The sequence below is a fragment of the Pseudoalteromonas sp. T1lg22 genome, from assembly GCF_002964645.1.
Lineage (GTDB): Bacteria > Pseudomonadota > Gammaproteobacteria > Enterobacterales > Alteromonadaceae > Pseudoalteromonas.
Genome location: NZ_PQBY01000016.1, coordinates 488,180 through 589,088, shown reverse-complemented (window position 1 = coordinate 589,088; position 100,909 = coordinate 488,180). Strand labels below are relative to the sequence as shown.

The window sequence follows — 100,909 nt, the reverse complement described above, 5'->3', positions numbered from 1 at the left end:
TCATCTAGCGAACTAGAATCTGCTGTTAGAACTCAATCTGTACGAGTGCCCACACAGATGATTGCTTCATATTTTTAAAGAACGTTGCGACTCGTTGTCGCTGCGGCTTTCACCGCGTTAGGGCTGCGCATTCTACGCTTTCCTGATTTGTTGTCAACACTTAATTTTGAGAAAGTTTTCATTTTTCAAAACTGAAGTTTTATTTGACTCCCTGAGCCGCTAGCGCCTCGCTATGCGTTGCTGCCTGCCGTCTCAGTGGGGTCGCATTATAGGGAGATTCGATTTCGACGCAAGCCCTTTTTTAAAGAAAATTGCTAAAAATAGATCGTTCGCCTAAAAAGCGCCCGATAGACATACTTTTTATACGTTTTTAAGCAAATAATCACCTCGAATAGCTTGGTAAACTAAAGAGGTGGCTCTTTTTCGTACGACTAATGTTTATTACGAACCTTTATTGCGAACCTGGACCCGCCTAGTTAGAGTTAGGGTATTAGTCATACATCAGTGATAGGAACCTGATATGAGCTTACAAAGTTATAAAGATAAATCTCCCCAGGTACACAAATCGGCATACATTCACGAGTCCGCCGTGATCGTGGGCGATGTTGAAATTGCAGAAGACGCCAGCATCTGGCCCTTGGTGGCCGCACGCGGAGACGTTAACTATATGCGTATTGGCAAACGTTCCAATATTCAGGATGGGACCGTGCTTCATCTGACTCGTGCCAGTGCCTCAAACCCGGTAGGTTATCCGCTCATTATTGGTGAGGATGTAACCGTGGGTCACAAAGCCATGTTACACGGATGCCGTCTTGGTAATCGTATCCTGGTCGGCATGGGCGCCATCATTATGGACAACGTGATAGTGGAAGATGATGTGATCATTGGTGGCGGTGCGCTTGTGCCTCCCAACAAAACCTTAGAGTCAGGTTATTTATATGTGGGTAGCCCAGTAAAGCAGGCGCGTCCGTTAAGCGATGAGGAGCGCGCCTTCTTAAAGGTGTCGGCGGATAACTATGTTCGCCTAAAGGATGAATACCTAAACGAGGTTAAGCCAGTGCTTTAATCTGTACTTCGCCTTCTTCACCGAAGGCTTCCTCTTCTATTTGTTGCTCAGCCAACTCTTCATAATCAAAGCGGTGTTCGGCAAAATGCGCCAGAGCATCGCTGCGCTCCTTCACCTTAAGCTCGATAATACAAGGTAAAAGTAGCCCATTAACCATGGCATAAAAGGTAATAACACCATTTTCATATTCGACTCTGTCAACAAATTGAATTGCTTGATTCATTATAATCGCCCCTCTTTTAGCGCTGCTATTATAGGCGCACAATCGGGCATTTGCCCACGCCAAAGTTGATATGCATGGGCAGCCTGCGCCACCAGCATACCCAAACCATCCGCCGTAACTATATTCGGATTGATCTTGGATGCCCAACACATAAAAGATGTGGCCTGCTCTGCATAAAACATATCGTAGGCAAACTGAGCCCCTTCGAGATAGCTGGCCTGTAAGCCAGGTAGCTCACCGGTGACGCTGGAAGATGTTGAATTTATGACAATATCCCAGCTTTGCGTGTTTTGACCTGTTAAGCCCCCATAACTGACGTTTTGGTATTGGCTAATACGTTCTACCAACTGCTTTGCTTTTTCCTCGGTGCGATTGACCACATGCAGTTGCTCAATCCCGGCTTCAAGCAAAGGCAAGGCGGCGCCCTTTGCCGCACCACCTGCGCCAATTAACAACACATGCTTGCCTGCCAGTGAGCCACTCAAGCGCTGCAGATCACTAACTAAACCAATGCCATCCGTGTTATCGCCTTTTAAGCCCCCGCCTTCTTCAAGAATTAAGGTATTTACGGCGCCAGCCAGGCGGGCTCGTTCACTCAGAGTATCAACTAGGGCAAAGGCCTGCTCTTTAAATGGCAGAGTAACATTGGCACCGCAGCCCCCCTGGCTAAAAAACTCGCTGACGCAGTCAACAAAGCCGTCGAGCGGTGCTAAAATGCGCTGATATTCTATTTGTTCACCTAATTGCGCCGCAAAGGCATGGTGAATGAGGGGTGATTTTGAGTGCGCTATGGGGTTACCAAACACCGCGTATTTATCCATTATCCTTTCCTTATATCGAGCGCATCATGAAGCAGTTACTAAAACGCATCTTTAGCAAAGATGCAAAAAATTCTCAGCAAAGTACAGGCGACGTCCACCCTGATGTTGAGCGTACCCCAATACGAACTAATGGGCGGCGAAAAAGGTGCTCGTGCCCTCGCCAATCGATTCTACGACATAATGGCCAGCGATGCGTACGCCAAGCCCTTATATGATATGCATCCGCAGCCATTGGATCGTATTCGCCAGGTATTCTTTGAATTTTTATCTGGTTGGTTAGGTGGCCCGGATCTGTTTGTAGAAAAATATGGTCACCCACGCTTACGTCAGCGTCATATGCCCTTCCCGGTCACTGCCGAGCTTAGAGATCAGTGGATGTACTGTATGAATAAGGCGCTGGATATGGAAGTCGATAATCCGGTGCTACGTGAGGGTTTGCGACAGTCGCTCACCCAGCTGGCGACTCATATGATCAATAGCGACAACTAAAAAACGCGGCCGATGCCGCGTTTTTCTACTTTTATACCCAGTCTTTTGGTTTCAGGTAATGCTCATAGAGTTCTGACTCTGGCGAACCCGGCTCAGGGTTAAAGTCATACTCCCAGCGCGCCAATGGCGGCATCGACATCAATATCGACTCGGTACGCCCACCGGTTTGCAAACCAAACAAGGTGCCTCTATCCCACACCAGGTTAAATTCAACGTAGCGACCACGGCGATACAATTGGAATTGACGCTCTGCCTCGCCATAAGGCGTGTCCTTGCGCTTTGCAATCAAAGGCAGGTATGCATCTAGGTATCCGTTACCCACAGCCTGCATAAAGGCAAAGCTCTTCTCAAAGCCCCATTCGTTAAGATCATCGAAGAAGAGTCCACCCACGCCGCGCGTCTCATCCCGGTGTTTCAGATAGAAGTATTCGTCACACCAGGTTTTATACTTGGGATACACCTCATCACCAAAGGGGGCGCACAGGTCATGGGCAACCTGGTGCCAATGTTTTACATCTTCAAGCTGCGGATAAAAAGGAGTTAAATCAAAACCACCGCCAAACCACCAAATCGGTTCCTCACCCTCTTTCTCGGCAATAAAGAAACGCACATTGGCATGACTGGTGGGAATATGCGGGTTTTTTGGGTGAATCACCAGGGACACACCACAGGCATGGAAGCTTCGGCCGGCTAATTCCGGGCGATGTGCGGTCGCAGATGCGGGCATGGAAGCACCAAATACATGAGAGTAGTTTACGCCACCTTGCTCGATAACATTGCCATCACGGATCACTCGGGTACGACCGCCGCCGCCCTCTTCGCGTTGCCATGCATCTTCAACGAACTGGGCGCCGCCATCGGCTTCTTCCAATCCGGCACAAATCTTATCCTGCAACGCCATTAAGTAGGTTTTAACCTGGGTCAGTAACTCTGAATGCATGCTTATCCTCGAATAATTTGTCCGTTCATGGCGTCTTTGATCACGCTAGGCTGGTCAGCGCCACCCAAGGGCTCATCGACATAAAAGCCAACTTGTTCGCCAAAGGTAGCCTGTCCTTGCGCGATTGACGCAACCGGTTCATGACCGCTTAAGTTAGCGCTGGTAGACACGATTGGGCCACCAAATTCTTGGCATAAGCGCTTAACTGTGGGGTGAGCACTGACGCGCACGGCGATAGAGTCAAACGCGCCGGTAAGCCACTTGGGCGTCGTTGCTGCTGCCGGCATCACCCAGGTCACGGCACCGGGCCACTGCGAAAAAATATCCGCGCGCTTATTCATGGGAATTCGATGATCGGCCACATAAGGAAGTAATTGACCATAGTTGTCGGCGATTAAAATCAGGCCTTTTTCAACCGGGCGTTGTTTGATTGCCAGCAAGGCTTCAACGGCCGCTTGATTCATAGGGTCACAGCCCAAGCCGTATACCGCCTCGGTGGGGTAAAGAATTACTTCGCCCTGTTGCAAACTGCTCAGCGCCGTTTTCGGCTGTTCTGCATCACTCACTGTCCGCTCTCCGCATCATCGGGCTGTTTGTGCCCACAGTTCTTTTGCGGGCATTGTAGCATAGCTCCCTCGGCAAAGTGGCGTTTCATCATGACCGGCCACTGACACTGTTCACAGGTCACCGCAACAGGCGGGTAATTCAGGCTGTATTTGCACTTGGGGTAGACATCACAGGAATAAAAAGCCTTACCATATTTGCTGCTGCGCTGGGTTAAATGACCTTTATTACACTTAGGGCAAGGCGGCAAAGCGCTGTCTCGTTCACTTTGCTCACGTTGATCGGCGATATAGTGACACTCGGGAAAGTTGGTGCAGCCGATAAACATGCCAAAACGGCCATTTTTAACTGCCAAGGGCGCGCTACATTGCGGACAGGGATTATCCTCAAGCACTTTTAGGGTACTGGTATCATGTTGATGCAAGGGGCGAATAAAGTGGCATGTTGGATAACTGGCACAACCTAAAAAGGCACCGGATTTGGAATGACGCATTACCAGCTCGCTGCCACATTCTGGGCATACCTCGTACTCTTTTTCCAACGCGTGTTTATCGGCATTAAATAAAGAATGATCTATTTTCGTCATGCGCACCCAGCCCCTTGGTTAATGTGCGCCCAATATACTCAGACTCCGATGAAGATCAAGCTTAATGCAGGGTCGGATTGGGGTCGTCAAAGATTAAGTCTTCCATCTGCGCATAGGCATGCTCCTGACCAGGCACACTGAGAAGCACCATTAACACCACCCACTTAAGGTCATCCAGGGCTATTTGTGCATGATCTAAGGCCATGGCTCTGTCTATCACCATTTCACGCGTGGTGCCGTTGATCACACCGACCTGCTCTAAAAACAGTAAGAAGCCTTGGCATTGAATATCAAGCTTAATGCTTTCCTCACCTGTGTAGATACGACAGGCTGCGGCTGGGGTTCTATCCAGATACGGACTCTCATCGCTGTGCTGCAACTGTGCCAGTTGCTCAAGCCAATCCAAGGCCTTGTATATTTCCGGGCTGTTAAAACCGGCCTTGAGTAATTCATCGGTAAGCACGCTTTCTTCGACAAAGATTTCGCTTTCGTTATGAATATAGTTTTCAAACAAATACATTAGGATATCAAACATGTCACTCGCCCCCTACTCTGGTATAGCCGCCCGAAGTGCTAATAATGCTGCCTTCGAGTTCTAAGTCTATTAATAGCGTTAATAATTGCGCGATTGGAATTTGCGAGCTCAAAGCTATAGCGTCTATGCTGGTTGGCTCAAAACCAATATGGCGAAGTAAAGTGTTCTCATCCTCTTTTTCTACTCCCTCATTATTTATATATAGACCCTTTTGTTGATAACAACCTAATTCGGCTAACACATCTTCGGCATTTTCCACTAGCGCCGCCCCATGCTTGATCAAAGCATGGCAGCCACGGGAATATGGGTTATTCACCGCCCCGGGCATAGCCATCACCTCACGGTTATAATCCATCGCCAGTTCGGCGGTGATCAGGGAGCCGCTTTTTTGCTCCGCTTCAACGACTAAGGTACCTAGACTTAACCCGGCGATAACCCGGTTGCGACGGGGGAAGTGCTGCGCCCGCGGTTGTGTTCCGGGCAAAAACTCACTAACCAATAGGCCATGTTGGGCAATTTGCTCCCGCAACGCCTTGTTACGACGCGGGTAACATAAATCAACTCCCGTACCCAGCACAGCCAAGGTCGCTCCACCATTATGCAATGCCCCCAGATGGGCGCTGGCATCTATCCCCATGGCCATGCCAGAGGTTACGGCCAGTCCTGCATCACTGAGCTGAGCGGCAAACTCAAAGGCATGGTGCTTCCCACCTATACTCGCCCCTCGGCTGCCGACAATCGCCACCTGAGGCTGGGCCAATAAGCGACTATTGCCTATACAGAATAAAAGTAAGGGTGGGTCGGGCAATTCCTTTAACAACGGCGGATACAAGGTGTTAGCCAGACTGATCACAGCTATGCCCTGATGGCGATACTCGCTCAGCTCTTGTTGCAAGGGTTCAAGTTTAGCTGTGGCCAAATAAGCAGCAATATCGCGGCGCAAGCCAGCTTCAATAAGCACCTCTGCATCGGCGACTAAATCAAGTATGGGAATATGTTGTAGCAAGGTATAAGCGCTACGCAAACCAAGACCCGGCGTGCGCATCAACGCCAGTAGGTTGGCATCGGCTAGAAATAAATCGGCCTCTGAAGAGGCCGATAGATTAGATTCACTCTGTGTCATGCTCCCTCCTTGAGCACGACCCAAAAGCTTGTTACGGAAAGCGTTAGTTAGTCAACGCTTATAAGATCTCCGACACGTATGGGTCGTAATGTTTTGGTAATGATGGCATAGCTTACACGGTCTTGAACTTTAAGAACCATAAGCTCACCCACCTTTTCCTTGGGCATATGCCAGGTCTTGTTATCCGCATCCTCTTCCAAGCCCATGCCTTCTTCCATATTCGACATAAACTTATCGTAGGTACTGGAGTCTTCTTTATATTGAGGACCATCGCGACCATCGATTACTGTGGGTGACTGACGGCGGATATCAAACATGTGACCCGCTTTAACTTCGTCTACTAAACCACGGTTTAGCACCACAATATCCATCTGGCTAAATTCACGAAGCTGATTAGATGAAGCGATGATTTCACCATCAATGTCAGTCTCGGGACGGCGCATCTGGAAAGATGCAGGCAAACTTTGACCCTGGTTAACCGGCATTAAGAAATCACCGGCATTAATTTCGCGCTTAACACCATCAACGAAGATGGACGCAGGCACACCAGAGTTTACATCGCCGCTGCGGAACGCCTTGGCGGTGGCCACAAGTTTCACCTCATAACCCAACAGCTCATCGGTCTGAGGGTCAATATAAGGGCGGTTCTTGTGATAGATGGCATAACTACTGTTACGCTCCAGGTCACCTTTCACGTAAAGAATATGACCCTGAGTAGAGCGTTTCACATTCTCGTTGGCACCCAGCACATAAGGTTGAGCATTAATCTGCTCTTCACTTAGCGCTTGTTCGTAAGTCAAAAACGGGCGCAGCAGCTCCAACGACAAAGTTGGTAGTGCGTCTCGCTTCAATGTCTTGCGACCATGTGGCGATAGTTTCTGATAGTTGTCCGGGCGTTTAACCACTAAGCGCGGTCGCCCTTGGGCGTCGTACACTAGATACAGTGTATCGCCAGGGTAAATAAGGTGAGGGTTATCAATTTGTGGGTTCATTTGCCAAAGCTCTGGCCACAGCCAAGGCTTATCCAAATAAATAGCAGAGATATCCCATAGTGTATCTCCCTTCTTCACCACATATTGTTCCGGTGCGTCGTTTTTGACTGCTAAAACATCTGCTAATGATGGAAAAGCAACCGCAAGAGCAAATACGGCAGCTGATAGCTGTTTAATCATTGTAATGAGCTTCCTAAAGCTTGTTTTATTATATTTATTACCCAATAACCTGTTAAAGGTGCACACGAATGGCTAAAATAAAAACATAACACAATACCTGATATTTAGCACAATTTTTAATAAGGCAATTATGGCACTTTTAGAAGTACTTAGGTTCCCAGATGAACGTTTACGCACGATTGCAGCACCTGTCGAACAAGTGGATGACAGCATTCGTAGCATTACAGAAGACATGTTAGCCACCATGTATGACGAAAATGGTATCGGTTTAGCTGCAACGCAAGTCGATATTCACCAACGCATTGTGGTTATTGATGTTTCTGAGGAACGTGATGAGCCTCTGATCCTTATCAACCCTGAGATCACGCACAAAAACGGCTCTACCGTTAGCGAAGAAGGATGCCTGTCAGTTCCCCATTCGTATGCCAAGGTTGATCGCGCCGAAACCGTAACCGTAAAAGCCCTGAATGCCCAAGGCGAAGAGTTTACTTTGGACGCCGATGGCTTATTGGCCATCTGTATTCAACACGAATTAGATCACCTAATTGGTAAGTTATTTATTGATTACTTGTCGCCGCTAAAACGTCAGCGTATTCGTAAAAAGCTTGAAAAAGAAGCCCGTCTGGCCGCTAAAGCTTAATTACAAGGAATCACAGTGACACAAGCCCTTCGCATCGTATTTGCCGGTACACCGGACTTTGCTGCACGCCATTTGCAGGCATTAATCGACTCAGACCATGAGGTGGTTGGCGTATACAGCCAGCCGGATCGCCCCGCCGGACGTGGTAAAAAACTCAAAGCCAGTGAGGTAAAGACCCTGGCTCTAGAGCACGACCTCCCGGTGTTTCAGCCAGCCAGCCTGAAAAGTGAAGAAGCGCAGCAGCAACTCGCCGCATTAAATGCCGATATCATGGTGGTAGTCGCCTACGGCTTGCTGCTGCCTAAAAGCATTTTAGAGACGCCAAAACTTGGTTGTATCAATGTCCATGGCTCGATTCTGCCGCGTTGGCGCGGTGCCGCACCGATACAAAGAGCGATTTGGGCCGGCGACGCAGAAACCGGTGTAACCATAATGCAGATGGACGAAGGCCTGGATACCGGTGACATGCTCAGCATTAGCCGCTGTGCCATAGATGCCAAGGAAACCTCGGCCTCGCTCTACGCTAAATTGGCGGAGCTTGGCCCCTCGGCACTGATAGAAACATTGGCCAACATAGAAAGCATCACTCCGCAGCAGCAAGATGAGCAACGCGCCAACTATGCGCACAAGCTCTCCAAACAAGAAGCCCTGCTGGATTGGCAACAGGAAGCGGTGCAGTTAGAGCGCAATATTCGCGCCTTTAACCCCTGGCCGGTCAGTTATACGGAAATGGCCGGTAATACGGTGAAGGTATGGCAAGCCGAGGTGGTTGCCGAACAAGGCACGCCAGGCACCATTTTACGCGCCGACAAAAGTGGCATAGTGATCGCCTGTGCGACCGACGCTCTAAAAATAACTCAGCTACAGCCTCAAGGTAAGAAACCTATGTCGAGCCAGGATTTCCTTAACGGCCGTGCCGATTGGGTCACAGTTAGCAGTTCATTAGCCACTGCGGATAATCAAGGTGAGTAATGTTCGCGCCCAGGCGGCGCACACCCTTTACCAGGTAGTCGACAAAGGTATTTCTCTGTCTGTGGCCCTGCCCAGATACAGCCGCGATCTAAGCCCGCAAGACAAGGCGCTGATGCAACAAATGTGCTTCGGCGTTTTACGTTATTTGCCAAGCCTGGAGTTTTATTGTCAGCAATTGCTTGAAAAGCCATTGAAAGGCAAAAGCCGGGTTTATCAATTTCTGCTCTACGTTGGCTTATATCAATTGCAATATATGCGCGTGCCCGAGCATGCCGCCGTGGCCGAAACGGTCAACGCCCTAAAGTCCATGCGTGCGGTGGGCCTCAAAGGCCTGGTTAACGCCGTGCTACGCACCTTTCAACGCCAACAACAAGGTCTGGAAGAGCAAGCGGAACAAATTGATGCCTGCAAATACAATCACCCGGGCTGGTTGATTAAAAAGCTACAGCGTGATTACCCAGAGCAATGGCAAGATATTATCGAAGAAAATCAGCAACAGGCGCCCATGTGGCTAAGAGCGAATAATCGCCTGAATAACCGCGACGCCTATGCCGACAAGCTGTTTGATAAAAGCATAGGCTTTAGCATAGATGAAGCCTTCCAAGATGCTATCCGCCTCGATAAGGCCATGGATGTATTTGCCCTGCCCGAGTTCGAGCGCGGCGCCTGTTCGGTACAGGATGCAGCAGCCCAGCAGGCAGCAAGGCTTCTGGACCCACAGGACGGTGAACTTATTCTCGATGCCTGTGCAGCGCCCGGTGGCAAAACCTGTCATATTCTCGAGCTTGCCGATGCCCGTGTCGTCGCTCTTGATGCCGATGCCCAGCGTCTTGAACGCGTTAATGAAAACCTAGAGCGAATCGGTTTAAACGCCGAATTAATCTGCGCTCAGGCGGAGCAAACCGAGCAATGGTATCAGGGCGAGCAGTTCGACCGTATTCTCCTCGATGTGCCCTGTTCGGCCACCGGGGTGATCCGCCGTCATCCGGATATCAAGTGGCTGCGTCGCGGCAGCGATATCGATGAATTGGCACAATTGCAAGCAAGCATACTTGAAGCCATCTGGCCGCTATTGAAATCCGGCGGTACTCTGGTTTACGCCACCTGTTCGGTATTAAGCGAGGAAAACCAATCGCAAATACGGGCATTTTTGGCCAAACATGGTGACGCCAGGCATATAGCGTTGCATGATAAGGATACCGAGCAGCAGCCGGGTTGGCAGTTGTTGCCGGGTGAAACCGATGGTTTTTACTACGCAAAAATAATAAAGCAGTGACATAGTCATGAAAATTATCATCTTAGGTGCAGGCCAGGTTGGCGGCACATTGGCGGAAAACTTAGTGGGTGAGCAAAACGAGATCACCGTGGTCGATATCGACGGTGACCGCTTGCGAGAGCTGCAAGACAAATATGACTTGCAAGGCGTAAATGGCCACAGCGCTCACCCCGATGTGCTGCGCAAGGCCGGCGCCGAAGATGCGGATATGATCATCGCCGTGACTAGCTCCGACGAAGTGAACATGGTGGCCTGTCAGGTTGCCTACAGTATCTTTAACACCCCGACTAAAATTGCGCGGATCCGCTCGGAGCAATACTTACGTTATCGCCAGCAGTTATTCCACAATGATGACCTGCCCGTTGATCACTACATAGCTCCCGAGGCTCTGGTCACCAAGTATATTCGCCGCTTAATCGACTACCCTGGCGCCCTGCAGGTGTTGCAGTTTGCCGACGGTAAACTGTCCTTGGTGGCGGTTAAGGCCTACTACGGCGGTATGCTGGTTGGTTATGCGCTCTCAGCGTTAAAGGAACATATTCCCAACGTGGAAACCCGGGTTGCCGCCATTTACCGTCAGGGTAAGGCCATCAAGCCGCTGGGAACTACGGTTATCGAAGCCGATGATGAAGTCTTCTTTATCGCCGCAACCAAGCATATTCGCGCGGTAATGAGCGAGCTGCAAAAGCTGGAACGCTCATATAAAAAGATCATGATTGCCGGCGGCGGTAATATAGGCGCAGGCCTGGCTCGCTCACTGGAGAAAAACCACAGCGTCAAACTGCTGGAGCGCAACCCTATGCGGGCCGAGCAGCTCTCGGAAATGCTTGATGATACTGTGGTTTTCTGTGGTGACGCCTCGGATCAGGAGCTGTTGTCAGAAGAGCATATCGAGCAGGTAGATGTCTTTATCGCCGTGACCAACGATGATGAAGCGAATATCATGTCGGCCATGCTGGCCAAGCGCATGGGTGCGCAAAAAACCATGGTGCTAATTCAGCGCGGTGCCTATGTGGATCTGGTTCAAGGTGGTGAGATAGATATTGCCATTTCGCCGCAACAGGCGACCATTTCGGCCCTGTTAACCCATGTTCGCCGTGGTGATATAGTGAACGTTTACTCACTGCGTAAGGGCGCTGCTGAAGCCATTGAGGCTGTGGCCCATGGCGATGAAAACACCTCAAAGGTGGTGGGTCGTGCCATTAGTGAAATCAAACTCCCTTCGGGCACTACCATTGGCGCCATAGTGCGTAATGATGATGTACTTATCGCCCATGACGATACCGTGATTCAAAGCGGCGACCATGTGATCATGTTCTTGATCGACAAAAAGCATATTCATGTAGTCGAGAAGCTCTTCCAGGTCAGCGCCATGTTCTTATAAGCAAAAAAAAGCAGCTTTAGTTGGAAACTAAATGCTGCTTTTTGCTTCTCTAATGGATTTAGGTGTTTACTCAATATTGGCAAACTCTTCTGGCGATAGCTCGCCGTTACCATCAATATCAAGCTCATCGAACTTAGCCATTACTTCGGCATCGGCACTCGCTTCTTCCTTACTGATGCTGCCGTTACCGTCCACATCAAGAGATTCAAACGTCGCGCCCGAACCTGCAAATGCAGTCGAAGAAGATGCCAAAATAGCCATTGCTAGTAGTGTATTGGTCGTTTTCATAACTTGCTCCAAATATTCAAAAAGTAAACTTACTGAGCTGTTGCGAATTCTTGCTCGCTCAGCTGGCCGTCTTTGTTGCTGTCCAAGTCCTTAAACCTCTTGCATTAGTTCAGGATATTGAGCCGCTTCTTCCATGCTGATAGCGCCATCGCTATCTACGTCCACAGTGTTAAATTCCAAGTCCATCGCGAATGCAGACGATGCACTGACTAAGCCGATTAAGGCGATTGCTTTAGAGGTCTTATTCATTGTTAACTCCCTGTGTTATTTCGCTTTAGCGAACTCTTCTTGAGACAGCTCGCCATCTACGTTTGTGTCTAAGTCTTTGAACTGGCTGATTAGCTCTGGGTGCTTTGATGCTTCTTCCATGCTAATGGCGCCATTGCCGTCACTGTCTACCGTGGCAAAGTCAGCTGCTAAGGCAAAGGCCGCAGAAGAACCGACAAGGGCGCATAAGGCTAAAATGTGCTTTGATTTTTTCATCATTATCTCCTACTGATCACTGTAATAACTGCTGAAAATTACTCTGCTTTGTCAAACTCGGCTTGCGAAAGCTCACCGTTACCGTCGCTATCTAATTGTGCAAATTGCTCGGCTAGCGCAGCATCAGCGGCAGCTTCTTGCACAGAGATAGCACCGTTGCCATCAACATCAAGAGTTGAGAAATCGGCAGCAAATGCTGCGCTTGATGCGGCTAAAGTGATAAGAGCGATAGTTGCTGTCATTGTTTTCATATTACTGTCCTTCCTACTTGTTTTGGTGTGAACCTAACGAACCTAATATTCGCCATCACATTTTCGACTCGCTAGGACTAATACAAGTCCGATGCCAGTTTTAAAAACACATATAATTCAACATGTTGAGTTCTTGATTGCTAAAAAATCAGGAATTCCCCCATTTTTTCTGTTGCCATTTCGCGACAAGATCAAAGCGTTAAAAATAAAATATATATTTTTCAGTTAGTTAGTAGTTTTTGATGGAGATTTCATTCAGAAATCACACAAATGGTCGACACGCTTTTCTGATTTTTATCTGAATAGAGGAGCCAAGAGGCAGATTTGGGCATGAGTGAAAAATTAATTTAATAGTTATAAATCAAAATGTTATATTTTTACTTCCGCTTTTTGAAAATTAATTTCATAGCCAGAACACGGCCATAGATAAATTGTTGCCTTTTAGCAACATGCAGGGCTTTGTTCAGGTTGAAGCGGGTGAATTAATAAGAGTGACCTGCCCATTGCTCGAAGCTGAGCTCTGGTGGTAATAAGTCGTCCTGAAGCTGGGTCCCGGCTCGGGCATCCACGCCCTCGCGTTCGGCACTCCAAGAGTGACGTTAAGTCACTCTTGGTCGCAGTAGCGACCGCGCCTCACCCACGCCAGAAGGTGGGGGTGAATAGTACTAGCAAGGTGAAGATCTCTAGACGACCAAAGACCATGGCCAGGGTTAGAATCCACTTGGCATTATCGCTGATATCACCGTAATGAGCCGCCACCTCACCCAGGCCCGGACCCAGGTTATTTAAGCAGGCTGCGGTCGCCGAGAAAGCGGTGATATTGTCTAAGCCCGTGCCCATAAGGCTGATCATGATGATCACAAAAACCAGGGCATAAGCGGAGAAGAAACCCCATACCGCCTCAACCACCTTATCGGGAAGCGCCTTACGGCCAAGCTTAATGGAATAGATTGCCCTTGGGTGGACCAAGCGGTTAAGTTCACGAATGCCCTGCAAGTACAACAAGAACACCCGCACCACCTTCATACCGCCACCGGTAGAGCCGGCGCAGCCGCCGATAAAACTTGAGAAGATAAGCAAGATGGGCAGAAACAGGGGCCAGGCGGAGAAGTTGTCGGTGGCAAAACCTGCCGTGGTACCGATAGAAACCGCGTGGAACATAGCCTGATCTAAGGTTTCATCACCATTGGCATAGATATTATTCGACGACAATACGGCAAAGCAGATGATGATCAGCGCCACCTGAATTAAGAAAAACACCTTTAATTCCGGGTCGCGCAAATACACCTTGGCACTGCGATTGGCCACCACAGCGTAATGCAGGGAAAAGTTCACCGCCGCGATTAATAAGAACACCACGCAGATAAGGTTGATCACAGGGCTGTCAAAGTAGCCCATGGACGCATCATAGGTAGAGAAGCCACCTATGGCTATGGTCGAGAAGGCATGACAGATGGCATCGAACCAGCCCATCCCTGCGACCCAATAGGCCAAGGTACAGGCCAGGGTCAGGGATACATAGATATACCAAAGGTGCTTGGCGGTATCGGCAATACGCGGTGTCATTTTCGAGTCTTTCACCGGCCCCGGCGTTTCGGCGCGATACAGCTGCATGCCACCAACGCCAAGCATGGGCAGCACGGCCACCGCGAGTACGATTATCCCCATACCACCGAGCCATTGCAGTTGCTGGCGATAGAAGAGCACAGACTTGGGCAGATATTCAATGCCGGTCAATACGGTGGCCCCCGTGGTGGTGAGCCCGGAGAAGGCCTCAAACACCGCATCGGCCAGCGAGAGTTTTGGTGCATCAAGAAAGATCAGGGGTAAGGATGCGAACGACCCCAGTACCAGCCAAAACAATACCACGATCAAAAAGCCTTCACGGGCTTTGAGGTCGCCATGTTCATGGCGGTTAGGATAATAGGCGAACAAGCCGGCAATAACGCTAAAAATAAACGCAAGAATAAACGGCAGACCACCACCATCTTTATAGATAAGTGATACCAGCGCGGGGGGAACCATGGTGATACTAAACAAGGCTACTAGCTGGCCGAGTATTTTTATTATCGTGCGGTATTGCATTTAGCGCGTCGCCGTGACTTTTCTTTGCATGTTATTGTCTTACTGTTTTATTTTTAACTCAACAGTACCATGGCTTAAATCAAAAATATCTTTTATGGCATCCTCAGCCTGGCGCGCATCGATACGGATCTGCCAGGAGATATGGCCGCCATACTCCTTGTCCATCGCCAATACCTGGTATTGTGAGTTAAGGCATTGTTCTATCTGCCCTTGTAGAGCATAGTCACTGTCGCCGGTTAACACCACACTGGGCACCTTTATCTGTGTCTGTAGTTGCGCCAAAGCATTATTCAGGGTACCGCCATAGGCGCGTACTAACCCCCCCGTGCCCAACTTTATACCACCAAAATAACGGGTGGTTACGGCGCATATCTCGCCCAAGCCACTGCCCTGAAGCACATTCAACATGGGCTTGCCGGCGGTGCCATTGGGTTCACCATCATCACTAAAACCATAGACATGACTGCCACCAGGCGCTCCCGCTACATAGGCCCAGCAGTTATGGCGGGCATCCGGATACTGCTCATTGATCAAAGCAATAAAGGCCTTGGCGCTGGCCACATCCGGAGTATGGGCAAGGTGAACGATAAAGGTGCTTTTTTTGATTTCTTCTTCGTAACTCAGCGATTGTGCTGGATAAGCATATTCTGACATAGAAAATTAGCTGCCTAAGGCGATGGGATTGTCTCCATCGCCTTCACAGGGGGATGGTTAGTCGAGGTTGAGCTCGCGGGTCATATTTTCCAGACCCTGCTCATGGACAATGATATTGTCCTCGATACGAATACCGCCAAAGGGTTTAAACTCAGCGACCTTGTCCCAGTTTACGTACTGTCGATTGTCCGTTGCCGCTAAATCCTCAAGCAGGGAATCAATAAAGTACAGGCCAGGCTCAATGGTGAACACCTGGTTCGCTTCAATCATACGAGTACAACGCAGGAAAGGATGCCCCTCAGGTGGTGCCTGATGAGTACCCGTTTCATCGGCCATAAAACCGCCTACATCATGTACCTGTAAGCCAATATGATGGCCCAGACCATGAGGGAAGAAGGTTGAACTAATGCCCTTCTCGACAATCTGCTGTGCCGGTAGGTTAACGATATTAAAATCACTTAGCACCTGGGCTACACGCTGATGGCAATCAAGGTGTAGCTCACCGTAGAGCTTGCCAGGCGATAACGAGTTACAAAGCTCTATCTGATGTTGATTCATCACAGCCAACAACTCGGCAAACTGACCCTGACGCGCAAAATCGTAAGTACGGGTAATATCAGCGGCATAACCATTGAAATTGGCACCGGCATCGATCAAAAACGAACGGTGTTGCGCAGGAGTATTTCGTTCAAAATGGGTGTAGTGCAAAATGGCACAGTTTTCATTTAGGGCAACGATATTGCCGTAAGGCGTATCGTTTTCGCTGTGCTTGGTCGCCAACAGGTAAGCATGTTGGATCTCAAACTCCGACTTACCCTGATAGAAGGCATCGCGCGCCGCCTGATGACCAGCTACGGCTAGTTTGTTCGCTTCACGCAAACAGGCTTGCTCATACTGAGTTTTATAAGCACGGTGGTAATGCAGATAATTCATCACCGGCTCTGGGTTCATCAACTCAAAACCAAGGGCTTGTGCTACTTCTGCACACTCACCTATATAGGCATAGCGCGCCTTATCATGGGGTAGTAGTTTTTCTACCTGCTCAGGCTTAACCAGTAGTTCGATATCGAAATAGTTGGCCCAATACTCGCTCGGTTCGTCCGGCACTTTATGCCAAAAATCAACGGGGCGATAAAAGATAAGTTTAGGCTTATCGCTGCCGTTCACTACCAGCCAGCAATGCGGGTTGTCGATCACCGGCAACCAGGCTTTAAATTGTGGGTTCACCTTAAACGGATAATACATATCATCCAAAAATTGGCGCTTTGCCTGGCCAGAATGAATTACCACACCATCTAGGTTTTCACGCTCAACAATTTCGCGCGTGCGTCTTTGCAGGGTTGCAATATGTTCAGCGTATAACACCGCCAATGTATTCATGTATCACCCACTTTGCTAATTATGTTTATGCCAGTCTATCATAGCCGCCGCTGTTGCGGCTAACCGCCTATATTCATATCTAAAATTGTCGCCAGGACATTTTCATCCTTGCCTTGCTTGGCCAGATAAACCTGGCGATAGGCAAACACGTTTTTGACGTAATCCCGGGTTTCACGATAGGGGATCAGTTCAATCCATAACTCTGCCGGCATGGCTTCATCGGGGATCCACTTATTGACGCGATGGTAACCGGCGTTATACGAGGCCGTGGCTAAAATTTGATTGCCGCGGGTCTTCCCTTCCAAATACTTTAAGTACTTGGTGCCTAAATTAATATTTGTGCTGGGTTCATACAAACGCTTGCTCGAAACCGAACTGCGATTAATGTATTTGGCGGTGCTGGGCAATAGCTGCATCAGACCCCGAGCATCGGCGCGCGAGCGGGCATCGGCGGCAAAGGAGCTTTCCCTGCGGGCAATAGCGATACTCCAATCCAGGTCCACCTTATGGCGGTGACTGTAACGCTTAAAGAGATCCGTGTAAGCATCGGGAAAGCGTAAATCGACATAATCCCAGGCCTTTAGTCGCGCCAGGGTGACTATGGCCCTGTCATGCCAGCCCTGCTCCGACGCCAATACCGCAGCGGCCAGTTTCTCGGCATTACTGGAGGTGTCGAGCAGATAATTCCACTCCCTTCTGGCACTGGTGACTCTTTCCAGCTCATATAAAATCTGTGCCCGTTTAAACCCTGGCGCCTGCTCTACCTTGGCCTTTAAACCCGGCGCCAGCGTCAATTGCTGGTTATTAAGGTTAACGGGGAGGTCTAATCGCGCCGCCGCTAAAAAGCCGTAATAGTCGCGCTCATTTGCCAATTGCTGCCACAGCTCCTTGGCTTGCTCGTTTTTACCCTGGCGTGAATAACTGTAAGCCAGCCAGTATTTATGTCCGGCGTTAAGCGCTTTTTTCGGCGTAAAAAAGGCAATAATGGCCGGCCAGTCCTGCTCTCTAAGCATATTCGCCAAATGCCACTGCACCAGTTTGCTGTCCTGCTGGGCATCGGGTACCTTGTTCAGCCAAAACTTAGCATCATCATGCTGCTTAACCGCCAGCGCATAGGCCAAGGCATAATGGATCTTATCTTGTTGCTCGTCGCTAAAGGTAAACATGCCAGATAATTTTTGCCAGGCGCGAACGGCCAGATCAGGGTCTTGCCAAACCAGGCGTTTAACCCCGTAAACGGCAATGTCCGCTTCTTTGGGAGATTTGTTTTTATAGCGATATAAACCGGCTGCGGCACTGGGATCTTTTTTAACCTGGGAATATAAATCTGCCAGATAACGCTCCTTGGCCGGCAGTTGTGTTTTTAAATAGCTAACCAACTTATGCTGCCCCGCCTCGGCGGCTAAGCCCAAACGTTGCCATACTGCTTCCGACGTTTGCCCGCCAGCCTTGCGCCAATAAGAAAACACCCTATCGCATTCCTTGGGTTGTGACTTACCTACCAACCACAGTTTTTCTATCTGCTCCAACAGGGCATCTTTTGGCGCTCCAAGTTGCCACTGAAACTCAAGGTACTGGCAGGTAAGCTCGACATCCTTGGTAACGCTGTAATTCTCTACAAACTTGGCCTTATGGCCATGCTTGGCCAAATAGTTCAACCAGGCACTGCGCACCGGCCACTCCAACGGCGTATGCTGGTACACCTGCAAGAAATGCTCTATTTCGGTTTGATATTTAATATGCGGATGGTGCTTATAGAAAGCCATTTCCACATAGGGCTTAAGCGGATGTTTAAGGCGCTCATTGGCCTTCTTAAATTCTGTGTAATTGCCGCCCCTGGCAATTTTTTCCGCTTTGAGGAAATCATCGTGCTCGCCGGCAAATGAAGCACTGCAAACTTGCAGCAAGGAGGCGGCCAGCAGGGTGTGAAGAAGTCGTTTCATGATAATCCTAACTGTATTTCGTGAAACAAAAGCAGCGAAGAAGCCAACATTAGGCAAAAAAGCGCGCTGCCCTCATAGAGTCAAAGACTCTCAATAACTGTACTACATAAATGCCAGACTTTTTACCTATGCCAACCGCATTCTGGCGTGTTTTGGTCGCATCTCTTTTTTGAGCTAACTTTAACTGTATGTAAATTTTAACCTTAAATTTTCATTGCATTTTGCGATTAAAGGCGAGACACTGATTTAAATTTAACTCATCGTACCAGTTTCATGTGAAACAAAGGGAGATACCCATGATATTTCAGAGCGATTCCTTTGTAGTTTCTTTTATAAAGGACCAAATTGCCGAGTTTAAGTTCACTGTGCCCGGCTCAGTAAACAAGCTTTCGCAGCAAACCCTGAGTGATTGCCATCAGGCAATTAAAGAATTAGCCCAACGTGACGACATCAAAGGTATGGTGTTCACCAGTGACAAAGATCACTTTATCGTTGGCGCCGACATTTTCGAATTCCTACCCACTTTCCAACGTCCAGAAGAAGAACTGGTTGGCTGGATTAAAACCGCCACCGACGTATTCGACGCCCTGGAAGATTTACCTTTCCCAACGTTAAGCGCCATTAACGGTATGGCCTTAGGCGGCGGTTGCGAGTGGGTTTTAGCTACCGATTTCCGCGTTGCCAGTGAAACCGCCAAAATTGGTTTACCAGAAACCAAGCTGGGTATCATGCCGGGCTTTGGTGGTACTGTACGCTTACCTCGCTTAATCGGCGCTGATAACGCCATGACCTGGATCACCACGGGGCAGGAAAACCGTGCTAATGACGCCCTAAAAGTGGGTGCCGTCGACGCCGTAGTGGCCGCTGACAAATTACTGGGTGCCTGTATCAGCATGCTAGAGCAAGCCATTGCCGGCAAACTGGATTGGCAGCAACGCCGAGCGCAAAAACAAGCACCTTTGAAAATGAACAAGGTAGAGCAAGGCATGAGCTTTGCTATGGCCGAAGGCCTGGTGATGGGCAAAACCAAGGGTCATTACCCTGCCCCTGTGATGGCGGTGAAAACCATCAAGGCGGCAGCTAATATGAGCCGCGATGAAGCCATGGCATTGGAAAACGCCAACTTCGCAAAATTGGCCAAGACCAAGGAAGCGGCGGCGCTAACCGGTATCTTCCTGGCCGACCAATATATTAAAGGCAAGGCCAAGAAACTGGCCAAGGGCAGCGACACTCAAATCAATCAAGCCGCGGTACTAGGTGCTGGCATTATGGGTGGCGGTATCGCTTATCAATCGGCCTATAAAGGCACCCCCATTATCATGAAAGACATCAACCAAGGCGCTTTAGATCTTGGTATGGGTGAAGCCGCTAAGCTACTTGGAAAGAAAGTACAACGCGGCCATATGAGCATGGACAAGATGGTTGGCGTGCTAGGTAAAATAAAACCGACCTTGAATGATGCCGATGTGCAGGCCGCCGATATAGTCGTTGAAGCGGTTGTTGAAAACCCTAATGTGAAAAAAGCGGTATTAAGCGACTTAGAGAAATCCATGCCTGAAGGCACGGTACTCACCTCAAACACCTCAACCATTCGCATCGATGAGCTGGCCACGGCCCTGGAAAAACCGGAAAAATTCTGTGGTATGCATTTCTTCAACCCGGTACCCCGTATGCCGCTGGTTGAGATCATCCGTGGTGAGAAAACCTCACAGGAAACCGTCAATGCTGTGGTTGATTACGCTCTTAAGCTGGGCAAGTCGCCTATTGTTGTTAATGACTGCCCGGGCTTCTTTGTAAACCGCGTGCTATTCCCCTACTTTGCCGGTTTCAGCAAGATGGTTAGCGAAGGCGTCAGCTTCGCTAAAATAGACAAGGTAATGGAAAACGTATTCGGCTGGCCGATGGGCCCAGCTTATCTGCTTGATGTTGTTGGTATCGATACCGCCTTCCACTGTACAGGTGTAATGGCCGATGGCTTCCCCGAGCGCATGGCGCGTCAGGAAAAAGATCCGGTCACCATTATGGCTAACGCAGAGCGCTTTGGTCAGAAAAATGGTAAGGGTTTCTACAGCTACGCCCCGGACCGCCGTGGTCGCTTGAAGAAGAGCTCGGATGCCCAAACCCTTGAACTAATTGCGCCGCTATTCGATGGCGAGCAAGAGCTGGATAAACAAGAGATCATCGACCGCTGTATGATCCCTATGATCAACGAAGTACTGCTTTGCCTGCAGGAAAACATAGTTGCTTCACCACAAGAAGCCGATATGGCGCTGGTGTACGGCATAGGTTTCCCTCCGTTTAGAGGCGGCGCATTCCGCTATCTAGACCAAATTGGCCTGGCCAACTTTGTGGCGGCTGCCGACAAGTACGCGCACCTGGGTGCTATTTACCAGGTATCAGACGAAACCCGTCAATGGGCTGAACAAGGCCGTGTGTTTTATCAAGTGGAGGGACAATAATCATGAATAAGGTTGTTATTGTAGATTGTATTCGTACGCCTATGGGCCGTTCTAAAAACGGTGTATTCCGTCATAAACGTGCCGAAGACCTGAGTGCACACTTGATGAAGGGCTTGTTGGAACGTAACCCGGCGGTAGACCCGGCATCGATTGACGATATTTACTGGGGCTGTGTGCAGCAAACGCTAGAGCAAGGCTTTAACGTGGGCCGTAACGCCGCCCTGCTTGCTGGTATTCCTCATACCGTACCTGCCGTGACCGTTAACCGCTTATGTGGTTCTTCTATGCAGGCGCTGCATGATGCCGCTCGCGCCATAATGACCGGCGCCGGTGACACCTACCTTATCGGCGGTGTGGAACACATGGGTCACGTGCCTATGACGCACGGCAACGACTTCCACCCAGGGCTGGCAACATCCGTTGCGCAAGCCGCCGGTGTCATGGGCCTAACCGCCGAATACCTGGCCACCTTGCATGGCATTAACCGTCAGCAGCAGGACGAATTCGGTGCTCGCTCGCATCAACGCGCCCATGCGGCAACGGTTGAAGGTCGCTTCAAAAAAGAAATCCTGCCCATGGAAGGTCATGACGAAGATGGCGCCCTAACCTTGGTTGAAGACGATGAGGTTATTCGTCCGGAAACCACGGTTGAAGGCCTATCTCAACTTCGCCCTGTATTTAACCCGGCATCAGGTAGCGTGACCGCAGGGACCTCTTCGGCCCTGTCTGACGGTGCTTCAGCCATGTTGGTCATGAGTGAAGACAAGGCCAAAGAGCTAGGCCTGCCGATCCGCGCCTATGTGAAGTCTATGGCGGTGGCGGGCTGCGATCCGTCTATCATGGGTTATGGTCCTGTTCCTGCCAGTAAGAAAGCGTTGCAAATGGCCGGTTTGACTATCGATGATATCGATGTGGCCGAGCTGAACGAAGCCTTTGCCGCTCAGTCTTTGCCTGTACTGAAAGATCTTGGCTTGCTGGATAAGGTAGACGAAAAAGTTAACCTCAACGGCGGTGCTATTGCCTTGGGTCACCCCTTGGGTTGCTCTGGCTCGCGTATCAGCACCACGCTAATCAATATCATGGAAGACAAGGATGCTAAATATGGTTTAGCGACCATGTGTATCGGTCTTGGTCAGGGTATTGCGACGGTCTTTGAACGCCCGTAAATAACCTGAACTTGGGTTAAGAAGTTCGCTAATATGCTTTAAAAATAACTAACTTGAGGTCAAATTTTTCTAGCTAGATGTTTTGATTAATACAAGGCAAATTTGTGCGGCAATAGAAGCTCTATTGCAAACAAATTTAACGCGGTAGTAAGAAGAAACAGCAGCTAGAAAGCAAGTTGTTATCACAAGTCCAGGTTACTTAAGTCTTGGTGACAAAAAGGCGGGTTCAGCTTAGTGCTCCCGCCTTTTTTCTTGCCGCGACTTTGGGTAAAATGGGCGTTTTCTACGCGAGCACTCATTTATGACCTTCGATACCGCCGATCACGTTCTTGATGCCTTAGGCTTACGCTGCCCAGAACCCGTTATGATGGTGCGCGGTACGGTGCGCAAAATGAATAACGGCGAAACCTTGCTGATCACCGCGGACGACCCTTCAACCACCCGCGATATTCCCAGCTTTTGCCGCTTTATGGACCACACTCTGGTGGCCCAGCAAACGGAGCAGTTACCTTATCAGTACTTAATCAAAAAAGGGCTTTAACAGCCCTTTTTATTATTCAAACACCTGATTAATGGTTACCAAGGGCTTGCTAAAGCGCGAGAAGTTAATAGATACCTTGTACCAACCCTCTTCCGCCGGAGTAAAGCTAAAGTAGTTATACACGCTGTTACAGTCCGCCTGAACCGGCAAACCAATCTCCAGCTGCTTATCCAGACCTTCGTCTAAATAACCACAGTTATAGTTTTCACTCCAATCGGCATCGGCAATTTTAAATTCATAGGCCTTGCCCGGGGTCGATAGCTTGATCTTGGTTTCATAAATGGCCGGCGCCACCTTGACCATTTGATACTCTGGCTGCGCATCCCATAATGAGAAGTCGCCACGCAGATACAAAGGCTTTTGTACTTCTTCAACCGGCACTATATCGTCCAGGGTAACTGTGCTTGAGCACGCACCTAAAAATAATGTGGCTAAAACGAGGGAGAGTTTTGTCTTCATTGTTATTTTCCAAATTTGACGCACTTTTCATCAGTCTAAGAAATTCGTGCACTGGCTTCAATAAAAAAGCCAGCACAAAGCTGGCTTTCGTCATGAATGTAAGAAATATTCACTATTTTTGCAGTACAGAGATATCGGCAACCTGTAAAAACAGGTCCTGCAACTGAGACAATAGTGCCAGACGGTTACGCTTAATTGCTTCGTCGTCCGCCATAACCATGACGTTATCGAAGAAGGCATCAACACTTTGGCGAATATTGGCCAGCTCACTTAGTGCCTGCTGGTATTCGCCCTGCTCATATAAAGGCGCAAGTTTGGCCTGATAGGCTGCCACTTCTTGTGCCAACGCCTGCTCAGGTGCTTCTTGCAATAAGCTTGGCTCAATGGCACCGCTTTCTTGAACATCATTTTTGCTCAGGATGTTACCAACACGCTTGTTGGCCGCAGCCAAGGCTTCTGCCGGCTCAAGAGTACGGAAATGGCTTACCGCCTTAACGCGTAGATCAAAGTCCAATGGCTTCGAAGGACGACGCGCCAATACAGCCTGGATCACATCAACCTCAATGCCTTGCTCCTGATACCAGGCGCGGAAGCGACCCAGTAGGAACTCAAACACATCTTCGGCAACCTGATTATTGCTTAGCTTATCGCCGAACAGGGTTTGCGCTTTCGCAACGATATCAAGCACATCCAGAGAAAGTTGCTTTTCAACCATGATGCGTAAGGCACCGATAGCGGCGCGACGCAGTGCAAACGGGTCTTTGTCGCCCTTAGGCGCCTGACCAATGCCGAAAATACCTACCAGAGTATCGAACTTATCCGCCAAAGCCACAGCACAGCTGATATCACTGTGTGGCAAGGCATCACCGGCAAAGCGCGGCATATACTGTTCGTTCATGGCCAGGGCTACGGCTTCGTTTTCACCATCAAAGCGTGCATAGTGCATACCCATCACGCCCTGAACATCGGTGAATTCCATCACCATTTCGGTCATCAGATCGGTTTTACTCAATAGACCTGCGCGCTCGGCCAGGGCCTTATCGGCACCCAGTTGCTCGGCGATATAACCAGAAAGCGCGCTAATACGCTCGGACTTATCTTTAAGGGTACCCAATTGCTTTTGGAACAATACGGTACCGAGTGACTCCAAACGGCTTTCCAGCGTTTTCTTTTTATCCGTTTCAAAGAAGAACTGCGCATCGGCAAGACGTGGGCGTACCACCTTCTCGTTACCGGCGATAACCACGCTTGGATCTTTACTTTCAATGTTCGAAACAAACAAAAACTTGTTAATCAGATTGCCGTCTTGATCTAGCAGCGGGAAGTATTTCTGGTCGTCCTTCATGGTGTAGATCAGGGCTTCGTCCGGTACCGCCAGGAAGCTTTCTTCAAATGAAGCGGTAAGCGTTACCGGCCACTCAACCAAAGAGGTTACTTCTTCAAGCAGGTCTTCATCCATGGCCACTACCGCACCAAGTTGTGCCGCTGCCGCTTCGATTTGGTTTCGGATCATTGCCTTACGGGTTTCGTAATCGGCAATAACATAGGCTTTCTTCAGCTGCTCAAGGGCTTCATTGGCATTATTGATGGTAACCTTTTCCGGGTGATGGAAACGATGTCCCTGAAGCTGGTTAGCAACCTGCTTACCAAGGATCTCACCGGCAATCAGGCTGTCACCGTAAAATACCGTGGCTGTGTGTACAGGACGGATAAACTGGGTCTTATTGGCACCCCAGCGCATCGGCTTAGGGATAGGCAGTTTCGCCAGTGCCGCATTTACCGCATCGACGATCAACTCTTGAACCGGCTGACCGGCAACTTCGGCCTTGTGCAGTAACCACTCGCCTTTATCGGTAACATGGCGACCCGCTTCGCTCACTTCGATACCACAGCCGCGGGCCCAGCCCATTGCCGCTTTGGTTGGGTTACCATCGGCATCAAATGCCGCCTGAATTGCAGGACCACGCTTTTCTACTACCTTATCTGCCTGCTTGCCATCAAGTTGCAGCACCATCAGACCTAAGCGACGTGGAGAGGCGTACCATTGCACCCCTTCATGTGCCAGAGCAAGTTCTTCTAATTGCGCTTTTAGGCCATCGGCGAACGCCTCGGCAAGGGTACGCAATGATTTCGGTGGTAGCTCTTCTGTACCGATTTCTACTAATAAATTTTGCTTTAACATGGTAATTCTTAATCCTTACACAGCGGGAAACCAAGCGCTTCACGCGCCGCGTAGTAACTTTCAGCACAGGCTTTAGACAGGGCGCGCACACGCAGGATGTAACGCTGACGCTCTGTTACAGAAATAGCGTGGCGAGCATCAAGCAGGTTAAAGGCATGCGACGCCTTCATTACTTGCTCGTAAGCCGGTAGCGGTAAATTCGCTTCAATCAGCTTTTGGCTTTCTTTTTCACACTGATCGAATTGCTTAAACAAAGCATCAACGTCGGCGTACTCAAAGTTGTATTTTGATTGCTCAACTTCGTTTTGGTGGAATACGTCGCCGTAAGTAACCTTACCCATAGGGCCATCTGTCCAAACCAGGTCATAGATGCTGTCCACGCCTTGGATATACATGGCCAAACGCTCAAGACCATAAGTGATCTCACCGGTAACCGGCGCACACTCAAGGCCGCCCACCTGCTGGAAGTAAGTGAACTGAGTCACTTCCATGCCATTTAGCCACACTTCCCAACCAAGACCCCAGGCACCCAGAGTCGGTGATTCCCAGTTGTCTTCCACAAAGCGAACTTCGTGTTTCAATGTATCTATGCCCATAGCCGCAAGCGAGCCAAGGTAAAGCTCCTGAATATTATCGGGAGAAGGCTTTAACACCACCTGGAATTGATAGTAGTGCTGCAAACGGTTGGGGTTTTCACCGTAGCGGCCATCGGTAGGACGACGACATGGCTGTACGTAAGCACTCGACATCGGCTCTGGGCCAACGGCCTTTAAAAACGTAAGCGGGTGAAAGGTGCCCGCGCCCACTTCAAGATCAAGAGGCTGAGCAATAACACAGCCTTGCTGTGCCCAATAAATCCTGAAGCGCTAGGATCAGGCCCTGAAAAGTTTGTAAGTCGTATTTTTGCATAATGACGTTAAATTCTGCTGCTTAGAGTGCGGTTTTATTGCTCACAGTATACCCCTTGCACCGCCTTGTTTTAAGCAGTTTCTGCTTTTTGCCCTGTGCACGATAACGATCAACTCCCTGAATTTACTTTTTTTAGTATTCCAGATTCACGCATTTTCTATTCATTATCTACGACTCTTTTCGTATTTCTATTTGAAACAGTTGATTTTTTTGCAATTTGGCCTAGATTGTAAACCCAGTGTTAACTAACACTATCTCAATAATAACGATTATAAAGGTTAAACTAATGAACAAAACTCTCATCGCAACAGCTGTATTAGCTGCATCAACAGGCTTCGCCTATGCCCAGCCGGCTCCCGATCACGCAGGTATGGCTGCCGAACTTGAAATTGCAAATACCTGTATTGTTCGCTTCAATGACAGCGTTTCTAAATACGATGTCGAAGGTAAAGCCCGCGGCATGTTAATGAAATCTCAGTCTCAAGCTAAGCACATTTATAGCAATGCCATTAAAGGTATGGCTATAAACATGAGCTGTGATAAAGCGAAAAGCGTGTTTGCAGACGAAGCTGACATCATGCACTTTACTCCCGATGGCATCGCCTATGCTTCACCATCAGCGCAGCAAGGTAAGCCTGGTGGCGGTGGTGGCAGCCAAGGTCAGCAAACGCCTTGGAGTGTCACCCGTGTAGGTGGTCCGGTAGATGGTTCTGGCTATACTGCTTGGGTTATTGATACAGGTATCGATCTAGACCACGGTGACTTAAACGTTGATGCCAGCCGCGGCTTTAGCGCCTTCACCAGCGGCCGCAACGCCGGCATGGACGACGGTAACGGTCACGGTACCCATGTTGCCGGTACTATCGCTGCCCTAAATAACCAACAAGATGTTGTTGGCGTTGCAGCCGGTGCAACCGTGATTCCGGTAAAAGTATTGGACTCTCGCGGCTCTGGCAGCTGGTCTGGCGTATTAGCCGGTGTTGATCACGTTGCCGCCAATGCATCTGCAGGTGACTGTGCGAATATGAGTTTGGGTGGTGGTTTTAACCAAGACTTAAACGATGCCGTTGAAAATGCAGCTCAGCAATCGGGTGCATTCTTCGTGGTTGCCGCGGGTAACGAAAGTCAACATGCAGGTAACGTGTCTCCTGCCAGTGCCTCACACCCTCGCGTATTTACCATCTCTGCGACAGACAGCAACGATAACTTCGCCAGCTTCAGCAACTATGGTAACCCACCGGTAGACTATGCAGCGCCTGGCGTAAGCATTCTATCTACTCGTTCTGGTGGTGGTACAACAACCATGTCAGGTACCTCTATGGCATCTCCTGCTGCCTGTGCTGTGATCATGATGCGCAATGGTAACCCGGGTACAGATGGCCAGGCCATCAACGACCCTGACGGCAATGCGGATTCTATCCTGCATCTTTAAACCTATTGTGAACTAAGTAAAAAGCCCCCGCTAATGCGAGGGCTTTTTTATGCTTGGTGATTTATATCAACCTGGACTACACGTCCAGGTTAACTACACGTAGTGCATTTTGCTCGATAAACTCACGACGCGGCTCAACCTGATCCCCCATAAGGGTGGCAAATAGTTGGTCAGCGGCGATAGCATCTTCAATGGTAACGCGTAGCATACGACGTGCTGCAGGGTCCATGGTAGTTTCCCACAGCTGGTCCGGGTTCATCTCACCCAATCCTTTATAACGCTGTGTATACAAGCCCTTCTTAGAGTCGCTGATCAGCCATTCTAGTGCCTCAACAAAACTGTCGACCGGCTGAGTTTTCTCACCACGTTGTACGTAAGCACCGGCACCTATAAGGTTACCCACCTTCTCGCCAGTTACACAGATACGCTGATAGTCTTTTGAAGTCAGGAAATCATGATTAAGCACATATTGCTTATCAACACCGTGCTGACGAATATTCACCATAGGGTAATGCAGCTTACGCTCCTCATCGAAATGAGTATGAGCACTGTAGATAGCCGCGTCTTCGTCACGGACGATCAAGTCTTCAACTAATGCCTCAGTCCACTGCTGCACCTTGGCTTCTTCGCCTAAGTCATCTTCGCCGATACAGTCGCGATAGATAAGGCTGTGCATCATGGCTGATGGGTATTTACGGGCTAAACGCTCAATTACCTTTTCCGTCGCTTGGTAATCACGCACCAGATTTTCCAGTGCATTACCTTCGATAACCGACGCACCTTCGCTGCTGTATAAGGCAGAGCCATTTAGCGCCAGCGAGGTTAGGTATTCAACTAAAGCGTTATCGTCTTTGATATAACGCTCTTGCTTGCCTTTCTTGATCTTGTACAGCGGCGGCTGAGCGATATAAACATAGCCACGCTCGATGATTTCCGGCATTTGACGGTAGAAGAAGGTCAATAGCAAGGTACGAATATGCGAGCCATCGACGTCGGCATCGGTCATGATAATGATGCGATGATAACGAAGCTTCTCTGGGTCATACTCGTCACGACCGATACCACAGCCCAGGGCGGTGATCAGGGTTGCTACTTCTTGCGAAGATAACATCTTATCGAAACGCGCTTTTTCTACGTTAAGAATTTTACCCTTAAGCGGCAGGATGGCCTGATTCTTACGGTTACGGCCCTGCTTGGCAGAACCACCCGCAGAGTCACCCTCCACTATATATAGTTCAGATTCTGCCGGGTCTTTTTCCTGACAGTCTGCCAGCTTACCTGGTAAGCCAGCCAGGTCCATGGCGCCTTTACGACGGGTCATTTCACGGGCTTTACGCGCGGCTTCACGGGCACGGGCAGCATCGATAATCTTGCCAACAACTGTTTTAGCATCTACAGGATTCTCAAGTAAGAATTCACTGAGCTTTTCACCCATGGCTTGTTCAACGGCGGCTTTTACTTCACTCGATACCAGCTTGTCTTTAGTTTGCGATGAGAACTTAGGATCAGGAACCTTAACGCTAACAACCGCAGTCAAACCTTCACGGGCATCATCACCAGTCGCATTACTGGTGGTTTTGGCTTTCTTATTAAAGCCTTCTTTTTCCATATAGGTGTTAAGCGTACGCGTCAGTGCAGCACGGAAACCCGCTAAGTGAGTTCCACCGTCACGCTGTGGAATATTATTGGTAAAACAGAAAATGTTTTCCTGGAAGCCATCGTTCCACTGCATAGATACTTCAACGCTGATACCGTCTTCACGCTCATGAGTGAAGTGGAATACGTTTTGATGTACAGGTGTTTTCTTACGGTTTAGGTAAGCAACAAAGGCCTCGATACCACCTTCATATTTAAAGTGGTCGCGTTTATCTTCTTCACGCTCGTCGCACAAAATAATCGACACGCCCGAGTTCAAGAAAGACAGCTCGCGTAGACGCTTGGCCAGGATGTCATAGTGGAAGTTGGTATCACTAAAGGTTTGCGCACTCGGCCAGAAACGAATTTCCGTACCCGTTGAGTCCGACTCACCAATAACACCTAGCGGTGCATCCGGCTCACCCATAGAGTAAGTCTGTTTATGCAATTTGCCATCACGACGAATTTCCAGTGCCAGCTTTTCAGATAGTGCGTTTACAACCGAAACACCTACACCGTGCAGACCACCAGATACTTTATATGAGTTGTCGTCGAACTTACCACCGGCGTGAAGCACGGTCATAATAACTTCTGCGGCCGACACCCCTTCTTCCGGGTGCAGCTCGGTTGGAATACCACGGCCGTTATCGCGTACCGACACGGAACCATCGGTATGGATTGTTACGTAAATATCGTCACAATATCCCGCCAACGCCTCATCGATCGAGTTGTCGACTACCTCGAATACCATATGGTGTAAACCGGTGCCATCATCGGTATCACCAATGTACATTCCTGGTCGTTTCCGTACGGCGTCTAGTCCTTTAAGTACTTTAATACTTGATGAATCGTAATTTTCAGACATGGTGTTTCCATTTATCTTGTTATTAGTTCGCCATGTTTCACGTGGAACAAAGCTTGTGGCCTTGCTAACGCCTCTAACACGGCGGAGACACTTTGGGATTCAATCGTTGTTATAAATATCTGTGCATCACAGCGTGAAAGCAGTTGCCCTACCTTCATCTTGGTATCTTCGCTTAATTCCGAGGGTAAATCGTCAATAAGCAGAATCGATTGTTTTCCGGTCTCTTTTTCTATTAAGCTATTTTGCGCTACTTTGAGCGCATATAAAAGCAATTTTAACTGCCCTCGCGAGAAGGTTGTTTCTACCGGGCCGAGCGATGTTTTTATCGTTAGATCGGCCTTATGTGGCCCTTTGCTGGTATAGCCACGCATCAGGTCACCATCCCTATTCTGCGCCAATACATCGGCAAGGGACTCAGTGCGTTTCCAACCCCAATTGAAGTCAATTTCAAGGTCGTTTAGCAATTCTAATTCTGTACACAGTCTATCAAAAAAAAGCGCCTTAAACCTCTCTATATACATCTCTCTTAACTGAGTAATTTTCTCGGCTAAGCGCACGAATTCCTTGTCCCAAACGGGCAGCATGGTGCGTAGTTCGGGGGGCTTGTTTTTTAACAGGGCATTACGTTGTTTCAGTACCTTATTGAAGTTTTGCCAGTAGACAAAAAACTCTTGTTCCACGTGGAACACACCTAAATCGATAAAGGCACGTCGCTCTTTGGGGCCGCCAAAAAAGAAGGAGTAGCTTTCTGGGGTAATAACCTGAACCGGCAAAACCTGCGCAAGATCAGAAATTCGACGACTCGCCTTCCCTTGAATTTTTATCTGGGTTTCTCCCTGAACATCTTTTTGTATGCCAAGAGGAATGGTCAGATTGTTGCTCCGCTTTTTGGCGTGCAAGGTAAAACGCGATTGGCCATCACGGATCAGAGTGCGGTGCTTATTGGTACGGAAAGAACGTCCGTGAGAAAGAAAATAAATGGCTTCTAAAAAGCTGGTCTTGCCGCTGCCATTTTCACCATAGATGATATTGATAGCTTCAGGAGCTAGGGTAGCAGCCTCAATATTACGGAAATTATTGAGGCTAATAGAGGTCAGGCTCATGGCCGTTACAAGCGCATCGGCATAACGACATACAGAGCTTCGCCATCTCCCGCCGCTTCCATCAGGGCACTGCTGTTTGAATCGGCAAGGGTGATAGAAACGTCTTCGGTTTTGATGGTGTTAAGCACATCAAGAAGGTAAGAAACGTTAAAGCCAATCTCTAAATCCTCCCCTTGATACATAACTTCAATCACCTCTTCCGCCTGTTCTTGCTCTGGGTTATTGGCGCTGACTTTGAGCATGCCCGAGCTTAAATTAAGGCGCACACCGCGGAACTTCTCATTCGATAAAATAGATACGCGATGCAAAGCATTACGCAGCCATTCGCGATTAGCGATAATAATTTTATCACCACCACGAGGCAAAACACGGCGATAGTCAGGGAAACGGCCATCAACCAATTTACTGGTAAAGGTAAATTCTGCGTCAGTAATGCGGATATGGTTGGCACCGAACTGAATGGTAACAGGCTGGTCGTCCGCCGGCATCAGGCGCATAATTTCCTGCACCCCTTTGCGTGGCACAATTAACTGGCGCTGGCTGTTTAACGACTGAGGTATTTCTTTTGCGCTATGGCCAAACGGTGACCATCTGTAGCTACGGTTTTAATTTCGTCATTTTCAACTTCAAACGACATGCCGTTAAGGTAATAACGCACGTCCTGATTAGCCATTGAAAAATGCGTGCTTTCCAATAACTTACGCAGTTCTAGTCGACTTAATTGAAATTCAACTTCGCCATCCCACTGCTCCAGATTCGGAAAGTCTTCCGCAGCTAAAGACAACAAAGAGAAGCGGCTTTGCCCGGATGTCAGTACCACCTGATGCTCCTGAGAGGTCAAGGTGATATCGCTGCCATCGGGCAGGCTTTTACAAATATCTAAAAGCTTTTTCGCCGGCAAGGTGATCTTGGTATCGGCACAAGGTTGCTCTAAGGCTACCGAGGCGACGAGCTCTATTTCCAGATCGGTTCCCGTCATAGACAGCTGACCATCGCGCACCTCAAGTAATACATTGGAGAGCACGGGCAAGGTGTGCTTACGCTCGATGGCACCTGATACCTGCATTAAAGGCTTTAAAAACTGATCTCTAGCGATAGTAATTTGCATAAGGGTAACCTTAAGATGACAAAGTTCTTATTAGATTTTGATAGTCTTCTTTCACTTCATGGCTTTCGTCACGAAGCGCTTTTACCTTACGGCAGGCGTGCAATACCGTGGTATGGTCACGACCGCCAAAAGCATCGCCGATTTCCGGCAAGCTATGGTTTGTTAATTCTTTTGATAGCGCCATGGCCACCTGGCGTGGACGCGCAACCGAGCGACTACGGCGCTTGGACAATAAATCAGAAACGCGAATGCGGTAATACTCAGCCACAGTGCGTTGAATATTATCTATGGTCACCAGCTTATCTTGCAGTGCCAATAAATCGCGCAGCGCTTCTTTTACAAAGTCGATGGAAATAGGTCGACCGGTAAAGTTAGCATTGGCGATCACTCGGTTTAATGCCCCTTCAAGTTCACGCACATTGGAGCGCAATTTCTTGGCAATAAAGAAAGCCACTTCGTGAGGTAAGTTAATCTTACTCTGCTGCGCCTTCTTCATCAAAATGGCTACTCGGGTTTCAAGCTCCGGTGGCTCGATGGCAATGGTTAAGCCCCAACCGAAGCGCGACTTAAGCCTGTCCTCTACCCCTTCTATTTCTTTGGGGTAACGGTCTGAGGTTAAAATAATCTGTTGGTTTCCCTCAAGCAGCGCATTAAAGGTATGGAAGAACTCTTCTTGAGAGCGCTCTTTATTGGCAAAGAATTGAATATCATCGATCAACAAGGCATCGACACTGCGATAATAGCGTTTAAACTCTTCTATCGCATTGTTTTGTAAGGCTTTTACCATATCTTGAACAAAGCGTTCGGAATGCATATAAACAATTTTGGCATTCTCTTTTTTCGCTAAAATGCCATTGCCCACCGCATGTAACAGGTGCGTTTTACCTAAACCGGTGCCACCGTATATAAATACAGGGTTAAATGCTGAGCCAGGATTATCGGCCACTTGCGTTGCCGCAGCCTTAGCCAACTGGTTTGACTTACCTTCAACAAAGTTATCAAAGGTATAGTTTTCTTTAATATTCGATTTGTACTGAGACTTAGGCGCTGGCTCAACAGCCGCTGGTTGGCTAGGCTGTCTGGCTTTATTTACCTTGGCACTGTCACTGTTGCCATTAACACCCTGATTAGGTGTTTGTGCCGTGGTATTTACAGCGGTATTAAGCATGGGCTTGCTGCCCACGTCAAAACGTAATTCTGGCGCTTCATCGCCACAAATTTCAACTAACAGCTCATTTATGCGATTTAGGTATTTTTCTCTTACCCAATCAAGCACAAAGCGATTTGGCGCATAAATAGTCAGAGTATCATCTGTACTTTCTGCCTGCAGCGGTCTTACCCACATACTAAATTGCTGTGATGGCAATTCATCTTGCAACACATATAAACAACTTTGCCAAACAGACAGATACACAGTTCACTCCCGAAATAGAATAGAGGTTTCGATACTCGTTCATCACGAGTTTAGCGCTTATTATTCTTCCCTGAATCACGACTTTTTTGTGCCCGGGTCGCACATTATGACGCCTATTTATCCACAACTTCAATATTGATTTTTACTGAAAATGTGCTTCAGCAAAAAACATAGTGCAACACTATGTTTTTAATGAATATTTATTTTAAAAAAAGAATTTAATTTAACGCTTTACAAAACTTTGATCTTGATCAACTGGGATGATCAAACAGGGTTATTCAGGGGATTTATGCACTTTTTAAACAGAGCCTGTGGAAAACTTTCATTTTTTAATGATCCTATGCGGATCGCTTGTACGATCCCCAGCTATAACTGCTTATATATAGGCTCTTCGTTGTACGATTATCGTTGACTTTAGCATCAAGCCTCTATAAAATCTCGCGCTCGCTAAGGCACCACGGAATGTCCGTTGGAAACAGTCGGTGAACATCACCGAATGAGAAAAACTTGGCATCGAAGTTGTGTTAGCGTCTGAGTGAGGATCGCGACCCACACAGAGAATTTAAACCTTAACCGATCGGATGGAATTGTTATGAAAAGAACTTTTCAACCTAGCGTATTAAAGCGTAAGCGTACTCACGGTTTCCGTGCTCGTATGGCTACTGCTAACGGCCGTAAAGTACTAGCACGTCGTCGTGCTAAAGGCCGTAAAGTTCTTTCTGCTTAATATTTAGTGGAAGACTTTCGCTTTGGCAGGGAGTTACGTCTGTTAACTCCCTCGCATTACTCCCGCATTTTTAATGAGCCTGCTCGGGCTGCTACTTCTCTCTTTACCTTATTAGCTAAACCAAACTCTTTGGACCATGCACGTCTAGGATTAACCGTAGCTAAAAAAAATGTAAAACAAGCCAATCAGCGTAACAGAATCAAGCGTATCGCTCGCGAAAGTTTTCGTTTGCATCAGCATAAGTTGGATAACATTGATATCGTGCTTATGGTTAAGCGTGGCATTGATGAGCTATCAAACGAAGAAATACGCAAAGATCTCGATAAACTCTGGCGCAAAATAAATGAACGCTGCAAGCCCGGATACAAGCCACCACCACGCAGACCTCATAAAAAGCATCACAATACCAAGCAAAAGCGCGGCCAATCATAGAATTTACCGACTTTTTCAGGTATCTTTAGCTCACCTTTTAATCGACTAACTGAGTATTCGCTTTACCTTACTCAGTGCTGCGGGCCTTTATGTTAGCTTTTATATTAGCAATACCTAAAAATACCCTCATTACTGTAATTAAGGTCTATCAAAAGTGGATCAGCCCAATGCTTGGGCCGAACTGTCGCTTTAATCCCAGCTGTTCTTCATACGCCTTGCAGGCAATAAAACTGCATGGGGCGATAAAAGGCAGTTGGTTGGCAGTAAAACGAATAGTAAAATGCCATCCTTTACACGCCGGAGGGGATGATCCCGTTCCTGGCAAACGTAACCACCATTAATCTTAACAACGAGAAATAAGAGCTGTTATGGAATCGCAACGCACGTTTTTATTTATCGGCCTGTTGTTGGTGTCATTTTTATTATTCCAAGAATGGAATAGTGATTATAACCAACCGGCCAACAATCCAAGTGCTCAAACCCAAAGCAATGCCCAAACCAACGCCGGGCAAAGTGACGTTCCCAACTCGGATATTGCCGAGCCGCTAGTCTCAACATCGGCAAGCCAACAAGTTATTACCGTAACCACAGATGTGTTTGCGGTGAAAATTGACACCCTTGGCGGCGACATCATCGAAGCCAAACTGCTTCAGCATGCGGAAACTCATGGCAGCGACGAACCTTACCTGTTGTTAGGCCAGTTTGAAGGCAATGAATATTTCGCCCAAAGCGGTTTAATTGGCTTAAATGGTCCCGACGCTCGCAAAGAAGGTCGCCCGGTTTATCAAAGCGCACAACAAAGCTATACCCTTGAAGGCGATACCCTAGCGGTACCCCTTACCTTTGTTGATGCCCAGGGCGTAAGCTACACCAAGACCTACACCTTCCATAAAAACCGTTACGACGTAACCTTGGATTATGACATCCAAAACAACACGGCGAACGCGGTTCAGGTACAGCTTTACACTCAGGTTAAGCGTACCGTCCAGGACAAGGGCAGCTTGATTGATCAAAGCTACCTAGGTGGTGCTTACGGTACCGACGAAGTTAACTACGAAAAGTACTCGTTCGACGATATTCAAGACAAAGAATTGAAAGAGTCGACTCAGGGTGGTTACGTGGCCTTCCTACAGCACTATTTCGTAAGTGCCTGGGTACCAGCTCAAGATCAAACGAACACAGTATATATGCGCCTGCCGACTGCCAAGGTAGCGCAAATTGGTATTAAATCTGAGCCAGTGAATATTGCTCCGGCCAGCTCTGCTACTTTCGCATCTACCTATTATATGGGCCCGAAAGACACGGATGCTTTGGAAGCGTTGCACTCGAACCTGGATTTGGCCGTGGACTATGGCTGGTTATGGTTTATCTCACAACCACTGCTATCACTGCTGAAGTTTTTACACAGCTTCCTGGGCAACTGGGGTCTGGCTATTATTGCTATCACAGTGCTGATGAAAACCGCTCTGTATCCACTTACTAAAGCACAATACACTTCTATGGCGAAGATGCGTGCCCTACAACCTAAGATGCAGGCACTAAAAGAGCGCTATGGTGATGACCGTCAGAAATTCGGTCAGGCCATGATGGAAATGTACCGCAAGGAAAAAGTAAACCCTATGGGTGGCTGTTTCCCGCTGTTGCTACAAATGCCTATCTTCCTAGCCCTATTCTACGTATTCCTGGAATCACCTGAGCTACGTCATGCTGAATTTGGCCTGTGGTTAACAGACTTATCGTCGAAAGACCCCTTCTACGTACTACCAGTACTATTCGGTGCCAGTATGTTCCTGATGCAAAAGCTACAGCCGATGACGGTGACAGATCCTATGCAGCAGAAGATGATGACCTGGATGCCGGTATTCTTCTCGGTATTCTTCCTTTGGTTCCCATCGGGTCTGGTACTTTACTGGTTGGTTTCAAACCTTATCTCTATCGCCCAGATGCTGATCATCTACCGCGGTATGGAGAAAAAGGGCTTGAAGGTGCGAGGCTAGATTGAGCCTTAACCAAGATTAGAAAAGCGGCTTATGGCCGCTTTTTTATTGCCTGAATCTCAGCTTCTTCTTGTTTTCGGCCACATTAGGTTACAATACACACATTCCCGCTTTATCGAGTTATTCTATGTATTCTCAAGACACTATCGTTGCCCAAGCCACGGCCCCCGGACGCGGTGGCGTGGGTATTATTCGCATCTCAGGTGCACTAGCAAAGGACGTTGCCGAGCAGATCATCGGCCACTGCCCCAAGACCCGTTACGCCGAATATGTACCCTTTCACGACCTGAATAAGCAACAGCTGGATCAGGGTATCGCCCTATTCTTTCAAGGCCCTAATTCCTTTACCGGCGAAGATGTACTTGAGTTACAAGGCCATGGCGGCCCTATTATTCTCGACATGCTGCTACGTGAAATCGCCGACATCGACGGCGTACGTCTGGCAAAGCCGGGAGAATTCTCCGAGCGTGCATTTTTAAACGATAAGCTTGATTTAACCCAGGCGGAAGCCATTGCCGATTTAATCAATGCCACCTCAGAGCAAGCGGCGAAAAGCGCCCTGCACTCGCTACAAGGTGAATTCTCCAATCACATCACTCAGCTGGTGGAACAGGTTATTCACCTGCGCATGTATGTTGAAGCGGCCATCGACTTTCCCGATGAAGAAATTGATTTCCTCAGCGACGGCAAGGTTGCCGGCGATCTGCAGCAAATACTGGATCAGGTCGAGCAGGTGCGGGCCCAGGCCAAACAAGGCAGCATTATCCGCGATGGCATGCGGGTGGTCATTGCCGGCCGTCCTAACGCCGGTAAATCCAGCCTGCTTAATGCCCTGGCCGGCCGTGAAGCCGCCATAGTTACCGATATCGCCGGTACCACCCGAGACGTGCTTAAAGAACACATTCATATCGATGGTATGCCCCTGCATATAATCGATACCGCCGGACTGAGGGAAAGCCCTGATAAAGTGGAACAGATCGGTATAGAGCGCGCCTGGGAAGAAATAAACCAGGCCGATCGTGTACTCTTTATGGTTGACGCCCAGGACACCCAAGCCAATACGCCAGAGCAAATTTGGCCAGAGTTTGTTGCCAAGCTTCCGGAAAATATGGGCATTACCGTGATCCGTAATAAAGTCGACCTAAGCGGTGAGGAGCTGGGATTTGATGACAGCCATAGCCATCCAGTGCTAAGGATCAGCGCCAAAGAAGGCCTGGGGATTGACCTAGTACGCGAGCACCTAAAAGCCTGTGTCGGCTTTGAAGGCACGCAAGAAGGCAGCTTTATGGCCCGCCGTCGCCATTTAGATGCCTTAGAACGTGCTTTAAGTCATCTGCAAACTGGCCAGGAGCAGCTTGAAGCCCATATAGCCGGCGAAATTCTTGCCGAAGAACTGCGCTTAGCGCAGCAGTATCTTAACGAGATCACCGGTGAATTCACCTCAGATGATCTGCTCGGCAAGATCTTCAGCTCATTCTGTATCGGCAAATAAGCCTCCACAGAGCAAAAAAGCCCGCAATTAAGCGGGTTTTTTTATGTCTACAGCAAAATATCGAACGAAATTAGGGATCAGATCTTCCTTTGTGTAGATTTATCCAGCTAAAAACCACCCCCTCCCTGGGTTTAATAGAAGTTTTAGATCTAAAAAATAAATATATAGATCTAAAATAAAGTATCTATTTGCACAAAACGATCATTATCCACAAGCAAATAATTCACACCCCTAAGAAATAAGCCAATAGCCCTATTTAATCCCTTTTTGATGACCGGGAACAGCTATTTAACCTAAGCTTATCGACTTTTTATCAACAGCTTAGATTTATGAAAAAACTATATTTTTCATAATGATAAAAAAATGTTCCACATTATTTAATATTATTATTTATGCACTGCTAAATAGATCCATTGAGTGGCGTTGGAGATCAGGTATCATACGAGCCACTTAAACGACTAGTTTGACGACATGAAACAGCTGGAAATTATCATAGGCAGCCAAATGGGCGGCACCGAATATGTGGCCGAACACCTAAGCCAACTCTTGGCGGATCAAGGCATAGAAAGTCAGTTGCACGAGCAACCGGATCTACAACATATAGATAGGGATAAACCCTGGCTGATCTGCACCTCAACTCATGGCGCAGGCGACTATCCCGATAATTTACTGGCATTTATCGAACAGTTAGACGCAAATGAACAGCTGACACAGGTTCATTTTGCGGTGATCGGCGTCGGCGATTCCAGCTATGACACCTTTAATTTTGCCGCTAAAAATATCATTTCCTTATTACAAACTAAGGGCGCGACCTTGTTATTGCCGCAATTAGAGATAGATGTGTTGGGTGAGGATCTACCAGAAGATACTGCCGAGCAATGGCTGCCCAATTTGCTGCAGGCATGGAAAAGTGTATAAGGATCTTACCCAAGACTTATTCACAAAATATCGAAAAGTTAGATCCGAATGTGGATAAAGGCTTAGTATCATGAGATCCAAGGGGTGATTATGCACTTGATAAGATCTATCGCGAATTGCCCTGTGTATAAAACAGCTGTTTGATCAGAGCTTATTTACCCTTAGATCCGATCATATCTACAACTACTGGATCGCTTAATCAGTTGAATTGATATAGTTTTTTATGGTTATCAACAGATCTTGACGTTACTAATAGTAAGATCAATAAAAGATCTCTTTAAAGATCCTTTATTTTATATATGATCCACTTTGAGATCTTGAACACTATTTAACCATTTCCCTTCCCCCATTTTCTAGGTAGAATACGCACCCTTTTCTCTTTCTCCGGTTGTAGGAAACGTTAAATGATTTTCCATGAACACTTTGATGTCATTGTTGTAGGCGGCGGTCATGCTGGCACCGAAGCAGCGTTAGCTGCGGCACGTATGGGTATGAATACCCTGCTGTTGACACATAACATGGACACCCTTGGCCAAATGTCTTGTAACCCTGCGATCGGTGGCATAGGTAAGGGTCATTTAGTTAAAGAGATCGATGCCCTAGGCGGCGCCATGGCGAAAGCCATAGATAAGGGTGGGATCCAATTCAGAACCCTGAATTCATCGAAAGGCCCAGCAGTACGTGCAACCCGAGCACAAGCGGATCGCGCTCTTTACAAAGCCGAAATCCAAGCCATTTTACAGGGGCAGGAAAACCTCAAGATCTTCCAACAATCCTGTGATGATCTTATCGTTGAAGGCGATAAGGTAACTGGTGTTGTAACCCAGATGGGTCTGAAATTCAGCGCCCAAAGTGTGGTATTGACTGTAGGTACCTTCCTCGGTGGGCAGATCCATATCGGTTTAGAGAATTTCCAAGGTGGCCGCGCTGGTGATCCACCGTCGATCGCCTTAGCTCGTCGATTACGTGAATTACCGTTTCGCGTTGATCGCCTGAAAACAGGCACACCTCCGCGTATTGATGCGCGCACGGTTGATTTCAGCAAGATGCAAACTCAGCCTGGTGATACCCCAACTCCGGTTTTCTCATTTATGGGCAAGGCCAGTGATCACCCGCAACAGATCCCTTGTTATATCACCTATACCAATGAGAAAACGCACGAGATCATCAATAACAACCTGCACCGTTCGCCCATGTATTCCGGGGTGATCGAGGGCATAGGTCCACGTTACTGTCCTTCGATTGAAGATAAGATCGTTCGTTTTGCCGATAAAGACAAACACCAGATCTTCGTTGAGCCTGAGGGTCTAACCTCCTATGAGCTCTACCCTAACGGTATTTCAACCAGCCTGCCGTTCGATGTGCAAATGGACATAGTGCGCAGCATTACCGGTTTTGAAAATGCCCATATTTGTCGTCCTGGTTATGCCATCGAGTATGATTTCTTCGACCCACGTGATCTAAAACCATCACTGGAGACCAAGTTTATCAATGGCTTGTTCTTTGCAGGTCAGATCAACGGTACTACGGGCTATGAAGAAGCCGGTGCTCAAGGTTTGATCGCCGGTATGAATGCGGCATTGCAAGTGCAAGGCAAAGATGCCTGGACACCGCGTCGTGACGAGGCTTACACAGGCGTGTTGATCGACGATCTTGCCACCTTAGGTACCAAAGAACCGTATCGCATGTTCACCTCGCGTGCCGAATACCGCTTGTTGCTGCGTGAAGACAATGCCGATTTGCGTCTTACCGCCAAGGGCCGTGAACTTGGCCTGATCTGCGATGAGCGCTGGGCGGCGTTTAATGACAAGCTGGAAGTGATGGAGCAGGAAACTCAGCGTATTCGTTCAACCTGGATCCACAAAGATCACCCGGCGTTGGATTCTGTTAATGCCCTGCTGAAAGCGCCTTTAACCCGTGAAGCAAGTTTGGAAGAGCTGATCCGTCGCCCAGAAATTGATCACAAGGCGCTTTATGCCATTACCGGTCTTGAGTCACCGTCAAACAACGAAGCTGCTCTTGAGCAGGTGGCGATTCAAACCAAGTACGCCGGTTATATCGCCCGTCAGCAGGATGAGATAGCCAAGCAGCTGCGCCATGAGCAAACCTTGTTGCCAAAAGACTTCGATTACAGCCAGGTTTCCGGCCTGTCGAACGAAGTAGTCGCCAAACTGACCGACGCTCGCCCAGACACTATCGGCCAGGCATCGCGTATTTCTGGTATTACTCCAGCGGCGATTTCGTTATTATTGGTCTATCTCAAGAAGCAAGGAATGTTACGCAAATCGGCGTAACCAAGGGCAAGCGTGTTAGAAAACAAATTTAAACAATTGCTGGCTAAGGCCAGCATTTCTCTTAGTGAGCAACAAATCCAGCAATTACTTGCCTATGTTGCTTTGCTGGACAAGTGGAACAAAGCCTACAACCTCACCTCAATTCGCGATCCTAAAGACATGCTGATCAAGCACATCATGGATAGCCTGGTTGTGGCCGAGCATCTGAAAGGTCAACACTACATCGATGTGGGCACCGGCCCAGGTCTGCCCGGCATGGTATTGGCCATCGCCCTGCCCGACACCGAGTTTGTCTTACTTGACAGTCTTGGTAAGCGCGTTACCTTCTTAAAGCAGGTAAAACATGAGCTTGGGCTAAAAAATGTTACCCCGGTGCAGAGTCGAGTTGAAGAATATCAGCCAAGTGTTAAATTAGATGGAGTGCTATCTCGCGCCTTTGCCTCTATTGATGATATGCTGCATTGGTGCGCGCATTTAATAGATCAGGACGGACGCTTTATCGCGCTTAAAGGTCAGTACCCTGAGCAGGAATTGGCACACCTTCCCGACGGCTTCTCTTTTGAACAAAACATTGAGCTTAGGGTTCCTGAATTAGAGGGCGAGCGCCATCTTATAATTCTAAAAAAAGATTAATTGGCGAGGATCAACGTGGCTAAAGTCATTGCTATTGCAAACCAAAAAGGTGGTGTGGGTAAAACCACCACGGCCGTAAATTTGGCGGCCTCAATGGCTGCGACCAAACGCAAGGTGTTGCTGATCGATCTCGATCCTCAAGGCAATGCCACCATGGGCAGCGGCGTTGATAAATACGATGACGTTGCTACCGTCTATGATCTGCTGATCGAAGACAAACCCTTCGAAGAGGTAGTGATCACGCAAACTTCAGGCGAGTATCATCTGATCGCCGCTAACGGCGATGTCACCGCGGCGGAAGTCAAACTGATGGAATTGTTCGCCCGCGAAGTGCGCTTGCGCAATGCCCTGGAAAAGATCCTGGCCGACTACGAGTATATTTTTATCGACTGTCCACCGTCGCTGAACATGTTGACCGTCAACGCCATGGCCGCCGCCGATTCTGTGCTGGTGCCCATGCAGTGTGAATATTATGCCTTGGAAGGGATCACCGCCTTGATGGGCACCATAGAGCAGTTAGCGCAACTGGTTAACCCCAAATTACAGATTGAAGGCATTTTGCGAACCATGTACGATCCGCGCAACCGCCTTGCCAACGATGTTTCCGAACAGCTGAAACAGCATTTTGGCGATAAGGTTTATCGGACCGTTGTTCCGCGCAATGTTCGCCTTGCCGAAGCGCCCAGCTTTGGTGCCCCGGCCATGTATTACGACAGAGCTTCTGCGGGAGCCAAGGCGTATCTTGCCTTAGCCGGTGAAATGCTGCGCCGCAAAGAAAAACAAACATCTGCAGTCGCCTAAATCTAGAGGTAAGCGAATCAATGTCTGCTAAAAAACGTGGATTAGGAAGGGGCCTGGACGCCCTGCTCACGTCGTCAAAACCCGTTGCACCTGGCTCAGAGCAAAGCGCCAACGAGGGGCCGAGCGAGCAAGCCGTTAAAGGCGAATTGCAAAAGCTGGCGATCGAGTTTTTACGTCCCGGCAAGTATCAGCCGCGCAAGGATATGGCCGAAGACGCTCTTGAAGAGCTGGCCAGCTCGATTCGTGCCCAAGGTATTATTCAACCAATCGTGGTGCGCCAACTAGGCGAACAGCAGTACGAAATCATTGCCGGTGAGCGTCGCTGGCGTGCTGCACAACTGGCTAAGCTCGACATGGTCCCTTGTTTAATCAAGGATGTTGCCGACGAAGCCGCTGTAGCCATTGCCCTGATTGAAAACATTCAACGTGAAGACCTCAATGCCATGGAAGAAGCCATTGCTTTGGAGCGTTTAATTGAAGAGTTTTCACTGACGCATCAACAGGTTGCCGATGCGGTGGGTAAATCCCGTACCACGGTGACCAACCTGCTGCGTCTGAACAACCTCAACGATGATGTAAAAATCATGTTAGAGCATGGCGATATCGAAATGGGTCATGCCCGTTGCCTGTTGGCGCTCAGTGGTGAAGCGCAATCTGAGGCCGCCCGCAGCGCCGTAGCCAAGGCTTTAACCGTGCGCGAAACGGAAAAACTGGTGCGTTCTCTGCTGGAACCCACAGAAAAGCCGGTTAAAAAAGAAAAAGACCCAGACGTCAAACAGTTAGAGCAAAAACTCCAAGATAATCTCGGTGCCAAGGTTGAAATTAACTACAACCAGAAAGGTAAGGGTAAGTTGGTGATTTCTTACACTAATTTAGACGAGCTTGAAGGCATTTTAGAGCGTATCGACCCGCAGCGAAATCAGGTTTAATAATCCCCTTCTCGCCCCCGTGATCACGGGGGTGAAATTGACACAATTTCATCTTGCTCAAGTTGCAAATTGGCCAGAAATCAGTATAATTTCGCCAGTTTTAGCACCCTAATGAAACTTAACGTAATTAAGGTTAATGGAAAGTGACGCAAAGGTTATCTGGCCCATATCGCCGAGCCGCATTAAAAGGCGTTCTTCTTCAGGGTGTCGTAGCAATCATAGCTGCAGTAATAGTTTTAGTAGGTTGGGAAGTAGATGCCGCGGTTTCAGCATTGGCTGGTGGACTGGTGGCGGTACTTCCTAACTTTTTATTTGCCATCTATGCGTTTCGTTATGTGGGCGCGAGCAAGGCAAAACAAGTGTATGCCTCATTTAAAAGGGGCAACGGATTAAAATTTTTGCTAACGATTTTCTTGTTCGCACTAATATTTAAGCTTTATCCGGTAGTGGCGTTGCCATTTTTCTTCGGTTTTATATTAGTGACGTTTGCACAGTGGTTAGCGCCGATTTTTTTTAATCATTAACTTTTGGGATAAAACATGGCTGCAGGTGAAGAACTTACCTTAACGGGTTACATCCAGCACCATTTAACTAACGGTCAAGTCAGTATTGGCGATGGTTGGTTTTGGAAGCTGAATGTAGATACCCTCGCATGGTCTATCGGTCTTGGACTGATTTTCTTATGGATCTTTAAGCGCGCTGCGAACAAAGCATCGCTTGGTGTTCCTGGGAAATTTCAGTGCTTTATCGAGATGGTCGTTGAATTCGTTGATCAAAACGTGAGAGACACCTTTCACGGTAGAAGTCGACTAATCGCTCCTCTTGCTCTGACGATTTTCGTCTGGGTATTCCTAATGAACTTAATGGACTTGATCCCAGTTGATTTCCTTCCTGCACTTGCGGGTCAAATCGGCGTATTGTCAGGTGCTGTAGAGAGTTCTCACGATGTTTACATGAAGGTGGTACCAACAACCGACCTTAACCTGACGCTAGCGCTGGGTATCGGTGTGTTCGCACTTATCATCTTCTACTCGATTCGTGTTAAGGGCTTAATGGGCTTTATCAAGGAGCTAACGCTTCACCCATTCAGTTCTAAAAACATGGTTGTTCAAGCTCTATTTATTCCGGTTAACTTCATTCTAGAGTTCGTAACTCTGATTGCTAAGCCGGTTTCATTGGGCTTACGTCTATTCGGTAACCTTTATGCTGGTGAACTTATCTTCATCCTGATTGCAGCAATTGGCTTGTTCCAATTACCACTGCACTTTGTATGGGCGGTATTCCACATCCTGGTTATCGTATTGCAAGCATTCATCTTCATGATGCTGACAATTGTTTACCTGAGCATGGCGTCTGAAGACAACCATTAAGAACCGGCTCAAAAAAGATTTTTTTAACTTTAACTTTAATCATTTACAAAAATATTGGAGACAATAATGGAAATCGTACTAGGCCTTAAATATATCGCTGTTGCCCTACTTATCGGTTTTGGTGCCCTTGGTACTGCTATCGGTTTCGGTAACCTAGGTGGTAAATTCCTAGAATCAGCTGCTCGTCAGCCTGAGCTTGCACCTCAACTACAAGTTAAAATGTTCATCGTAGCTGGTCTTATCGATGCGATCGCTATGATCGGTGTAGGTATCGGTCTATACCTATTGTTCGCTGCTTAATATTAGATAAGACATTTAACGCGAACATAAATTGACTTGTAAGGAGGAGCGGACGTGAGTTTAAACGCCACTCTAATTGGTGAATTAATCGCTTTCATCGTTTTTGTATGGTTCTGCATGAAGTTCGTGTGGCCACCACTAAACGGTGCAATCGAGGCTCGCCAAAAGAAAATCGAAGATGGTTTAGCTGCCTCTGACAAAGCTGAAAAAGATCTTGAGCTTGCTCGTAAAAAAGCAACCGAGCAACTTAAAGAAGCTAAAGCAGAAGCCGCTGATATCATCGAGCAAGCTAAAAAGCGTGCGACGCAAATCGTTGACGAAGAGACAACTCGTGGTCACGAAGAGCGTGAAAAAATCATTGCTCAAGGTCATTCAGAAATCGAAGCCGAGCGTAACCGTGCCAAAGAAGAACTGCGTAAGCAGGTTGCTTCTCTAGCGGTTATCGGTGCCGAGAAGATCTTAGAGCGCGAAATCAATGAAGCCGCACATAGCGACATAGTTGAAAAACTTGTTGCCGAGCTTTAATAGGAGGGTATGAGCATGTCTGAACTGACTACTATCGCTCGCCCATACGCTAAAGCGGCTTTTGAATTTGCCGTTGATAAAGGCGCGGTTGATGCCTGGAACGAGATGTTGTTTTTCGTTGGTGAAGTAGCCAAGAATGAACAAGTAGCTCGTTTCCTGTCGAGCAGCGCCTCTGCTGATAAACAAGCTGAAACTATCATTCAGATTTGTGCAGAGCAACTCAACGAATATGGCCAGAACCTGGTAAAGGTAATGGCCGAAAATGGACGTTTAGTCGCCCTACCGGCGGTTGCACAATTATTCGCTGAATTTAAAGCGGATTATGACAAAGAAATCGACGTTGACGTCGTTTCTGCAACCGACCTTGCTGCAGCGCAGCAAGAGAAACTAGTCGCGGCACTTGAAAAACGTTTCGCACGCAAAGTTAAGCTGAATTGTAGTGTTGATAACTCGGTTGTTGGTGGTCTGGTAATTAGAGCCGGCGACACCGTAATCGATGGCAGTATCAGCGGCAAACTTAGCCGTTTGGCCACTACACTACAATCGTAATTGGGAAGAAGAGCATGCAACTTAATTCCACTGAAATTTCTGATCTGATCAAAAAACGTATTGAGCAGTTCGAAGTTGTAAGTGAAGCTCGTAACGAAGGTACTATCGTATCTGTTACTGACGGTATCATCCGCATCCACGGTCTAGCTGACTGTATGCAAGGTGAGATGATTGAGCTTCCTGGCAACCGTTATGCTATCGCACTAAACCCTTGAGCGCGACTCAGTAGGTGCAGTAGTAATGGGTCCATACGCAGACCTTAAAGAAGGCGTAAAAGTACAATCTACTGGTCGTATCCTTGAAGTACCTGTTGGTCGTGGTCTACTTGGTCGTGTTGTTAACACACTAGGTGCTCCTATCGATGGTAAAGGTGCTCTAGATAACGACGGTTTCGAACCAGTTGAAAAAATCGCACCAGGCGTAATCGAGCGTCAATCAGTAGATGAGCCAGTACAAACTGGTTATAAGTCTATCGATGCGATGATTCCAGTTGGTCGTGGTCAGCGTGAGCTTGTAATCGGCGACCGTCAGACTGGTAAAACTGCACTAGCTATCGATGCTATCATCAACCAAAAAGGCACAGGCGTTAAGTGTGTGTACGTAGCGGTTGGTCAAAAAGCATCTACTATCGCTAACGTAGTACGTAAACTTGAAGAGCACGGTGCACTTGAGAACACTATTGTTGTTGTTGCATCTGCTTCTGAATCAGCAGCGCTACAATTCCTAGCGCCATTCGCTGGTTGTACTATGGGTGAATACTTCCGCGACCGCGGTGAAGACGCACTAATCGTATATGATGATCTTTCTAAGCAAGCTGTTGCTTACCGTCAGATCTCACTACTACTTAAGCGTCCACCAGGCCGTGAAGCTTACCCAGGTGACGTATTCTATCTTCACTCACGTCTTCTAGAGCGTGCATCACGTGTAAACGCTGATTACGTTGAGAAGTTCACCAATGGTGAAGTGAAAGGTAAAACAGGTTCACTGACGGCTCTGCCTATCATTGAAACTCAAGGTGGTGACGTTTCTGCGTTCGTACCTACAAACGTTATCTCAATCACCGACGGTCAGATCTTCCTAGAAACTGACTTGTTCAACGCAGGTATCCGTCCGGCCGTTAACGCTGGTATCTCGGTATCTCGTGTAGGTGGTGCAGCGCAAACTAAAATCGTTAAGAAACTAGGTGGTGGTATCCGTCTAGCGCTAGCTCAGTACCGTGAACTAGCGGCGTTCTCTCAGTTCGCTTCTGACCTTGACGATGCAACTCGTGCCCAGCTTGAGCACGGTGAGCGCGTAACAGAGCTAATGAAGCAGAAACAGTACGCACCTATGTCTGTTGCGGAAATGTCTCTGTCGCTATTTGCTGCTGAAAAGGGCTATCTGAAAGACATCGAAATCGCGAAAATCATGGATTTCGAAGCAGCTCTTATCTCATATGCAAACAGCACATACGCAGAGCTAATGGCTGAAATCAATGAAACTGGTAACTACAACGCCGAGATCGAAGCGCAGCTGAAAGAACTTCTAGAGAAGTTCAAGTCTACGCAAACTTGGTAATTAGTTATGAACGGTGAGTTTTAATTTTAAAACTCACCCAGATTCGGAGAAAGAGTCATGGCCAGCGGAAAAGAGATAAAAAGCAAGATCGGGAGTATCAAGAATACTCAGAAGATCACTAGCGCTATGGAAATGGTTGCCGCTTCTAAAATGAAGAAGGCGCAAGACCGTGTGGCTTCAAGCCGTCCATACGCTGAAAACTTACGCAAAGTGATCGGTCATGTTGCTAATGCTAGCCTCGAATATCGCCATGCCTATTTGGAAGAGCGTGAGGTCAAGCGCGTTGGTTATATCGTCATCTCTACCGACCGTGGTTTATGTGGTGGCTTGAACTCTAACGAGTTCAAGAAAGTAGCTTTAGAAGTCAAAGCGTGGAAAGAAAAGGGCGTATCTGCGGATTTCGCCGTACTAGGTAGCAAGGCTGCCGGTTTCTTCCAGCGTTTTGGTGGCTCATTGCTCGCCAAAAAATCAGGTCTAGGCGATGCGCCTTCAGTGCAGGACGTAATTGGTCCTGTAAAGGTTATGCTTGATGCATACAACGAAGGCAAATTAGACCGCTTGTTTGTTGTTTACAACAAGTTTGTAAACACCATGAAGCAAGAACCAACAATCGATCAATTGTTGCCTTTGCCGAAAACAGAAAGCGAAGAACTAGCACACCGCTGGGACTACATCTACGAGCCAGATCCAAAAGCACTTTTGGAAACACTAATGGTTCGCTTTGTAGAATCTCAGGTATATCAAGGTGTGGTTGAAAATGCTGCCTCTGAGCAGGCCGCCCGTATGGTTGCGATGAAAGCCGCAACAGATAACGCAGGCGACCTGATGGATGAGTTACAGCTTGTTTATAACAAGGCTCGTCAGGCCGCAATCACACAAGAAATCAGTGAGATTGTTGGCGGATCAGCAGCAGTTTAATGCTTCGGGCAAAGATTAACGAGAGGAATAGACATGAGTTTAGGTAAGGTCGTCCAAATTATCGGCGCCGTTGTGGACATCGAGTTCCCACAAGACAGCGTGCCTGCCGTATATGACGCACTAAAAGTTACAGACGGCGACCTAGCAGGTCTGACACTAGAAGTTCAGCAGCAGCTAGGTGGCGGTGTGGTACGTGGTATCGCACTTGGTACTACTGACGGTCTACGTCGTGGTACAGCAGTAGAAAACACAGGTGAAGCGATCAAGGTTCCAGTAGGTAAAGCTACTCTTGGTCGTATCATGAACGTACTAGGTGAAGCAATTGACGAAGCTGGCCCAATCGGCGAAGAAGAGCGTATGTCAATTCACCGCGAAGCACCTTCGTACGAAGATCAATCAAGCTCGGTAGAACTACTTGAGACTGGTATCAAAGTAATCGACCTAGTATGTCCATTCGCTAAGGGTGGTAAAGTAGGTCTATTCGGTGGTGCTGGTGTAGGTAAAACCGTAAACATGATGGAACTTATCCGTAACATCGCGATCGAGCACAGCGGTTACTCTGTATTCGCCGGTGTTGGTGAGCGTACTCGTGAGGGTAACGACTTCTATCACGAAATGAACGATTCAAACGTACTTGATAAAGTATCGCTTGTATACGGTCAGATGAACGAGCCACCGGGTAACCGTCTACGTGTTGCTTTGACTGGTCTAACTATGGCAGAGAAGTTCCGTGACGAAGGTCGTGACGTTCTTTTCTTCGTAGATAACATCTACCGTTACACGCTTGCCGGTACTGAGGTATCAGCACTACTAGGTCGTATGCCTTCAGCGGTAGGTTACCAGCCAACTCTTGCAGAAGAGATGGGTGTACTACAGGAGCGTATCGCGTCTACTAAGACTGGTTCAATCACTTCAATCCAAGCGGTATACGTACCTGCGGATGACTTGACTGACCCATCTCCGGCGACTACTTTCGCCCACTTAGATGCGACAGTTGTACTTTCTCGTGATATCGCAGCACTAGGTATCTACCCTGCTGTTGACCCACTTGATTCAACTTCACGTCAGCTTGATCCGCTAGTAATCGGTCAAGAGCACTACGACACAGCTCGTGGCGTTCAAACCGTACTCCAGCGTTATAAAGAGCTGAAAGACATCATCGCCATCCTAGGTATGGACGAGCTGTCTGATGAAGATAAGCAAGTGGTATCACGTGCTCGTAAAATCCAGCGTTTCCTATCTCAGCCGTTCTTCGTTGCTGAGGTATTCACAGGTTCACCTGGTAAATACGTTTCACTAAAAGACACCATTGCTGGCTTTAAAGGCATTCTAAACGGTGAGTTCGACGACATGCCAGAGCAAGCGTTCTACATGGTTGGCTCAATCGAAGAAGCGCAAGAAAAAGCGAAAAGCATGTAATTAGGAGGGGAGTATGGCAGCTATGACCGTACATCTTGATGTAGTTAGCGCAGAAGGAAACTTGTTTTCCGGTCGTGTAGAGACACTTCAAGTGACAGGTAGTGAAGGTGAATTGGGTATTTACCCAGGTCACGCGCCGCTACTAACTGCCCTGAAACCTGGTATGGTGCGTTTGGTTAAGCAACTAGGTGGTGAAGAAATCATCTATGTTGCTGGCGGTACACTTGAGGTTCAACCTCATAGCGTAACCGTGCTGGCTGATATTGCCGTTCGAGCTGAAGAGCTGGACGAGCAAGCAGCAGAGCAAGCTCAACGCGAAGCGCAAGAGCAAATGGATAAAGCACAAAGCGGCGAATTGGATTACCAAAAAGCGGCAGTGCAACTAGAAGAAGCGCTTGCGCAACTTCGTGTTATCCGCCAATTGCGCAATAGCTAATGCTATCGACCGAAAAGGTTTGCAAAAACCCACGCTAACAGCGTGGGTTTTTTTATGCCTGTTCGTTCAATGTTCATAGTGAAGCGGTTACAATATTGCCAATTTGTACACAATGGTACAGTTTTGGCGTTGGTGAAGGCTTGTATGAGCTTTGCTCTATCCAGACACAGGACGTGCTGATTTAAAGCGCCACACTGAATCATGTGACAGTGGATGCGAAAAAAGGATATTAGAATGAATTTGACCACAGTTATTTTGGCCGCGGGTAAGGGAACTCGCATGCGCTCGAAGCTTCCCAAGGTATTGCACCCAATCGCCGGTAAGCCTATGGTGCAGCACGTTATCGATAATGCCAAAGCCCTTGGCGCTAAAGCCACGAATCTGGTTTATGGCCATGGCGGCGAGATGCTGCAACAGCAATTGACCGGTAATGAGTTGAACTGGGTTCTTCAGGCCGAGCAGCTTGGTACAGGCCACGCAGTCGCGGTGGCCAAAGAGCACATTGCGGACAATGATACCGTGCTTATTCTTTATGGTGATGTGCCGCTTACGAAGAAATCGACCTTGGAAAAACTCTTGGCAGCCACACCTGAACGTGGTTTGGCCGTATTAACCGTAGATCTTGAAAACCCGACCGGCTATGGTCGCATGCTGCGTGAAAACGGCAAACTGGTTGGTATCGTTGAGCAAAAAGACGCCACCCCTGAACAACTGGCCATCACAGAAATCAATACAGGTATTATGGCCTGTAACGGCGGTCTGTTGAAAAAGTGGTTAGGCAATCTTTCCAATAACAATGCCCAAGGCGAGTACTATCTTACGGATATCGTCGCCATGGCGCACGCTGAGGGCGTAGAGATCAGTTCAAGCCAGCCTGAGCACCCGATGGAAGTAGAAGGTGCTAATAATCGCGTACAGCTCGCTCAGTTAGAACGTGCGTATCAAGCATGGCAAGCCGAAGAGCTGATGATTAACGGCGCCAGCCTGGCCGATCCTGCCCGTATCGATGTGCGCGGCACGGTCACCACGGGCCAGGACGTACAAATTGACGTAAACGTTATTTTCGAAGGCAACGTAGAGCTGGGCGACGATGTGATCATTGGCCCTAACTGTGTGCTGAAAAACTGTAAAATTGGTGATGGTGTGGTGATCAAGGCCAATACCCTGATTGAAGATGCCACAGTGGCCGCCAAATGTACCCTGGGCCCATTTGCACGCCTGCGCCCGGGTGCGGTGATGGAGGAAGACTCGCACATAGGTAACTTTGTGGAGATGAAGAAATCACGACTTGGCAAGGGTTCAAAGGCAAACCATTTGACCTACCTTGGCGATGCGCAAATCGGCGAGAAGGTGAATATCGGCGCCGGTACCATTACCTGTAACTATGATGGCGTGAACAAGTCGCAAACCATTATCGGCGACAACGCCTTTATCGGTTCTAACTCATCGCTGGTGGCCCCGGTTGAGATCGGCAACACCGCCACCGTGGGTGCCGGCTCGGTAGTAACCGCTAAGGTGGGTGATAACCAGTTGGCCGTAGCTCGCGCAAAACAGCGCAATCTGGATGGCTGGCAACGCCCGGTTAAGAAGAGCTAAAAGCCCTTCCATCATATAAAAAAGAGCCGCTTTTGTTAGCGGCTTTTTCATATCTCACCCAGCAACAAATGTCACAAAGTGCATCAAAGTGTCTTTTTTATTACCAGTAAATTGCAGGTATATGAATAAAACATAACCATCGGCGTGGGGAAGTTATTACAACTTCATTACAAAAAATAAACAACACCGAAGGTTAAGTATGTTTAACTTGAAAAAAGTCTCCTTTATGGTGGCTTCAGCCTTGTATATCGGCAGTTCAGCGGCCAGTGCCGTGAATGCTTCTGCCGAGCAATGGGTTGCACCATCATCAGACTACGCGCCAAAACCTATGATTGAAGAAATGCATTGGTCGGGCGACGTTGCTCAAACTGTAAAAAAACAGGGAAAGATCTTCCGCGCGGAAGAGGGTGTGCATGGTGAGCATACATATATTGTCGAGCTAGAGGATGCGCCGCTGTCGGCGTACGATGGTCAAATTAAAGGTCTGGCTGAAACAAAATCAGTCGTAACCAGTGCTCGCACTCAACAAGGCCAGCCCCTGAACCTAAATACACAGGAACTTTCTAGTTATAACAAATACCTGAGCTCTCAGCGTCAAAACTTCATTACCCAAGCCAGCGCTTTGCAAGGCTTAAGCGTGAATGTTGAGCGCTCCTACTCGGTGGCAATTAATGCCTTCACCACCAGCATGACGCAAGACGAAGCGATGCGTTTGGCTAAAGTACCGGGTGTAAAACGCATTACCCGCTCAAAAGTGTATGAACTTTCAACCTTTAACACCATTGAACAAACTGGTGCGAAGCAACTATGGGCTAATGCTTTTGGTGGCGGCTCTAATAAAGGTGAAGGCATGGTTGTGGGTGTAATTGATACTGGTATCAATTCAGACCACCCATCTTTTGCTGAAGTGGGTGGTGATGGCTATGTTCACGAAAATCCACTAGGTGAAACATTCTTGGGTGACTGTGCGAGCGCTGCATTCTCAGATAAGTGTAATAACAAGCTAATTGGTATTTACTCTTACCCTGAAATCACCAATACCTACAGTGATCCTGTGTTTGCAGAGTCGCGTCCGGCCTATGGTGAAGACTATAACAGCCACGGTTCACACGTAGCGGGTACTGCAGCGGGTAATATTCTTTATGATGTACCATTCAAGCTAGCGGACGCTGCGGCGCAATCAACGGGTGTGGCAACGGATCTGGTCTTTGAAGAAGTATCTGGTATGGCACCACACGCTAATATCATCTCTTATCAGGTATGTTGGCCAGGCGGTTCGGGCGACCCCTATGCGGGCTGTCCAACAACGACTATCCTGGCGGCGATTGAGCAATCGATCATCGACAATGTTGATGTACTGAACGCGTCACTGGGTGGTCTTGAAGAAGATCCTTGGCTAGACCCAATTGAACAAGCATTCTTCAATGCTGCCAATGCCGGTGTATTCGTTGCCGTAGCTGCGGGTAACTCAGGCCCTGAATTAAGCACAGCCGACCACTCATCACCTTGGGTAACTACGGTTGCTGCTCATTCACCGTCTTCAATTGTTGACTTCGGTGCAAAGTCGTTGGCAAACATGTCTGGCGGTGACACTGCTGCGCCGGCCGCTATCAAGGGTTACTCTTCAACATTTGAAGAAGTGACAGGCCTTATTGTTAAGGCGGAAAACTTTGAGAACCCAGGTACAAACTCATTCAACATCGCGGATTGTGATATCCCATTCCCTGCAGGTACATTTGATTTAGCGGATGACCCGGCCACGGTAGATATCGATGAAAGCACACAAGACGTGATTGTTACCTGTCGTCGTAGCTCGCGTCCGCTGTACGAAAAAGCAAATAACGTTGCAGCGGGTGGTGCTGAAGGTGTCATCATTTACAACCGCTTTAGCTTCCAGGATAGCGCATCTATTCCAGTTCTTCCGCACCCATTACCGGCAATTCATATTACCAATGCCGATAGTACTGCGCTTCTCAATTGGCTGGACTCAGGCTCAGGTCATATGGGTACAGTCACCGGTGCCCAGAGTGAGATTGTGCCGGTAGACAAAGAGCGCGTAGCCTACTTCTCAGGCCGTGGCCCATCTTATTTTGGTATCGATACCATGCTGGTGGATATCGCAGCACCGGGTGTAGATATCTATGCACCGAGCTCGGATGATCAACCATTCACCAACAATCCACGCACCGCTGATTGGCAAACCATGTCGGGTACCTCAATGGCGAGTCCGCACGTTGCCGGTGCCGCTGCCTTGCTACAACAATCTCACCCGGAGTGGTCTGTATCTCAGGTGCAATCGGCATTGATGCTAACTGCTGGTAACGATCTAACCAATGCTCGTTTCCTAAGCAACTATAAAGATGATGGTATCAAGTCGAGCTTACAAGACATGGGTGCGGGCCGCATGCGTGTTGAGTTGGCCGACAAAGCAGGCCTAACCCTGCATCAAGATATCGCCGATATGGCCGATGCCAACCCGTCAACGGGTGGTCACGCAGAAGACCTGAACACAGCCTATGTTGTGGATAATACATGTCCAACAAGCTGTACATTCGTGCGTGAGTTCACAGCGACAGAAGACGCAAGTTGGACGGTACACACTGAAGAGTGGATTGGTGCCTTCGAATTAACTGCTGAGCCGGCACAATTTGATATTAAAGCCGGTGAAACGCAGCAAATCGTTATTACCGCCACCAGTAAGCCGCACTCAAGTGCAGCTAGCTACATAGATCTAAGTGGTAACCAAGGCCAAGTGACGCTGGTTTCCAACAACAGTGCTTCACCTGTACTTGAATTGCCAGTATGGACTTTCACTGGTGACCGTGGTCTTCCTGACTACGTTAAAGTTGAGGCACACCGTACTTCTGCTGCTATCGAAGTAGGTCCATTCAATACCGCAGAAGTAACAGACTTCACAGCACGTAGCTACGGCATGGTTAAAGGTGATGCGAAGACCCTCAAATTCTTCTCAGATCCAACCGCTGGCGACCCATTTGATCTTCATGAAGAAGAAGGTGAAATGGTTAACATTAACCACGTCGAGTGGACACAAGTGCCTGAAGGCAGCAAGATGTACAGCGCGAGCGTGGTTGGCGCTGGTATCACTGAGCGTATGATCCTCTTTACAGGTCAGGACGCCAATGGTGATGGTATGGCCAGCATGGACGAAGTGCTTTGTATGTCTACCAACTACAACATCAACAACTTCTGTAACATCGTTGAGCCGAATGCGGGTGATTATTTCACTGTGTTTATGAGCACAGCCTATGTTCCTTACGGTGAAGTAGATGAAGGCCGTGATGTGACCATAGCAACCGGTGTTGTAGGTCAGGATATGGGGGGCTTGGTTGTTAGTGCCGAGCAGCAAATTTCTGGCTACGAACAATACAATGTCAATCTTGCGTACAACCTACCAGAAATGGAAATCGGTGATATCTACTTTGGTGGTTTCGACCTTGGTTCAAACCCTGAAGATGCAGGTAACCTAGGTTATGTACCTGTACTTGTCACGCAAATTGATGATGACGTTACCTTCACAGCAGACAAGCACAAGGCGAGCCCAGGCGATGTTGTTAACTTCACCGTTGATGTGATTGCTAACAATGAAACGCAGGCGCGCAACTTTGCGTTGACCACTGAATTCCCTGAAGGCATTCAGATCATTGCCGACAGTATTGTTTCTACGGCTTCTACACCTGTGACACCTGAAGTAACAGATAACATGTTGTCATTGGTTGGTGTACAGGACACAACTAAAGACGTTGTCCGTAACTACATCATTACAACTAATATCACGGATCAGAGCTGTTCACTGTTAGCGGGTAACTCACCGTACCCGGATTATCTGAACTTGCGTGACCTAGGTTGGCGCACGCTTGAAGGTGTAGAAGGTAATTACAGAAACGAATATAAGTACTCATTTAAAGAATTGATGCAAACCGATATGGATGTGAAGTTCCCATTCTTTAACAAGTATCACTTCGACTCAATCAAGCTAAACCCAGCAGGTCTGGTAACCTTTGGTGATACGGGCCGTACAACGCCGTTCCACGTTGAATTCCCACGTGCAGCGAGCATGCCGCCTCCGCCACCTTACATCATCGCGCCTTTCTGGGTAGGTGATAACACTATTCCTGAGCGCATTGACGCAAGCTCTCGTGTTGAAGGCGATCCTAATGCGGGTATCACGCCAACCTTTACTTACTCACGTGAGTGGTTAGTACTGGAGTGGGATAACGTTGAGCGTACTTACACCGACGGTCAAAGTGTCGACTTTGAAATGTTCATGCGTATGGGCATCAACTATGAGCCGGGTGAGTACGAGCTGATGTTTGCCTACGACAACGTTAATCTGGTTGATAATCAGGGCTCTATCGGCTTTAAAGCTGCCGATGGTCGCATCTTAGTCAATGGTGACATCCCAATGGATGTAAATATTGGTGATGGTTTCGCTTATGACAACATCAACGACCTTGTACATGACGGCTTAGTAGTTTGTATGGACTACACAGGTCCAGAAATCTCTAAGTTCAGCGTGAGCTTTGATGCCTATGTTTCTGAAAAAGCAGCTAATCAGGTACATACATTGTACGTGAACAATGGCCTTGAAGGTTCAGACACCGAGCGCTTGAGCGTAGATCTAGAGGTAATGGGTAACATCACCTTGGTAGACTTAAAAGACCTTTCTGTTGCTGAGAACGAGTCTGTCAGCTTCGATGTTATCTACGCAGATAAAAACGGGGTGAGTAATGAAATCCTGGTAACCGGTGACAACGTAGCCGCGCAAGTGAGTGGCCATGACTCTGGTTCAGCCGTGACCTTAACACCGACTGCTAACTTCCACGGTGAAACCGAAATTACCGTGACGGTTAAAGACAGTGTTAACGGCACCGATATGGCCTCGCAAACCTTTATGCTAATGGTGGTTTCCGATGGCGAAGAGCTAGGTTGTACCGACCCTACAGCAACTAACTTTGATGTGTTAGCCAATACTGATGATGGAAGCTGTACATATCCAGTACAAGTAACGCCTGAAGAGCCAGTGAAAGCAAAATCATCAGGTGGTTCTATGGCCTGGATGTTATTGCTATTCATGCCGTTAGCACTGCTTCGCAGAGCTCGTAACGGTTAACTTTCATAGACCCTAGTAAGTAAAAGCCAATTGGAAACAATTGGCTTTTTTTCTTACCCACCAGCACATTTTTTTCTTATTAATAGAGTTTCTAAATTGTTACAAAAGTGTACATTAATTGCGTTGACTGACACCCCCCCTCGGGCGATGCTGCTACCTCAATTAAAGCGGTGTTTTTCATTAATGAGAGTCGGTAGCAAGGTGAATAAGGCGGGGCTATTTCTGATAATTGCGCTATTGAGTGGCGCTGTGAGTGCGAGTGAAGAAACTATCTACACCGCTCAATCAGGATGGCAGTTTGGTCTTAGCGCCGGTTATGGTGAGATCGAGAACCCGATTCATGATGCTGATGATATTCCCTTGTATGTGATCCCTAAAGTCGAAGTGTTTTATGGCGACTTTGCCTTTAGCAATTTTGAACTATCTTGGACACCCCTGAGTAACGACAACCACCAGCTGTCCTTCATCAGTAAAATGAATCGTGATGGTTTGTATTTTATTGATAGCCTGGCAGCGAGCTCGGTTGTTGCTTCTTTGACGTCCACCGTGAGGCCAGGGGCGCCGCGCCCGCCCAGTACCCAGCAAGAGCCACAACAACCCAAAGTATCGAAAAGAGTGGGGGATATCACCAAAATACCCGATCGGGAGTTATCCTTTTTGGCTGGCGCCCAGTACCTCTTTGATTGGCAGCAATGGCGCCTTAGTGCGAGCTATTTTACTGAAGTGACCAATTATCACCATGGTCAAGAAGGCGCGCTGGTGCTTTCTCGTTATCAGCGGTGGCACAAGCATTTACTCGTTGCCGCGGCTGAGCTTCAATACCAGAGTAATGAAATAACCAAATACTATTATGGCAGTCACCGCCAGGAAATTGCCGCTGGTTTTTCATTGTATCAGCCACAGCATGCGTTCAATAAAGGCCTGCAGCTAACCTACCAATATCAAATTAACGAAGATTGGCGATTTATTTCCGATCTTAAATGGCAGGTGCTAGACAGTGAAATTGCCGACAGTCCGCTAGTATCGAAGCAACATTTGCTTTCTTACTACGCCGGGGTGGCTTGGAGTTTCTGATGAGTCAACGTGTGGCGATGCAGCTTTTCATAACCCTGGTCACCTTGCTGATGCACAACGGTAACGCCAGCGCGCTTGAAAAGCACTATATCAAGGCGAAGCCGGGAACCTGCGTGACCACTCAAACCAGTTGCCAGATAAACCTATTATTAAGTTGGCAAGGAGAGCCTACCACGACCTATTGCTTGCAGGTGGAAGCCGGTGAGCCAAAACTAATTTGCGACGTCCCCAATCGTGCTCAGCACTATAAATTGTCATTGGAAGCCGCGTCCGATGTGATGATTTACCTAGTGCGTAAGCAAGATAAGCAGCGAGTTGCACAGGTGATGATCGACGTGCAACGTCACTTTCTAAATCAAAAGCGTCGCAAGGTAGCTTGGAGTATTTTTTAATGAGTGAACAACAAAAATCTATTCTTTATGTCGAAGACGACCTGAAATTGGCCGAGCTTATCTCTACCTTCCTAATATCTCATGGTTTTTCTGTGACCCATATTAGCTCACCGCATATAGCGGCATTTGAAATGGTGAAGCGGCGCTATGATCTGGTGTTACTCGATATCGGCTTACCGGAAAGCGACGGCTTCAAGGTTTTTGAAGAGCTGCAGCGCCAGTATTCGGTGCCGGTTATTTTCCTCACTGCCAGGCAAAGTCATGTGGATCATATTCATGCCCTGGAACTGGGTGCCGAGGACTACCTGACTAAGCCTATTTCACCTTCTATTTTACTGGCGCGTATTAACCACTGCCTGCGTCGCAATGAACTGAAATACTGTGCTAAGAATGCCGCCCAGTCGCAGACACTGACCATAGGTAATCTGGTGATCAATCGTTATCAGCGTCAGGCGAGTTTAAATGGCGACCGCCTCGAGCTCACCACCGGCGAATTCGATTTATTGGAGAAGTTGGCCTTTAATGTCGGTCAGGTGGTGAGTCGAGAGCATTTATTCGAGGCCGCCATTGGCCGCCAATACGATGGTCAGAATCGCACCATAGATGGACGTGTGAGCCGATTACGTAAAAAATTAGGGGATGCCGATGAGCACCCCAGTCGTATTATCACGGTATGGGGTAAGGGCTATATTCTTTCTCCGGATGCGTGGAAGTGAGTTAAGTGCTCAAGGTTTATGGCTACCTTTTTTCAACCCTGGTGCTGTGCTTAGGCATAAGCGCCTGGCTGATTAACAGCCATCTCGGCGACACCGCCATTGCCAGTGACGCCGAGCTTGCCCTGGCTCGGGGCATGCTGCAAGCGCCTAACCCACAGGCCAGTCACCTTATCAGCGCAATCACCCTCACCGATATTCACTTTGATCCCCATATAGACGAGCAACTGCGCAGCGGTGCCGTGGTGCCTATGCTGGATCAAGACAATCAGTTGCTATTTTATTACCTGGACGGCAGCCGGCAGCGCATCTTAGTGCTTGGCCCCTTGCCGCGGGCGCAGAGGGAACAGCAACAAGCGCTGATCAGCCTGCTGTTTTATACCAGTGTCGCGGTGGCTGTGCTGCTGGTGTGTTGGCCCTTGTTTCGCGATCTCAACCGGCTGCGTCAGGCCAGCAATAAGATTTCCGTCGGTAATTTTGCCGCTCAGGCCAGGCTTGGGCGTTTAAGTGCGATTAAACGCATCGGCGATGCCTTTGATGAAATGGCCGAAGAGTTACAAAACCAAAGCGACTACCAGCGTCAGCTGATCAATGCGGTATCTCATGATTTCTTCACGCCCATTAGTCGCGCTAAATTTGCCCTGGAAATGGCCGCCCACCAGCCCAGTGGTGCAGTTGACTGCAATAGCGTGTTGCAAGATATCACCGAGCTGGAAATGCTGGTGGAGGAGTTCCTCACCTATGCCGAACTGAATCAATGCAAGCCAGTGATCCGTCCGGTCGTCCATGATGCCAGGGAGCTGTTGGAGCAGGGCTGTGATAAATTTCGTATCTATAGCGATTTGAACATACATATAGATTGTCACTGTGATGTGATTGAGGTGGATAGGCGCAGTTTCCTGCGTATTCTCACCAATTTAATGAGCAACGCCGTACGTTTTGCCCACACCCAAATTCATATCAGTTTGCGGGCTCACCCGCATGGTATTGAGTTGAGCGTGGCCGATGATGGCCCAGGCTTTAATGAGCAACTCAGTGGCAAGCTGTTGCAGGCATTTGTTAAAAACCATCAGGTTGCCCAGCGCGAGCAAACCGGCGTGGGTCTGGGCTTATCTATCGTTAGCAAGTTGTGCCTGTGGCACGACGCCGATCTGCAACTGGAGCAAAGTACGGCATTAAATGGAGCCTGTGTGCGAATAGTGTTTTAGGCCTGTTTATCTTTTCACTTATTACCACCGCTGCTTTCTTGATTAACGGTGAACGTCCTGTAACTATATGTGGGGAAAATAAAAAATAGACCCAATGGACACCTGCATGACGAACCAACAGATAGTGGTGATTGAAGATGAGCCGGCCATAGCCGATACCCTGGTGCATGTAATAGAACAAGCGGGGTTGAGCGTCAGCTGGTGTGCTACCGCCGCGCAGGGGTTGGCCGTTATACAAGATGAGCAGGTGGCTTTGGTGTTGCTCGATGTGGGTCTGCCCGATGGTAATGGCTTTGAACTGTGTAAACAGATACGCAGCTTCTCTACTGTGCCCATTATCTTTTTAACCGCCCGCAGTGATGAAATCGACAGGGTGGTGGGTCTGGAAATCGGCGCCGATGACTATGTTACCAAGCCCTTTAGTCCCCGCGAGGTGCTGGCCCGCATTAAGTTACGTATGGTCAGGAGCGACACTCCAGAACCGGCAGCAGCACAGGTTAGTACAGATCTGCATGCCCGCCAGTATGACTTTTATGTCGGCGCACAGGCGCTGCAATTAACGGCGCTGGAGTATAAACTGCTACACAAACTCCATAGTCATCCGCGACAGGTATTTAGCCGTGAGCAACTTATGTGTGCCGCGGATATGGCCAACGCATCTCATTATGCCCGCAATATCGACTCCCATATCAAGGCCATTCGACACAAGTTGAAGAGCCATGACCTGGCTGAGGTGATCCACACCAAGCGCGGTTTCGGGTACTTTTATGAGCCAAAGTAACGACCGCTCCTGGGTCGATAAATTGTTTCAATGGCCGCGCATTCCTCTCGGTCTGCGGCTTTTTCTCTTGTATGTTGTAGTGGTGGCCTTGACTACCTATGTGGTCAGCTCGACCGTGATGCGGGAGATTAAACCCACGGTTCGCCAGGTGAGTGAAGAAACCCTGGTGGACATGGCCAACCTGCTGGCAACCTTGGCGGCTCCCCACCTGCAGCAGGGCACCTTATCGAGCAGTGAATTTGCCGAGCTTCTGAGCCATTTTGGTCAACGTGACCCGAACGCGGCGATCTGGGGCGTGGATAAAAGCAGTATTAACCACAGAATTTATATAACCGATGCTAACGGTATCGTCCAGGTTGATTCCTGGCAGCGGGATGTTGGCGCTGACTTTTCCCGTTGGAACGATGTTTACCTGACGCTGCGTGGCGAGTATGGGGCGCGCTCAAGCATACAAGAGGGCGAGGATCCGACCTCCACCGTCATGCATGTGGCGGCGCCCATTCGCGCGGATGGTGAGATCATTGGCAGTGTCACCGTGGCCAAGGCCAATCGCTCGGTGCAACCCTTTATCGATAAAGCTAAATATCGGGTGCTGACCTGGCTGGTGGTGATGAGTGTGGTGGCCTTGTTGCTCGGTGCCTTGATCGCCTGGCGTATCAATACGGCGCTGGATAAGCTGGCAAACTATGCGGCCAAACTGGGTCGTGGCGAAAAGGCCAGGCAACCGGTATTTCGCATCTTCTATGAATATGGGCAGCTGAGTGAGGCGCTGGCGGCCATGCGTGCCAAACTGGATGGTAAAAACTATGTGGAACAATATGTGCAAACCCTGACACATGAGCTGAAAAGCCCACTGAGTGCCATAAAAGGAGCCAGCGAGCTGTTACAAACGCCGCTGACGGAGCAAAAGCAGCGACTCTTTGCTAGTAATATTGAGAAAGAAAGTGAGCGCATGCAGCAGCTGATCGACAACCTCCTGGCTCTGGCCCGGCTTGAAAAGCAGCCGCAATTACAGAGCAAGAGGGCGATTGAATTGGCGCCTTTAATTAACCGAGTATGTGAATCCATGCTGGCCACCATCACCCAGAAACGGGTGCAGATGCAGGTTAATTGTGACCCTGGGCAAAGTCTGCTTGGTGATGCCTTCTTGGTGCAACAGGCGCTCTACAATTTACTGGAAAATGCCCTCGATTTTGTTGTTGTTGGCGGTGAGGTGAGTGTGTCTGTGCAGACGGAGCCAGATCGCACCCTGATACAGGTTTTTAATCAGGGCCCGGCTATCCCCGATTATGCTCTTAGCAAGGTGTGTGAGCGCTTTTATTCGTTGCCGCGCGATAATGGCCACAAGAGCTCTGGCCTGGGCCTGACCTTTGTTGAGCAGATAATGCAATTGCACCAAGGTAAGTTACTGATTGCCAATGAGTCCGACGGAGTGCGCGTAACCTTGATATTTACAACTCCATAAAATCTCCACATTAGCCGCACCTAAACTCCAACCTTGTTGAATAAGCTAGGTTTATTCATCACATGGAGTTTAATAAATGAGACAAAAATTAGGTAATAAATTACTCATTATCGCCGGCCTTGTACTGCTTATCTTGGTGCCAATTATGATGATCAAGGGGCTGATAATGGAGCGCTCCGAGCGCCATCAGGAAGTGCAGCAGGAAATCGCCCGTAGCAGCAGTGGCGAGCAGGGCATAATAGGACCGTTTCTGTATTTAGAATATATGGAAACCAAGCATAACGAGCAGGGGCAAAGCTATTCCGTGCTACACAAGCAGGTATTCTTGCCGAGCGAGTTAAAATGGCAGGCGCAGCTAAGCACCTATGAGAAGTTTCGCGGCATCTATAAAGCCAACCTTTATCGCTCGCAAAACGATATTTCCGCCACCTTTAACACGCGCAAACTTAAGGACTATGCCGACAAGAATATTACCAAGCTGAATCTGGTGATGGTGGTGCAGGATATTCGCGGCATTGGCGTTGGCAGTGCAGTGCAAATGGCCGGTGAGTCACTGGTGTTTCAGCCCGGCAGTCAGATTAAACAACTGGCCGATGGCGTACATGCGGCCGTGGATTTACAGACTTTGCTGGCACGGGACAAGGTGGCGGTGCAGATCAATCTTAACCTGCAAGGCATGAAGCGTTTTGCTATTGCCCCCGTGGGTGAAGAAACTCATGTCACCATGACAGCGGACTGGCCTCACCCGAGCTTTGTTGGTGACTACTTACCAACCTCTTCCAGCATAGATAGCGAACAATTTACCGCAAAATGGCAGACCAACTTCTTCGCTACCAATATGCAGGAGCTGTTTGGCAACTGCGTGCGCAGCAAGGGCGATTGCAGTAACTTAAGGGAGCGCAGCCTGGGCGTAAACCTGGTGGATGGAGTTGATCATTACCTGAAAAGCCATCGCGCCACTAACTATGCACTCTTGGTTTTGGTGCTGGTGTTTTCAAGTTTCTTTTTACTGGAGATCCTGCGCAAAGATGCGATTCATCCGGTGCAATATGGTTTTGTCGGCCTGGCCATAGCCGTGTTCTATTTGCTGCTGGTATCGCTCAGCGAACACTTTGGCTTTAATCTGGCTTACCTGGTATGGCCTTGGCCTCGAGTTTGCTGTTAAGCATTTATGTGGCGGGTATGCTGCACAGTTCGCGCCAGGGAGCGGTATTCTTCGGCGCTATTGCGCTGCTGTATGGGGTTTTGTTTAGCCTGCTGGCGGCGGAGGATTATGCCTTGTTGATGGGGGCGACCCTGGTATTTGCGGTGCTTAGTTTGATCATGATGCTGACCCGTAAGTTTAACTGGTATGGCAATAATGAAGATTAGCGTGATGTCGTGACCATTATGTAGTTTAGAAAATAATAAGGCCGCTTTTTAGCGGCCTTATTTATATGGGTATTAGCTGCGTGATAAAAACAGCGTTAGGGTTTCGCCAATACGCAGGGTGTCTTTAGAGAGATTATTCCACTGCTTGAGCTTGGCCACGCTCACCTGATAACGACGGGCTATTTTCCACAGGCTATCGCCGGAGGCCACCTTGTATTCAATTTGCTCATCCGCCAGTACCGGCAAAATCAGCTTGTCACCTATACGGATGCGATCCGACTTCAGGTTATTAAAGGTTTTTAATTGCTGCACCGTGAGCGAATAACGTTTGGCGATAACGCTCAGGCTATCGCCTTTTGCTATGGTGTAATTTTGCCACTGGCTGTAATCGCCGTTTTGCTGGTCGGCGATCAGCGTCTGCCATTGCTGCTTGTCCTCTACCGGCACAACTATGTGTGGGGCGTCTATGATGGCCGGAAAGCGGATCACGCCATGGTTAAGTTGTTCCAGATTGCCCCATTTCGTTTTATCGGCCAGCACCACGGCACCTGACAGTGGCAAGGTGGTAATGCTTGGCTGGTTGGCTATCAGCGGAAACTCCATTTTCTGATGCTTCAGCAGTTGCACCGCCGCCAGCAATTTAGGCACATAGTGGCGAGTTTGCTTGGGTAATTTCAGGGCGAAAAAGTCGGTGCTTTTACCGGCTTTTTTATTGCTTTCAATGGCCTTTAACACACGGCCTTCTCCGACGTTATAGGCGGCTATGGTGTGATACCAGTCGCCGTCAAAGCGCTTATGCAGATACTCGATAAAGTCCAATGCCGCCTGAGTACTGTCGATCACATCCTGACGACCGTCATACCAGGGACTGATTTTCACGCCAAAATATTTGGCCAAAGATGGGGTGAGCTGCCACAGACCCGAGGCATGCTTATGAGAATAAGCACTGGCATCAAAGTCGCTTTCGATCAGCGGCATCAGTGCCAGCTCAATGGGCAGTTCGCGTTTTTCCACCTCGGTAACTATGTGGTACAGATAGGGCTCGGCGCGGCGGCTGATCTCTTCCATATAGTTAGGGTGCGATAAATACCAGTCGATGCGTTGCTGCACCGCGGGATGCTTTGAGTCGGCAAAGCTCAGTTGCATGCGAATACGTTGCCACACATCCTCAACCTGCTGTGGTGTCAGTGTGCTTGCTGTTTTGGTTTGCTGCTCGCTCTGCTTGGCGCTAGCATTATCGGTTGTGCTTGTGCCGGCACTGTTCTGGTTATCCGCAGCAGTCACATCCTGCTGCGTCTGGTTATCGTTTGACGGCGTGGTTTGACAGCCAGCCAACACCAGAAAAAAAGAAATAAGTAAAATTCGATACATAAAAATTCAGTGTTATTAAGATAAAAAGTTATATGTGCGCTACTTGGGTAGTAAGAGCGAAAGGGTGTGAGCTTAATCTGTTAACCTGAACACAAAGTGAGCTAAAACTGAGCGCTGGCTTAAGTGACTGAGCCACACCTAAATATTATTTTTGTTTCTGTGAGTCAGCAGACCCTCAAAATAGACCACCTATTTTCCAGGTGGTTCCCTCTGTACTTGAACATAGCACAAAGGCAGGTTGAGAGCGCACATTTACTGCGTCTCTGAGCACCCAGTAAGCACCCCGACAGATATCGCCAAAAGGCCGCGCTATAAGCCTCAGAGGTGCTTTTTTGATTATAAGCGAGCAGGCATAAAAACAGATGCTTTTAACTCCTTTTATTCCTCTGCTACCTTTAAAGTAGGTGAGCACATTTTAGGAGCCACACCATGCAAGCCAATCTACTAAAAGCGGCCATCGCGGATAGTCACTATCGCGCTATTATCCTCAGTTATGCTGACGCCAATCACTATCTGGCAGGGGTGATAGATACCCTGGGTAACTACCATATTTTGGCTGATCATCATGAGGTTACCAAGTCTTTTAATTCGCTGCGTGAAGCAGAGCGGGCGTTATCGGCGCTCGGTGCCACCCAGGCGTTGTTAAAAATGCAGTCAGCTTATGAAGAGCTGGGGCCGCAAGATGACCTGGATGATCACACCTGTGATATGGAGTTACGAAGTTTGAGCTGAGGTGCTTATTGCTCCTCGGGCAGGCCGATATGGGCGTGGCCAAACTTGTAATCTATGGTGACGACAAAGTGTTTGAGAATATCGTAACCGAGGATCCCTTCGACCTTGGCGGATTTAATGCGGGTACCAGTCGTTGAGAATTGCTCCTCCAGGTTTGCGCTTTGTCCTTCACCCGGTACGCTTACCAGCACATTTTCCAGCGTATATGGGCCAAATTTAAATTCGTCGATACGCAAAGAGTTGGTGGTGGCCAAGGTATTGACCCCCATGCTAATCCCGGTGCTGAGCTCTTTATTGTCTAACCAGCCGAGACTATCGGCTACAGAGCGTTTGATGGTTAAGCCGCCGTTACTGCCGGTATCGAGTAACAACCAAGCGCTGCGCTCTTCGCCCAAAGCGACCTTTACTATGGGTCTTCCAGTGCCACGCTGCGCGCGCATTTCGATGTTTTCCAGTTCACCTAGATCTAGGCTGTCTCGCGTTATTAAACGCATACGACTGTTCGGGTAGTCTATTTGCACTATGAATTTATCGAAGAAGCCAGCACCGAGCAGAATGCCATTTGTGTGAAAACCCAATTGAGCTGCAACTAAGCCGTCTATTTGGGTATCGAACCCGAACAGGCTTAATTCGACTTGGTTATATGTTTTTTTGTCTTCAGTGCCGTAAACACCTTTGACCCTGATCCTGCCCGCGGCGGTTAAATCGAGCTTATTTTTTAAGATAAATGAGCTATTGATGGCATGTATTTGTGCGCCGGTGTCGAGTATGGCGTGAGTTTCAATGCCTTCAACGGTAACAGGAATGGTGATATGGCCATTACTTTGGCTAAAACTGGTCCATTTAGAAATAGCCGCTAGTGAAGGGAAGTTACATAAAATCAGAGTGATATAAATTAGTGTACGCATAGCTTTTCGTCCTTGTGCGCTATTAAAAAGCAGCTTTGAGGATACAGAAATGTTACATTTATGTAAAATCACTTCTTAGTGATGTGCTGGGAATAACAGGTTGAGCTTTGCTTAAAGTTTCGACTATAATGCGCACCTTTCGAATCGAAACTTATTTATTGCTAAATGACCAAACGTAACACTCAACAGCGCCGCCACACCATACTTAACCAGGTTAATGAGCTGGGTGAAGTGTCGGTTGAAGCCTTGGCGGAGCAGTTACATACCTCAGAAGTTACGATTCGAAAGGACCTGGCCTCGTTAGAGCAAAGCGGTCTGCTATTGCGCCGTTATGGTGGCGCCATCGCGCTGCCGAAAGAGATAGTCGCTGGCAGCGAGTCGCAAGACTCGGCCCGTAAACGTGCCATTGCCAAAGCGGCGGCGCAGCTGATTAAAGATCACCACCGCATCATTATCGACAGCGGCCGCACCACGGCGGCGATGATCCCCGAGCTGGCTTCCAAACGCGGCCTGGTGGTGATGACCAATGCCATCAATGTGGCCAGCCGGCTACTGGCGTTGGAGAATGAGCCCACCCTGCTGATGACGGGTGGTACCTGGGACCCGCATTCCGAGTCCTTTCAGGGCCAGGTTGCCGAGCAGGTACTGCGCTCTTACGATTTCGATACCCTGTTTATAGGCGCCGATGGTATCGATGTTTCCCGTGGAACTACCACCTTTAACGAGCTTATCGGTTTAAGCCAGGTGATGGCCGAAGCCGCTCGCGACGTGGTGGTGCTGGTGGAGTCGGAAAAAATCGGTCGCCGTATCCCGAATTTAGAACTGCCTTGGCAACAGGTCAGCACGCTTATCACCGACAGCAACCTGGCGCCCGAGTTGCGCCGGGAAATCAGCGCCCATGGCGTGCAGCTGATCTGTGCCGAGGTAAACGAATAAGCCCGACCGACAACATCGGGCAAAAAGATAACACATACGTGCAAATGGAGAATTTATGTGTGGAATAGTTGGTGCCGTTGCAGAGCGCCCAGTAAACAAGATTTTAGTTGAAGGCTTAAAGCGCCTTGAATACCGTGGCTATGACTCGGCCGGTGTGGCCTTGCTACAGGGCAATACCCTAAACAGCGTTAAAGCCGTGGGCAAGGTTGCCATGCTTGAGAGCGCCTTAAACGATGCCGGTGTATCCGGCACTACCGGTATCGCTCATACCCGCTGGGCCACCCACGGTGGTGTAACCGAAGCCAATGCGCACCCGCATTTGTCCAACAATGAACTGGCCTTGGTACACAATGGCATCATTGAAAACCATAGCAGTCTGCGCGAAGCGTTGAAGGGCGATGGCTACACTTTCCTATCGGAAACCGATACCGAAGTGATGGTGCACCTGATCCACCAGCTACGCCAGCAACACGACACCCTGTTAAGCGCGGTACAGGCCGCGGTTAAGCAGCTTGAAGGCGCCTACGGTACCGTGGTATTCGACAAGGCCAACGACAACGAAATCATCGTTGCCCGCTCTGGCAGCCCGCTGGTAATTGGTCTGGGTCTGGGCGAGAACTTTATCGCCTCCGATCAGCTGGCGCTATTACCCGTTACTCGTAGCTTTATCTTCCTGGAAGAAGGTGATGTGGCGCGTATTACCCGTGACAGCGTCGAGATTTTCGACCTGAACGGCGAGCCGGTGGAGCGTGAGGTGGTGGAATCAAACATCACTCAGGACGCCTCGGGCAAGGGCGAATATCGCCACTACATGCTCAAAGAAATTTACGAACAACCGATGGCGGTGCGCAACACCCTGGAAGGCCGTTTACAAGATGACCGGGTAGCCGTGGATGCCTTTGGCGACAGCGCCACGCAGATCTTTAAAGACGTGCAGCACGTACAGATCATTGCCTGTGGTACCTCTTACCACTCGGGCATGGTGGCCCGTTATTGGCTGGAGCAGTTTGCCGGCGTCAGCTGTAATGTCGAGATTGCTTCCGAGTTCCGTTATCGTGAGTCGTTTGTGCACCCGAACAGCCTGCTGGTAACCATTTCTCAATCCGGTGAAACTGCCGATACCCTAGCCGCCTTGCGCCTGGCCAAAGAGCAGGGCTATATGGGCTCTATGACTATCTGTAACGTGCCTGGCTCGTCATTGGTGCGTGAATCTGACTTGGCCTTTATGACCAAGGCCGGCGCCGAGATCGGCGTGGCTTCAACCAAGGCCTTCACCACACAACTTGTTGGCTTATTGATGCTAACCGCGTCGATTGCTCAGGAAAAAGGCCTAAACCAGGCGGAAATCGTTAACGCCATTAAGACTCTGCCAAACAAGTTGGAAGAAGCACTCTTGCTTGCCGACGACATCGAAGCCCTGGCGGAAGAATTCGCCGACAAGCATCACTCGTTGTTCCTTGGTCGTGGCTCTCAGTACCCCATCGCCATGGAAGGGGCGCTGAAACTCAAAGAGATCTCTTACATTCACGCCGAAGCCTATGCGGCGGGTGAGTTGAAGCACGGTCCATTGGCGTTAATCGATGCGGATATGCCGATCATCGTTGTGGCGCCAAACAACGAGTTGTTGGAGAAGCTGAAATCAAACGTGGAAGAAGTGCGCGCCCGTGGCGGCATCATCTATGTGTTCGCGGATAAGGATTCACACTTCGAGTCTGACGACACCATGCGTGTGATCAACGTCAATCATGTTGAAAATGTGATTGCTCCTGTGGTCTACACCATCCCATTACAGCTGCTGTCTTACTACGTCGCCGTAATCAAGGGCACGGACGTCGACCAGCCTCGTAACCTGGCCAAGTCGGTTACCGTAGAGTAATCACAGGTTGGTAGATAATAAAAAGGCGCGGAAGCGCCTTTTTTAATGCAATTGACTCATCCTGAATACGGTTGGCACTTTTCCTACGTAAATTTGCTTTCAAATCATGCTCCTACGCAATCCCTTCGCAATAGCGCAGTATCCACCCGGGCTTATGTTTCCCTGTCGCCCTCTTATAAAGCGGCCTATATTTAGTGGGTTATGAACCTGAGCCAAGAGCGCCGCTATGCAACGCAAAATTCCTCCCGAGAGACTGGATGACTTGAAAAAAGCCGACTCTGGGCTCGATGATGCGGAAATAATGCAACGGCGCATGCGCTATGGCGATAACCGTATTGCCGAGCAGGTCAGCGGCGGCCTTTGGGCTTTGATTATCGACACCATCAAAGATCCTATGTTGTGGTTTTTACTGATCACCAGCGGACTGTTTGCTGTCACCGGCGAATTGACCGAAGCCGGCATTTTGTTGCTGGCACTGATACCCTTTCTTGGCATGGATGCTTACCTTCATCGGCGCACTCAAGCCTCAACCCAAAGCCTGGGGCGTCGTCTGGCTTCTCAGGCACGGGTTGTGCGTCACGCTAAAGCGCTCACCATTGCGTCCGTAGAACTGGTGCCCGGTGACCTGGTGCTTTTAGACCCCGGCGACTCGCTGCCGGCGGACGGGGTATTCGTTTTTGTGCAGCAACTTCAGGTCGATGAGTCAACCTTGACCGGGGAGGCCTTCCCGGTACACAAGCTGGCACTGCAAGAGCCGGATAAGCTAAAGGCGACCGAGCGGGTTGCGGCGACGCATTGGGGATATGCCGGTACCCGTGTACTGACCGGCTCGGGCCGTATGCTGGTAACCCATACCGGGAAAGGCACCTTGTACGGTGAAATTATTCAGTCGGTGCTCCACGGCGGTCATCAGCGCACACCCTTGCAACTGGCCGTGGCCGAGCTGGTTAAGGTGCTGCTTATTATTGCCAGTGTTATTTGTGTGCTCTTGGCCGGAACCCGCCTTTACCAGGGGCATGGCCTCATCGATGCGCTGCTGAGCGGGCTGACCCTGGCTGTGGCGGCGTTGCCGGAAGAGTTTCCCGTGGTGCTCACCTTCTTTCTTGGGGTGGGAGTCTATCGGCTGGCGCGTCGTCAGGCCTTGGTGAGGCGTGCCGTTGTGGTAGAGAACATAGGCCGGGTTTCTTGTATCTGTACGGATAAAACGGGCACCTTAACCGAGGGGCGCCTGCAACTCGCGCATCACTACGCGGTCGGCGACATCGACGATAAACGGCTGCTGCAGATTGCTGCCTATGCATCCCGAGCGGACAGCGGTGACCCTATGGATCAGGCTATCCTCGCATCAATTGCTCCACTGGAGCATACAGTATTACGTACTTTTCCCTTTACCGAAGATCGCAAGCGCGAGACGGCGGTGATTAGGGAAGAAACAACAAAACTCATCGCGGTCAAAGGCGCACCGGAAACCATAATGGCCCTGTGCGATCTTGGTGAGACTGATATAGAGCGGTGGCAACATCAGGTCGAAAAGCTGGCGGGAACCGGGCACAAGGTGATCGCCTGCGCCTGGCAAGAGTTGGATGACCAGGCCCGCTGCGATCAGGAGCCCGAACAGGGTTTTAAGTTAGCCGGGCTGCTGGCGTTTGAAGACCCACTGCGCGACGGTGTAAAAGAAGCCGTGGAGATCTGCCAGCAAGCGGGAATTCGGGTCATTATGGTGACGGGGGATCATCCTGCTACGGCGACGGCTATTGCCAGCGAAATAGGCCTGCATCAGGGGAAGCCCAGGGTGATAGAAGGAGAAGCATTGGCAAGCAGTCTAACCAACCGCGAGAGCCGGGTATTGGCAGAGGTGGATGTTATCGCGCGCGCCGTGCCCGCGCAAAAACTGGCGTTGGTGCGCGCCCTTAAGCAAGGTGGCGATATAGTGGCGGTTACGGGAGACGGGGTAAATGACGTGCCTGCCATTCAGTCGGCGGATATCGGCATTGCCATGGGCGAGCGCGGTACCCGCAGTGCCCATGAGGCCGCGGCGATTATTTTACTCGACGATAACTTTCGCAGCATAGTGCAGGCGATCGCCGAGGGGCGTCAGCTTTTTAACAATCTACGCCTGAGTTTTGAATACCTGCTGCTGGTCCACATTCCCTTGGTTTTAACCGCCGCGGTCATCCCTTTTCTCGGATATCCCGTTCTTTATCTGCCGATACATATCGTTTGGCTGGAGATGATCATTCATCCCACGGCCTTGCTGGTGTTTCAAAACAGTGCCGACACCTCGCACCTTGCCCCCGCTCAAGCCAATGGGCCGGCCCGGTTTTTCTCACGGCGACACTGGGGTGTCATCGTTTTCAGCGGGGTTGTTTTTACCTTGTTGATCGCCTTTGCCTATATCCGCAGCCTGGGGGCGATGCAAGACGTGGAGCATGCCAGAGCCATGGCCCTGGTTGCGCTGACCAGCGTCAGTGCCGGTATTACTATTGCACTGAGTAGGCTGCGCACCCTGGCGTCCCGGGTCTTGGTGGTCTTAACCATGCTTGTCAGTGTTTTGCTGATTCAGGTCCCGGCTTTGGCCGACTTGCTACACCTGTCACCCCTGCATTTAGACGACTGGCTGCTAGCCATGGCCAGCGGATTTATCGCCGCAGCGATCCCCTTTATGCTGACAAGTCGGTCGAGAACAGGAGCCTGATAAGTAAACAAGAATAATTAGGCTGCTCTTTATAGCTGGGGTCTTGGTCTTTGTTACTGTGTAGCTCTGCTACCGAGCTAAAAGAAAGAGCCCAATATTTAGAGTGGATGTCCATCTGGATGTGCCTAAAATTCAAACATTTCGGTTGGAAAAGTAACCCTACTTTTTTCCTAAACTAGGCTAGTATCGCGGAGTTTTCTTCTGCTAGAATGTGGCGCGATAAATGCGGGAAGGGATTCATGTGTTGAGCAGGCATTTATTGGCTCTAGATTTCACGTTTCCCTACCCAATTATCCAACAACGAATGAAAGCTTCTGTATCAAATTATGTTGGGCCTCTTTCTTTTCGTTATTTGTTTGCTTAGCGGTATCAAAAAGGCACTCAATTTTCTGCAGTAACACACCTATGTTCTGTATCTAATTTTGCTGGTGCAGAGAATACACCTTAATTTACCGCCGACAATTTAGTTGCTAATAATGGTTTTGTTTGTAGTAAGTTGCTTCTTTTTTGACAGCAAAAACAATCACTCAACCCAAATCAGCACGCAACTCCAAGTACATATAAATTATTCCAGACTCTTCTGGCTTTTGTTGAGTTGCTAAATAAGGATGTAAACATAAGGATGGTGTTGATGAAAAACTCACTTGTAGCGGCCATTGTTCTTTTCGGCTGTGGTTGTACGCTAATTCCTGGCAGTTATATGGAAGGTGCGGCTACGAGGCAAGAAAGTAACCAGTTAGAGCAAGATCTGGATAAGGTTAATATCCAGGTTATTGATTCAAAAGTTATCGCCAGTCAATCTCGTGATCTTCTACCAAAAAAACCATCCAGCCTAGCGGGTGTTGATACCTCTAATTACGAGTATCGCCTAGGTGTGGGAGACGTGCTTTCTATTGGTGTCTGGGATCATCCCGAATTAACCATTCCTGCTGTGGTGCAGCGTACAGCTGAATTTGATGGTTTCCGTGTACAAGCGGATGGCACCATTACCTACGCGTATGCACCAAAAATTCCAGTAAAAAATAAAACAATTCTTGAAGTCCACGACGAACTGGTAAAACGTTTAAGTCATATTATTGAACAGCCACAGGTCGACGTAAAAGTTGTTGGATTTCGCAGTCAGCGCGCTTATGTAACGGGCGAGGTTAATAAGCCCGGTGTATTCCCTATTACTGAAGTACCGTTAACGCTTATTGATGCCATTAACAACGCTGGCGGCCTCACCGCTCGTGCCGATTGGAAAACAGTTACTTTCACCAGGGGCGGCGAAGCAGAAGTGATTGCCCTGGATGATTTTTATGCCCATGGTGATATCTCGCAAAACCGTTTACTTAAACATGGTGACATTGTCCACATTTCTCGTAATGACGAGCGCAAAGCCTATGTGTTAGGGGACGTAAAGCAGCCCGGTTCAATCACCATTGACCGTTACGGCTTAAGCTTGGCAGAGGCCATCAGTGAGGCCCGCGGTCTGAATGAAGAGACGGCGAATGCAAATGGCGTCTTTGTGTTGCGAGCGCGTAACGATAACAGCGATATTATCGCCGATGTCTATCAACTCAACGCTCAAAATGCACTGGCTTATGTTCTTGCTGAACAGTTTGAGTTACAGCCTAAAGATATTGTCTACGTAACTACGGCTCCGGTTGCTCGTTGGAATCGTCTAATTCGCCAGCTTGTGCCAACCATTTCTGTAATTAACCAATATTCAGAAATCGAAGTACGAAATAACGTTTTTTAAGCCTATGTTTGATTCAGTTTTAATGGTGTGTGCTGGCAATATATGCCGCTCACCCAAAGCAGAGTATTTGCTAAAGCGTAAAGTAGCAGCAGCAAATAAAGCTATCCATGTATCTTCAGCTGGCCTTACGGCAATGAAGGGGCATGATGCCGATCATACGGCGCAAAGCGTATCCGCAGAGCGAGGGGTTGATATGACTCCGCATAAGGGCCGGCAAATTTGCGGTGAACTGGTCGCTAGCCATAGTGTGATTTTAGTGATGGAAGAGTCTCATTTGAGAGATCTGCACCAGCGTTACCCTCACGCTCGCGGAAAGGCTTTTTTGCTTGGTAAATGGATGAATAACCAACCTATTCCAGACCCATATAAGCAAAGCCGTGAGGCCTTTGAACATGTATATCAACTAATTGATCAAGCAACAAATGCTTGGCTTAAGTATCTGTAGAAGTATGAACAACTCAATGAGTAATCTAAAAAACCAGCGTATAGGCCAAGATAGACAACAAGAGCAGGAGATTGACCTGCTCGCACTCTTTGCAATCCTGCTCGATCGCAAGTACTTCATTATTCTCATTACCGCTATTTTCACTGTGATCGGTGTGGCTACAGCCGTGTTCTCTAAGCCCATTTACAAGGCGACAGCTCTAATACAAGTCGAGCAGAGTAAGCCTAGTGTGCCCGGTTTGGAAGATATGGCCGGCATGTTTGAAGGCACAAGTGGCGCAATTACCGAGATTGAGCTGCTTAAATCACGCACTGTAATTGGCGAAGCCGTCGACAGCCTAAATCTTAATCTTGTTGCCAAACCTAAGCTGATACCGCTGATAGGAGACAAGTTTTTTCGTGGTTTTAACCCCCAAAGCGATACCGACCTGGCCGAGCCTTTTATGGGTTTTGACCAATATGCTTGGGGTGGTGAATCAATAGATGTTTTCCGCTTCGATGTGCCTAAAGGCTTTTTGGGCCAAGCGTTTGAACTTGTCACCACTGACAATGGCTATGAGTTGTACAATCCGGCTGGCGAACAGATATTGGTTGGTCAGGTAGGACAAGATATAACACAAGGCTACTATAAGTTGAGTGTACGTAAGCTAACAGCTCGCCCCGGCAGTACTTTTATCTTGGTTAAAAATGATCGCTACCGTGCCATTTTAGGGCTACAAAGCCAAATTAGAGCCATTGAGAAAGCCAAAGACTCGGGCATTATTGAATTGAGCTTTGAACACAGCTCTCCTGCCTATGCCGAAAAAGTATTGAATAAAATAAGTAGCATCTATGTGCGCAATAATGTCGATCGCAACTCGGCGGAAGCCGCGAAATCGCTGCAGTTTTTAGAGGTACAGTTACCCGAAATCAAAAAGCAACTTGAGCGTGCGGAAAGAAAATACAACGAACATCAACGTAGATATCAGTCGATTGATATTTCCCTTGAGACCCAAGGTCTTCTCGATCAAGTGGTTGAACTGGAAACCAAGTTGCAAGAGCTGGAGCTTAAGCGCGTTGATATTTCGCGTAAATTTAAAAAGACCCATCCAACCTATCAAGGAGTTTTGGGGCAAATTGAGGCGGTTTCTGAGCAGCGTGACCAGTTGGTTGCGAAAGTGAGCGATCTGCCGCAAACCCAGCAGGAACTATTGCGATTGCGTCGTGATGTTGAAGTCAGCAACGAAATTTACATGCTGCTCCTGGGTAAAACCCAAGAGTTGGATATTATTCGCGCGGGTACGGTCGGTAATGTGCGTGTTGTAGATCAGGCGGCAGTTGATACAACCAAGCCAGTTAAACCGAAAAAAGCCTTGATGGTCGTGCTGGCAACCTTCCTTGGCGCCCTTATTGCCCTAGTGATTGTATTTATTCAAAAGGTTATGAACCGTGGCGTAGAAGATGCCGGAGAAATTGAAGCTTTAGGTATTCCTGTTTATGCTTCTGTGCCCTACTCGGATCTTCAGAATAATCTAAATAAAGAGAGCAAGCCTCGCGGTAAAAAAGAGGCGGAAGCTGGTAATTTACTCGCCTTATACAATCCTGCAGATCTGACGATTGAAAGTCTTCGTAGCCTACGTACAAGTTTGCACTTCGCCATGATGGAAGCAAAAAATAAGGTGTTGGCTATTTCGAGCCCGAGTCCCGGTGCTGGAAAATCATTTATCTCGGGTAACCTGGCTGTAGTGTTGGCACAAAGTGGTAAAAAGGTACTGGTTGTTGATGCCGATATGCGTAAGGGCTTTATGCATAAACACTTTAATGTGGCGTCAGAAAATGGTTTATCGGATCTACTCAGTGGCCGTATTGAGCTTAATAAAGCAATTCAGGCGACCGAGGTGGAAGGCCTGCATTTTATTGCGCGGGGTATGGTGCCACCAAACCCCTCTGAGCTATTAATGCATAAGAATTTTGATGATTTTGTTGCTCAGGTAAATGAGCAGTACGACTTCGTTATCATAGACACTCCGCCTATCTTAGCGGTAACGGATCCCGCTATCGTTAGCGCCCATGCAGGAACTACCTTGTTGGTAACCCGATTTGGTTTAAACCAGGTGCGTGAAATTGAGTTAACCGTCAATCGTTTTGCACAAAACGGCATAGATGTAAAAGGCGTGGTATTTAACGGTGTGGTTAAAAAAGCCGGCAGCGCCTATGGCTATTATAACTATGCCTATCAATCAGAATCAGCCTAATACTGGTGAGCTGAAATCTGCGCGTGCTGGCTTATATACAGCTTACGGTCACGCACGCCAGATGCATGATGCTAATCCGCGACCTAATGAAATAGCAGTAAATTTATCGGTAAACCTAATAAAATTGGTGGTGTTTTAAAATTAAATTACGCAGAGCGATAAATTTATTTTTCCTTTTCTGCTGCCTGAACAAACTGAATAAGTGACCTTGAAAAGGAAAAAATAAAACGGATAAATAACAATGCGTTAATTTTTTAGGTCGAGGGCGCTTGAAAGCTCATTAGGGGCTTCTGAACTCAAAAAGATCTGAAAAGATAGTAAGTAACTTCCGATAAATCAAAAAATTTTTTTATATTCCTTGTTTTTCTCACCCTTAAGAATGAATTTTTACTTGCAATCCCTTTAAATTGACTAAAATGTTTAGACCACATTTTTAACCAGAACGGTTATGTGGAGTACCGCAGTAGCAAGGTATTGAAGATCCCATAGTAGTTTTATGGCTCACAGTTATTAATCAAAAACTATGGTTTAAAAACCAGGGAGTTCACATGAAATTAAACACTCTACTACTCGCCGTATCTGTAACCCTCGCAAGTTCTGCTTTTTCCGCTTATGCCAATAATGCCTCGGCTAAGTTTGCGGCCGCTTGGAATGACGAACCTATAAAATTAGAGTCTATTGCCAGTACCACTCCGCCAGCGGATGGTGAGGAGCTGCCTCCTCACGAAAGACATGGGTATCTGCTGACCACCATCAAGGTGCCTCAAGACAAAGAGTTATTGGTCGGTGTGTCTGCGGAAATCGGCCTAGTCACGGATACCACTGTAAAAGGTAAAGATGGCGCAGCGGCAAAAGCCGTAGCGGGTGCCAGCGTTGAGGTGGAACTTGTTGCAGTTAAAGCAGGCACTGAGATCACTGCAGCCCCTGGTCCTGTGATGCTGTCTAAGCGTGTGCAGGAGCTGAGTGCCACCTTGGGTGGCGTGCTTGAGACCTGCACCGACCTTCCTGGTGATGACGGTTTACCTGATGGCACAATCGATGTGGCTACTGAGTGTACAACAACTGACGAACAAATTGGTTTAATGCAAGACACCCTAGCTTCTCACCACTTTAACTTCATTTTGCCTAATATGGATGCAGGCATCTATGAAATCAGAGCGAAGTTTTCAACTAGCGCCTCGGCGGCAGTGGAAGTTGACGGTGATACAGCCTCCGCTGATTCTGCGGCAAAAGCTCTTGTAGGTAAGACCATGGTGACCGTACAGCAAGTACGTGCGGTTAAAGGTAGCCTGGCTGATGTGGACATAGTGGAAAACAACTAAGGCAAACAGATGCCAAGGATAATGACTGCCTGCTTAGCAGGCGGTCATTGGGCTCAAACAATGTTTTGGGCATTGGTTAAAGCCATCAGCTGTTAGAGCTGATGGCTTTTTTTATTGCTTGTTGTTTAAACGCCGCAGCCCTTATTGAGCTTGTGCTGTAGCAACCTTTGCCTTCGCCGCATCGAGCATGGCTTGCAGTGCGGCGCTGTTATAGACCTGGCCACGGCTGATCAGGGTGCGGATATCACGGGTGTGACTAATATCTTCAAGCGGGTTGCTGCCAAGCAGCAGTAGATCGGCTTTTTTGCCCGCTTCCACGGCACCATATTCAGCTTCTTTACCCAGCCATTTTGGTCCCGTAAGTATCGCGCTTTGCAAGGCGCGCAGTGGGCTGAGACCGCCGTCGACATAAATGGCGAGCTCGTCATGCAATGCCTTACCCGGATAAATATAAGAATTGAGGTAACCCGTATCCGTACCGGCCATAATGGTCACTCCGGCCTGGTCTAGTAGGGGAAGAAGGTCCCGAGTGGCGCGAAAGCGGGCTTTGCGCTCGGTGATCTCCTTGGCATCGGCGGCGGCCTTTTGTGCCGCACGCTCAACCCGCCAACTGTAAGTGGCCTTAAGGCCCGGGCCGAGTAAATCGAGCTCCGGGTCATTCAGGTGATCGTCTTCGTCGATAAAGGCGATAATCTGGCTGCCTATCAGGGTAGGCACCACCGCGGTGTCGTTTTCGGCCAGTACGCGGTATTTGCTTAGCGCAGTTTGCTCATCAAAATTGGCGCGAATAATGGGCAGGGCACTCCAGTAACTTAGTTCGCCGCTGCGCACCTTGGCGGAGATTTCCGCTTCATTACGAGCACCGGCCTTAAGCAGGTAAGGCATGTGTTCAATGCCATCAAGGCCGGCCTTAGACACATGGGTGACCGAGAGCGCAAAAGGAATATGACCGCTGATCGGCAGGCCGCGTTTTTTTACTTCCTGCACCGCCTTCAGGTAGAGATCGGGGGTCAGGGCGCTGTCGGTGATCTTAATAAAGTCGACGTCCATGGCCTCGAGCTGATCTAGCGCCGCGTTCATTTCTGCCTCGGTTTCTACCTCCAGGTCGCCAGCCCAGATTGAGTTCTTCCCTTCTAGCTTGGGGCCCGAGGTAAACAGGGTTGGCCCGAGTAGTTCATTGTTATTTATCGCCGCCCGCCAGGTGAGCACTGAATCGCTGATATCGGCGGCGGCATCACGCACCGCGGTCACGCCATAAGCCAGGTACAGAGGTAATAAATCTTGGTTTTCAGCAATCAGCTTTTCGCCGCCACCAAAGTGCACATGCATATCCCACAGGCCCGGCATAATATACTGGTCTGTGCCATCGAGCTGGGTGGTGGCATTAATATGCTCGGCATCTTTGCCTACCCAGATGATTTGATCGCCGCGGATGGCCACCTGTTGATCGGCGTTAATATCGCCGCTGCGCACATCGATAACATCCACTTGCGAAATAAGCACATCGGCCTGCATGGGCGGGGGAATATTGCTGCAGGCGCTTACCAGCAAGGAGGCACACAGTGCCGGGAAAAGTTTAGTCATGGTTATCTCCTCATTTTTCTTGAGCCTAACAGTGGCGACCGGCTGCCAACAGTTGAATGCGACAAAACGTGCTCGCTGGCGGATGAGTGCGCGATGGAAATGTACAAACAGAGCGGTTTCTAAGATGAAAGTGCGAAATTATGATATAGCGCAGGGCAAATTTTTTTTCATCGTCTAGCATTAATACAAGCGTGATAATAAAAGCAACAAAGGAAAATAATATGCGTATAAATCAAGCCATGGTTGACGAGATGGAGTTACTGGCTAAATTTCCTCGGGCCAGTCATATGCAGGGCATTAAGGTGCATAGCGATGCCGATGAAGCCATGCGCGAAGCGGCTCGACGCCTGTTTGAAAAGGGCATTACCGATAGCCCTGACGGCGGCTACCTGACCGACTTGGGCCTAGACCTGGTTAATCACCTCGACACCCTGCACAGTGCGCTAAGCTGCTAATTCAAGAATGACCAAGGCGGCAAGCCCTTGCTGCCTTACTTGCCTCGTTTCCCTTTCCTTGACGTAAATGCCGGCCGCCTCGAAAGGTCGTTGAAAAATATTACTTCATAAAAAATCTTGCCTTGGAGTTAACACTAAGGTTTATGCTGTTGAAAAATTGAGTGATGGGAGCACAGCATGAACTTTACCCAAGCAATTCGTTTTTCCGTCCTGCGTGAGTTGGCACAGGCGCGCAGAGCCCGTCGGCTAGCCTTCAGTGCGCAAGAGTTTACGCATTTGGAGAATGCCCATGTGCTAGGGCAGGAGTCCACCTATTGGCATACCTACACCCATTGGCGGATGCTGGTGTGGGGCTGGCAACACAAAATGTATCCCGAGGTGGCGGGGCAGGTTTTACGTATTGTTGGCGCCCTGAGCAAAACCGCCATAGGTTTGCTGCCAACGGGCAACACAGGGGGCGCTAATGTAAGCCCGTTTAAGCCTATGCCCTTGTCGCCAGCTCATGTGCAGGCCATTAATGACGCCAAGCACAGATGTAAGCTGGCGAACTAGTGTTGTGTTTAGCTCAGCCCTGCAGCCAATAAAGGACGAGTAGGTGATGGGTAAAAAACAGCGCGCTTAAGGTCATAGCCAAGGTAAAAGAGCTTGGTGGCAGCTGGACTTTCCCGGGGCGGCGAATTAAATAAACCAGTACGCAGGCCTCGATAGCGGCCACCAGCACCACGGCATAGCTTGGCGCGGTCGAAAACATCATCATATACAGGCCTATACTCATGCCCAAGGCCGCCAGCCATTTGGCCTTGGTTGGCACCACCTTATGCTGGCGCCAGGCCGTTAGTATTGGCCCGAATCTGGGGTGCTCAAGCAGCCAGGCCTCGAGGCGCGGGGAAGAGTGAGTAAAGCAGGCCAGGGCGGCGATAAAAAAGATGGTGGTGGGCATCACCGGCAGGGCAATGCCCACTATGCCCAGGCCGACAAAACCTAAGCCTAGCGCTTGCAAGGCAAGGTTCTTGTAGCGTTTTAGATGCCGACTAAGGGCAGTTATCAGGCTCACCACACAATTCCACAACCCCTGTTAGGGGCAGTGTACTAAAGCCTGGTTAAGGCCGCTATGGCTTTTTTCTAGCGATGATCAAGCCCAGCACTGGTTGACGGTTGATTTAGCAAAAAGGGCCTCGCGGCCCTTTTTTAGAAGTAATATCCGATGTTGATATTAAAGCGACGCTCGGTTTCGTCACTGTCGCCGGCGATGGAGCCACCAACAAACGGCTGGTTCTTCGCATGCACCAGATCGAAATAGGTGAACAAGCCGCCTGCGGCCACCGAGAAGCCGGTGACATTCATCCAGGTATCGGCACTGTTATCCGATTTGTCGTAGATGATGCCGTAGTCGTTGTAAAACTGCAGTCCGGTTACCGCGCCCCATTTTACTGGCAGGCTGTAGGCAATGTTGGCATTGGTCATGGTTGCCTCGGCAGCGATGCTGTCGTAGAAGGAGTATGCGCCTACCGCCATGCGATCGACATTATCGATATCATAGTTATATTCACCATGCTGCAACTGGAAATTCCAGCGGCCCAGGGTGCTATTTAGGTGAACCGCCCAGGCATAGTAATCGCCAACACGGTCGTCGCCGTCATGCAGATCGCCACGTAAACCAGACACTCCTAGCTCGGTTTTGCCACCTTCATGTTCAAGGTGGTAGCCGTAGCGGCCGGAGAAGGTGTTGTATTCGCCAATGGCATTGGTGGGTTCGGCATAAATGCCCTCATCGGCGCTGCGAAAACCAACCACATCGTAGGAATAGCGATCGCTGCGGTTATCGACATAGCCGTCGACGCCACCGAGTTCATCGTTTTTGAAAAAGCCGAGGTCGAGCTGCCAGTTGTCGGCAATTTTGCGTTTAAACAGCAGGCCAAGATCGTGATCATCCTCCAGACCCACATAATAGGTGGTGCCGAAGAAATAGTTGTGCGAGTTATAAGGCCAGTTCCCGAAAGGTACCTTGGTAATACCCGCCTGCACCTGCCAGTCGTCGGCAAAATCATAACCCACATAGGCATATTTTACCGCCGTCATATAGTCGAAGAAGCGGATCTCAGCATTGAGTTCCACATCGCCAATATCACCGGCGAAGTTAACGCGGAATATATCAAAATCGAAGTCGCCGCCGCGGTTTTTATTGTCGTCGTCGTAGGAAGTGTGGCTGTAGTTGGTACGTACGGCACCGCCAATGCGAATACCATCTTCTTTTTCTTCGCTTTGTTGCGCTACGCTCTGTTCCAGTTGCTCTTCTTGTTTAGCAATGCGCCGAGTGATTTGCTGTTGCTCTTGTTCTTGCTGTTTGGATTTGCGTTCTGCCGCTTCGAGCTTTTGCTGCAACTGTTGCATTTGCTGCTGCATTTGCTCAAGTTGCTTTTTCATTGCCTCCAATTCAGGGTTGGCCAGTGCCGAGCCAGATGTCAGGGCTAAGCTTACTGCCAATGCTGTGCTGTTGAAATTAATCATAATAACCTTTTGTTGTGGCCCGTTCCCCTAGCCTAGACTAAGTTTCGGGTTTTTACGAAGGTAGGCCCGGTTCCGGGGCGACTGGTCGTTTGGAACCACGTGCCTCAACAGAGTGTCTCAGCAGAGTGTCTCAACGAGTTTCTCAACCGAGAACAAGCGGTAGTAGTGACCAGGCCTCTTATCGAGCCCAAAGATGATTAATTAGTGTAACAAAAGCAAAAGCTTAGGTTAATGGTGGATTATTCGCCTTTGTTTGAATCTAAGGGTTTGGTGATGGCGCCTACTTCGAGCAGAGGTGAGGCATCGATCTTATCGGCATCCATCATCGCGGCTATGCGCTGCATGGACGAGAGCAGCAGGGTTTGCTCCCATTCGGCCAGGTTAGTGAACTTGTCGATAAAGTGCTCTTGCAGTGGCTGCGGCGCCTTGTTCAACAGGGCCGTTCCTTGCTCGGTTAGATAGAGGCTGACACGGCGCTTATCGAGTTGGCTGCGTACCCGGCTTACCAGTTCGCGGCTCTCTAAGCGGTCGAGAATATTGGTGACCGTGGCCGGGCTGAGATTCACGTTTTGTGCGATGCGACTTGCGGTAATGCCGTCGGTTTGCGCGACTTCATTCATGATCAGTAACTGAGGCCCGGTTAACCCCGAGGTTTTATTGAGTTGTTTGGAATGCAGATCGATAGCGCGAATAACCTTGCGTAGGGCAATTAACAACTCATCATACTTTTGCATTTCCAATCTCCAACCTGTAACCCCGCCATTATACCCGTAAAAAGCGCCTCGGCCACCCTCTGTGCACAAACTGGTGAATGAGCGGCTTATGGTTTGAATTCGCTGGGGGATGACAAGGTGATGAATTATTTTGCCCATATGTTTATTTAGTGCGGGACTTTGGGTAAGGTGACTCAGCACCGCTTTATCGTTAAGGATTGAATAATGCAGCTTTCATCGAGTGTTTCTATTACCCATTGTGATTCCGGCCTGGAGTACTTGCAGGTGGACTCGCCCTTATGTCAGGCGCGTATCTTCCTCCAGGGCGCACAGCTTACCCAATACACTCCTGCATGCGGCAAAGCCCTTATCTGGGTATCCGAAGAAGAAGACTTTCAAAGTGGCAAGAGCATGCGCGGCGGTATTCCTATTTGTTGGCCCTGGTTTGGTGTGCATCAGCATCCGGATTGGCCGATACATGGCGTTGCCCGCGTCTTGCTATGGCGCGCCGAAGAGGTACAGGAAACTCAGGATGAAATTCGCATCAGCTTGTCCTTGCCCATGACCCAGGTCGACCCAGAATACTGGCCCCATAAAACCCAGTTGAAGGTTGAGTACGTGCTCAGTGCTAAACAGCTTGAGGTGCGTTTAACTAATACCAATCTGGATGATCATGTGATCCAGCTAACTCAGGCTCTGCACACTTATTTCCCGACCCCGGATATCACTCAAACCGAGGTTGATGGCCTGCAAGGCGCGCACTATATTGAGTTTGGTGAAGGCCCCTTCGAGCAGCAAGAGGTGGTACGCTTTGGTCGCGAAACCGATATGGTATACAGCGGCGCTGGCGAGCTGCAGCGCATTCGTACTCCCGATGGCACCATAGAAGTAGAGCGTGAGAACTCCCGTTCTTGTGTACTGTGGAACCCTTGGGTGGACAAATCCAAGCGCCTTTCTAACTTTGCCGATGATGAATACCATCGCATGCTGTGCCTGGAAGCGGCCAATGTGTTGGATGACAAGGTAGAGTTGGCTCCCGGCGAAAGCCATACTCTGGGCACTATTATTCGCTGGGGGTAAGCTCGACATTATCCCGCCTGGGTTTGGCCATCCTCTACTGGCTGAGCCCACTGCTTTGCCAAGGGTGTTTGCCTAAGGCTTTTGCCTAGAGCTTTTGCCTAGGGCTTTGTATTTTCCTTGTACGAAAATATTTACAGCGGTTCCTTGACCGTCTACCCCTCCAAGCTTGCCAACAAATCACGCAAATATACAATGCGCGCCTTCTTTAAAATCGTTAAAAATCATAAGTTTACAAATTTAAACTTAGTATTAACTATGATTTTTAATGGTTAACTTTTTAATTACTAAAAGAGGTTGCCTTGACTCAGTATCTAGCCCTGTTTGCGTCCTTGATTCTGGCTTTTAGCTTTTTACCCATGCTAAATAAAATTCGTAGGAATCGCAGTGTTTCCGGGGTCTCTCTGCTGATGATGAGCTTTGGAGTGGCGCAAAGCCTTTACTTTATCGCCTTTAACCTGTTTTTTGAGCGCTACGCCATGGTGTTGCCATTCGTGGTAACCGGCATGCTCAGTGCGCTGATCCTCTATTACTTTATCCGCTATAACGCCAGCGATAGCCAGCGTAAACGACTATTGCTCTTGCTAGTGGCTACTTTATTGCCCTTTACCTTGCTGCTTAGCGCTCAGATTGATACCGGTGAACTACTCCATGTCTTAACCTTTGTGGCGTTACTGATGAGCTCAATCCGCGTGATGCCGCAAACCTATAAAACCATCCGCAGTGGCGATGTTTCTAACCTGAGTGCCCGGTATTTTATTTTGCAGTTTATTGCCGGTGTACTTGGTCTGGCGGCGGAGCTGGCCATGAGCACGCCGAGTGTGGCTCATGTGCTTAATTTTGTGATGATCCTCTTAACCAATGCGGCACAGTTGGCCTGTATTCAATATTATCGCCAACGCCCGGCCATGGCCTAGTACAGAATTGACCATAAAAAAGGCCACATAATGTGGCCTTTTTTGTCTCTTAGCTGGCAAGCTTAAACGGTTAATGCCTTGTCGATCAGCAGGTTAATATACTGCTTATTGGCCTTGGCCGCCGCACTGGCTCCCCAGGCGACATTCTCGTCGCGGATATGCTGCAGTTGCGATAATGCTGCCGCCTTGGCCAGGTTGTCGTAGCCGCTAGGCTTCTTCACGCCGGCAATGGCGATTAGGCGATTCACGTATTCCACCTGCAGGTTATGGCTTAGGCTGCTGGCTTCCTTGGCATCAACAAAAATAGCCGCAGTAAGATCCTGCATCATGGTGCTTAAATCATACTCGTTGCCGTACAGGCTGGAGTCAGAAATACGCTGCAATACATTCTTATGCAGTAACTGGTTAAGCACCCCTTGCTGCATGGTCAGTATCATGGCGTGCGCTTTTGGATCTTCATTCTTACCATAGTGGTTGAAGCCACGACGCTGTTGCTGCAAGTAGCTGTACAGCGGCTGCATGTCTTTAAGAACATTAGGTGCGAAGACCTTGTCGGCTAACACCTGCATGGCCGCTTTTTGACGCTCCAGTGGTACCGGAGTAAATGGTGCCTTGCCGCCATCGCTGCCAACCAGGTTACGCTCGACATAAATACCGCCGATCTGGCGAGAAATCACTTCCGCCTGCTGCTTATACTGGCCGGCGAGAATATTGGCCGAGACCACTAGCTGCTGGTGGCTTTCGCCCTCAACCAAGGCTTTGGCTTTAAGTTCGGCCAGCAGGCTTTCTACGAGTGCCATGCGCTCGGCGCCATAGGCTACTGGGTTTGAGGAAAGGTCGCCAATCATCACGCGTGGGTCGATATGACGGCCCGGGGCACGCATATCATCGGCATCGTTACCAAAGGCCAGCTTGTGCTCAGCGGAGCGCGACAGGATTTTCTCCAGGCGAGCTTGCTCGGCCTCAGCTTCAGTGAGCGCCTGGCTGTAGCCGAATTCAATCGCCCAATCGTCATAAGGACCTGGTTTGGTTTGGAAAAAGTCGCCTTGCTCAACGCCTTTTGGTGCTATGTTGGCAGGAGCGTAATCCATCACAGAGCCGGTCACTATGCCTTGAGTCAGGCTCTTATCATGCACCTGCTTTTCATCCCACAGGATGGATGACTTCATATTGTGGTTCAGACCCAGGGTATGACCTACTTCGTGCAGCACCAATTGCGTTAGGCCCTGGCGCAGAATTTCTTTGTCGCTGATGTCGGCGCCGCTGGCCAGGGTGCTGGCCAAAATCATGTTTTGTTGTAATTCTTGGCCCAGCGAGCAGTTTAGCTCTTCGCCCTGGGCTTCGCCGCGGACTGGGCTTTGAGCTAGGCTGGCCGCACCTTGGGAATACAGGGTGTCGTAGATCCAACGGTTTTTCATAAACACGTATTCAAGCATGATGTCCGAGCCCAGGATTTGACCTGTGAGCGGGCTTGCCAGCGCCGGGCCATAACCGCCGAATGGCGGGCGAGGTGATGAGGTCCAGCGTAACACGTTGTAGTTGATATCACCGGCATCCCAATCGGCATCGTCTGGTTGCACCTTCACGACCAGGGCATTTTTAAAACCGGCCTTTTCAAACGAGCTGTTCCAGCCCAGTACGCCTTCCTTTATGGTGTCTCGCCATTCTACCGGCGTGGTGTTTTCAATCCACCAGACGATCGGCTCAACCGGCTCGGATAGCTCGGCATGCGGGTCTTTTTTCACTAGGTTCCAGCGTTTGATCACGTCTTTATAAGGAGCCCAATCCGCCGAGGTCATATCGTCAAACTGGTTGCTAAAGTAGCCGATGCGGGCATCGTCGTAGCGTGGCTGGTAATCGTTTTGTGGTAATGCCACAAAGGAGTGCTGAACCTTGATTGAAACTGCGCGCGGATCGCTGATGGCGGCTGAGCCGCGGACGCTGGGGTTGTCATTGTTAAATACGTAGTCGACAACTATATCTATATTATTAGGGTACGGGCGATGCTTAATAATGCGTGATTTTTTGTCGTCCAGCTTGCCCAGTTTAAAGCGCTTCTTGGCGTCTTTGTCGTCCGGGTTGCTCCAAGGCGACACCTTATGCAGCGCTTCGCTGAGGAATAATTTGTCTACTTTAAAAGCGATTTTACCTGCTTCTTCCACTTCAATCGGCAGACTGGCGAGTACGGCTTCGCTGATATTGGCTTCAGCAGCGCGGGCAATTGCGCTGTCGTCGTTGAACTGGTAACGCGGGGTCTTGCTAACAATGTCGACGCGGTCAAAGTAGCGACGAAATTCGATCAGTTTGGTTTCACGATAGGCGCCACGGAAGTGACCGGCATCGGTAACACCGTCTACGGTATGGGCGAAATAAACATAAGGCTTGTTAAGCTGCGCCTCGGTGATCACCATTAGGTTGTCGCCGCTTTTGGGGTCTTGATAAAAATCGAATACGCCATCGTAAAGGATATGGTCGGCGGTGGTTTGCGCCAGTGTTTTAGTTTTTTCTTCTTCTTTATCTTTGGCCAAGGTGGCCTGGCTGCCTAGCGCCAGGCTAAGGGCCAGTGTAAGGGTAGAGAGTTTCATTTGGGTCCCTGATCTTGCTTGTTGTTAGCAAAGCAGTGTACTGAAACTGGCTGGCGAAAAAACCGGGAATGAGACAGAAGCCGGTATAAAGCCGATGTACTGCAAATAATTAATTGATAAATATGAATTTTTACTTTGTAACAAAGTATGGCTAAGAGCGTTTTATCGCATTATTGGTGCTCGGTGCTGCTTAGTGAGGGTGCTGTCAAAGACATATAAGTGGGCGATAAATGCGCCGTTGACGAAGTAGAAAGCCCTTGTTTATCAATTACAAAGCGGTTGATATTTGATGTTGCTAAAATTAATACTTGCTTACAAATGAGCAGTTACTAAAAAGAACCAAGTTGTTAATATATGCTGAATATAATTTTATCAAGGTGATCGGCCATGCATCAGGCATTAAAAAAATCCTTAGTCGCACTCGCAGTTGTTGTGGTCACTGGGGCCGCCGCTAGCGGTATCATGGCAACGGCGAAAAAGCCGGATGAAACCAAGCAGGTCGATACCCGGCCTATAGTCGAGGTGAAATCTCTGGCCGCCAGCGATCACCAAGTGCTGCTGACCAGCTATGGCGAGGTTAGACCGCTTGAACACACTTTACTTGCCGCTCAGGTCAGTGGCGAAGTGGTGAGCTGGAACAAGGGTTTTGTTGCCGGCGGCATAGTTGCCCGTGGTGAGCTGCTGTTCACCATAGAAAAAGACAACTATGAAGCGGCTGTGTTGCAGGCCGAGGCCGAGGTAGCGAGAGCACAGGCGGCCTTGATTGAAGAGCAGGCGCAGCAACAGGTGGCCAAAGACGAAGCCGCCCGCACCCCAGGCGTGAAGCGCTCGGCCCTATTCTTGCGCGAACCTCAGGTATTGAGTGCTCAGGCGGCTGTTAAGTCGGCGGAAGCGGCGCTCAAGCGGGCGCAGCGTGATCTTGCTAACTGCGAAGTGCGTGCTCCTTATGATGCCCTGGTGATCTCCCGCGACATTGGCCAGGGCCAGTTTGTCAGCCCGGGCAGCAAGGTGGCAGAGCTTAATAATATCGAGACGGCGGAGATCATTCTGCCCATCGCCGGCTTCGACAGCGCCTTTTTACCACCGCGTGTTGCTGGCATTGAGGCCACCATTACCCAGGAAGGACTCGGTGGTTATAGCCGCAGTGCGGTGATTGACCGTGATTTGGGGATAGTCGATAGCGCCACGCGTATGAGCAACTTGGTGGTGCGTGTGGATGACCCTTATGCCATTCACACGCAGCAACCCAAGGTCAAATTTGGCAGCTATGTACAGGTACAATTCCCGGGGCAAACCCTGCGTGAAATTTTCCGCTTACCGCAAGAGTTGGTGAACAATAAAACCGTCTGGGTGGTGAACAAGGACAACCTGCTGCAGCCGCGTCAGGTTACCGTGGTGCGCGAAGAAGATGAGTTTTTCTTAATCAGCGAAGGCCTGCAAAGCAGCGATCGCATCGTGCTGACCTTGCCGGAATATCCGCAGCAGGGCATGGAAGTACGTATCGCCGGGCAGGTGAGTACCAGCCCAAGCAACGACCAGCTGTAGGAGAGGCCCATGCAAACGCCAAAGCAAACCGGCATTATCGCCTACTTCGCTAACAATTCCGTGGCTGCTAACCTGATGATGGTGTTTATCATCATTATGGGGATCGTCAGTTATTTCACTATTCAGCGGCAGATGTTCCCTAATATTGAAATTAACTACATCAATGTGACCGCCAATTATCCAGGCGCCTCGCCGCAGGAAATCGAAGAAAGCATACTGATCAAAATCGAAGAGTCGCTCAAGGATGTGACCGAGATAGACAAGGGTGTTTATCGCGCCTTCCGTAACTCCGGACGTGCCTCGTTAGAGATAGACCCGGATGCCGAGCTCAGCGATGTACTCGACAAGGTGAAGTTACGCGTCGATGGCATCGCCACCTTCCCGGCGGGGATGGAGCCGGTCACCATAAGTCAGGTGGAATTTCGGCAGGATGTGATAGGTATGTCTTTGGTGGCCGACCTGCCGCTGACCGAGCTGAAGCCCATTGCCAATGAAATTGAAGATGAACTGCTGCAACTAGGCAATGTGTCTCTGGTGCAAAACGATGTGCCGCTGGACGAAATTGCCATCGAAATCAAACCCGATACCCTGCGCCGCTATAACCTCACCTTGAGTGATGTAGCCAATGCGGTGCGCCGTTACTCGGCCAATTTTTCCGCCGGCCAGTTGCGTACCGATGCGGGCATTATTTCCGTACGGGTCGAGGCTCAGTCCTACTCCGGCGAGGAGTTTCGCAATATTCCGGTGAAGGTAGGGGCCAATGGTGCCAAGGTGCTGCTGCAGGATGTGGCGCAAATCAAGGATGGGTTTGTTGAAGGCGAACGTTACTTCAAGTTCAACGGCAAAAATGCCATCTACCTGAGTGTTAAGGCGACTAAAGAGCAAAACATGATCCCCGTAGCGGAGTCGGTTAAGGCCTATATCGACCAAAAGAATAAAACCCTGCCTGCCGGGGTGACCATAGAGCCGCTGATGGATATGACCTATTACCTCAATGCGCGCCTGGATATGATGCTGAAAAACCTGCTTCAAGGGGCCATCCTGGTGGCCTTGATGCTGACCCTGTTTTTGCGCTTTAAACTGGCATTGTGGGTGATGATAGGTCTGCCGGTGTGTTTCTTAGGAGCGCTGATGACCATGCCCATCTTTGGCATCAGTATTAATATTGTCTCCCTGTTCGCCTTTATTATGGTATTGGGGATAGTGGTTGATGACGCCATAGTCATAGGCGAGAGCGCCTATTCTGAGATCGAGAAAAAAGGTGGTGGCGTCGACAATGTGGTACGTGGTGCCCAGCGCGTGGCCACCCCGGCGACCTTCGGGGTGTTGACCACCATGGCGGTGTTTGCCCCCTTTACCTTATCGAGCGGCCCGGAGCGGGCGTTTTTCTTCGGCATCGCGGTGGTGGTCATGGCGTGTTTGGCCTTTAGTCTGATCGAGTCAAAGCTGATTTTGCCGGCGCATATAGCCCATACCCGCTTTGGCCCTCTCAGCTCAAGTGGTTTTCGCGCCCGCTTTAATGATAAGTTTTTTGGCTTTGTGAATGGCACTTATCGTCGCTGCGTGGAGAAGAGCATAGAGTGGCGCTACGTGGTCTTTATCGCGTTTTTAGGCATGTTGATCCTGAGCTTTACGCTGATTGGCAGCAACCATATTCGTGTGGTGCCAACGCCTAAGGTGCCTCATGATTTCCCGCAAATCAGGGTGGAAATGAACGACAATGCCTCGGATATTCAGACCATTAACGCGATTCAGAAAATCGAGCGCATGGTGCTCGATGTGGACACACAAATCGAACAGGAATTTGGCCAAAAAATGGTACGCAGCCTCTTGGTATTCAACCAGGGCCGTACCGAGGCTCAGGTATTAGCGCCTTTGGTGGATGAAGACCTGCGCCCATTTGATGCCTTTGAGTTATCGCGGCGCTGGCGCGAAGCCATGCCGGAAATTGCCGGGGTGAAGTCGCTGACCATTTATGATGACGTGAATGGTAACCCAGGTGGTGATGGCGAATTCGGTTATCTGCTATTTGGTTCGGATATAGACACCCTCAATGCCGCCGGTCGTCAGTTTATAACTATGTTGCAGCAACAACAGGGCTTGTTTGACATCAGTTCCACCATAGATCCGGCCAGCAAAGAAGTGCAGATGAGCCTTAAGCCGGTGGCCTATGATCTCGGCTTGGACCTGCAGAATATTGCCAGTCAGGTCGGCGCCAGTTTCTACGGTGGCGAGGCCCAGCGAGTGATCCGCGACGGTGAAGAAGTGCGGGTCATGGTGCGTTACCCCAAGCTGACCCGTGAAGCCTTTGCTTCCCTTAAGCATGCGGTGGTGATGACTCCGGCGGGCCAGGAAGTACTGCTTGGTGATGTCGTGGAGCTAGAGGAACGTCCGGGGATCAGTTACATTCGCCGTGAAGGGGGTTATCGCACCGTTTATATCTATGGCAGCATAGACGAGGAAAGGGTCGAGCCCACTGAGGTGGTCAAACGCATTAAAGAAGATTTGTTGCCGCAACTTAAAGAGCAGTTCCCATCGGTGAAAACCGAACTGGGCGGCTCCATCGAAGAGCAACAGGCTCAGGCCAATGAACAAATTCTCTTCTTTATTGCCGGGATGATCATTGTTTACATCCTCTTGGCGGTACCGCTTAAGAGCTATAGCCAGCCACTGATCGTGATGTCGGTGATCCCCTTCAGCTTAACCGGAGCTCTCTGGGGTCACTTCTGGTTTGGTCTCGATCTGAGCACCATGTCATTTTTTGGCTTAATCGCCGCCGCCGGGGTGGTGATCAACGACTCCTTGGTCATGACAGATTATGTGAACCAGGCGCGCCGCGAAGGTTATACGGTAAAACAAGCCGTGGTCGAGGGCGGCTGTGCACGTTTTCGCGCCATTACCCTGACCTCAATAACCACCTTTGCTGGGGTTCTGCCGATCATGTTTGAAACCAGCTTGCAGGCCAAGTTTGTGATCCCTATGGCGGTGGCGCTGGGCTTCGCTGTGCTGTACGCCACCTTGCTTACGCTTATTCTGGTGCCCTGTTTATACGTTATCCTCGGTGATATACGGGCCGCGTTCCGCTGGGTGTGGCAGCGTGTCAGAGGCAAGGTACCGAGGCAGCACAAAGGCAAGGTGAGTAAAGCGTAATAAATAACCTGAGCTTCGGATAGTTAATGCCTTTCTAGCAGCCAGTTTTGGCGCTAACGGCGTTGAATTCACTTCCAATAGCTAGCTATTGGAAGTGAATTCGCCTGGTTGTCTCTAAAACTCTCTGGCTAGACAAGGGTGTAATTTATAGTGAAATTTAAAAACAATAAGTTAGCTCATCCCTTATCCAAACCTCAGGTTAAATAGAGAAAGTTACCCGCTTTCAGGGTGCGTTAAGATTCGCGCTTCTATCTTTTGATAGTCTTGGGAGTAAATTTGTATGGTTAGAAGGTTCTTTAACGATAAGAGCTAAGGCCAACAAGCCCAAAGTGAGCTTAAAAGTTTAACGCATCCTGGTTCTGAAGTGTGCTTTGGTCGCTGACTAAGCAAGGGGTAACAAATTGCAATTAGCCGAACATACAGACATATACTCGAACATGGGCGGAGTTCTTCCTGCAGCCAGTTGGCTCAGTGTGGGTACGCTAAGCAGTTATACGCAGCTATTTTGCGGCGATACTGTCGAAGTTGAGGTGTACGATCATCAAGGTTTGGTTCAAGGACTGAGTTTTAAGCTGCATATTAAGTCCGATCTGCATGGCGAGCCGCAAAACTGGACTCGCGACCTTGCCCACTATATCAATACCCATATACCCCTGATGCAAGCGGGTAAATTAACCGAACATGGGCTCATCACCGCGTATCGTGGCAATGAAATTTTTGCCTGTTCAAACAGTGGTATCTGTGAGGTGGTTATTAACTACAAGTGTGCGGCGAAACAGCAGCACAGGGGTCAGCATAATAACCAGGGTTATGATCATATCTTTCCCGTCGACCATGAACTCTATTGCGCCGGCGATCGTGTTCTGCACCTGGCCACCGGCAAGGTTTATCGCTGTAAACCTTGGCCCTACACTGAATTGTGCCGCTTAGGCGGAAATAATCACGAGCAATATGAACCCGGCTTAGGCCTGAATTGGCACACCGCCTGGCAAGAAATAGAGTCATAGTCGCGCAAAGCACAAGTGATACCAACGCCGTTAGCATGATATTTAGCCCGCTAGAATGATTAGCTGTTTAAGAGAATGGGTATGATACACTGAGCGTCCAGTATCAGTGTATTGAGGTTGCGCGTGCAAGCCCCCATCGCCAAAAAAATCCCCCATTTGCTTACTCAGCATGGCCAACAACGACAAGACGATTACTATTGGATGCGCGACGATCAGCGCCAAAACCCGGAAGTTCTCGCACATTTACGTGAAGAAAACGCCTATTGCGATGCTCAGTTAGCTGCAAGTGCAGCCCGACAGGAACAGATTTTCGCCGAACTTAAGGCGCGCATCAAAAAAGACGATAACACTGTGCCGGTGCGCGATGGCCATTACTGGTATCACAGCGAAGTATCCGGAGATGACGAATACGCCAAGCATTATCGCGCCAGCAGCTTTAGCGGCGACAATAAAACCTTGCTTCTCGATGTGAACACCCTCGCCGCAGGTCATGAATTTTATGACTTAGCCGATATGGCGGTGAGCCCAAACGAACAACTTCTTGCCTATTGTGAAGACACCAGTGGCCGTCGTATTTACCAGGTGCGCATAAAAGACCTGCAAAGTGGTGAATTGCTCGATGATGTGCTGCTTGAGTGCGAGGGACAAGTGGTCTGGGCTAACGACAATCGCACCCTTTATTACATTAAGAAAGACCCGCAAACCCTCCTGGGCTTTCAGGTTTTTCGCCATCACCTGGGTAGCGCCCAAGGTGACGATGAACTGGTGTATGAAGAGCTGGACCGCAGCTTTTATATGGGCCTGGGAAAAAGTCGCGATGAAAGCCTGATTTTTATCGACCTGGAAGCCACCGAAACCAGTCACACTTATGTGCTTGATGCAAATGATCCCAAAGCACAACCTAAGCCTCTAATGCCCCGCGAAATGGGCCATCTGTACGAAGTGGATAAGCTCGGTGAGCATTTTTATATAGTTTCTAACCGAAGCGCGAAAAACTTCCGCCTGATGCAGGCGGATGCCAGCACCATAGCCGACCCAGATACCTGGCTGGAGCTTATTGCCCACCGCGATAATGTTCTACTTGAGGGCGTCGATCTCTTTAAGGGTTACTGGCTGGTGACCGAGCGGGAGCTGGGTCAGATCCGCTTTGTGGTGTATCAACATCAGCAGGGCAAAATGCAGGGCGAAGGGCAGACCCTAAGCTTTAGCGATCCCTGTTATTACGCCGGTATGGGGATGAACCCAGAGCCGGATGTAGGCAGCGTGCGCATTTACTACAGCAGCCTGACTACCCCAGGCAGTTTGTACGAATTTGACCTTAATACCCTGGAGCGCAAGCTGTTGAAGCAGCAAGAGGTGCTGGGCGAATTTAACGCTGAGGATTACCAAAGCGAGCGACTGATGATCACCGCGCGGGATGGCGTGCAGGTGCCCGTATCCCTGGTTTATCGCCGCGATACCTTCACCCAAGACGGCACTAACCCCTTGTTGCAATATGGCTATGGTGCCTACGGTATCACCATAGACCCCAGTTTCTCGAGCAGCATTTTAAGCCTGCTGGATCGTGGTTTTGTTTATGCCATCGCCCATATTCGTGGCAGCGAAATGTTGGGGCGCGCCTGGTATGAAGCCGGTAAGCTGGCGCATAAGCAAAACACCTTTAACGACTTTATCGATGTCACTGAAGCGCTGGTGGCGCAGGGCTATGGTGCCGCCGATAAGATCTTTGCCAGTGGCGGCAGCGCCGGTGGCCTCTTGATGGGCGCCGTAGTCAATCAGGCACCGCATTTATACCGTGCTATCGGCTGTCATGTGCCGTTTTTGGATGTGCTGACCACCATGCTTGATACCAGCATTCCGCTGACCACCAATGAGTATGACGAGTGGGGCAACCCAAATTACGAGCAGGACTACAGCACCATAGCCGCCTATTCACCCTATGATAATATTCGTGCCCAGGCCTATCCCCATATTCTGGTAACTACAGGCCTGCACGATTCCCAGGTGCAGTATTGGGAGCCGATGAAGTGGGTGGCCAAGCTGCGTGAATACAAAACCGATGACCATCTTCTGCTGTTTAAAACCGACTTAGAGAGTGGTCATGGAGGTGCTTCCGGACGCTTTAAAAGCCTGGCGGAAAAGGCACTGGAATTTAATTTCTTCTTAACGACCTTAGATTATGAAAATTAGCGGCTTATCCCAGGCATGTGAGAACAATAAGGGGCCGATTCTCGCCGAGTTGACGCAGATCTTTGCTCAGACCCAAAGGGTATTGGAAATTGGCTCTGGCACCGGCCAGCATGCGCTGCATTTTGCCGCGCATTTGCCGCACTTACTTTGGCAAACAAGCGATTTAGCCTATAACCATGAGCTGATCAAGCAGGTTATATGTACTGCCGAGAGCGGCAATATTTTGCCACCGCTGGCGCTGGATCTCGGACAAAGCTGGCCGTTAGCGCAAGTTGACGGCATTTTCACCGCCAATACCCTGCATATTGTTAGCGAGGAGTTGGTGCGAGCATTTTTCCATGGCGTTAAGCAGCACCTTAGCCAAGGCGGTAACTTGTGCATTTATGGCCCCTTTAATTACAACGGCGCCTACACCAGCGACAGCAATGCCCGCTTCGATGCCAGTCTGCGTGAGCGCGACCCCTTAAGCGGTTTGCGTGACCAGCAATGGGTGGTGGGTTTGGCCGCAGCCGCCGGGCTGGAATTGGCTGCCGATATGCCATGCCCGCCAACAATCGCTTATTGCACTTTATACGGAGATAACCCGGTACATTGCTGCAAATATAGGCTGTGTTGTCGCGTTTCGCGGACGATAAAGTCATCAATTGCGGCAGCAAAGGGGCTGTTGATAAAGCGGTGGCAGGAATGGGTCAGCTGAGGGGTAAAGCCTCGCGCAAGTTTGTGTTCCCCTTGGGCGCCGCCGTTAAAGTACGCCAACCCCTGATTTATGCAATATTCTATGCCTTGATAATAACAAAGCTCGAAGTGCAGGCGGTCATAGTGCTCCAGGCAGCCCCAGTAGCGCCCGTAAAGCGTGTTTTGGCCACGTAGAAACAAGCTGGCGGCGACCATTTGCTCGCCGTCATAGGCGCTTATCACCACCAGATGCTCACCCATGCTTTGTTTTAGTCGGGTAAAAAAGTCGGCATTCAAATAGCCCAGATGACCCGAGCGTTTGAGATAGGTGCGCTGATAAAAGGCGCTAAGCGCCTGTATATGCACCGACGTAATTTCATCACCACTGGCAACCTCTATTCTAAGCCCCGCCTTGGCGACAGCAGCCCGCTCCTTGATTATATTTTTACGTTTGCGGGCCTTCAATTGCCGACAAAATTCATCGAAGTCCTGGTAGCCTGGGTTATGCCACTGAAACTGCACCGTGGTGCGTCTTGCCAGGCCTTGCTCCTGCAATTGCTCGGCCTGGGCCCGGGAGCAAAAATTGATATGCCAGCCGGACCAGCCCAGTTGCAGCGCCTGCTTATCCAGAGCGGTGTGAATGGTCGCTAACGCCTGTGTTTTATTTACCGAATCGCTCAGGGCCAGGCGCGTGCCTGTCACTGGCGTAAAGGGTGCGGCGCACAGCCACTTGGGGTAATAGTTAAAGCCATGTGCCTCATAGGCTTCGGCGATGGCCCAGTCGAATACATATTCACCGTAGGAATGGCTTTTTATATAGCCTATGGCGAGGCCAACCAGCTCTTGCTTGTGGTAAAGCGCCAAGTGGTGAGGTTGCCAGCCAGTGCGAGCGCTGGCGCAGCCCGTTTGTTCTAGGGCATCAATAAATTCATAGCTGGTAAAGGGATCTTCGGCGGCATCAAAAAACGCCTGCCAGGCCGATTTACCCAAGGCTTGGGCGCTGGAAAAAAAGCGGACGCCGAAGTTACTCATGTAAACGCCCGAGGAAGGTGCGCATATCCTGCTCCAGCTCGGCATAAAAAGGATTATAGGTTAGACGCTTAAGTGATCCCTTGGCCAGATTTGCCTCGCTGCGCTCGCCGATCAGCACCTGAGTTTGCGTTTTACAGCGGCGATAAGCCTTATCATCTTCCAGGTAGGAGCCGCAATTGCGATAGTGCCCCTGGGCGCCGTAATAGGGGTGATTTGGCGCATTAACCACGCTGATATGTGATAAGTCGATGATCTTATTACAGGGTGGCTGATTGGCCTGGCAGGCGTAGCTACGCAGCGGGAAATCCTTCCCTAAATAGCGTTTGGCGGTTTGCGGGTTACCGTAATAAATCAGCATGTCCTTGGCGCTGTTTGGGCGCATCTGAGGATTATGCCAGGCCTTCACCAGGGCCAAAGTGGCCTGGGAATCTATGGTGGTATCCACCTCACTTTGGACGACAAAAAGCGGCAAGTCGGGCAGTTTTGCCTTGGCTAGGTGCTTAGTATCGATGCGGCGCATAGCCTCATGGCCGAGGCTGGCGGCGGCAAAAGGGAAGGACTCGTATTTGGCGAAGTCGATATCCGCGTCCTTATCTATCCAGTTTACAAAGGGTATGCGGTCTATCCATTTTGCTAGCCAGCCCTGCTTGTTATGGGGCTCGGTTGCCGGTGACCAGAGCATCAGCGCCTGTACCTGCTGTGGCACCGGGCGTTCAATCAAGTTAGCCAGGGCGAGGGCGGCACCGGTGGAGTAGCCGCCGATAATAACCTGTTCGAAGTCCTTGCTGGTGCGCTCAATGGCATAGCGGGTCAGGGCTTGCCACTGTTTAAAACTCACCTCCTGGAGATCGCTGGCGGCGCTGCCATGACCGGGCAGTAATACGGTGCGAACATTAAAGCCCTGGCGATGGAAAAATGCCGCCAGGGAATGATAACTAAAAGGGGAGTCGGTCAGGCCATGCAATAAAAGCACGGCCTTATTGCTGCCTGGATGGCGCAGCTCAAAAGGGCTCAGCAGATCGCTCACGGTCAAGTCGGCTTCCAGAGCGCCTTGAGCTTGCAGTAACTTAACGGTTTCTGTGTGTACCGGGCAAGGCAGGCTGGCCCTAGGGTTACGTGCGTCAATCCAGTCTCGGGCCGAGGCCAGATAGGCGCTAAATGGCGGCAGAGAGTCGAGGTCGAGTGCTTGCACAGAGGCATCTTGGGCAAAGCGATGGCTGCCATTCTTTTTGGCCGCCATTATGTAGTCGATATCATCTATATGGCTAAGGCAGGTCTGTGCCCAGCTAAAAGAACTGGTTAGGCCGAGCAGGAAACATAACAGTAAACGCATCGCTTTGATCTCTAGATAATTTATAACGGGCAGCATAACAAAGCGGTGATTTTACGCCTAGCCCTAATCGCGGGCCCTAATCGCCAGCCCTAAGTACGGCCCCTAAGTGCGGGCCCTAAGTGCAGCAGGCCATGAGGCGATTTTAATTATTTGGCTGGAGTCGCTCATGAGCCACGTTGTTTTTGGGTGTTTATTTATCAATGCTGCGGCATGAGTCGCAAAAGTTAAGTCATTTCACTTTTAAAGTTATGCTAAATTAGTAGTAATAATTGACTAATTTATGAGCACATTATGATTGGTCACTCAGTCGCGTTTGATCGTTGGATCCGCACCGACTTCGTTGTCCTGAATAACGAATTGGAAGACTTATATTGGCAGCAGGAAGACAGAGCCAATGTTGTCGGAGTCGGCGAGGAAATTAAAGAAGCCATGGTGGCCCAGGGTAATGCGCTTATCCAGCAATTGGTGAATGAAGGTAATACGGATCAGGGCTTTGATAAGGCGTTTGATCTGCTAGGCAATGTGGGCTTGTATATGGCCGCCTGTCGGCGCCATGAAATTACCGAACCATCGCGGGAAACCCAATCGCCGTTGACGGCGGCTTCTACTCTGGCCATGCATATAGGCGCCTCGATTGGTGTCACGCCGCGTTTTGCAACTGCTCATTTAACTACCCATAACAGCGCCGAAAACGGTGTGTATA

The 100,909-nt window shown here is 49.2% G+C and carries 83 protein-coding genes and 6 pseudogenes (1 of these 89 only partly in view); 57 read left to right on the top strand and 32 right to left on the bottom strand.

What is annotated here, in order from left to right; all coding sequences use genetic code 11:
- Positions 1 to 520 precede the first annotated feature (520 nt).
- Positions 521 to 1,066, top strand: coding sequence for a gamma carbonic anhydrase family protein (locus tag C2M24_RS12430; RefSeq protein WP_105215214.1), 546 nt, complete (start codon positions 521 to 523; stop codon positions 1,064 to 1,066).
- On the opposite strand, the gene C2M24_RS12425 is transcribed toward C2M24_RS12430, so the two are convergent.
- Both C2M24_RS12425 and aroE read right to left on the bottom strand, forming a co-directional pair.
- Entirely contained in the window at positions 1,050 to 1,289 is a 240-nt protein-coding gene (locus C2M24_RS12425) for a DUF1488 family protein (RefSeq protein ID WP_105188779.1), read from the bottom strand. The two genes, C2M24_RS12430 and C2M24_RS12425, sit on opposite strands and share 17 nt — an antisense overlap.
- Positions 1,289 to 2,110 (bottom strand): shikimate dehydrogenase, encoded by an 822-nt coding sequence (gene aroE / locus C2M24_RS12420; protein WP_105215212.1) that lies wholly within the window; start codon positions 2,108 to 2,110, stop codon positions 1,289 to 1,291. The genes C2M24_RS12425 and aroE overlap by 1 nt, the downstream gene beginning before the upstream one ends.
- A 26-nt stretch (positions 2,111 to 2,136) precedes the next feature.
- Between aroE and C2M24_RS12415 the strand changes: the two are divergent.
- Positions 2,137 to 2,599, top strand: a pseudogene (locus C2M24_RS12415) (group II truncated hemoglobin).
- Between the two features lie 31 nt (positions 2,600 to 2,630).
- Here C2M24_RS12415 and hemF read toward each other — a convergent pair.
- From hemF to C2M24_RS12385, 6 genes are all read right to left on the bottom strand, one after another.
- Positions 2,631 to 3,539: an oxygen-dependent coproporphyrinogen oxidase gene (gene hemF / locus C2M24_RS12410; RefSeq protein WP_105215209.1), complete on the bottom strand. Its 909-nt coding sequence runs from the start codon at positions 3,537 to 3,539 to the stop codon at positions 2,631 to 2,633.
- 2 nt (positions 3,540 to 3,541) lie between these two features.
- Positions 3,542 to 4,105, bottom strand: a complete 564-nt coding sequence (locus C2M24_RS12405; RefSeq protein ID WP_105215207.1) for a Sua5/YciO/YrdC/YwlC family protein — start codon at positions 4,103 to 4,105, stop codon at positions 3,542 to 3,544.
- Positions 4,102 to 4,689, bottom strand: a complete 588-nt coding sequence (locus C2M24_RS12400) for a DNA topoisomerase family protein (RefSeq protein ID WP_105215205.1) — start codon at positions 4,687 to 4,689, stop codon at positions 4,102 to 4,104. The genes C2M24_RS12405 and C2M24_RS12400 overlap by 4 nt, the downstream gene beginning before the upstream one ends.
- Before the next feature lie 61 nt (positions 4,690 to 4,750).
- Positions 4,751 to 5,224, bottom strand: coding sequence for a DUF494 family protein (locus C2M24_RS12395; protein WP_105201215.1), 474 nt, complete (start codon positions 5,222 to 5,224; stop codon positions 4,751 to 4,753).
- A 1-nt stretch (position 5,225) separates the two neighbouring features.
- Positions 5,226 to 6,347 carry a DNA-processing protein DprA gene (gene dprA, locus C2M24_RS12390; protein ID WP_233999546.1) on the bottom strand — a complete coding sequence of 374 codons (1,122 nt, stop codon included), beginning with the start codon at positions 6,345 to 6,347 and terminating at the stop codon, positions 5,226 to 5,228.
- A gap of 47 nt (positions 6,348 to 6,394) precedes the next feature.
- Positions 6,395 to 7,519, bottom strand: a complete 1,125-nt coding sequence (locus C2M24_RS12385; protein WP_105201214.1) for a LysM peptidoglycan-binding domain-containing protein — start codon at positions 7,517 to 7,519, stop codon at positions 6,395 to 6,397.
- Positions 7,520 to 7,649: 130 nt separating this feature from the next.
- Between C2M24_RS12385 and def the strand changes: the two genes are divergently transcribed.
- The 4 genes from def to trkA are packed head-to-tail and all read left to right on the top strand — an operon-like array spanning position 7,650 to position 11,791.
- Positions 7,650 to 8,159, top strand: coding sequence for a peptide deformylase (def, locus tag C2M24_RS12380; RefSeq protein WP_105201213.1), 510 nt, complete (start codon positions 7,650 to 7,652; stop codon positions 8,157 to 8,159).
- Between the two features lie 15 nt (positions 8,160 to 8,174).
- Complete coding sequence (gene fmt, locus C2M24_RS12375; protein WP_105215203.1) at positions 8,175 to 9,131, top strand: methionyl-tRNA formyltransferase; 957 nt, start codon at positions 8,175 to 8,177, stop codon at positions 9,129 to 9,131.
- Positions 9,115 to 10,407, top strand: a complete 1,293-nt coding sequence (rsmB, locus tag C2M24_RS12370) for a 16S rRNA (cytosine(967)-C(5))-methyltransferase RsmB (RefSeq protein ID WP_105215201.1) — start codon at positions 9,115 to 9,117, stop codon at positions 10,405 to 10,407. The genes fmt and rsmB overlap by 17 nt, the downstream gene beginning before the upstream one ends.
- Positions 10,408 to 10,414: 7 nt before the next feature.
- A complete protein-coding gene (gene trkA / locus C2M24_RS12365) occupies positions 10,415 to 11,791 on the top strand; it encodes a Trk system potassium transporter TrkA (RefSeq protein ID WP_105201210.1) in 1,377 nt (458 codons plus the stop codon).
- 66 nt (positions 11,792 to 11,857) lie between these two features.
- On the opposite strand, the gene C2M24_RS12360 is transcribed toward trkA, so the two are convergent.
- From C2M24_RS12360 to C2M24_RS12325, 8 genes are all read right to left on the bottom strand, one after another.
- Complete coding sequence (locus tag C2M24_RS12360) at positions 11,858 to 12,079, bottom strand: EF-hand domain-containing protein (RefSeq protein ID WP_105201209.1); 222 nt, start codon at positions 12,077 to 12,079, stop codon at positions 11,858 to 11,860.
- A gap of 90 nt (positions 12,080 to 12,169) precedes the next feature.
- A complete protein-coding gene (locus C2M24_RS12355; RefSeq protein ID WP_105215199.1) occupies positions 12,170 to 12,328 on the bottom strand; it encodes a calmodulin in 159 nt (52 codons plus the stop codon).
- Between the two features lie 15 nt (positions 12,329 to 12,343).
- Positions 12,344 to 12,562, bottom strand: coding sequence for a calmodulin (locus C2M24_RS12350; RefSeq protein ID WP_105201207.1), 219 nt, complete (start codon positions 12,560 to 12,562; stop codon positions 12,344 to 12,346).
- A gap of 38 nt (positions 12,563 to 12,600) precedes the next feature.
- Positions 12,601 to 12,813, bottom strand: a complete 213-nt coding sequence (locus C2M24_RS12345; RefSeq protein ID WP_105215198.1) for a calmodulin — start codon at positions 12,811 to 12,813, stop codon at positions 12,601 to 12,603.
- Between the two features lie 633 nt (positions 12,814 to 13,446).
- A complete protein-coding gene (locus C2M24_RS12340; protein ID WP_105201205.1) occupies positions 13,447 to 14,898 on the bottom strand; it encodes a TrkH family potassium uptake protein in 1,452 nt (483 codons plus the stop codon).
- Between the two features lie 39 nt (positions 14,899 to 14,937).
- Positions 14,938 to 15,552, bottom strand: coding sequence for a YigZ family protein (locus tag C2M24_RS12335; protein ID WP_105201204.1), 615 nt, complete (start codon positions 15,550 to 15,552; stop codon positions 14,938 to 14,940).
- Positions 15,553 to 15,609: 57 nt separating this feature from the next.
- Positions 15,610 to 16,932 carry a Xaa-Pro dipeptidase gene (pepQ, locus tag C2M24_RS12330; protein ID WP_105215196.1) on the bottom strand — a complete coding sequence of 441 codons (1,323 nt, stop codon included), beginning with the start codon at positions 16,930 to 16,932 and terminating at the stop codon, positions 15,610 to 15,612.
- A 59-nt stretch (positions 16,933 to 16,991) separates the two neighbouring features.
- Positions 16,992 to 18,875, bottom strand: coding sequence for a transglycosylase SLT domain-containing protein (locus C2M24_RS12325; protein WP_105201202.1), 1,884 nt, complete (start codon positions 18,873 to 18,875; stop codon positions 16,992 to 16,994).
- Between the two features lie 296 nt (positions 18,876 to 19,171).
- Between C2M24_RS12325 and fadB the strand changes: the two genes are divergently transcribed.
- The 3 genes from fadB to tusA all read left to right on the top strand — a co-directional run bounded on the left by fadB (position 19,172) and on the right by tusA (position 23,041).
- Positions 19,172 to 21,334: a fatty acid oxidation complex subunit alpha FadB gene (fadB, locus tag C2M24_RS12320; protein WP_105215194.1), complete on the top strand. Its 2,163-nt coding sequence runs from the start codon at positions 19,172 to 19,174 to the stop codon at positions 21,332 to 21,334.
- A gap of 2 nt (positions 21,335 to 21,336) precedes the next feature.
- Positions 21,337 to 22,500 (top strand): acetyl-CoA C-acyltransferase FadA, encoded by a 1,164-nt coding sequence (fadA, locus tag C2M24_RS12315; protein ID WP_105201200.1) that lies wholly within the window; start codon positions 21,337 to 21,339, stop codon positions 22,498 to 22,500.
- 301 nt (positions 22,501 to 22,801) lie between these two features.
- On the top strand, positions 22,802 to 23,041 hold the full coding sequence (gene tusA, locus C2M24_RS12310; protein ID WP_105188758.1) for a sulfurtransferase TusA: 240 nt from the start codon (positions 22,802 to 22,804) through the stop codon (positions 23,039 to 23,041).
- 12 nt (positions 23,042 to 23,053) lie between these two features.
- On the opposite strand, the gene C2M24_RS12305 is transcribed toward tusA, so the two are convergent.
- From C2M24_RS12305 to glyQ, 3 genes and pseudogenes are all read right to left on the bottom strand, one after another.
- On the bottom strand, positions 23,054 to 23,500 hold the full coding sequence (locus C2M24_RS12305; protein ID WP_105201199.1) for a hypothetical protein: 447 nt from the start codon (positions 23,498 to 23,500) through the stop codon (positions 23,054 to 23,056).
- Positions 23,501 to 23,612: 112 nt separating this feature from the next.
- Positions 23,613 to 25,682, bottom strand: a complete 2,070-nt coding sequence (gene glyS / locus C2M24_RS12300) for a glycine--tRNA ligase subunit beta (RefSeq protein WP_105215192.1) — start codon at positions 25,680 to 25,682, stop codon at positions 23,613 to 23,615.
- Between the two features lie 8 nt (positions 25,683 to 25,690).
- Positions 25,691 to 26,591: pseudogene (gene glyQ / locus C2M24_RS12295) on the bottom strand (glycine--tRNA ligase subunit alpha).
- 286 nt (positions 26,592 to 26,877) lie between these two features.
- On the opposite strand from glyQ, the gene C2M24_RS12290 reads away from it, so the two are divergent.
- The gene (locus C2M24_RS12290; protein WP_105215188.1) at positions 26,878 to 28,023 is read left to right on the top strand and encodes a S8 family serine peptidase; all 1,146 of its coding nucleotides are present in this window, start codon (positions 26,878 to 26,880) and stop codon (positions 28,021 to 28,023) included.
- A gap of 76 nt (positions 28,024 to 28,099) precedes the next feature.
- Here C2M24_RS12290 and gyrB read toward each other — a convergent pair whose 3' ends face one another.
- The 4 genes and pseudogenes from gyrB to dnaA form a co-directional block, all read right to left on the bottom strand.
- Positions 28,100 to 30,523, bottom strand: coding sequence for a DNA topoisomerase (ATP-hydrolyzing) subunit B (gyrB, locus tag C2M24_RS12285; RefSeq protein WP_105201196.1), 2,424 nt, complete (start codon positions 30,521 to 30,523; stop codon positions 28,100 to 28,102).
- An 11-nt stretch (positions 30,524 to 30,534) separates the two neighbouring features.
- A complete protein-coding gene (gene recF / locus C2M24_RS12280; protein ID WP_105215186.1) occupies positions 30,535 to 31,626 on the bottom strand; it encodes a DNA replication/repair protein RecF in 1,092 nt (363 codons plus the stop codon).
- A gap of 5 nt (positions 31,627 to 31,631) precedes the next feature.
- Positions 31,632 to 32,734 (bottom strand): annotated as a pseudogene (gene dnaN, locus C2M24_RS12275) (DNA polymerase III subunit beta).
- A 10-nt stretch (positions 32,735 to 32,744) separates the two neighbouring features.
- A complete protein-coding gene (dnaA, locus tag C2M24_RS12270; RefSeq protein WP_442792513.1) occupies positions 32,745 to 34,079 on the bottom strand; it encodes a chromosomal replication initiator protein DnaA in 1,335 nt (444 codons plus the stop codon).
- A 661-nt stretch (positions 34,080 to 34,740) separates the two neighbouring features.
- Here dnaA and rpmH point away from each other — a divergent pair.
- From rpmH to C2M24_RS16250, 29 genes and pseudogenes are all read left to right on the top strand, one after another.
- Positions 34,741 to 34,875: a 50S ribosomal protein L34 gene (gene rpmH, locus C2M24_RS12265; protein ID WP_008488847.1), complete on the top strand. Its 135-nt coding sequence runs from the start codon at positions 34,741 to 34,743 to the stop codon at positions 34,873 to 34,875.
- Between the two features lie 6 nt (positions 34,876 to 34,881).
- Positions 34,882 to 35,307, top strand: coding sequence for a ribonuclease P protein component (gene rnpA, locus C2M24_RS12260; RefSeq protein WP_105201192.1), 426 nt, complete (start codon positions 34,882 to 34,884; stop codon positions 35,305 to 35,307).
- Positions 35,308 to 35,396: 89 nt separating this feature from the next.
- The gene (gene yidD / locus C2M24_RS12255) at positions 35,397 to 35,648 is read left to right on the top strand and encodes a membrane protein insertion efficiency factor YidD (protein ID WP_105201191.1); all 252 of its coding nucleotides are present in this window, start codon (positions 35,397 to 35,399) and stop codon (positions 35,646 to 35,648) included.
- Positions 35,649 to 35,675: 27 nt separating this feature from the next.
- Positions 35,676 to 37,304, top strand: a complete 1,629-nt coding sequence (gene yidC, locus C2M24_RS12250; protein ID WP_105215173.1) for a membrane protein insertase YidC — start codon at positions 35,676 to 35,678, stop codon at positions 37,302 to 37,304.
- A 127-nt stretch (positions 37,305 to 37,431) separates the two neighbouring features.
- Complete coding sequence (gene mnmE / locus C2M24_RS12245) at positions 37,432 to 38,796, top strand: tRNA uridine-5-carboxymethylaminomethyl(34) synthesis GTPase MnmE (protein ID WP_105215171.1); 1,365 nt, start codon at positions 37,432 to 37,434, stop codon at positions 38,794 to 38,796.
- Positions 38,797 to 39,267: 471 nt separating this feature from the next.
- On the top strand, positions 39,268 to 39,714 hold the full coding sequence (gene mioC, locus C2M24_RS12240) for an FMN-binding protein MioC (RefSeq protein ID WP_105201187.1): 447 nt from the start codon (positions 39,268 to 39,270) through the stop codon (positions 39,712 to 39,714).
- Between the two features lie 404 nt (positions 39,715 to 40,118).
- Positions 40,119 to 42,008 (top strand): tRNA uridine-5-carboxymethylaminomethyl(34) synthesis enzyme MnmG, encoded by a 1,890-nt coding sequence (gene mnmG, locus C2M24_RS12235; protein ID WP_105215169.1) that lies wholly within the window; start codon positions 40,119 to 40,121, stop codon positions 42,006 to 42,008.
- 12 nt (positions 42,009 to 42,020) lie between these two features.
- On the top strand, positions 42,021 to 42,641 hold the full coding sequence (rsmG, locus tag C2M24_RS12230) for a 16S rRNA (guanine(527)-N(7))-methyltransferase RsmG (protein ID WP_105201185.1): 621 nt from the start codon (positions 42,021 to 42,023) through the stop codon (positions 42,639 to 42,641).
- Positions 42,642 to 42,656: 15 nt separating this feature from the next.
- Entirely contained in the window at positions 42,657 to 43,442 is a 786-nt protein-coding gene (locus tag C2M24_RS12225) for a ParA family protein (protein ID WP_105215167.1), read from the top strand.
- 20 nt (positions 43,443 to 43,462) lie between these two features.
- Positions 43,463 to 44,371, top strand: coding sequence for a ParB/RepB/Spo0J family partition protein (locus C2M24_RS12220; protein WP_105201183.1), 909 nt, complete (start codon positions 43,463 to 43,465; stop codon positions 44,369 to 44,371).
- Positions 44,372 to 44,514: 143 nt separating this feature from the next.
- Positions 44,515 to 44,895, top strand: a complete 381-nt coding sequence (locus C2M24_RS12215) for an ATP synthase subunit I (RefSeq protein WP_105201182.1) — start codon at positions 44,515 to 44,517, stop codon at positions 44,893 to 44,895.
- 15 nt (positions 44,896 to 44,910) lie between these two features.
- Complete coding sequence (atpB, locus tag C2M24_RS12210; RefSeq protein WP_105201181.1) at positions 44,911 to 45,741, top strand: F0F1 ATP synthase subunit A; 831 nt, start codon at positions 44,911 to 44,913, stop codon at positions 45,739 to 45,741.
- Between the two features lie 66 nt (positions 45,742 to 45,807).
- Positions 45,808 to 46,041, top strand: a complete 234-nt coding sequence (gene atpE / locus C2M24_RS12205) for a F0F1 ATP synthase subunit C (protein WP_105201180.1) — start codon at positions 45,808 to 45,810, stop codon at positions 46,039 to 46,041.
- Positions 46,042 to 46,095: 54 nt separating this feature from the next.
- The gene (atpF, locus tag C2M24_RS12200; protein WP_105201179.1) at positions 46,096 to 46,566 is read left to right on the top strand and encodes a F0F1 ATP synthase subunit B; all 471 of its coding nucleotides are present in this window, start codon (positions 46,096 to 46,098) and stop codon (positions 46,564 to 46,566) included.
- A gap of 15 nt (positions 46,567 to 46,581) precedes the next feature.
- Positions 46,582 to 47,115 (top strand): F0F1 ATP synthase subunit delta, encoded by a 534-nt coding sequence (atpH, locus tag C2M24_RS12195; protein WP_105201227.1) that lies wholly within the window; start codon positions 46,582 to 46,584, stop codon positions 47,113 to 47,115.
- 14 nt (positions 47,116 to 47,129) lie between these two features.
- Positions 47,130 to 48,672 (top strand): annotated as a pseudogene (atpA, locus tag C2M24_RS12190) (F0F1 ATP synthase subunit alpha).
- Between the two features lie 57 nt (positions 48,673 to 48,729).
- Entirely contained in the window at positions 48,730 to 49,590 is an 861-nt protein-coding gene (gene atpG / locus C2M24_RS12185; protein WP_105201177.1) for a F0F1 ATP synthase subunit gamma, read from the top strand.
- Between the two features lie 33 nt (positions 49,591 to 49,623).
- Positions 49,624 to 51,009, top strand: a complete 1,386-nt coding sequence (atpD, locus tag C2M24_RS12180; RefSeq protein WP_105201176.1) for a F0F1 ATP synthase subunit beta — start codon at positions 49,624 to 49,626, stop codon at positions 51,007 to 51,009.
- 13 nt (positions 51,010 to 51,022) lie between these two features.
- The gene (locus tag C2M24_RS12175) at positions 51,023 to 51,445 is read left to right on the top strand and encodes a F0F1 ATP synthase subunit epsilon (RefSeq protein WP_105201175.1); all 423 of its coding nucleotides are present in this window, start codon (positions 51,023 to 51,025) and stop codon (positions 51,443 to 51,445) included.
- A 234-nt stretch (positions 51,446 to 51,679) separates the two neighbouring features.
- Positions 51,680 to 53,041 carry a bifunctional UDP-N-acetylglucosamine diphosphorylase/glucosamine-1-phosphate N-acetyltransferase GlmU gene (glmU, locus tag C2M24_RS12170; RefSeq protein WP_105201174.1) on the top strand — a complete coding sequence of 454 codons (1,362 nt, stop codon included), beginning with the start codon at positions 51,680 to 51,682 and terminating at the stop codon, positions 53,039 to 53,041.
- 199 nt (positions 53,042 to 53,240) lie between these two features.
- The gene (locus C2M24_RS12165) at positions 53,241 to 58,172 is read left to right on the top strand and encodes a S8 family serine peptidase (protein ID WP_105215165.1); all 4,932 of its coding nucleotides are present in this window, start codon (positions 53,241 to 53,243) and stop codon (positions 58,170 to 58,172) included.
- 249 nt (positions 58,173 to 58,421) lie between these two features.
- The gene (locus tag C2M24_RS12160; RefSeq protein ID WP_158677978.1) at positions 58,422 to 59,246 is read left to right on the top strand and encodes a MipA/OmpV family protein; all 825 of its coding nucleotides are present in this window, start codon (positions 58,422 to 58,424) and stop codon (positions 59,244 to 59,246) included.
- Positions 59,246 to 59,638, top strand: coding sequence for a DUF3019 domain-containing protein (locus C2M24_RS12155; protein WP_105215163.1), 393 nt, complete (start codon positions 59,246 to 59,248; stop codon positions 59,636 to 59,638). The genes C2M24_RS12160 and C2M24_RS12155 overlap by 1 nt, the downstream gene beginning before the upstream one ends.
- The gene (locus C2M24_RS12150) at positions 59,638 to 60,354 is read left to right on the top strand and encodes a response regulator transcription factor (protein WP_105201171.1); all 717 of its coding nucleotides are present in this window, start codon (positions 59,638 to 59,640) and stop codon (positions 60,352 to 60,354) included. The genes C2M24_RS12155 and C2M24_RS12150 overlap by 1 nt, the downstream gene beginning before the upstream one ends.
- A 5-nt stretch (positions 60,355 to 60,359) precedes the next feature.
- Positions 60,360 to 61,559, top strand: a complete 1,200-nt coding sequence (locus C2M24_RS12145) for an ATP-binding protein (RefSeq protein WP_105215161.1) — start codon at positions 60,360 to 60,362, stop codon at positions 61,557 to 61,559.
- Positions 61,560 to 61,665: 106 nt separating this feature from the next.
- Positions 61,666 to 62,340, top strand: coding sequence for a response regulator (locus C2M24_RS12140; protein ID WP_105201169.1), 675 nt, complete (start codon positions 61,666 to 61,668; stop codon positions 62,338 to 62,340).
- Positions 62,327 to 63,805 carry a two-component system sensor histidine kinase CreC gene (gene creC / locus C2M24_RS12135; protein WP_199775716.1) on the top strand — a complete coding sequence of 493 codons (1,479 nt, stop codon included), beginning with the start codon at positions 62,327 to 62,329 and terminating at the stop codon, positions 63,803 to 63,805. The genes C2M24_RS12140 and creC overlap by 14 nt, the downstream gene beginning before the upstream one ends.
- A gap of 76 nt (positions 63,806 to 63,881) precedes the next feature.
- The gene (creD, locus tag C2M24_RS12130; RefSeq protein WP_267894381.1) at positions 63,882 to 64,970 is read left to right on the top strand and encodes a cell envelope integrity protein CreD; all 1,089 of its coding nucleotides are present in this window, start codon (positions 63,882 to 63,884) and stop codon (positions 64,968 to 64,970) included.
- Entirely contained in the window at positions 64,961 to 65,176 is a 216-nt protein-coding gene (locus C2M24_RS16250; protein ID WP_267894380.1) for an inner membrane CreD family protein, read from the top strand. Before creD ends, C2M24_RS16250 begins: the two co-directional genes overlap by 10 nt.
- A gap of 72 nt (positions 65,177 to 65,248) precedes the next feature.
- On the opposite strand, the gene C2M24_RS12125 is transcribed toward C2M24_RS16250, so the two are convergent.
- Positions 65,249 to 66,547: a LysM peptidoglycan-binding domain-containing protein gene (locus tag C2M24_RS12125; RefSeq protein WP_105215159.1), complete on the bottom strand. Its 1,299-nt coding sequence runs from the start codon at positions 66,545 to 66,547 to the stop codon at positions 65,249 to 65,251.
- A 429-nt stretch (positions 66,548 to 66,976) separates the two neighbouring features.
- Here C2M24_RS12125 and C2M24_RS12120 point away from each other — a divergent pair, with 429 nt between their 5' ends.
- The gene (locus C2M24_RS12120; RefSeq protein WP_105201166.1) at positions 66,977 to 67,279 is read left to right on the top strand and encodes a DUF6482 family protein; all 303 of its coding nucleotides are present in this window, start codon (positions 66,977 to 66,979) and stop codon (positions 67,277 to 67,279) included.
- A 5-nt stretch (positions 67,280 to 67,284) separates the two neighbouring features.
- Here the strand turns inward: C2M24_RS12120 and C2M24_RS12115 are convergent, their stop codons facing one another.
- Positions 67,285 to 68,187: a retroviral-like aspartic protease family protein gene (locus C2M24_RS12115; RefSeq protein ID WP_105215157.1), complete on the bottom strand. Its 903-nt coding sequence runs from the start codon at positions 68,185 to 68,187 to the stop codon at positions 67,285 to 67,287.
- Between the two features lie 165 nt (positions 68,188 to 68,352).
- Between C2M24_RS12115 and C2M24_RS12110 the strand changes: the two genes are divergently transcribed.
- The 7 genes from C2M24_RS12110 (at position 68,353) to C2M24_RS12080 (ending at position 79,435) form a co-directional block, all read left to right on the top strand.
- Positions 68,353 to 69,123, top strand: a complete 771-nt coding sequence (locus C2M24_RS12110) for a DeoR/GlpR family DNA-binding transcription regulator (protein WP_105201164.1) — start codon at positions 68,353 to 68,355, stop codon at positions 69,121 to 69,123.
- A 55-nt stretch (positions 69,124 to 69,178) separates the two neighbouring features.
- Positions 69,179 to 70,999: a glutamine--fructose-6-phosphate transaminase (isomerizing) gene (gene glmS, locus C2M24_RS12105; RefSeq protein ID WP_105201163.1), complete on the top strand. Its 1,821-nt coding sequence runs from the start codon at positions 69,179 to 69,181 to the stop codon at positions 70,997 to 70,999.
- Positions 71,000 to 71,225: 226 nt separating this feature from the next.
- Positions 71,226 to 73,694 carry a cation-translocating P-type ATPase gene (locus tag C2M24_RS12100; protein WP_105215155.1) on the top strand — a complete coding sequence of 823 codons (2,469 nt, stop codon included), beginning with the start codon at positions 71,226 to 71,228 and terminating at the stop codon, positions 73,692 to 73,694.
- Between the two features lie 622 nt (positions 73,695 to 74,316).
- A complete protein-coding gene (locus tag C2M24_RS12095; protein WP_105215153.1) occupies positions 74,317 to 75,435 on the top strand; it encodes a polysaccharide export protein in 1,119 nt (372 codons plus the stop codon).
- Between the two features lie 4 nt (positions 75,436 to 75,439).
- Positions 75,440 to 75,880 (top strand): low molecular weight protein-tyrosine-phosphatase, encoded by a 441-nt coding sequence (locus C2M24_RS12090; RefSeq protein ID WP_105215151.1) that lies wholly within the window; start codon positions 75,440 to 75,442, stop codon positions 75,878 to 75,880.
- 16 nt (positions 75,881 to 75,896) lie between these two features.
- A complete protein-coding gene (locus C2M24_RS12085) occupies positions 75,897 to 78,113 on the top strand; it encodes a polysaccharide biosynthesis tyrosine autokinase (RefSeq protein WP_233999545.1) in 2,217 nt (738 codons plus the stop codon).
- Between the two features lie 548 nt (positions 78,114 to 78,661).
- Positions 78,662 to 79,435 (top strand): hypothetical protein, encoded by a 774-nt coding sequence (locus tag C2M24_RS12080; protein WP_105201161.1) that lies wholly within the window; start codon positions 78,662 to 78,664, stop codon positions 79,433 to 79,435.
- Positions 79,436 to 79,576: 141 nt separating this feature from the next.
- Here C2M24_RS12080 and C2M24_RS12075 read toward each other — a convergent pair whose 3' ends face one another.
- Complete coding sequence (locus tag C2M24_RS12075; RefSeq protein ID WP_105215147.1) at positions 79,577 to 81,019, bottom strand: amidohydrolase family protein; 1,443 nt, start codon at positions 81,017 to 81,019, stop codon at positions 79,577 to 79,579.
- A 221-nt stretch (positions 81,020 to 81,240) separates the two neighbouring features.
- Between C2M24_RS12075 and C2M24_RS12065 the strand changes: the two genes are divergently transcribed.
- Positions 81,241 to 81,474: a TIGR02647 family protein gene (locus C2M24_RS12065; protein WP_105201159.1), complete on the top strand. Its 234-nt coding sequence runs from the start codon at positions 81,241 to 81,243 to the stop codon at positions 81,472 to 81,474.
- Between the two features lie 177 nt (positions 81,475 to 81,651).
- Complete coding sequence (locus C2M24_RS12060; protein ID WP_105215143.1) at positions 81,652 to 82,026, top strand: DUF3703 domain-containing protein; 375 nt, start codon at positions 81,652 to 81,654, stop codon at positions 82,024 to 82,026.
- A 115-nt stretch (positions 82,027 to 82,141) separates the two neighbouring features.
- Here C2M24_RS12060 and C2M24_RS12055 read toward each other — a convergent pair.
- The 3 genes and pseudogenes from C2M24_RS12055 to C2M24_RS12045 form a co-directional block, all read right to left on the bottom strand.
- Positions 82,142 to 82,519: pseudogene (locus tag C2M24_RS12055) on the bottom strand (YbaN family protein); the annotation flags it as partial.
- Positions 82,520 to 82,662: 143 nt separating this feature from the next.
- Positions 82,663 to 83,982, bottom strand: coding sequence for a porin (locus C2M24_RS12050; protein ID WP_105215141.1), 1,320 nt, complete (start codon positions 83,980 to 83,982; stop codon positions 82,663 to 82,665).
- A 239-nt stretch (positions 83,983 to 84,221) separates the two neighbouring features.
- Positions 84,222 to 84,716: a MarR family winged helix-turn-helix transcriptional regulator gene (locus tag C2M24_RS12045; RefSeq protein WP_105215139.1), complete on the bottom strand. Its 495-nt coding sequence runs from the start codon at positions 84,714 to 84,716 to the stop codon at positions 84,222 to 84,224.
- Positions 84,717 to 84,920: 204 nt separating this feature from the next.
- Here C2M24_RS12045 and C2M24_RS12040 point away from each other — a divergent pair, with 204 nt between their 5' ends.
- Both C2M24_RS12040 and C2M24_RS12035 read left to right on the top strand, forming a co-directional pair.
- Positions 84,921 to 85,775 carry a D-hexose-6-phosphate mutarotase gene (locus C2M24_RS12040; RefSeq protein ID WP_105215137.1) on the top strand — a complete coding sequence of 285 codons (855 nt, stop codon included), beginning with the start codon at positions 84,921 to 84,923 and terminating at the stop codon, positions 85,773 to 85,775.
- Between the two features lie 299 nt (positions 85,776 to 86,074).
- Complete coding sequence (locus tag C2M24_RS12035; RefSeq protein WP_105215135.1) at positions 86,075 to 86,689, top strand: PQ-loop domain-containing transporter; 615 nt, start codon at positions 86,075 to 86,077, stop codon at positions 86,687 to 86,689.
- 62 nt (positions 86,690 to 86,751) lie between these two features.
- Here the strand turns inward: C2M24_RS12035 and C2M24_RS12030 are convergent, their stop codons facing one another.
- The gene (locus C2M24_RS12030; protein WP_105215133.1) at positions 86,752 to 89,274 is read right to left on the bottom strand and encodes a zinc-dependent metalloprotease; all 2,523 of its coding nucleotides are present in this window, start codon (positions 89,272 to 89,274) and stop codon (positions 86,752 to 86,754) included.
- Positions 89,275 to 89,661: 387 nt separating this feature from the next.
- Here C2M24_RS12030 and C2M24_RS12025 point away from each other — a divergent pair, with 387 nt between their 5' ends.
- The 5 genes and pseudogenes from C2M24_RS12025 (at position 89,662) to C2M24_RS12005 (ending at position 97,748) form a co-directional block, all read left to right on the top strand.
- Complete coding sequence (locus C2M24_RS12025; RefSeq protein ID WP_105215131.1) at positions 89,662 to 90,819, top strand: efflux RND transporter periplasmic adaptor subunit; 1,158 nt, start codon at positions 89,662 to 89,664, stop codon at positions 90,817 to 90,819.
- A gap of 9 nt (positions 90,820 to 90,828) precedes the next feature.
- Positions 90,829 to 93,969 carry an efflux RND transporter permease subunit gene (locus tag C2M24_RS12020; RefSeq protein ID WP_105215129.1) on the top strand — a complete coding sequence of 1,047 codons (3,141 nt, stop codon included), beginning with the start codon at positions 90,829 to 90,831 and terminating at the stop codon, positions 93,967 to 93,969.
- A 401-nt stretch (positions 93,970 to 94,370) separates the two neighbouring features.
- A complete protein-coding gene (locus tag C2M24_RS12015; protein ID WP_158677980.1) occupies positions 94,371 to 94,976 on the top strand; it encodes a chitin-binding protein in 606 nt (201 codons plus the stop codon).
- A gap of 123 nt (positions 94,977 to 95,099) precedes the next feature.
- Complete coding sequence (locus C2M24_RS12010; protein ID WP_233999544.1) at positions 95,100 to 97,166, top strand: S9 family peptidase; 2,067 nt, start codon at positions 95,100 to 95,102, stop codon at positions 97,164 to 97,166.
- Positions 97,156 to 97,748, top strand: a pseudogene (locus C2M24_RS12005) (DUF938 domain-containing protein). Before C2M24_RS12010 ends, C2M24_RS12005 begins: the two are co-directional and overlap by 11 nt.
- On the opposite strand, the gene C2M24_RS12000 reads toward C2M24_RS12005, so the two are convergent.
- Together C2M24_RS12000 and C2M24_RS11995 are read right to left on the bottom strand one after the other, a co-directional pair.
- A complete protein-coding gene (locus C2M24_RS12000) occupies positions 97,725 to 98,873 on the bottom strand; it encodes a GNAT family N-acetyltransferase (protein ID WP_105215123.1) in 1,149 nt (382 codons plus the stop codon). The pseudogene C2M24_RS12005 and the gene C2M24_RS12000 sit on opposite strands and share 24 nt — an antisense overlap.
- On the bottom strand, positions 98,866 to 100,206 hold the full coding sequence (locus C2M24_RS11995; RefSeq protein WP_105215271.1) for an alpha/beta hydrolase: 1,341 nt from the start codon (positions 100,204 to 100,206) through the stop codon (positions 98,866 to 98,868). The genes C2M24_RS12000 and C2M24_RS11995 overlap by 8 nt, the downstream gene beginning before the upstream one ends.
- A gap of 291 nt (positions 100,207 to 100,497) precedes the next feature.
- On the opposite strand from C2M24_RS11995, the gene C2M24_RS11990 reads away from it, so the two are divergent.
- Positions 100,498 to 100,909, top strand: the beginning of a protein-coding gene (locus tag C2M24_RS11990; protein WP_105201146.1) for a PrnB family protein. 761 nt of this gene lie beyond the right edge of the window; 412 of the gene's 1,173 nt are visible here — the first part of the coding sequence; its start codon is at positions 100,498 to 100,500; its stop codon lies off the right edge, out of view.

Coding starts and splice junctions, on each gene's coding strand:
- C2M24_RS12165 (WP_105215165.1), top strand. CDS start 53,241: ATGTTTAACTTGAAAAAAGTCTCCTTTATGGTGGCTTCAGCCTTGTAT.
- glyS (WP_105215192.1), bottom strand. CDS start 25,682: ATGTTAAAGCAAAATTTATTAGTAGAAATCGGTACAGAAGAGCTACCA.
- atpB (WP_105201181.1), top strand. CDS start 44,911: ATGGCTGCAGGTGAAGAACTTACCTTAACGGGTTACATCCAGCACCAT.
- C2M24_RS12085 (WP_233999545.1), top strand. CDS start 75,897: ATGAGTAATCTAAAAAACCAGCGTATAGGCCAAGATAGACAACAAGAG.
- fadA (WP_105201200.1), top strand. CDS start 21,337: ATGAATAAGGTTGTTATTGTAGATTGTATTCGTACGCCTATGGGCCGT.
- C2M24_RS12125 (WP_105215159.1), bottom strand. CDS start 66,547: ATGTATCGAATTTTACTTATTTCTTTTTTTCTGGTGTTGGCTGGCTGT.
- C2M24_RS12040 (WP_105215137.1), top strand. CDS start 84,921: ATGCAGCTTTCATCGAGTGTTTCTATTACCCATTGTGATTCCGGCCTG.
- C2M24_RS12090 (WP_105215151.1), top strand. CDS start 75,440: ATGTTTGATTCAGTTTTAATGGTGTGTGCTGGCAATATATGCCGCTCA.
- def (WP_105201213.1), top strand. CDS start 7,650: ATGGCACTTTTAGAAGTACTTAGGTTCCCAGATGAACGTTTACGCACG.
- mioC (WP_105201187.1), top strand. CDS start 39,268: ATGAAACAGCTGGAAATTATCATAGGCAGCCAAATGGGCGGCACCGAA.
- C2M24_RS12355 (WP_105215199.1), bottom strand. CDS start 12,328: ATGAATAAGACCTCTAAAGCAATCGCCTTAATCGGCTTAGTCAGTGCA.
- C2M24_RS12400 (WP_105215205.1), bottom strand. CDS start 4,689: ATGACGAAAATAGATCATTCTTTATTTAATGCCGATAAACACGCGTTG.
- atpH (WP_105201227.1), top strand. CDS start 46,582: ATGTCTGAACTGACTACTATCGCTCGCCCATACGCTAAAGCGGCTTTT.
- recF (WP_105215186.1), bottom strand. CDS start 31,626: ATGAGCCTGACCTCTATTAGCCTCAATAATTTCCGTAATATTGAGGCT.
- C2M24_RS12395 (WP_105201215.1), bottom strand. CDS start 5,224: ATGTTTGATATCCTAATGTATTTGTTTGAAAACTATATTCATAACGAA.
- C2M24_RS12360 (WP_105201209.1), bottom strand. CDS start 12,079: ATGAAAACGACCAATACACTACTAGCAATGGCTATTTTGGCATCTTCT.
- fadB (WP_105215194.1), top strand. CDS start 19,172: ATGATATTTCAGAGCGATTCCTTTGTAGTTTCTTTTATAAAGGACCAA.
- C2M24_RS12030 (WP_105215133.1), bottom strand. CDS start 89,274: ATGAAACTCTCTACCCTTACACTGGCCCTTAGCCTGGCGCTAGGCAGC.
- C2M24_RS12120 (WP_105201166.1), top strand. CDS start 66,977: ATGCAAGCCAATCTACTAAAAGCGGCCATCGCGGATAGTCACTATCGC.
- trkA (WP_105201210.1), top strand. CDS start 10,415: ATGAAAATTATCATCTTAGGTGCAGGCCAGGTTGGCGGCACATTGGCG.
- atpD (WP_105201176.1), top strand. CDS start 49,624: ATGAGTTTAGGTAAGGTCGTCCAAATTATCGGCGCCGTTGTGGACATC.
- C2M24_RS12100 (WP_105215155.1), top strand. CDS start 71,226: ATGCAACGCAAAATTCCTCCCGAGAGACTGGATGACTTGAAAAAAGCC.
- C2M24_RS12350 (WP_105201207.1), bottom strand. CDS start 12,562: ATGAAAAAATCAAAGCACATTTTAGCCTTATGCGCCCTTGTCGGTTCT.
- C2M24_RS12150 (WP_105201171.1), top strand. CDS start 59,638: ATGAGTGAACAACAAAAATCTATTCTTTATGTCGAAGACGACCTGAAA.
- C2M24_RS12050 (WP_105215141.1), bottom strand. CDS start 83,982: ATGATTAATTTCAACAGCACAGCATTGGCAGTAAGCTTAGCCCTGACA.
- C2M24_RS12020 (WP_105215129.1), top strand. CDS start 90,829: ATGCAAACGCCAAAGCAAACCGGCATTATCGCCTACTTCGCTAACAAT.
- mnmE (WP_105215171.1), top strand. CDS start 37,432: ATGTATTCTCAAGACACTATCGTTGCCCAAGCCACGGCCCCCGGACGC.
- C2M24_RS12000 (WP_105215123.1), bottom strand. CDS start 98,873: ATGAGTAACTTCGGCGTCCGCTTTTTTTCCAGCGCCCAAGCCTTGGGT.
- C2M24_RS12430 (WP_105215214.1), top strand. CDS start 521: ATGAGCTTACAAAGTTATAAAGATAAATCTCCCCAGGTACACAAATCG.
- aroE (WP_105215212.1), bottom strand. CDS start 2,110: ATGGATAAATACGCGGTGTTTGGTAACCCCATAGCGCACTCAAAATCA.
- creC (WP_199775716.1), top strand. CDS start 62,327: ATGAGCCAAAGTAACGACCGCTCCTGGGTCGATAAATTGTTTCAATGG.
- C2M24_RS12425 (WP_105188779.1), bottom strand. CDS start 1,289: ATGAATCAAGCAATTCAATTTGTTGACAGAGTCGAATATGAAAATGGT.
- dprA (WP_233999546.1), bottom strand. CDS start 6,347: ATGACACAGAGTGAATCTAATCTATCGGCCTCTTCAGAGGCCGATTTA.
- rpmH (WP_008488847.1), top strand. CDS start 34,741: ATGAAAAGAACTTTTCAACCTAGCGTATTAAAGCGTAAGCGTACTCAC.
- C2M24_RS12065 (WP_105201159.1), top strand. CDS start 81,241: ATGCGTATAAATCAAGCCATGGTTGACGAGATGGAGTTACTGGCTAAA.
- C2M24_RS12080 (WP_105201161.1), top strand. CDS start 78,662: ATGAAATTAAACACTCTACTACTCGCCGTATCTGTAACCCTCGCAAGT.
- gyrB (WP_105201196.1), bottom strand. CDS start 30,523: ATGTCTGAAAATTACGATTCATCAAGTATTAAAGTACTTAAAGGACTA.
- tusA (WP_105188758.1), top strand. CDS start 22,802: ATGACCTTCGATACCGCCGATCACGTTCTTGATGCCTTAGGCTTACGC.
- C2M24_RS12290 (WP_105215188.1), top strand. CDS start 26,878: ATGAACAAAACTCTCATCGCAACAGCTGTATTAGCTGCATCAACAGGC.
- C2M24_RS12340 (WP_105201205.1), bottom strand. CDS start 14,898: ATGCAATACCGCACGATAATAAAAATACTCGGCCAGCTAGTAGCCTTG.
- creD (WP_267894381.1), top strand. CDS start 63,882: ATGAGACAAAAATTAGGTAATAAATTACTCATTATCGCCGGCCTTGTA.
- C2M24_RS12220 (WP_105201183.1), top strand. CDS start 43,463: ATGTCTGCTAAAAAACGTGGATTAGGAAGGGGCCTGGACGCCCTGCTC.
- pepQ (WP_105215196.1), bottom strand. CDS start 16,932: ATGAATACATTGGCGGTGTTATACGCTGAACATATTGCAACCCTGCAA.
- C2M24_RS12140 (WP_105201169.1), top strand. CDS start 61,666: ATGACGAACCAACAGATAGTGGTGATTGAAGATGAGCCGGCCATAGCC.
- C2M24_RS12385 (WP_105201214.1), bottom strand. CDS start 7,519: ATGATTAAACAGCTATCAGCTGCCGTATTTGCTCTTGCGGTTGCTTTT.
- yidD (WP_105201191.1), top strand. CDS start 35,397: ATGTTAGCTTTTATATTAGCAATACCTAAAAATACCCTCATTACTGTA.
- C2M24_RS12110 (WP_105201164.1), top strand. CDS start 68,353: ATGACCAAACGTAACACTCAACAGCGCCGCCACACCATACTTAACCAG.
- C2M24_RS12345 (WP_105215198.1), bottom strand. CDS start 12,813: ATGAAAACAATGACAGCAACTATCGCTCTTATCACTTTAGCCGCATCA.
- dnaA (WP_442792513.1), bottom strand. CDS start 34,079: ATGTGGGTAAGACCGCTGCAGGCAGAAAGTACAGATGATACTCTGACT.
- atpE (WP_105201180.1), top strand. CDS start 45,808: ATGGAAATCGTACTAGGCCTTAAATATATCGCTGTTGCCCTACTTATC.
- hemF (WP_105215209.1), bottom strand. CDS start 3,539: ATGCATTCAGAGTTACTGACCCAGGTTAAAACCTACTTAATGGCGTTG.
- C2M24_RS12155 (WP_105215163.1), top strand. CDS start 59,246: ATGAGTCAACGTGTGGCGATGCAGCTTTTCATAACCCTGGTCACCTTG.
- glmS (WP_105201163.1), top strand. CDS start 69,179: ATGTGTGGAATAGTTGGTGCCGTTGCAGAGCGCCCAGTAAACAAGATT.
- C2M24_RS12045 (WP_105215139.1), bottom strand. CDS start 84,716: ATGCAAAAGTATGATGAGTTGTTAATTGCCCTACGCAAGGTTATTCGC.
- glmU (WP_105201174.1), top strand. CDS start 51,680: ATGAATTTGACCACAGTTATTTTGGCCGCGGGTAAGGGAACTCGCATG.
- C2M24_RS12025 (WP_105215131.1), top strand. CDS start 89,662: ATGCATCAGGCATTAAAAAAATCCTTAGTCGCACTCGCAGTTGTTGTG.
- yidC (WP_105215173.1), top strand. CDS start 35,676: ATGGAATCGCAACGCACGTTTTTATTTATCGGCCTGTTGTTGGTGTCA.
- C2M24_RS11995 (WP_105215271.1), bottom strand. CDS start 100,206: ATGCGTTTACTGTTATGTTTCCTGCTCGGCCTAACCAGTTCTTTTAGC.
- C2M24_RS12335 (WP_105201204.1), bottom strand. CDS start 15,552: ATGTCAGAATATGCTTATCCAGCACAATCGCTGAGTTACGAAGAAGAA.
- atpG (WP_105201177.1), top strand. CDS start 48,730: ATGGCCAGCGGAAAAGAGATAAAAAGCAAGATCGGGAGTATCAAGAAT.
- mnmG (WP_105215169.1), top strand. CDS start 40,119: ATGATTTTCCATGAACACTTTGATGTCATTGTTGTAGGCGGCGGTCAT.
- C2M24_RS12325 (WP_105201202.1), bottom strand. CDS start 18,875: ATGAAACGACTTCTTCACACCCTGCTGGCCGCCTCCTTGCTGCAAGTT.
- C2M24_RS12075 (WP_105215147.1), bottom strand. CDS start 81,019: ATGACTAAACTTTTCCCGGCACTGTGTGCCTCCTTGCTGGTAAGCGCC.
- C2M24_RS12095 (WP_105215153.1), top strand. CDS start 74,317: ATGGTGTTGATGAAAAACTCACTTGTAGCGGCCATTGTTCTTTTCGGC.
- C2M24_RS12305 (WP_105201199.1), bottom strand. CDS start 23,500: ATGAAGACAAAACTCTCCCTCGTTTTAGCCACATTATTTTTAGGTGCG.
- C2M24_RS12175 (WP_105201175.1), top strand. CDS start 51,023: ATGGCAGCTATGACCGTACATCTTGATGTAGTTAGCGCAGAAGGAAAC.
- C2M24_RS12115 (WP_105215157.1), bottom strand. CDS start 68,187: ATGCGTACACTAATTTATATCACTCTGATTTTATGTAACTTCCCTTCA.
- C2M24_RS12060 (WP_105215143.1), top strand. CDS start 81,652: ATGAACTTTACCCAAGCAATTCGTTTTTCCGTCCTGCGTGAGTTGGCA.